The organism is Paenibacillus sp. FSL R7-0179 (assembly GCF_038002265.1).
Taxonomy (GTDB): Bacteria; Bacillota; Bacilli; order Paenibacillales; family Paenibacillaceae; genus Paenibacillus_AQ.
Window position 1 is genome coordinate 2,382,030 of record NZ_JBBOCC010000002.1, and the last position, 115,343, is coordinate 2,497,372.

Here is a 115,343-nt window from a genome sequence, read left to right on the forward strand (position 1 = left end):
GCGAGAGGCGTGAACGGAAATGTAATCGGAAAACCGATTACAATGGCCCGGGCGAGAGGCGTTAACGGAAATGTAATCGGAAAACCGATTACAATGGACCGTGCCGGAGGTGCGGGCCGACTGAGCAAGGTGTGCGTGATGCTATTCTACTCCTATCCTGCGTATATGGGAGCATCTATCCGCATGTTTACGAACCCTGCCTGCTGAGTTGGTCTCTTCTAAGCTCAGTGCGGCTCACCCTGTGTAAGCCCTGCTGCACCGCATTGGGTGAGCCGGGTCTTTCCCGTATAATAGTAGACGTTACGCCGGAAGTCACATTTGAGCTTACCCGGCGTATGAACTCTAAGCATAGGGAAGGGAATGAAGAAACGTTGACTTATACGAAACTGTTGGAACGAAAAGGCGAAATTCTCAAGCGAACCGTGGAAACCTGGATCATGAAAGAGAATCGTGACGGGCTGGACCGTCAAGAAGCCCATATCTACAGGAATATGGTCAAGGAGCTTCATCAGAATGAGCAGGAACTGAATGTGGCGCGTGTGGAGGAGATGGACAACGGTCCAGAATCGGACACAGAGGGAGCAGCCCCCGCTAAGCGTGAGCTTATATCGCAAGGGGTATAAAACTAACTAACATAATGAAAAAAAGCCGTCCGGGATTCGCGTTAGCGAAGCGGGCGGCTTTTCGCTGAGTACAAACTTCAGGTCAGTCCAGCTTGATCCGGTAACAGCGGGCGGCAGCCACTTCAGTGCCTTTGGTTGTAGCGAAGCTGTAGTGGTCGCTGAAGGCGAAGCGAATTCCGCCGCGCGTCATCCAATTCCCGCTCACAGCAGCGATTTTGCCGTGGGAGATGGCATGTTCAATCGTAAGTAAAGTGAGCTCCGGAACAGAAGCTTCTCCCTGGAGAACGGCAGACAACGGATAACGTTCGCTGCCAACAAGCTCCACAGAAGCATCGCCAGATAGCAGATGGGTTAATGTTTTGGTATCTCCAGTAATAAGAGCGACGGCTAAATCTTCAGCCAGCTTGTTCTTCGGTGAATTGCCGCACATGCCGCTTAATTGGATTTCCATTGCTTGTATGCCTCCTCTTACAGTGTCTGAATGGTTGGTCTACAGTCTCACTACCCGCCGGTACACGAGGCAATCCAGCAGATCCTCCCATTCCAGCTCGCTCTCATAAGGATCACGGAAAGCGGTCGCGGTTGGGAGATATCCCAGATCAACGCCCTGGCCGCCGTGCAGATTGCTGCCGCCGTCGCCGCCTTTACCAGTGATGCCGCCCTCAGTGAGCACCAGCTCCTTCTTATAGGGATCGCCAGGGAAGCACAGGCCGAACGCATTTGGCAGCTCCAGCGGATACGGGTCCTCAGCATTAGCCTCACTTGAACCGGACACATGTCTCAGGCGCATGGACGTATCAATCTCGTCGCCCCACGGGAACAGCGTCCGGACGCCTGCGCCGTACAGATACTCCCATTCATCCTCAGTCGGCAGGGTGAAGCCCTCCGGCAGCTCCGTTTCGCGCCATTCCCCGAACGATTCGCTATCGTCGAACAGGAACACGACGACCTGATCACCGTCCCGTTCCAGCCGGAAAGACTGCGAGTACTCATAGCTGGTGTGCGGTCCCTGACGGAACTCCTCGATCGCTTCGAATACATCCTCGTCTTCCTCCGCGTCGAGCCGGTCCAGCGGACATTCATACCAGCCTGCCGATACAGGCTGGCGCTGGACAAGCAACGGCCCGATCACAGCCTCGCGGACAGGAGACATCTTCGCATACATATGTACTTCTGAACGGCCCAGGGTCACCGAGTCGCCCGGCACGAACACATATTCACTGCCCTCATACAAGAAGACCCCTGTTTCCAGAGACTGGCCGTAACGTTCGAACCTTTCTAAGCGCAGCCACTTGAAACCAGCGGGCAGCTGCTTAAGTACTTCCTGCATCGTGTGCATTTTCTCCTCAACCGTTAATTGCCCCCATCGGGGACGGTTCCATGCTTCCATGTCATACTCTCCTCCCGGGAATCGGCATTGTCAGCCTGTGTACTGTCATTGTAATGGACAGCCCGGGTACTGGCAAACCAGCCGGGAAAAGCTGCTGCACACTGAGGAGCAACTTTCCCGGCTGGTTTATCATTCGCTCTAGACTCATGCAGAATCTATTTCATTCCCAGCAAGCTGTCTACCACAAATTGGAGCTGGGCATCCAGGGAGATCGGGTCGCTGAACACGAAGCCGCGGCTATTCTCGCGGTAGACATGATTATTCTTAACAGCGGGGAGGCTGTCCCAGATGTTGCCCTCGAAGATCCATGCGGCATTCTCTTCACTTGTCCATCCGCTGATAAAAATATAATCCCCGGCATATTGCGGCAATAGCTCAAGGGATAGCTTGGCCCAGCCCTGGCCACTGTCAATAGCTTCCTTCTGAATAATCGGCGGTGCATTCAGTCCGAACTCGCCATAGATAATGTCGCCGCCCCGCCCAAAGCTGCCGTAAGCATAGAACTCCTTGGCACTTCCTGCATCAAAAATCGATACCGTGCGCTCACCTACAGCCTGCTTCACAAGTGGTTTGTATTTGGCGATTTGGGCATCCCACGCTTCAATCCAGGCTTTGGCTTGCTTTTCCCGGCCGGTCATTGTCCCGAATTCCATTAATTGCTCCCGGAAAGGAACTCCGTATTCTACAGCGACGGTCGGCGCAATCCGGGACAGCTTCTCGATTGCAGCCGGATCATTCCACACCACAATTAAATCAGGCTGCAGCTCAACAATCTGCTCGTAAGGGATGTCATTGCCTAGATTGACAACATTGTCCAGTTTACCTTCTGTGTAGCTGTTAAAAGACTCATCCCCGGTTGCAATCGGCTTTAATCCCAGTGCCAGCAGATGGCCGGTGAAGGCTCCTGCGACCATTACGATTTTTTGCGGATTCTTGGGGATTTGTATTTCACCGTTCACTGCTTTGAAGGTGATAGTCTCGGCACTGACATTTGTCTTCCCGGTCTCGGCATTGCCGGTATTGCTGCCGGTGCTTAAAGTTGTGCCAGCTCCAGTATTATTGCTTGCTCCGCCATTCGAATTCGCTGGTCTTGCGCAGGCGCTTAGCAGGAGTGCCAGGCACAGTAATACAGTCACTCCTACAGGTAATTTGCTCTTGTACATCGGTAAATCTCCTTTTCCACTGTATTGATAATGATTATCATCTCTCTTACCAATATAGTAACGAAGCCTGCGCGGAGCAATGGACGATTGAAGCCTTATAATAGGACGATAGGAACTGTTCACCTGGCGCAGCGAAGCATTTCTGAACTCACCGGGGGTAACGCCGGCCGTTTTTTTGAACAACCTGATGAAATAGGATACATCGGTGTACCCGATGCTGCGTGCAATTTCCTGCATAGACAAGTCGGTCTGTTGCAGCAAGTCTCCCGCCTGATTGATTCGGATGCGGATCAAGTAATCAATGATGCTTGTCCCGGTCACGCGCCGGAAATGCTTGGACAGGTAAGGTACACTGTAGTTGAAAACACGTGCCAGCGAATCCCGCGTGACCGGTTCGGCATAATGCTGCTCTATGTAATGGATGATCTGGGAGATCAGATCCGGCCTTACGGGGCTGACCTGCTGCTCATCCATCTGTTGAAGCAGCTCGTAGACAAACTGGTAGAACAAAGTTTTGGCATGCAGCTGTTCCAGCCGTTCCTGCACAAGCCATTCGTCCAGCATCCGTTCAGCCAACTGATAGAGAATTGCCGGATGGAGCGGAATGAATCCGTACTGCAAGGAGAAGGGGAGCGCTGGCTCCGTCCGCCCCGGTGAATATCGCCTCCCGGACAGCGGCAGGCTGGCTTTATAGAGAATAAGATAGTACTCAAAAGAATGGTCAGTAAGACGGATATCGAGATAAGCGCCCTTGCCCCCATGAAGCAGATAGTAAGGCTTGGCAGCATGCTCTGCACCGTCTAAGGTGACAGATGCATGACCTTGTGTAACGTAAAAATAGGCGCTGGAGGGAAGCAGATACGGTCTGACGTTATCACCGGTCTGCAGTTGTATATGTCTGATATCCATAATTTGAAATATTGCATGATTCCAGATCAGGATGTGCTCCTGTATATTTATAGTCTCGTCCAATGAAGATTCCCTTCTTTCCACAGTCTGCTGATTTTAGCCTTACAGGTATTACAGCTACGCCTGTTAGAAGGCAATCCATTTATTAACCTGTCCATATTGTCAGCGTGATCCTATAATAGATCAGACTGGAACATTAATACATAGCAAAAGAGGGATAATAGTATGTTACCAAAACGATTCAAGTTTCTCACCACGGCATTTGCGCTGGCATTGGCTGCACAGGTGTTGTTGCCCGGGCGTACATCCGCTGCCGGGAAGGTCATTGAACAGTTGCCTGCGCCGGAATGGAGCTATACGCTGCCGGATGGACTTAGTTTCTGGGGCACTATAGACACCCAGCAGAGCATGAAGCGGATGTTCATTCCTCTAGTCAAGACCGTAACCGTATCCCCTTCCAAGAAGAAGTCTTCGGGCATGTTGTACGCATCCGTTGACCGCATTAACGGTTCGGCCAACTGGGTATCTGATTATTCGGACATGGCTAACGACCAGCCGTTTACTGCTCATGGTTTTCATTCTGCCAGTAACGGTTACTCCTACTTCTACAAAATGAAAGGCGGCATCCCCTACGATCTCACCGCTGTCGATCCGAACGGCAAACGGAAGTGGACCAAAACAATAACCGATTCTTACACGCCGGTATTTCTGGATAACGGAAATGTTAGTATCCGGTCCGGACTAAGTGCCAACAGAAAAACTATTGCTTTTACTGAATATAATCAGGAAGGGAAGCAGGTAAGCGGGCTGAAGCTGACCGGCAAATGGACCACAGGGATACTTGAGTTACTCCCGAACGGGTACGTTATGCATCAGTTGATAGATAAACAAGACCATATTTATAGTATCAGCGTATACCGCAGTCTGACTGCACTGACAACACCGCTGGCTACCTACACTGTTCCCAAAACGGTGAAAGACTCCTATTTCCAGGTGCATCCGCTTCGCGGCGGGTCGTTCCTGATTCAGATGAGCAGTAAGGATGCCCGGCTGTTACTCGGCTATGACGCAAGCGGCGCCAAGAAGTGGGTGCGTCCTCTGAACAAGGCGGACCGGATTGATACGACAGGCAATAACTATCTGATCAAGAGCGACAACATCTACAAATTGTACAGCAAAGACAATCAGTTGCTTGGTAAGCAGCAGATCGGTGAAGCCGGGGACCGCGAATGGTACAGCAGGATAACGCCATCGGGTGAGATTACAGTCGAGAAGCAGTACCAATGGCAGGAGCGTCCGGCTGTGATTGATCCTGAGACCTTTGAGGGAGATATAGCTAAGGAAGATTTCTATGTGCTGGACCCGGCAAACCTGCAGATTAAATATCATCTCTCCACAAGCTGGCACGACTACGAAACCGGGCATAATTACATTTATGCGGGAGGCGGGGAGCTGTATATTACAAAGAGCTATGCGCCTAAGACCATAAGCAAATATATGTTAAAATAGCACCGAACCGAGCATATGCCTCCGAATGATAAAAACAACGCCAAGCGGGACATCCACTTGGCGTTGTTTTGGCATATTCCGCTATTCCAGCTTGAACTGCCGCAGCTCCTCCTCCAGCTTCTTAGAGATTTCGCTCAGCTCTCTGGACAGTTCAGCTACCTGCTCAATACTGCCGAGCTGCTCCTGTGTATTGGCACTGACCTCTTCAGTGGAGGCAGAATTCTCCTCAGTCGTCGAAGAGATGACCTCGATTGCCTGCAGAATCTCATCCTTATGCTTGTGGACAATCGAAGTGTTATTGCTGATCTGCAGCATCCTGATCTTCAGCTCCTCCAGGTCACTGTTCAGGCTGAAGAAGAGCTGCTTCGCATCCTCTACGGATTTGGCGTTCTCTTCTGCAATCGTAAGGTTCAGCGTAGTGTGTTCTACGGATAGACTTGTTTTTTCCTCAATGGCGCTGACCTTCTTGTATATTTCCTCGGTAGCCCGGGCTGTCTGCTCGGCAAGCTTACGCACCTCACCGGCCACCACGGCAAAGCCCCGGCCGTGTTCACCTGCGCGGGCAGCTTCAATGGAAGCATTAAGGGCGAGCAAATTGGTCTGGGTGGCAATTTGATTCACTGTGCCTACGATTCCTGAAATCTCATGACGGCTCAGATCAATATCCTCAATGAGCGACGACATTGCCTGTGTGGATGCGTGATTGTCTTCGGCGGCTTTGGAGAGCTGCTCGACCAAATCCAGACCCGAACTGCTGAGCTGGGCTGAGTTCTGCACCATGGTGCCTACAGCCTGAGCGTCACTGGTGATTTCGTCTATTTGATCTGATAATGCACCCGTTTTGTGGAGGATGCTCTCGGATTCAGCAGACTGGTAGTTGGTTGCATTCGCAATTTCATTGATGGCCGTGGCCGTTTCGTTCATGGTTATCGCGGTTTTGGTTGAGACAGCTTGCAGGTTGTGAGAAGACTGAGTAAGCACCTGAGTCGTATTATGGATCACCTGAATCATGCCTTGAATTTTCTGAACCATGCCCGCGATGCCATGAGCAATCTGCCCGATCTCGTTGCGGGAGGCGTCACTAAGCTGAACGGTTAGGTCGCCGTCTGCAATCTGTTTGATAGCGGCCAGCAGCTTGGGAATAGAACGTAAGAGGTAACGCAGCATGAGATAACAGATGACCAGCAGCAGAAGCGCGGCCACGGCAAAACCGGTAATGGTAATCCGGGTGAAGGACGTTAGCTCGCTAAGCGCCTCATTCCGGGTAATGGTTAAGCCTACAGACCATCCGGTATCCTTACTGGTGGCATAACCGATATAACGGGGGTCACCATTATCATCGATGAGCGATACGGCGGATTCGCCGTTAATCATTTTTTTGCCGATGGCCCCGAGATCGCCCGGACTGTCTGTAATTTTCTCCTTCAGCACTTTAGCCTTATCCGGGTGGTAGAGAATATCGCCTGAGCGTGTAGCCAGAATGGAGAAGCCGGTGCTTCCCAAGGAATAGCTCTGCATAATCTCCGGGATGTCATCGAAGGCAATATCTGCGGCAATGAAGCCGATCATTTGGCTGCTGTCATTCAGAATCGGATAGAAAATGCCCATCAGCATTTTGCCATTATTGACATCGGCGTAAGGCTCAGAATAATAGAGACCCTTGGATTCAGATACGGGCTTGAAGTAGGGGCGGGCGCGGATATCGAAGTCTGATTTAGAGGCCAGACCGTCATTTTGGAGGAAATATCCCTTACCGGATAACCCGGCCACCCAGGCATCGGCGAAGGAGGGCTCTGACTTTACAATGTCCGCCAGTGTAGCAAGTGCTTCTGCGGCGTAAGGGGAGGTGGTGATTTGATCTGGTGTAGTGCTCTCAATATATTTTTGGAAAATCGAGTTGGTGGACATTTGTTTGACCAGTGAGCCCTTCTCTTTAAACAGAGCATCGAACTGGCTGACAATTCCCTGCGTCTTGGTCATCAGCATCGATTCTTGCTGGCTGACCAGAATGCTGCGGGTGCTGGAATAGAAGAAGGTACCCAGAATCGAGAAGACGACAAGAATAATGACTAGCAGTACAATGGCCAATGTGTTGGCAATGCTGGTGGAACGGACTGGCCGTTTTTGAATTAGCTGTGACATAGGTCATCTCCCGGATATGTATTAGAGCAAAAGCTCTTAAATAATATGTCGGAATATGGCGGATATTCTTGTAGAGTGAAGTATGTTATTTTACAGAAAAAACCGGCTGGGAAAAGGTACCAAGCCGATAAATAGTCTATTAGGCTGTGCTGATTAACGGATAGGACATCCCCCGCAATAGCCATGATCCGCTCTGAGCTTATAGGCCAGGCAGCAGGTAGCTTTCACAGATATCGTATCATGCGGAGGATCGGGGTCCGTACGGAACTTGGGGGTGATACGGAACGGATTGCTGCGAAGTCCGAATACCTCGGGTGTCAGCTCCCACATGGCAGCATGGAATTGTCCGTGGATCAGGTTGCGGCGGCACTCACTGAGAGCGTCATGAGCATCCTCTTCGATAAAAGTATACAACTGATTATAGACATGCCTCCACAGCATCACCTCTTTGGTCTGCGAAGCTTCGGCAAGCGCCGTAACAATGGGTCTGACCTCGTTCGTGTAGAACAACTCCAGTTCGTCTATGAGCTCCTTTCTATTCCCGTTCTGGTCATGGATACTCTCCCGGTAATTATGGATAGGGAAGGCGAATTCGGGATACCCCTCCGTGCGGATGAGCTGGACAGACAGGTTATTCAGCCGCAAGGCATGAGCCAGCGGGTCTGCGGCTGTGAGCAGTGCGTATTTGGCTCCGCAGATCCCGGCAACCCATGTGCAGAAGATGGCTGCAGCGATACGCTTATCCTCTGTCCCAAGCATGGAAGCATAAGTGGTAAGCAGATATTCAGCTTGTGCAGGGCTGCATAATTCGGTCAGCGGTACAGTAGCCACTGCATTCTCAACAGCATTGGGGCAGATGTAGTAACGTTCAACCCCTTGGAGTCTGCCAGCGTCGCCCATCTGAAGTCCCCCTTTATTTGGAGTTGCCTTCAAAGGCCTGAAGCACCGCATCCACCGCATAACGGTTAGCCAGAGGAGACATCCCCAGATTGAACCAGTCCTTGCCGGCCATGGTGTAGACCTGGTTCTTTTTGACCGCCGTCATGTTCTTCCATAATGGACTCTTCAGCAGATCCTCATAGGTTTTCTTCACTCCGGCGTCGTCCTCGTTATTCAACTGAAGGAAGATGTGATCAGGATTATACTCCGGCAGCTTCTCGAGCGAGATGGATAAGGAAGGATCTTTAGCCGGGAAATTCGGAATCATCTCCAGCCCAAGCGTAGTATGAAGGAATTTCCCGCGGTCAATCTGATCTCCGTAAAGCACGAAGCTGCCCGGCATCACCATCATGTACATCACCGTTTCATTACCCACCAGGTCATCCAGCTTCTGCTTGGCTTCTGCTTCCTGATCCTCCAGATCCTTGATTACCTTCTCTGCAAGCTCCGTCTTGCCGAGCACTCCGGCGATATCCTTCAGCTCATCGCGCCAGTCATCGCGCTGCGGCAGCAGAACCGTCGGAGCGATCCCCGACAACTGGTCGTAATCCTTAGCCGACCACCATGTAGGAGCGAGGATCAGATCGGGATTGGCAGAGAGGATCATTTCGAAATTCGGGGTCTGGGCAATGCCCATCTTCAGCGTATCCTTGAACGGCTCCTGCAGATAGGTCGGGAACTCCTCCTGGTAGTTCTGCACAGCAACGGGAGTAACGCCTAAGGCCTGCAGGAATTCCGGGTAGACCACAGATAATCCAATCACTCTGGCCGGGTGGGCGGGGATTGTAATCTCGCCTTTCTCACTATTGACCACCTTGAAATCTTCTTTGGCGTCTGCGGCCACCTTGGCCTGTCCACTGTTGCTGGAGCAAGCCGTCATTAGCAGTGTCAATACTATCGCCATGCAGAACACCATTTTTTGTCTCATCTGTCGCATATCTTCAATAACCTCCTGAGTTTCAATACCTGTCATCCCACCTGAGAGTGAGAATCAATATCACTGTTAGGAGTATAAAACAATCCGCGCGATTCGACTATTGACTATCACGCCAATATTTCATGTCCGATTACGCCAAAGTGTCAAGGCGGAGTCAAGAACCAGCTCCTGGGTGAACGAGTTATACTCCGTCCAGGGATAGGGAGGGAGGTGCGCGACACGTGACAATCCTGCGGGATCGGGGGGCAGCAAGGACTCTCTGTCCCGGAACGCAGACCAGGCTGCCTGCGAAGCTGCATCCTCATCCACGATGAACAGCAGCTTGTCCGCATCTGATGACCATAGCTCCTCCGGGGTTAATGTCTGATTGCTCAGCCTAAGGTCCACAACGGAGGCCGGGATAAAATGCAGATCATCGTAGAATACCTCAGCTAAGCTTCGGGTAGACAACACGGTGATGGCCTGCCCGGATATGCGGGCAAGGAGCAGCTTGCCCATGGCGGGTCCTTGAGCTAATTTTGCCCGGATGCTCTTGGCCTTACGCTTATAGTTCCTGAGCCAGGATGCTGCTTCCGGCGCCCTGCCCACGCATTCTCCAATGAATTGTAATTGCGTGCGCCAATCCTTCTGGAGCGGAGATACCAGGAACGCGGGGGCAATTGCCTGAAGCTGCGGCAGCATCCTCCGGCTTACCGCCGGCTCCAGTCCGAGGATATAATCAGCTCGAAGAACGGTAAGCTGCTGCAACTGGAGAGATTCCTCCCTGGCAAGCGGCAGCACCGCATCCGTCTCATATTTACGCCGGTAATATTCAGCCCAGGGATGGTCCGCAGGAGCCGCGCACGGAATAATATTCAGACTAAGCAGCGCTCCGATAAGGCTGCCGTGGCAAACTGCGATTTTGAGCTTGGCATTGCGCATGAAGGTGGCCGGCGCGACTCCGGTAATCTGCTTGAATTTGCGCCGGAAATAAGGAACATCCTTGTAACCGACGTAAGCTGCAATATCCTTCAGCTCATAATTCGTCTGCGGCAGCATCAGCCTCCTGGCTTGTCTGATCCTGTATTCGGTCAGGTACTCAATCGCGCTGAGACCATAGGTTTGCTTGAACAGGCGGATGAAGTGCCTAATGCTGGTGCCTGCTTCAGCAGCGAGCAGACTTATGGATAAGTCTTCACGGTAGTGTTGCTCGATATAGAGCATGGCCCGCTCCATGGAAGTTCCCGTATCGGTGGGTTGCATTTGACGGGCACTGCTTAGCAGACTGTACAGCAGTTCATAGAACCGGCTCTGGGCAAGCAGGCGCTGCAAAGGGTTGAGGCTTCCCATGTATCCGGTGATGGACTCACAAAGTTTGCTGTATGTAATCGTTGACTGAATGGGTATGGCTCCTTCTACAGGGAAGGGGAGATGAGTCTCCGCCGGGCGGGACGGTTGCTGTTCCTCCAGCATACTATGTTGGCTATACACATCGAACCGCAGAATGTATACACTCTGTTCGCCTGTACCCGTAAGTAGGGCCTCGATCAATTGCCCCGGCTGACAGACGAACACAGATCCCGCCTTGAGCTCGCAGTATTTGCCGTCTACCGTGATGGAGCCTTGGCCCATAATGGGAATCAGCAGCATATACGATTCCAGAAATTGCAGCCGTAACGGCCACTCTCCCCCTGAACGGCTGCCATGTGTGATACTCCGAAGCCTGAACCACATCTGATCTAGCTCTCCAAAGGCTTCCGAAGGCGGGAGGCTATCTTTATCATTCATTCGTTGCACCGCCTTTCTGCTATGTGCAGCTTAATTTCATGGAATTTATTATATCTCACTTGGCAGACAGATCCTATTTGCAGAGCTACAGTGTTGTAACTGATAATGGTTATCAATTATAATAATAGAAATTTACAGTGGACGGCAGCCAGGGGGAAGTACTTGTGAGATTCGAGATGACAGAGAGCATTCGGGCATGGAACCATGTACCGGTTAGAATCATGGATATCCGTCATGTGATCATGAGGCCGGGAGAGCAGCAGCGGTATGTTTTTCCGTCAAGCAGCTTTGTATTCACGAATCAGGGAGAGGCTGAGGTTCGGCTCAATGGGGCCGGGCGCACTTCGGGTTATGCGCATGTTATTCATGGCGGGAAGGGGACCCTTCTTGAAATTTCGTGTCTGGAGCGAACATTTGATTATTACCTCATTCTATACAAACCGTGGATGGGCAGCTCCTTCACAGAAGCGGTCGTGGACAAGCCTAACCCTTTTCAGCGGAAATATGCCTTCCCCGGGAGTGACCCATGGGTGATTCTGTCCCTGCTGAAGCGTATGCATCAGTTATGGAGGAGCGGCGGGGAGCTGGAACGGGTGCAGGTGCTGGGACTGTTCTACCAGTTTGTATCTGAGCAATTCCGTCAGCTTGAGCTGGCGGGGGAGCAGGAGCCGGAGACAGATCTGGCGGAGCAGATCGCCCGTTATATCGGGGAATTCTATCACCAGCCCCTGTCCATGAGCGAAATGGCGGAGTTGTTTCATTATAGTACACATCACTTAGTGAGGGTATTCAAACGCAAGTATCAGTGCAGTCCGATGGAGTACGTGAGCCGTACCCGGATGCAGCACGCCAGAAGCCTGCTGGCCGGGACAGATGCACCGATACGCGATGTGGCTGAACGTGTGGGGTATACGGATTTTTATTATTTTAGCAGATTGTTCAAAAAGGTGTTCAGAGAGACTCCGGCACAGTTCAAAATGCACGCCCCGCTCCTGAAAGGTTCAAATCCTACCAAAGAGATGCTGGAATCGTTCATTGCTCCCCGTAAGGAAGCACGCTATATTGATATCGATGATAATCATTATCAATACAGAAGACGGAGTGTGAATGATTTGAAAGTTAGCCATAAGCCCATGTTTGCGATATCCCTCTTGATCAGCTTATCTGTGATGCTTGCAGGCTGCGGGGGCGGAGATATGAAGGCTGCTGAAGACAAGCCCAATAAGGTATTTACTGATGGCTTCGGCAGAAAGGTGGAGATTCCGGCGGAGCCCGCGCAGGTAGTGGCGCTCGCATACGGCGGGTATATGCTTCCGCTTGGCCTGAAGCCGGCAGGTGTCAACCAGGAGACACTCGATCAATACAAGGAAGAGATGGCGGATGTGGAGAATGTCGGAGCAGGCGTAGGCAGTGTGGAAGCGATCTCCGCATTGATGCCCGATCTGATAATCATACCGGATTATCTGGGGCAGGATGTCATTGAGACCTATGAGAAGATCGCTCCGACCATAGCAGTAGCCTGGGGCGGTGACCCGGATGTGGTGAACACCTTACGGACCATGGGCGAGATTATGGACAAGCATGATGAGGCAGAGAAATGGATTGCATCGTTCGATAAGAAGCTGCAAGGAATCCGGGATACCATCAATGTGAAGCTTGATGAAGGTACTACCGCCATCTCCTTCGTTATCCATAAAGGGGAAGTGCTGCTTGGAGGCGAGGGTGGTACCTTAGGCAAGCTGATCTATCAGGATTTCGGCTTTATCATGCCTGAGCAATTCAAGCAGTATGCTGACGGGGGAACGGTGCTGTCGATGGAGATGCTGGTGGACAAGCCGGCGGATTACTTTTTCACGCAAATGACTGATGAAGAGCTGGCTGCCATGCACGAGCTGTTCAAGGAGCCTGTCTACCAGAGCATTCCTGCGGTGAAGAACAACCGGATCATCAATGTCTCGCGCGCGAACTGGAACAATGGGCCTTACACAGTGGATCGTGGTGTGGATGCGCTGATTGAGCAGGTATCGAAGCTGCAGGAGTAGGCGATATGATGGCATTACCTGAATAAGCAGCCGAAGACTTCGGCTGCTTATTCTCATGGTGCTATAGTATTCTTATGCGTGCCAAGTTTAACAGAGAACTGATGCAAGGCCCTTGGCAGTCCGCTAAACTCTAAAACTCCTTGGTTAACTAAACTCCATATCCTATTGGTAATAAATGAATACCCTACGAATTGGTGCGAAGTATCAAATATTTTAGTTACCACATTTGCTGCGTTGATAAAGCCATTCTCATCTTGTTCTTGCTCTAATTCAATGACGGATCTAATGATCATTTCGTCCAGTGCAGATTCCTCAGCGCCTTTTACAGAACGCTCCTTCCACAAACGGAGTACATGATTTTCACTTGAGAGCATTAGCCATTCTGATTCATACCGTCTTCTTTGACTAGGATCAAGAGCAACACCTTGGTAGTATTTTTTAACGATGATCTGAAAATGTTCTCTATCCATTAAGCTACTCCAATAAGGTTTGGATTCTTCTTTGTGATGATTACCTATAGTATTAAAGAGCTCTGTCACATTAACAACATTGACCGGCTGTTTCCGGCCTCTCAGCAAATGCAATGCGAAACGTAAGCCTGTTTGGTCATGTGCGTTATCCGCACACCAAATGACAATTTTACTTAGCGTTACTTTTAATGAACCTGCGTCAGAGAGACTGAAAACAAGATAAACATATTGTTGGAGTTCATCTATTTGCCGTTTATGGTTGTGAACCGCCTCAATATGATTTTGGACGAGATTAAGGAGTCCCTCTGCTAACTTTTTTTCTTCAATACTGCCGTTCGTTTGATAATGATCTGCTGTGTTTAATAAGTTGTAAAAGAAAAACCGCAGGTCATTTCCATCTAATTGATGTAGGCAATCGTAGATCTTCTCCATTGATTTCCTCCTCACAAGGAATATTCTACCAATCATTTTAAAGAAGCGGTGCTACTCATGCTCTACAAACAGCGCCACGCTTCAAGTCTTCCCTCACTGATATACAGGAATAGATCGGCTTGCCTATGATACAAGTCTGGTTGAACCGGTAATTCATGGATCTGCGGCTGCAGATCCGGCAGGCTCCAGCAATATAGGGGCAGGCCGGTTCCCCAGGCGAATAGTCTGCCGGAAGATGATGCGGCCAACTGTGCTTGTGCATGTATAAATACATCACTTGTACCAGAGCACATTGTATAAGCAGGCAGGTCTGTCAGAACAAGCTCTCTGCTCTTAGTGGCCGCATTGTAGATCAGAATGGCTGGACAAATTCCTTCTTCCTGCCAATCTTCTTCATCTACCATCTCCCTATCAATCTGCCCCCATACCGCCAGGCGTTCGTTATCCAGCCATACCATTGGCAGATCCCAATCGATCAGCGGGGTCCAAATCGCGTTCAGCTGCCCGCCTCGCCCCGTTGCCGGCTTGTTCTGAGCCCCATTCGAGAGATTCCATACCCGGGTGATGCCGGTCGGCGACCATACCCATCCTGTTTCCGCTATGTAGGTATGATCTGGAGAGACATGAAGCTGCCCGTGAAAATAGTCCAAATCGTCTTCCTGCAAATCGGAGCTTGCTTTGGTAAGGCTTATATCAGCAGCAACCGGCCCGGCCTCGGGCAGAACAACAGTAAGCTCCAGCCGGTTCCAATCCACACCGTGAATAAGAACCAATTCCTGTCCGTATTCAGCAAAAGCCAGCGGATAGGTGGATACGCTGAAATGATAGGTTCCCCGGCTTAGTTCCAGCAGGGTATGGCCGGTTCGCAGAGAGACCACGGCGGCATGACGCCCGAACCGGTTGCTCACGGCGGCTGCTTGTCCGCAGGGACTAATGACGAGCTGTACCGGATGCTCCGGATGAAAATCTGGCAAATGAAGATCCGCTAAAGCGAGGGTACGGCCGGATATGAGATCAATCTGCCATAGCTGCAAATGCTCGTTCAGAGCAATTAACTGAGTCTGTGAGTTCTCCCGGATTCTTGGCGGCAGCGGCAGTTCGCGGATCACAAGCAGCTTGCCGGGATCGGGTTGAAGCGGAGGATAGGTACAGCGCTGAAGCTCCATCGTCTAACTCCTTTACATACCATAGTTCACTGCATAGGCAGAGCCTGCCGCCCAGGTTCAGCAATTTGAGATGCCCTGGGCAGTAGGCTCCAAGCCTTAGGTTTCTGGTGCCGTAGCTACCGGATTTTCCTCATAACTAATCCAGTCACTCCATCTGTCGTGGAACGCAATAGTGCATTATACATAGTATAAAACGTTTACTGTATGACACATAGTCTTGTTGTTCATTTTGGAGGAGAGAAAACAGTAAACAATGTTGTTAACGTCATTATAAGAAATGACATTAGCACAGATGCCAGTTATATGAACTCTTCACCTATATTATCCCAGCACAAAGAGCCCGCGCAAATGCGGGCTCTTTACTTTTACTATTCTTTAATCTATCGTAGTAACACGCTTCAATTCACGGCAAACCTTTTTGGGACGGACTCCAGTATTAATTCACAAGCATCCTCGAGTGATGGATAATTTCAGTAATATTCTGATAGAAAAGGTGAAACTCGATATGAATCCATTTAATAGAAAAGTCAATGTTCCGTACGTCAAATTCCGTAAAGCCAACATCCTCCGAAACGACTCTACCCAGCATGACTGGCAGCACTGGGGCGGCTACCGTGATCAGATCCGGCAAGTTTTGGAACAAACTCTGGAGCATAACCGCTGCGGGCGCGGGCATATTTTATTACTCGGAGCCGGGAACGGAAACGATGTGCCCATCTCGTACATCGAGTCTATATTTGAACGGATCACGATCGTCGATATCGATGAAAAAGCATTGGACCGCTTTCTGGCCAAGTCGGCACACCCGGAAAAATACGAACGGGCAATCATTGATCTGACCGGCGTAGGAAGAGAAGTGTCTTCTCCGGATGACTTGAAAGAAAAGGTCGACGATTTGCTGCCAAAGGTGGACTTCTCGCCGCTGCATCCTCCTTTTGACGTGGTCATGAATTTATGCTTCACGACGCAGCTCATCTCCGCCTTTTTTTACAGGAAGAAAAATAGGGTTGTCCATACGCCAGAATACAGCGCTCAGCTGGATCAGTTGCTTGAGCGGATTCATATCAACATCTTTGAATCATTGCGGGGCCTCTTGGCATCGGACGGGGTGATTGTTCATTTAACCGATACCCTGCTGCTGCAGCACATGAAAACAACCGGCTATACCAGCCCGGCTACTTTTAAGACTCTGGAGCTGACGGGAGGGAATATCCGGGAAAACTTGGACTTGATTTATGAGCATCTGCCGGAGCTGGCAAAACAAGGCTTATGCCTGCCGGGAGCATTTGTCCACGTTCATCCGCAAATTATGCGGCTCTATAAAGTTGAATTAAGGTTTTCGTTGCTGTGGGAGTTCGTCCATGACGAATATGAAGACAGGAATTACTTTGTGAGCGCGCATGTGCTGACCAAACTGTAGTAGAAGGTAGCCGGACCGGTCTTAGGTAGAACTGACAAAGGGGAGTGGGGGCTGCTAACCCGGATCTATTGTAAGTTGTTAACAGGAAAGCCCCCAAACCCGCATCCGATGCGGCTTTCCGGTTCTTATCGGTCGCTTAGCTTTCGATGATAATGCTGTCCAGCTTGAGATTAACCGGATATGCGAGGGTATCTCCAACTGGGCATTTGCTTTCCAGGAATCGTACAAATTCTTCAACCTGTTCTTTGGGCGAATCTGTTTTGATTCGGAATGTATACCGAATGTCAGAATAGCCCGGACGTACCTCCGACCTGTTGAAAAAGCCATCCAGGTCAAGATCGCCTTCTACATCCACGAAGAAATCCTTGAGGTTCACGCCGAATTTAGGCGCATACACTCTGGCCACGATAGACTGACATGCTCCCAGTGAGGCCAGCAAAGCTTCGACCGGATTCATTCCGGTATCGGTTCCGCCCAAGCTTTTGGGCTCGTCGATAATAAACTCAAAGCTTCGGGATGCTACTTTCACCTGGACTCCGTCTTGCAAATGCGCAGATGCTTTAAAAGTTTGGAGAGCGGCCATTTTATAAGTCTCCTTTTTTAGTTAAGTTTATAGTAAATTAAATCACACTAATCCGCTGTGATTATTTTAAATTTAACGGGCTATATTGTCAATACCTGTGGATGTGATCCAGCCTTTAAGAACAGATTGACAGGTGGAGTAACCATGAAGAGTAAGCCCGGTATCATCGTTTCATCATTGGTAATTGCGAATTTTCTTGGTCAGTTGATGCAAACCATGCTGAATACGGCGTTGCCGAGAATGATGCAGGATTAAGGGATTAATGAAGGGAAGGCACAATGGCTGATTACAATATATTATCTGATTGCAGGCATAACCGTGCCTATTGCCGGATTTTTGATCGGAAGATTCACTACGAGAGGGTTATTCTTTACTTCGGCAGGCGCCTTTGCCGCTGGAACCCTTCTTGCTGGAGGCTCTTCTAACTTCGCGTTCATCCTGATAGGACGAATGATTCAAGGGATCGGTGCTGGGTTATTAATGCCGCTGTTTCAGACCACGATTTTAAGAGTCTACCCTAAGGAAAAAATAGGTTCAGCAATGGGTTTAATAGGACTCGTTATGGGGCTCGCTCCGGCATTAGGCCCGACACTGTCGGGCTTAGTTGTTCAGGAGCACTCGTGGCGGATCCTCTTTTATGGAATCCTGCCCATTGGTATTGCCAATTTACTGTTAGCTGCTTTCTGTTTAAAGAATGTGGGGGAGAGCCATAAGGAAAAGCTGGACCTGAGATCCATTTTGTACTCAACAATAGGGTTTGCTAGTCTGTTATATGGTGTGAATCTGGCTGGAGAGCAGGGAGCCTCCCTTATAATGGCAGGGATGTTTACGTTAATTGGCATTTTGTTCACAACTCTATTCATTAGGCTGCAAATACAGTTGACGATCCCGCTGCTTGATTTCAACCTGTTCCGCAACCGTAGGTTTACAAGCGCTTCAATAATAGGAGTGCTGATGTTCATAGTCATGGTCGGTAGTGAGCTGCTGCTTCCGTTGTATGTACAGAATGTCAGGGGACTTACGCCAAGAGAGTCGGGTCTGATGCTGCTGCCGGGAGCACTGCTCATGGGACTGACTAGTGTATTTGCCGGCAGGTTATATGACCGCTATGGAATTCAGCTGATTCTCCGCGGTGGTTATATCCTCATAGTATGATTACCCATGCTTCTCCAATGACCATTTCGATCCGCTCGTTAGCCAGTTCCCTCGGAGGCGTTTTTCTGATTGCAATCATGACTCTATCGAGGAATAACACTTCATTAGCCGGTATGGAGAACATACTGCTTGGCTTTTACATGGCATTTTGGAGCTTGACTGTAATTGCCGCCGCAGGTTTAATCCTTTCTTTCAATTTAAAGGGACAAAAATCATAACTCCAGCACTAAAAGCCCGCGTCCAACGCGGGCTCTTAAACGTTACTCTTCCTCAGTGGCAATAGGATTTGCCGGAAAGGATATCCAGTCACTCCAGCTCCCCGCATACAGCCTCACATTCTTATACCCGGCTTTCTCCAGTGCCAGTATATTTGGACAGGCGGTAACGCCGGAGCCGCAGTAGACGATGATCTCCGCATCCTTGTCCAACCGGGCGAAATGCTCCTGAAGCTCCTCAGCGCTCTTGAAGCTGCCGTCTGTATTCTGCGTATCTTTCCAGAAAAAGTTGAGCGCGCCAGGAATATGGCCTGCCTTCTTGTCCAAGGTCTCGTTCAGCCCGCGATAGCGGTCATTCGCGCGGGAGTCGATCAGCACGGGAAGAGTAGGTACAGCATCCGCATCGTTGACGTCACTCCCAGACTCAGCGCCAGCATTATTAACTGTTTTCTCCGAAACCTCCCGCACCTCATCAACACCTGCCAGCATCTGCGGTTGAACATTTGCCACGAACGAGCTGGGTACGCGAATCGGCTGATGATCCGTTACCGGGTATTTGTCTGCTTTCCAGGCGCTGAAGCCGCCCTCCAGAATGAAGACCTGCTCATGACCGAGGTAGCGCAGCAGCCACCACAGCCGGGCGGCATTCATGCCGTTCTCATCATCGTAGGCCACAATACGTGAGTGGTTGCCGATGCCGAGCTTGGACAGCCGGGATGCCAGCACTTGCGTATCGGGAAGGGGATGTCGTCCGCCATGCCCGCCTACAGGAGCAGACAGGTCGTGCTCCAAATCGAGGTGGACTGCGCCTGGAATATGCTCTTTATTATAACGTTCTTTGCCCTCCTGAGGCTTGCCCAAGGTGAACCGGCAGTCTACGATGATTTGTTCCGGCTCATAGAGTCTGGCGAGAAGCCAGCGTTTGCTTACAGTAGAGTCCATAGGTAATACCATCCTTTGCTAGTGTTATATGGTGTCTATTATAGCGGATAATTCGTTGACCGTATAACGGTAGGGCTGGCTGATCATTTGACACGGTCCTGATCTGATTCTACAATGGCTGGATACATAACCTATTGTCGAAAGGGGCATAAGCCTATGGAGGCCATCGTGAGTCAGGTCTGGCCTGAATGGAAGGGAACATTACACAAACGGAGCGGGGGATGGAATAACACCACTTATTTCGTGGAGAGCGGGGAGCGCCGCGCGGTGCTGCGGATCTACGACACACATAAGGACAGAAACAAAATAGAATTCGAACATTCGGTTCTCCTGAAACTGGCCGGGGCCGGTCTGCCGTTCAGTACACCACTTCCGATCCGTACTGCCAGTGGAGAGACCTTGGTTCAACTCGAAGACAGCGGAAAATTCGCCTGCTTGTTCGCTTATATTGAAGGGGAGTCCCCGTCCGGACAAGCTTCAGATTACTATGAATCTTTTGGAGAAGCGTCAGGCATCTTGTCCGCTGCACTGGCTGAGATCGATACGGGCATCCCGTCCGTATACCGTCCATACTATGAGCTTCGGACCTCGTATCCGCTGTGCACCCGTGAAGCGCTGCATGGTCTGGTGACGGACCCGCCCGAGTCTCTGAAGGAGCTGCTCCCGGAGCTGACCCTATTGGTGGAGGCTTACGATAATGCGGCTGATTCGCTGGAACAACTTCAGAGCCTGCCGCATCAGCTGGTACACGGCGATCTGAATGCTTCCAACCTGCTGGTGGATGGAGCGGATACCGCCCGGGTAACGGCGCTGCTGGATTTTGAATTTTGCACAAGGGATGTACGGGTTATGGATGCGGCTGTAATCCTGTCGGCACTGCTTAGTCATGAGGACTCGGAGCGGATCATTCGTGATTTCTGGAGGGGGTATAATCGCCGGATCACGTTGACTCCCGAAGAACTGGCAGCTATTCCGGTGCTTATGCTCCTGCGTAAGATCGATGTATTCCTGCATTTTGTCACCCGCTACTGGGAAGGGACCGATGAGGTAAATGTCTTGCAGCAGCAGGTGAGGGAGCTCGCGGCAGAGGTAGCTGCGATGTAGGCGGGAAGCTAAGCGTCAAGGTGTTTATTTAGCGATAACCCGGTGTCTGCGGAAGGTAGCTGGAATAGTTTCCTTTTCTCCACTTACTAATGAATATACGTTGTTTTATGAATAAATAGTTGGAAAAACAACACCTAATTGAGCTGCGTTCACCCCATATTGGCGAAACCGTCCTCAGTATTTGCTGTTTTTCCACTTGCTTGAGCTTCATCGGCGCAAATTAAGAAATTAAGATACGTTTGTCCACTTGCTGCTGCCACGGATGAGGCTTGCGCTTCCTTCAAGCTTCCTCATCCATGCTTCCTTACAGGAAAAGCTGCTGATTATGTATTCTTGTCATAAGCTCTCTGCCAGAGCGGACGACCTCAGGTTGATGATGGTGAGTACCCCAGCAGATATCGCCGAGGGCCATTTTGATGCAGCATAATTGTATTTCGGCAGACTGGTCCTTAAGCACTTCAGGTCCATATCCTGCAAAATAGGCATCTCTGGCAGACGGATGATCTATGAAATATCTGGCGAACAGAATGGAGAAGTTGTCCACAGCCAGCCCCCACAACATATTCTCGAAGTCGATCATTCCCGTCAAAATCCCCTGGTCATCCACCAGCCAGTTGCCTGGCGTAGAGTCCCAGCTAATAGGCACAGGTGAGCTATGCCGGAAGATATGAACATTCTGAAGTGCCCATTCGGTTAACCTTAATTCATCGGCTTGCAGCAGCCCTTCATCAACACACTGTGAAGTTAAGTCCTGAATGGCATCAGCAACATACTGCACCGGGTCAGCATTGTGACTTAGCTCTATCGGGTTTCCGTATTGATCGGGGCGGCCGAACCAGGGGCCTGTCTGTGATAGATGCAGAATCTTGGTTAATTCGCCTGCCTTGTAAAAAGCGGTTTCAACAGCGCTCGGGCTTAGTGCCGTCTCTCTCATAATGGACCCATCGATTGCAGTAATTAGTATGGCCTGCCAACCCTCCCCCTCGTAAGCAGCGATTAACTCAGGCACATATGGCTTCAAAGGCCCCACGCAATGACGGTATGCATAGACTTCCGGGTGCCGTCTCTGTTTGCGGCTGTATGTTTTCAAGTAATAATTTTTAGAGTCCTGACCGGCTTGCAGCTTCCAGACCCCGGTTCTTACACTATTCTGCCTGTAATTCGCCAAGACCTGAAATTGACTAAACCATAGACACAACAAACAGGGCACTCTCCGGCTGGGCGATACCAGAGAGTGCCCTGTTTCAGCGAGCGTATTCTTTTAGATTAACCGGTAGCCCGCAGGAAGATCTCCGCTGCTGCGGATACGGCGGATCTGATCCAGCGTCAGTCTCTGGTTAGTGGAGATGATCGATTCTACGTCGTTGCCGGAGATGTAGTCATCCAGATCGCGGATGCTGTGATTGCCGCGAAGCACACGGAAGCTGCCTCTGAACCGGGTTCTGCTGAACAGAACGAGTGTAGCATTGCTGCTGGTCGAGAAGAAGCGTAGGCTTTCGATGCCATCCAGAATATTGTCCGTATTGCGGATGCCGAGGTTGCCCCTGTAGATTCTGCTTCTTCCCCGGAAGTTTTCTTCGCTGTACACGGTCAGTCTTGGATAAGTCTGCGAGATATGAACCTCTTTATTCATGTGTATTCCTCCTTGGAGCGTTTTGGCAAAAGCAGCAAAATATCGCCAGCTGCAATACTATTATATGTATGCTGATAGAGACCGGTATGGTTAGAATCCCTGCACGGATAGCCTGTTTACATATAGCTTCAGGAAATTTTTCACAAACCCGCTTTACAAAATGAAAACCCTAGTGTACTATTTAACTAACACACCAATACAACATTGAAAATACACATGTTCCAGCACAGCAACAACCCGTGGAATGAATACTCCACCGATACCGATCCGCACAAGGAGGCTGTCATGAATACAACTGCTCATTATGCTCAGGGACCGTCTGGTCCAGCGCAAGAACAAACCGTACTGGAAATGCAAGGTGTCAGTAAAGTGATTAAGGGTAAGGCAATTGTGGATAGTCTAAGCTTCAAGATTCAGAAAGGAGAGATTGTAGGGCTGCTGGGACCGAACGGTGCCGGCAAAACGACCACCATCCGGATGATGACCGGACTGATCCGTATGAGCGGAGGGGATGTTCTGATTCATGGGCACAGCATCCGGAAGGATTTCAAGCAGGCGATCTCACAGATCGGGGCAATTATTGAAAATCCTGAGTTCTACCCTCATATGACCGGGTACGACAACCTGCTGCAATATCTACGTATGAGTGATGGAGCAGGGGAACCGCGAATTAAGGAGGTCGTCGAGCTGGTGGGGCTGCAGGAGGCGATGAACAAGAAGGTTCGGGCTTACTCGCTTGGGATGCGCCAGCGTCTGGGAATCGCTCAGGCCTTGCTGCACTCGCCGAAGCTGCTCATTCTGGATGAACCGACCAACGGGCTGGACCCTGCCGGCATCCGGGAGATGCGCGACTATATGCGGAGAATAGCAGAGGTAGAGGGCATTGCCATTCTAATCTCCAGTCATATGCTGGCTGAGATTGAACAGATCTGCCACCGGGCGGTGGTCATTCAGAACGGCAAGCTTGTAACGGTGACACAGCTTACGGAAGCGCCGGAGGCACGGAGTGAGGTAGCGCTTGCGATCCGGGTAGATAAGCTTGAAGCTGCACGGACTGTGGCCGGAGCCTTGCAGGGCGTCAAGGTTACTGGAACGGATGAAGCTCATTCCGAGCTGCATGTACAGCTGGCAGACGGAGACGTGCCGAAGGTTGTGGCGGCGCTCAGTGAAGCCAAGGTAGGGATTTACCGGATCACTGAGAACAGGCAAAGTCTGGAAGAGGATTTCCTGAAATGGACAGGGGGCAACCGCATTGCGTAAATTTAATCTGCTTGTGTTGAATGAATGGCTCAAAATAACTAAGAAACGCAGTAATATCATTCCTTATGTCCTCCTGCTGGTGTTCTCGCTGGCCGCGGGCTATATGACACGTACTTTTGCTACGGATATGTATGCTTCAGGGGCGGACTTTACGGCGGATTCTCTTCAGCCTAGAGGCATTGGCCAGATTCTGGCCATTCTGGTCATCGTCGGGACAGCAGGGATTGTATCCAGAGAATACAGCCAGGGCACGATCAAATTTCTGCTGATCCGTGCCCGCAGCCGCACGGCAATTCTGGCCTCCAAATATGTAACTGTACTGCTGTATACACTTAGCATGCAAGTAGTTGCAGCGGTGGCGCTGTTCCTCTCAGGCGCGGTCTTCTTCGGACTCAGCGGAGGGGAAGCGGGAGTAGGAGCGATTCTTGCTTCGCTGCTGTATTCAACTGTGTACTGTACCGTCTACGCCACGATCGGCTTCATGCTGGGGATTCTGACGAAATCAACGGGCGTAACCATTGGGGCGACCATCTTCGCCACCACCATCGACAAGCTGGTCATTTCCCGTGAGTTCTACAAATATGTGCTGTTCCCAAATCTTAATCTCGCAGCCTACCAGGATGGCGGTGCGCCGATGCAGGGAATGAGTCTGACCTTTTCCATTATCCTGCTGTGCATCTACATGACGCTGTTTCTGCTTGCAGGCTTCGCCGTCTTCAGACGCAGGGATGTTGCTTGATGGGAATCGAATTCGATAATAACCAGCCGATTTATCTCCAGATCATGAATTACATCAAGGGAGAGATTATCACCGGTAAGCTGAAGCCTGGAGATAAGATTCCCTCTGTCCGTGAATTGGCCGCTGAACTGCAGATTAACCCGAATACCGTACAAAGAACATTTCAGGAACTGGAGCGTGAGACCATCGTGGAGACCCGCCGCGGCATGGGCAGATATGTGACCGGAAGTGAGGAGACAATTATGACCGTCAAGAAGGAGATGGCACAGGATGTGCTGGACCGTTTTATCCGCGGCATGCAGGAGCTCGGCTTCCAGAGCGAAGATATTCTGGCAGCAGTAGCGGAGAACATTCATCAGCGTAACCAGGAACAGGGGGAGTAAGAAGAGTGGATGATATACTTGACATTCAGAATGTGAGCAAACAGTTCGGGCACAGACAGGCGATGAACCAGGTCTCCTTCAAGCTGGGCAGCGGCACCATTACCGGTCTTCTGGGAAGCAACGGCAGCGGCAAAAGCACACTCATGAAGCTGATTTCAGGACTCGCCTGGCCCGGCTCGGGCCGGATCTCAATTCTTGGCGTACCCGTGGGCGTCGAGAGCAAGAAGCTCGTCTCCTTCATGCCGGATGTGCCGGTCACGGAGTCATGGATGAATATTGGGGATGCGCTGAGATTTCAACAGGATTTCTACCCGGATTTCGATCAGGCCAAGGCGCTGCGGATGCTGGATTTCATGAAGCTGCGCACAGCGGATAAGGTGCGGACGTTATCCAAAGGGATGAATGAACGCCTGCAGCTGACCTTAGCCCTCTCCCGCCGGGCCAGATTATATCTGCTGGATGAGCCGATTGGCGGCGTTGATCCGGTGGCACGGACCAAGATTCTGAATGCGCTGATGGAGTTCTATGAGGAGGACAGCAGTATTCTGCTCTCCACCCATCTGGTAACGGATATTGAACGGATCTTTGATGAGGTGATTTTCCTGAAGGATGGGGAGATTGTACTGCATCGTCCGGTGGAGGAGCTTAGACAAGAGCACGGGAAAAGTGTAGATGAGCTGTTCAGAGAGGTGTTTGCCGAATGCTGAAGCTATTAAAATACGATCTTAAACGCCGAAAAGAACGCATTCTCGTCTTCATCGTCATTGCGTTGCTGGCTCAGGCCGGGCTGTGGATCTCCAGTGCACAGATAGACGTGAACTTGGCCTCGCTCAATCTGGTTATTTACTGTATACTGGCCATCGCGATGATATTTATCGCGGTTACCGGATATTTCCGTAATCTTAAATCCTATCAGCGGCGGCTTTTGCCGGTTACAGCACTGCAGACGGTCCTGTCCCCCATGCTGCTGGCGCTGCTGCTGATGGGTGTGGTCATCCTCATCGGCCTGGCCCATCTGGGAATCTTCAAGCTGCTGTACACCACAGCAAATTTCATACCCGGCAACCTGCAGACGGTTGGCTTCAGGGCATTGCTTCAATCCGTCTGGTCCAGCGGATTTCTAATGGTGATGGTGATGTTCTCCTTTACCGTAGCCTACAGTCTGCGCATGAAATGGAGAGTCTGGGTTGGCATCGCCCTTTTGGTCCTGCTGCAGAACGGGATTGGTTATCTGGAGAAGTTGCTCTTTAACACCTACTTCATTGGTCTGGATAATGCCTTTAAATTCGAGATTTACAATGGAGAACCCCAAACTGGCAGTGAATTTACTATTCCATACCTTCCAATTAATCCAGGGGCGCTGCTGTTTGAAGTGGCGGTGGTGTGCCTGATGATCTATGGAATGGTTATGCTGGTGAGGAGAAGAATCGAAGTATAAAAGGTACGTTCCTATTTCACGCAAGCAAGGTGTCTATCAGCCTTGCTTGCGTTTGTGTGCATCATTAAGGAGAGGAATAGCTATAAGCCTTGAGCGCTTCTTCCGCTGGTCCAGAGCTCCAGCTCCCGCAGGAGCTGTTCTTCCTCGTCTTCCTGCAGGTCCAGCCTTACCCCGTACTGGTATTGTCCCAGACCGAACATCCAGCCCCAGCGGACATTGCCTTCGTACTGTAGCTTCTCTTCCGCCAGCTGAAAATGAATAATCAGCTTCGTATCCCCTGCGGTGAAGCGGAGGTTCAGCGAGGTACGGACCTTACAGCCGGAGCGGCTAAGGTCAAGCAGGATACCCTCAGTCAATTTTCCCGCTCCCGGTCCCGAATTACTGGCGGGAATCTCAAGCCAGCAATCGATGGGCTGGTTCATTACATATCGGAATGGTTCTTTTCTGCTGGAGTCATCCATCATTTACCTCCGCGATTTTATTTGCTATTATATCGAAACGGCTACACTTGGACAATCTCCTAAAGTAGTATATTTAAAGAATAATATAGTATATGTTATACCATATCTTTGGTCCAATACCCAGATCAAGAGGTGCTTAAGCCATGTATCAATATTATAATGAAACGTTTAATGAGCATAATTTCGATTACGCGGCGTTGCAGGATGGAGAAATTAACGGCTGTACCTTTGAGCGCTGCTCCTTCCGGGGGGCTTCGATGGAAGAGATGACCTCCAGCGGCTGCCGGTTTGTCGATTGCGATTTCACCGGTGCCCTGCTGAATGCTTCGCTGCACACGAATGGTGCGTTCACCAACTGCAAGTTCACCGGAGCGAATCTGTTCGTGGCGAAGTTCGAGAACTGCAAGATGGTCGGATCGGATTTCGCCAACGCCCATATGGACGGAATCACATTGAGCGGAGGGGACTGGGCCTATACGAATCTGCGCCATCTGAATCTCAGCAGGCAGGATCTGCGTGGCATCCGGTTCACCGAGGCCGATATGCAGGGCTGTGATTTGCAAAAGGCGGATCTGCGCGGGGCGGATTTAAGCCGGGTTCAGCTTGCCCAGTGTAAGCTTGCAGGGGCGGATCTGCGTGACGCCAAGCTGGAAGGGATCGACCTGAAGAGCCTGGATCTCAAAAACGTGCGGCTGGATGTGGAGCAGGCTGTGCTGCTGGCCCGCTCTATGGGAGCGAAGGTAGGGTAACGGCTCAAGAAAAAACGGCAGTGTGCCGGGTGCTGTATTATATTTCTGCTGGACTTTTCCGATAAAGAAATATCGACCCTTTTCGACATGTTGCTGCAAGAGTTCTTCAGTGGTCGGAATCATGAACAAGGTCATCGGAAGAGGAGAGTGTACATGTCATTAAGTCTTCGCACTTTATTTTCAACAGCATTTGCGGTCACTATCATCCTGCTCACGGCTATACTCAGCTATGTGATCGGCAACCGTTCCACCACTTCCGTAGAAGTCGGTATCGGCAGCTCCCTGGCCGCAGAGGCCAATCAAATGTCCGAGAAGCTGGATCAGTTCATGTGGTCACGTTCCGGTGAAATAGAAGTTTTGAGTAAGCTTGATGCTTTTCAGGAGCCTGTGGAACCGGCAGAAGCCGGCGGATTGCTGGATCAGTTGAAGAAAAGTCTGCCGGTATTCACCTGGGTGGGCTTTCTGGATAAGACAGGAAATGTAGTTGCTTCTACTGATCGGATTCTGCAAGGAACAAATATCAGCCAGAGGCCGGTCTTCCAGCAGGCGCTTAAGGGAACCTTCGTCGGGGATGTCCACGATGCGGTGTTGCTCTCTAAGCTGCTGCAGAGTCCGACGGGCGAAGCGCTGCAGTTCGTTGATGTGAGCGTGCCGGTTATGGACAAGCAAGGACAGACAAGCGGCGTGCTGGCGGCACATCTTAGCTGGGAGTGGTCACGCGAGGTCGAGGCCTCCATTGTGAATCCGCTCAAAGAACGGCTTAAAGGCGTGGAGGTGTTCGTGGTCAGCAAGAAGGATGACACCATTCTGCTGGGACCTGAAGCGCTCACCGGCAAAAGAATGTCGGATGCGGTTCTGCAGCAGGCCCGCAGCGGCAAGAGCTCCTACGTGATTGAACAGGAGCGGGGCCGTGACTCCTATCTGACGGGATACGCCTACGGCGATGGTTACTTGAACTACCCTGGCCTTGGCTGGACGGTCATTATCCGTCAGCCTGCAGACATTGCTTTTGCCTCAGTCCATCAGCTTGAACGCTTCATATTGATCAGCGGTCTGCTGACCGCAGCAGTCTTCGCACTAATCGGCTGGCTGCTGGCCACATGGATCAGTCGTCCGCTGAGGGATATCACCCGTACAGCCGACCAGCTCAGCTCCGGTGCCGATGTGGAGATCCCCACGTCTACCCGGTTCAAGGATGTGGCGATTCTGTCGGCCTCTCTGCGGGGCCTGGTGAACAACCTGACCAAGACAGAGACCAAGCTAAGCTATATGTCGGATATGGCGCTGCATGATAAGCTTACCGGCTTGCCCAACCGGGCAGCGCTGGATGAGTTTTTGGCCCATGCAGTCAGTAAGGCCAAGCAGAAGCGGACAACGCTAAGCTTTTTGTACATGGATCTGGACGGCTTCAAAAAAGTGAACGACAGCTTCGGCCATGCGGTTGGAGATGCTCTGCTGCAGGAGGTTGCCTTCCGGCTGATGGACTGTACGCGGGACAATGAGATCGTTGCCCGGCTGGGCGGGGATGAATTCGTGATTATTCTCAATACCTCGGCGGGCAAACCGATGAAGGAAGCGGAGGTAGTGGCTTCGCGGATTATCAGCAAGATCAACCAGCCGATTCTGATCAAAGGCGAGGAGCTGCGTGTGGGCTGCAGCGTAGGTGCTGCTGTATGGACTCCGGACGGCGGAGATACCACCCTGACCCTGCGGCTCGCAGACGAAGCGCTGTATATCTCCAAGCGGAGCGGGAAGAACCGGATTACCTTCGAGGCGGCATCTTAGGATCAGGAGTCTGAAGCAGACAGATACAACAAACAACCTTTTATCAGCAGGACGGGGGTGCTCCTCTTGTGCCGGATAAAAGGTTGTTTGACGTGTTCTCACTACATTCAGCGCAGCCGCTTACGTGGATTAGACCATCTCTTTATCCATAGAAATCCTTCATCGTCCCGGAAAAACTTAATGCCTATCCAGCTCAGCGGTGTCCAAATTTCCTTGAAATAATATGAAGGCATAGTAAATTAGTCCCTCCGATATAGTTAATTATTACTAGTCTAAGCCAGGATGGAAGATTTAACAATACTTTTTATTACATATATATCCCATATTGTGCGTTCGCCCAGTTTTTTTGGGACTACAGGCATATGATGTAGAGGAATCAAAACTGGGCATATGCGTAAGAAAGGAGGGCTCTAGATGAGTGGAGGTCTGAGAACGTCAACCGCGACCATACTGGTATTGTTTATTTTGCTGATTATTATCCTTAGCGTATTTTAGCGGAAGGGAAAATAGGGGGTTATTGAAACAGCGCCTGGGTGTAAGCTCCGGGCGCTGTTTGCATGCGTATAAGCTTCAGTCCGCTTCCATATACATCATAACAGGGATAAGCACAGGCAGTTTGGCAGAGCGGTGCATTTATTACAGTAGGAAAGGAAGTGATGCAATGGCAAGCTCCGAATTTATCACCCGGATTGCTTCCTTCGCGGTTGCCGATATGCAGCGCAGCCGTATCGCAGCTTCGCTGACGATTGCCCAGGCGGCGCTGGAATCCGGCTGGGGAACGAGCGGCTTGACGCAGAAGGCCAATAATCTGTTCGGGATCAAGGGCAGCGGGCCTGCGGGCAGTCTGGTGCTTCCGACAACGGAATACAGGAATGGCCAAGCTGTACAGGTGACTGCCCAGTTCCGTTCCTATAATAACTGGGGAGAATCTATAGCGGACCATTCCGCACTGATTACCGGGGGAGTCTCCTGGAACCCCAAGCTGTACAGCAAGGCCATTGGAGTGGATGGCAAAACAGCCGCCCGCGAGATTGCTGCTGCTGGCTATGCAACGGACCCGGATTATGCAGCCAAGCTGATTCAGATTATGGATTCATATAACCTGTATCAATATGACAAGCTGAAGGAGGATGAAGAGATGTCGGCTGAAGATAAACAAAGAATTGCGGCGCTGGAAAACGAGCTGCGGGGGTTGAAGGAGCTGCTGGCAGGACTGTCTGTCAGCAGAGATACACTGAAGGCCGGCATTCAAGAGCAAGGCCAGTCCATTAAAGGTGTGGCGGAGCGACTGGCTGTCATTGAGGGCCGTGCAGTAATGAATGTGCCGGCCTGGGCTGAGCCCGCAGTCCAGGCGGCGGCAGCCGCCGGTCTGCTGGATACGCCGTCCGGCGGCAGCTATGATTTTTACCGGATGCTGACGGTATTGAACCGCGCCGGTCTGCTGGTTACCAGTGAGGGGGCGTAGCCGGTATGTACAATGATGCACTTAACAGTGTACTCGCTTTTGCATCCGTATTGGCGGTATTCGTCATGGCGCTGGTGCAGCTCGTCAAGAACAGCGTGAACCTTCCGCGCAACGTGGTTCCTGCGGTGGGGCTGGCCATCGGCCTGCTGGTAGGAGCGGCTGCGTATCCTTTTACAGATATGAATCTGATTCTACGTCTATGGGCCGGAGGCTTGGCCGGATTATCGGCAACGGGATTGTTTGAACTGGCGTTCAATAAGCGGAGCGGGACGACCAAAGATGAGTAGGATAGTACCGGCTGCTTGAGCGTAAATAAAATAAGGTGCAGGGAATGGTAGTTCTATCCAATCGTTTTGGTAGGAACACAAATATACTAGTGAAGAAGAGAGGAGGTGCTTGATATGGGAACTTATGTTGATGGAAGAACCTCACAGAATGCCAGTACTGCCAATTCTATTGCGATTCCAATTCTAGTAATTAATACTCCACAGCTGTTTGGGTAAATCGGCCTGATCACAGCTGGAGTAGGCACGAATCCACGTGTACTTCTGAAAGGAACCGTTTCGGTTTCGCTACCTCTTGCACTGGTTGGCATCACTGTAACCATCGTTCGAGGAACACTGGCTACGGACCCTGTTGTGTATTCTGCCACTTCCACTTTCAGCCTTAGTGTTTTGGCTCCGCAGGTTATCGCCTTTTCTGCAGATGATTTCCTCCCGACGATTACTCCGCAGTTAACCTATACTGCGTTTATCAGCTCGAATCTTTTGGGTACGGTCCGTGTAGGTCCGGAGAGCTTCGACGGCATTCTGGTGTCTGATTAATCTATGGACCCCTGGGACATCCTGCTCCGCTCTAACATTCGGGCGGGCAGGGTGCCCTTGTACATACGCCCCAAATTATGTCCGTTTCGCCCAATCTGATCAGGCTACTTACTCATATGATGTTTTGTAGTCAACATTATGAAGGAGGTAATCTCATGGGTGCAGATTGCGGATACGGTGGCAATGTAGGCGGCGTGAATACGTGTGGAGTAAGCCCTTGGACATCGACAGGCGCGATTCTGGTTCTTTATATCCTGCTCGTTATTATTCTGAGTGCCTGCTTCTACTAGGAGATCCAGTTAGTCAGCGCGGTCACGGTAATCCGGGACTGCGCTTTTTTGCGGGTGCAGGGTGGACAATCCTTGCTGCTGCGACAGCCTGTAAAGGTTATCCACGGGAATCGGTTGTAAAAATCTTTTGGTAGTCCATCGCTGATGAAAGGTATCACCAACATTGCTGATAGTCAATCAATACTGGAGGTCCCATGCGGGTGACATAAGAAGTTTTACTTGGTTGTAATCTCTGACAACGCCTTATCCATCTGCGTTTCATTTGATTGTACGGCTTCGCTGTCCACAGCATCATTTCCGCGGAAGACATTCTTAGTATTCTGATAAAAGTCAAAGGCAAACTCCTTAATGGCCTCACCGTCAGGGTGATTGCGCTCCACAACGGTAGCCTTGAACAGGTTCGTCAGCATGTATCCGGCATCCCCGCTATGTGCGAGATAATTCCCGGCGGTGTACTCTTCCACGATCTGGGATTCAAAATCTTTAAGCTCCACAGCCGACGGAGTGTACGATCTCGCCAAAACTTCTGCGGCATCTGCTTTTTGTGTGGCCTCCGTATCCGTAGCCGCGATTTGCTGGATCGCCGATTCCCAGTTCACTGCCCCCTTCCCGGTGGAGGGTTCAGTGACAGGTCCGGGGGTTGATTGGGCTGCTGTCGGGCTCGTTGCCACGGTAGGAGTTGGGGCGGCCTGATTAGCTGGGGTGCTGCAGCCTGCGGTCAGTCCGATGGCACCGCCGAATACGATCATTAGGGCAAGGGACGACATCTTTTTATACAAGGGCTTCTTCATAGCGGTTCCTCCTGAATCTATCTGTTATCCATATACTATATATGTAACCTTGTCGGGCCGGATTGAATTTATTCACGGATGTGACTAATAGATATGAATATTTTGTGAGTCTATAGAACTAAGTCATTTGACCTGATATAATTGGTAAAAAATAGAATGGTGAAGAGGTGCTATTTTAAAATGAAGCGGAAACTGGCAACGCTTTTTTTTGTGATGATATTTGCGCTATCCTTAAGTGTGCAGCCAATATCGGCAGCAGGCAAGACTCAGAAGGTTAAGGTTACGTTTGTAAGTGCTGAACTGGTAGAGAATGATCATGTAGGCAATGAGTGGTGGTGGGGCGGATTCGTCAATGGAGAGGAGCTTGAGGAAGGGGATTCAGTCACGCTGGATCTGACTTCTACAGCAAGCATCAAGCTTCGTGCTGAAGCTCAGGAACAGGATAAGATCCCAGATGAAGGCTCGGCTAACGCCTCAATTAAGGTCTCTACCCTTAAGGATACCCAGAACAAATCGCTGACAGTGAAGGTAGTCGAAAACCGCGGGCGGTATTCCGGAAATTCAGCCTCCTGGAAGTTTGTGTTCAAGATCGATAAGGTCAAATGACAAGCAGAAATGAAGTAGAATAATACATTTGCTTCTGGTACAATCTATATATTAAGTTTGAAGGAGCGGAGCACATGAATGATGATCTGGTACAATTATTGCGGTCCGTTATTCGGGAAGAGTTAGTTTCAGTAAAGGAGGACGTGTCCTCACTTAAGGATGACATGTCCTCAGTTAAGGAGGAATTAGTCACCGTCAACGAGCGTTTGGATCGAATAGAGACAGAGCAGCAGAACATGAAACAAGATCAGGAACAAATTAAACGTGCTGTGCTGGAAACAAACGAACGGCTCATCAACGTGGAGTCTCTTTTGGAGAATCAGCACAGAATTATCGAACTTCTCTCAGCACGCTCCATTGAGCAGGAAGCCAAGCTGAAGCGGATTATATAAGTATACACAGCATGCCCCCGCATCTTGATTTCAAGGCGGGGGCTTTTTGGCGTGAAATAAAAATCGAGGCTCCCTTTCGGGAGCCTCTTTCATGGGAGAGGAGAAACCGGACGAAGAGCTTATGGGGAAACGTAAGCCTGCTTCGCGGTTGTCTACGACATTTTGTGATGTCGATAGTTACAGGATGTCCCGGTTACAGGAGTTTTATACATTTGCATGTGAATATTCTTCTGCTCCTCATTGTGACAAAGTCGGACAATCTTTTTATTTCATGGAATAATTGTGGTACTATAGGCTTGGACTTATGCCCTGTAATGGCATAGTAATGTAGAGACATAAAGCTAAAAAGCAGGTGGATGATCGGTGAGAGTCATATCGGGAAGTGCAAAAGGCAGGCCGCTTAAAAGTGTTCCAGGCAATGGCACACGGCCTACTACCGATAAAGTGAAGGAAGCGTTATTCAGTATGATCGGGCCTTATTTTGAAGGAGGTACGGTGCTTGATCTGTATGCAGGTACCGGAGGCCTGGGGATCGAAGCTCTGAGCAGAGGGATGGAAGCTGCGGTATTTGTGGACATGGAGCAGAAGGCGATTGACACGGTGCGCGCTAATCTGAAGGCGTCTCGGCTGGAGGCGCAGGCTGAGGTCTACCGCAATGATGCGGGAAGAGCACTTGGGGCACTTCAAAAGCGCGGGAGAATCTTTGATCTTGTTTTTCTGGACCCGCCTTACCGGATGAAGCATGGAGACGAGCTGATGGTTACGCTGGCGGACAAGCTGCTGCTGAACCCTGATGCAGTGATCGTGCTGGAGCATGAATCGGGATATGCCTATCCGGAGGAGATACCCGGGTTCGTGAGAACGAAGCAATCCGTCTATGGAGAGGTTACGATCTCTATCTACCGGTATGAAGCTGCTGTTCCAGAGGCTGCCGCAAGCGGCAAGGAGGTTAATGATGAGTCTGCAAATTAGAAAAGAACGTGTCGCCATCTATCCTGGAACCTTCGATCCGGTTACGCTGGGACACATGGATATTATTCACCGGGCCGCCAAGCAGTTCGATAGGCTGATCGTTGCGGTGCTGAATAATCTGAGCAAGAATCCGTTATTCTCGGTCGAGGAACGGACAGAGCTTCTGCGTCAGGCGACAGCGGATATTCCGAATGTTGAGGTGGACAGCTTCCGTGATCTCCTGGTTAACTATGTGAGGCAAAAGGACGCCCAGGTCATTGTCCGGGGAATCCGGACTGTTACCGATTTCGAATATGAGCTTCAGAATGCTTCCATTAATCATAACCTTGACCCTGAAGCAGAAACTATATTTATGATGACCAATCCGAGATACTCCTATCTTAGCTCCAGTGTGGTCAAGGAGATTGCCCACTTCGGCGGGAAGGTCTCGGATTTTGTAACTCCTGAGGTGGAGCAGGCGATGAAGCTGAAGTTCAGCCGGATGGACGGCGGTTTGAAGTAAACAGCTTTACGGCAGCAGACAGCAGTAGCAGCAGCGTAACAACCAGGATCTGAAGTCCCAGAATCTGTGGGGTCAGAGTCCATATGTTCAGCGAAAGGCCCGCTTGCGGCAGAGCAGCTGGGGGAGAACCGGCAAGAACCGGCAGCACTGCAGACTGAATATGGAGCATCGGTGTCCACAGCAGGATTGTGAACGCAAAGGCAAATAGTCCATGCAGCAGCCTGACTGCGGTGAACGGGAGGAAGCGGACATTGGCTGCCTTCAGCACTGTCAGTGCCTGGAGCTGGGCGCAGATGCCGCTCCAGGCCAGTCCGGCGGACAGCAGTGCCGGGCCAAGAAGACCGCCTACGACGAAGCCTTCGGGACCTGCTGTGGCTGAAGTCATTGCCCGGGCTCCGAGATGAATCTCAAGCATGCTTCCTGTAACCATAACCGGCAGCTGAGGGAATAACCGGGTAACAATACTTATGACAACCGCGAACATGATCATATAGCCGCCTACAATCATTAGGCTCTGTACGGCGGAGGATACGGATTCACCTAGCACCTTACCGAAGCCCCGTCCGTCCCTTGAACGGGCATCTGCTGCTGCCTGATGGATACGCCCGGGTAAGGATGCTTTTTTGGCGCTGGAGCGGCTTCCGGTATGGCTGGGACCACTTTCTTGCGAAATAGGTGACGTCATCTTGCGGGGGCCATTGAAGCAAGCGGACAGAATTCCTGCGGCTACCCCTGACAGCCAGTGAATGGCAAGCAGGGCATATCCGGCTGCTGGACTGTGCAGGAAGGCTGTTCCTACTACAATAAGCAGAGTGACCGGGCTGGCATAATGTACAACAGCCGCCAGTCTTCCAGCCTCCTTGTCTGTAATGTCCCCTTGCTTGTGCAGTTGCATCACTCCTCCGGCTCCTGCCGGGAAGCCTGCGGTTAGACCGAGCACCAGCGTCCAGCCGACCGCCCCGGGAAGTCTGAAGCACCGCTTCATCAGCGGTTCAAGCAGAACGCCGATACCATGCACGAAGCCGGATGCGCTTAGCATCTCTGAGAGGATCAGGAAGGGCAGCAGCGCAGGAAAAACCAGGGTCCACCAGAGCTTAAGGCCCGTAAGTGAAGCCTTGAACGAGGCTTCAGGTGCAATAATAATCGCTGCAGCGAGCAGAATGGCTGAAGCCCCGGGTATAAATGGAGCTGAATCCGACAGAAAGCGTCTGGATCTAAAGTTTATCATTAGAGTTATCCCCTCTTCATAGCTTAGGACATGGGCAGATCTTGTTACCAATTTATGCAGGGGAGACAACCATCATGCCACACAGCCGGAGTGAAGCTCAAGGCTAAGGTACGACATTCTAAGTGCCGGGGCATCATCCGCAGGAAAGAAGGGGAAGAGACTTGAGGCAGTATAAACGCCGGGTAGGCATTCGCGCTTCAGCCTATCTATTTTCATTCGTGGTCATTCTCTATGTTGTCGTCTTCATGAACACGCCTTATATTGTATATCAGCCGGGAAGCGCCTCGGAGGTGGCACCGATGATCAAGGTGGAGAATGCCGATCCGCAGGAGCAGGGAACCTTCATGATGACCACGGTTTCGGCAAGCTATGCGAATGTGGCTCTTCTAATCGCCTCTGTGTTCAACTCGAATGCCGAGGTAGTATTGAAGGAAACACGCCTGCAAGATAAGACTGAGCAGGAATATGCTGCGGAACAGGTGTTCTATATGAATAGTTCACAATCCTATGCTGTGCAGGCAGCTTATCATGCGGCAGGTGTACCCTATGAGGATGTCGTGGATTATCTGTACGTGTTCTCTGTACCCGAAGCTGCCAATCAGGACCGGTTCCAGCCGGGGGACAAAATCATCAGTGTAGGCGGGCAAAAGGCCGCCGATCCGGCCGCGCTGTCCAAATTGCTGTCGGTTCACCAGATCGGGGATACCGTGGATGTATTGCTCCAGCGTGACGGCAAAGAGATTAAAGAGCAGGTCAAGCTGGTGGGGGTCAAGGATAAAGAAGCTGCGGCTGCCCGGCCGGGCTTCGGAGTCGTTATTGGTGCGGTTCAAAAGGTGGAGCCTAAGGAGAAAGGTAAAGCCGTCAGTTTCGTGGATACTAACGTAGGCGGGCCCTCTGCCGGACTGATGTTCACCATGGAAATCTACAACCGGCTTACGCCGGGGGATCTCACCAAGGGCCGGAAGGTAGCAGGCACGGGTACGATAGATGCGGAGGGGAACGTGGGGCCGATCGGCGGTGTGAAGCATAAGATTGTAGCGGCCGACCGTAAGGGCGCGGAGATTTTCTTCGTTCCGCTTAAAAACTATGATGAGGCCAAGGCAAAGGCGGAGCAAATCGGCACGGACATGAAGCTGGTTCCTGTCTCAACACTATCCGATGCTCTGAAATACATGGAGGAGCTGCCGGTCATCAAATCCTGACCGGCGGCTCAAGATAATCACTGTACAGATCGCTGCGCATCGGGTCGGCATAAGCCCCGGCGAACACAGCCGCCGCCTGGAGGTCCCGCTCCAGCATGGGATGGGTGTAGCGGGCAGGGCTTGTAATCACCGGAAGCACCGCTGTCAGCTTCATCTGCTTCAGCAGCTCCCGGCCGCTCTCGCGGAAGCCGAGAACCCTTATGTAGCCGGGACCCTGAGAAAGAACGGAGGGGGACATCTCTGCTTTGCTGTGATTCAGCAAGGTGTGAAGCAGCAGACGCTGAAGCCTGGTGAGTGTATACCGTCTGCTCTTAAGCTCCTGCAGCAGTCCGCCGACGGTGAACTTGTCCAGCTGGTGCAGGCTGCTGAGCAGCCGGTTCTCCAGGCCCTCGTTCATATCCTGCAGCGTGTGCAGCTCCGCAGCAGAGCGGGTAGAGAGTACATGGCGCAGCGGGCCCGCGAAGTCTTCCAGCCGTACCGGTCCCCGGCCTGCGGCACGCTCACGCTCCAGGATGGACAGGGCATACTCCGGCATGTAAGCTGCCGGTGATCCGCCCTCCTGCAGCAGCCTGCGGATGGCTGTTGCACTGGCAATGGCCGACCCGCTCTCCAGCGGGTCGTGGAAGCCCGCGCCGGTACGCGGCACGGTTAAGGGCTTGATCGCGCTGCCCAGCCGCCTTAGCGCGATCAGGTAGTGCAGGCCGAGGCTGTTGTTGGGCTGCCGTAATATATCTTCGGCATCTTCCGGTTTCTCCTCTCCCATGAAAGAGGCCCCCCAGGCCGCCGCCGCAGCAGCGCTGTAGGCGGCCGGGAATCCCGCGCCCCCGGAGAGGCGGGCGCGGATCTCCTCCTTAAGCGCACTGCTCTCTTCGGCCAGGAAGCCGGCCAGAGGCAGCAGTACGCCCAAAGAGCCTGCTTCGGAGCCGAAGCACAGGCTGCCGACGACACCGGTCGCCTCCAGCAGCGAGACCGCTCCGAAGGCGAACCATTCCGCCGGCTGGACGGCGTACGCCACCGGCAGTTCAATAACCAGATCGGCGCCCATATGCAGCGCCATCTCAGTGCGGGCGCGCTTGCTGACCGCCGCCGGCTCGCCGCGCTGGGTGAACGGTCCGCTCATAATGACAATGGAGCGGTCCGCTCCCGAGATTCTTTTTGCCTCGGTGAAATGATGGACATGCCCGTTATGTAAAGGGTTATATTCGGCTATAATACCTACAGCTGCCACAGTTGCTTCACGCCCCATTCTGGAATCTATATTGTATATCATAAATTGTCACGCTCCCTGAAACAATATAAAGGGAAAGTGGTTGACAAAGCCAGGGAATAATAGGTATAATAAATTTTGTTTGTTTGGAGTGATAACGATGAACATTCACTTTCGCAAATTAGCGAATGCCGACGAGCCTCTGGTCCTCCACGAAGTTGTGGATGTCAGCGGGATTGTCACAGGGCGCAAGGATATACTTGCTGTTGCACCACTCTCAGTAGACCTTAAAGCGCTGCCCGCGGGAACCGATAGTGTGAACGTGGTGGGAACACTGAACGGAGAAGTGGACATGTTATGTTCACGTTGTCTCGGTGAGGTCAAGAGTAAGCTGAACATTCCTTTCGCTGAGACCTTCAAGTGGCTTAAGCAGCCAATTCTTCCGGAAGATGAAGATGAGGAACTCATTTACATCACAGATGAGATTGTGGATCTTATCCCGTATGTGGAAGAAAATTTCGTACTGCACTTACCGGATTCGGTATTGTGCAAGGCAGACTGTCTTGGTCTTTGTCAGAAATGCGGACAGAACTTGAACGAAGGCACCTGCAGTTGCGACAACACAGTGATCGATCCTAGACTCGCTGCGTTGAAAGGATTCTTTACCAAGCAAGACGACTAAGAACAAATCCCAAGTGAATTGGGTTACAACAAAATCAGGAGGTGTCTAACAATGGCAGTACCACAACGCAGAACGTCCAAGACTCGCCGTGACAAGCGTCGTACTCACTTTAAACTGGTTGTTCCAGGTATGGTGAAATGCGAACAATGCGGAGAGCTGAAACTTGCTCACCACGTATGTAAAGTTTGCGGAACATACAAAGCAAGAGAAATCATCAAACAATAGTTTGAATATAAGAGTAGCACTTCATCTGCCGGTGAAGTGCTATTTTTATGTGAAAATAAGAGTTTATGAATGCAATCGGCTGGTTACAGCGGGCATATGCTCCGAATATATGTGAAAAACAGCATACATTGTGCCCGCACCCAGGCATACGGCCCGATTGTATGCGAAAAACAGCATACATTCTGCCCGAACCCAGGCGCATGGCCCGAATGTATGTGAAAAACAACATACATTGTGCCCGCACCCAGGCATATGGCCCGAATGTATGCGAAAAACAGCATACATTGTGTCCGCACGCAGTGAATCTTAGTCATCTGTTAGGATGACTTGTTGAGTAGAAGCTGGTACTGAGCTGCCGTGCCTTGCACTGCACGGGTTTTCAGGCGCTTTTCAAGCCAAAGCTTTATTTTTGCGCCGGCATGCTTTATACTACATATTAGTACCTGGTTCTAAATGGTAAGGAATAACAGTGAATCATAAATACAGCGGCCACTCTTGCGGGCCGGTGAGCTGCACATCAGTCCTGTACCGGGAGGTGAGCCGCTATCGAGCGGATGTCCAAGAAGGAACGTCAGCAGCAGCTGCTGGCTATAATTGAAGGGAACCCGTTTGTAACTGACCGGGAATTAACCCGCCAGCTGAAGGTGAGTATCCAGACGATCCGGCTGGACCGGCTGGAGCTGGGGATTCCGGAGCTGCGTGAGCGGATGAAGCAGATGGCGGAGCATTCCTATGATCAGGTGCGTTCCCTGCCGGCCGATGAAGTGGTCGGTGATATTGTGGATCTGCAGCTGGACAAGAGCGGGATATCGATCTTCGAGATCCGCGATGAGCATGTGTTCTCCCGTAACGGGATTGCCCGGGGCCATTACGTGTTCGGACAGGCGAATTCGCTGGCAGTAGCTATAATTAATGATGAGATTGCCTTAACGGCTTCGGCCGACCTCCGGTTTGTGCGCATGGTCCGGCTGGGCGAGAAATGCATTGCCAAGGCGCAGGTGCGCTCACTTGCGGGCCGGAACGGCAAGGCTGAAGTGGATGTATTTACATATGTCGGAGAAGAGCTGGTATTTCAAGGCCATTTTATAGTGTATCGTTCAGCAACTGAAGAGTACAGCGAAGGGGGAAACCGGAGTGCGGATCGCCATTGATGCCATGGGCGGGGATAATGCTCCTGAATGTAATGTGGAAGGCGCGCTGGCAGCGGCTGCAGAATGGAGTGACATAGAGATCGTACTTGTCGGTGATGAAGCGCGGCTTGAACCGCTGCTGAAGAGTAAGCCTTCCAATGTTACGGTTCGTCATGCGGGGGATGTGATCGGTTCGGATGAAGAGCCGGTGAAGGCGGTCCGCCGTAAAAAAGACTCATCCATGGTCGTAGCCGGACGGATGGTCCGCGAGGGAGAAGCCGATGCCATGATCTCCTCCGGCAATACCGGAGCGCTCATGACTACAGGACTTCTGGTAGTCGGAAGAATGGAAGGAATCGAACGGCCGGCGCTGGCTCCGATGATTCCAACGCTGGATGATGTCGGTGTGCTGGCCCTGGATCTTGGCGCGAATATGGATGCCAAACCGCAGCATCTGGCACAGTATGCCCAGATCGGCAGCATTTACCGCAATAAAGTGCATGGCATTGCGAAGCCCCGGGTAGGCCTGCTCAACGTCGGGACTGAGCCGGGCAAGGGAAACGAATTGACCAAGGAAGCCTATCCGCTCCTGGAGGCGCTGCCGGGCATTCATTTTGTCGGCAATGTGGAAGCGCGGGATGTGCTCACCGGAAGCTGCGATGTGCTGGTCTGTGACGGCTTCGCCGGTAATATACTTCTGAAGACGCTGGAGGGAACGGCCGGTGCGATGTTCTCCCTGCTGAAGGAGCAATTCAGCAAATCGCTGAAGACTAAGCTGGGGGCGGCGATCCTGATGCCTGAGCTTAGAGGGCTGAAGGGCAAGATGGATTATAAGGAACACGGCGGGGCGCCGCTGCTCGGTCTTAGCGGCCTGGTAGTCAAGGGGCATGGTTCGTCAGACGGCAATGCGGTGAAGAATGCGGTAAGACAGGCACGGATTGCCCTGAAGGCTGAGCTGGTGCCTAGTATATCGAAGGAAATTAGCGGGAAGTGAGTGAAGACATGAGACAATTACGTCCGGTTGGAATTATTGGGACTGGTAAATATGTACCTGAGAGAGTATTAACCAACAGCGATCTGGAGAAGATCGTTGAAACGAATGATGAATGGATCGTCAGCCGCACAGGAATCCGGGAACGGCATATTGCAGCCCCGGAACAGGCTACCTCCGATCTGGCCTATGAAGCGGCCCTGAAGGCACTCGAATCCGCAGGCATGAAGGCCGAGGAGCTGGATCTGATCATTGTCGCTACAGTTACACCTGACAGTGCCTTCCCTTCCACAGCCTGCATTCTTCAGGACAAGCTGGGGGCCAAGAACGCAGCCGCCTTTGACCTGTCGGCAGCCTGCTCAGGGTTCGTCTACAGCCTGGCTACAGCTACTGGCTTTATCCAGAATGGAATGTATAACAATGCGCTGGTGATTGGCGCAGATACGCTGTCGCGTATTACAGACTATACTGACCGCAACACCTGCGTGCTGTTTGGTGACGGCGCAGGTGCGGTAATCGTCGGCGAGGTTCCGGAAGGACGCGGTTTCAAGTCCTTCGATCTTGGGGCGGAAGGCTCTGGCGGCAGCCTGCTTAATCTTGAAGCCGGCGGCTCGCGTCTCCCGGCTTCCCAGCAGACCGTAGAAGACAAGAAGCACTTCATCTATATGAATGGCCGCGAGGTTTTCAAGTTCGCAGTACGAGTTATGGGATCGGCTACGGAGCGTGTGCTTACCAAGGCGGGATTGTCTAAGGAGAATATCGACTTGTTCGTGCCGCATCAGGCCAACATCCGGATTATTCAATCCGCTATGCAGCGTTTGGATCTGCCGCCGGAGAAGGTTGTAGTCAACGTTGATAAATACGCGAATACCTCCGCAGCCTCCATTCCGCTGGCTCTTGTAGAAGCAGCCGAGGAAGGCCGGATGAAGGCAGGCGATGCTGTGCTTATGGTCGGCTTCGGCGGCGGACTTACTTGGGGTGCTTCTGTGCTGATCTGGTAAGTATCGGGGCATTAATAATAGCAACGCGCAGCAGCTTGATCCGGAGAATATCCGGGTTGGCTGCAGTTAAAGGGAAGGAGCTGTATACCTCATGAGCAAAATCGCATTTGTCTTTCCCGGTCAGGGTGCACAGGCAGTCGGTATGGGTAAGGATGTATATGAAGCATTGCCTCAGAGCCGTGCGGTCTTTGAAAAGGGTGACGAGGTGCTTGGGTTTCCGCTGAGCGGGCTTGTATTTGAAGGGCCGGACAGCGAGCTTAAGCAGACGGTGAACACGCAGCCGGCACTGGTTACAGCCAGTGTGGCTTATCTGGAAGCATTAAGCGGTCTTAAGGTTATGCCGGATTATGTGGCAGGTCACAGTCTGGGTGAATATAGCGCTCTTGTGGCAGCCGGCGTGCTGTCTTATGAAGATGCTGTACGGCTGGTCCGCCTGCGCGGACAATTCATGGAAGAAGCCGTTCCTGGAGGACAGGGGGCCATGGCAGCGGTGCTTGGAGCAGACCGTGAGGCGCTTACGGAATTATGCCGCAGTATTACAGCGGCGGGTACTCCCGTTGAACTGGCGAATGTCAATTGTCCGGGACAGATTGTGGTCTCCGGTACCGTAGCCGGTGTCGGTGAGGTGGTCCGGCGTGTGAAGGAAGCCGGGGGCAAACGGGCAATTCCGCTGGAGGTTAGCGGGCCGTTCCACTCCTCATTAATGAAGGGTGCGGCTGAGCGGCTGGCCGCTGAGCTCGACAAGGTAACCTTTAAGGCTCCCGCTATGCCGGTAGTGGTCAATGTGACTGCTGCTCCGGTGACAGACCCGGAAGAAATCCGCAAGCTGCTGGTAGAACAGGTATATTCTCCGGTACTCTGGCAGGATAGCGTGGAATGGCTTATCGGCGCAGGAGTAGATACTTTTGTAGAGATCGGCTCCGGTAGTGTGCTGGCTGGCCTGATCCGCAAAATTGACAGGAATGTCAAGGTTGTAAATATCAACAGTCTGGAGAGCGTGCAGGCTGGCTGGTAAGCAGCTTGGGCCTGGCCGCAGCCGCATGATTATCGAAGGGGGACAACATAGCATGTTTGCAGCACTAAAAGGTCAGACCGCCCTTGTAACCGGAGGGTCCCGGGGGATCGGCCGCAGCATAGCCTTGGCACTCGCTGCTCATGGCGTGAAGGTCGCGGTGAACTATTCCGGCAGTCTTCAGGCAGCCGAAGAGACCGTGGCCCGTATTCATGAGCTGGGCTCGGAAGGAATCGCTCTGCAGGGGAATGTCGGCCGCAGCAGTGACGCCGAGAACCTGGTCAAGGAGGTTATCCTGGCCTGGGGCAAAATCGATATCCTGGTGAACAATGCGGGCATTACCCGGGATAATCTGATCATGCGTATGAAAGAGGAAGAATTCGATCAGGTCATCGAGACGAATCTGAAGGGCGTCTTCAACTGCCTGAAGGCAGTAACCCGCCCGATGATGAAGCAGCGTTATGGCCGGATCATCAATATTTCCTCGGTCGTAGGTGTGACGGGAAATCCCGGACAGGTGAACTATACCGCTGCTAAGGCGGGTGTAATCGGCATGACGAAGTCTGCGGCCCGCGAGCTGTCATCACGTGGAATCACCGTGAACTGCATCGCGCCCGGCTTCATTGATACCGACATGACCCGCGAGTTGTCCGATGAGGTTCGCAGCGAGCTGATCAAGGGGATTCCCTTGGGAGAGCTTGGGCGGGCGGAGGACATTGCGAATGCGGCGGTATTCCTGGCTTCGGAAGGGGCAGCCTATATGACAGGCCAGACGCTTCATGTGGATGGCGGAATGTACATGTAAGGCTTCGCAGGGCATCAGATCATTACGGGGGAAGATGGACAGAGGCGGCCAGGGCAGCGTTTTTTATGCTCTATGGTATTTTGACTTCATATCTCGTATAATACCAAAAGAGGAGGTGAACCGGATGTCCGATGTATTGGAGCGTGTAACACGCATTGTCATCGACCGCTTAGGTGCCGATGAAGCAGAGGTAACATTAGAAGCGTCTTTCAAAGATGATTTAGGTGCTGATTCTCTTGATGTAGTAGAATTGGTAATGGAATTGGAAGATGAATTCGACATGGAAATCTCTGATGAAGATGCAGAGAGAATTACGACCGTGGGTGAAGTTGTGAAGTACATACAATCTCATACCTAGAGTCATATGATTGAGGGTCCCGTTCCTGCCAGGGCGGGACTTCTCCTCATTTTACGGTTCTTTAAGCCAAGCGTCCGCGAAGTGGTGCATGAGCATCTTGATGAAGATAATAACAGAACCGCAGATTAATTAATCTTGCGGCGACTGCAGTTTATATAGACATCTGGCATGTTTGCGTTTACTAATTGTAGAGGTACACAGCCTATAGACGGGGTGATTATGTTTGAATCATAGAGTAGTTGTAACTGGCATGGGTGTAATGACTTCGCTGGGTAAGGATCTTGAGACGTTCTGGGATAGCCTCATGAGCGGCAAGTCCGGTGTATCCCTGGTTGAAGCTTTTGATGTTAGCGAATATCCAACACGAATCGCTTCCTCGGTCAAGGATTTCGATGCGGAAGCACGCTTCGGCCGCAAGGAAGCCCGCAAGATGGACCGGTTCGTACAATTCGCGGTTGCTGCCGGTGAAGATGCGCTGAAGGACAGCGGACTTACAATCGGTGAAGATATCGATGCAGAACGGATCGGCGTATCTGTCGGCTCTGGAATCGGCGGCCTGGGCACATGGGAAGATAACCACAACCTGCTGCTCGAAAAAGGCCCGAAGCGGGTCAGTCCTTTCTTCATTCCGATGATGATTGCCAACATGGGCTCCGGCCAGCTGTCGATCAATCTCGGGGCCAAGGGGCCGAATACAACGACAGTGACCGCTTGTGCGACAGGCAGCCACTCCATCGGTGAATCCTTCCGTCTGATCCAGCGCGGTGATGCGGATGCGATGATCTGCGGCGGTGCGGAAGCGACCATCCGTCCTACAGGAATGGCAGGCTTTTGTGCAATGAGAGCCATGTCCACCCGCAATGACGAGCCGGAGAAGGCCAGCCGTCCGTTTGATGTGGACCGTGACGGTTTTGTCATGGGTGAGGGTGCGGGAATCCTGATTCTCGAATCCCTGGAGCACGCTGAGAAGCGCGGAGCCAAGATCTATGCCGAAGTTATCGGATACGGTCTCAGCGCCGATGCCCACCACATGACGGAGCCTGATCCTGACGGTGCAGCACGCTGCATGAAGATGGCGATCCGTGATGCCGGCATTAATCCTGAGGATATCGACTATATCAATGCGCATGGTACATCTACACCGGTAGGCGATAAATCAGAGACAGCCGCTGTGAAAAAGGCGCTCGGAGAGCATGCGTACAAAGTTGCGATCAGCTCGACCAAATCGATGACAGGCCACTTGCTTGGTGCTGCCGGCGGGGTGGAAGCGATTATCTGCGGGCTGTCTCTGCAGAAGGGTATGATTGCCCCTACCATCAATTTGGACAACCCTGATCCGGAATGCGATTTGGACTATGTCCCGAATGTGCCCCGTCAAGCGGAGCTGAATATCGCGATGTCGAATTCCTTCGGATTCGGGGGACACAACGCAACCGTTATTCTCAAAAAATATAATAAGTAAGGGGAGACAGTGCAGTGAAAGGAGACCTGAAGCAGTTACAAAGCCAACTTCAAATCCAATTTCACGATCCTGTACTTCTGAAGCAGGCTTTCACCCATGCATCTTATGTGAACGAACACCGGTTCAATCAGCATCAGGACAACGAGCGCCTGGAGTTCCTGGGTGATGCGGTGCTTGAGCTGACGGTGTCCGAATATCTGTATAATCTGCTCCCGGACAGACCCGAGGGAGAATTGACCAAGCTGCGTGCTGCGATTGTCTGTGAGCCGTCGCTGGTCCGGTTCGCCGAGACCTTGGGCTTCGGGCGGTATGTATTGCTGGGAAAAGGGGAAGAGCTTACGGGCGGGCGTACCCGCCCGGCTCTGCTGGCTGATGTGTTCGAAGCCTTTGTGGGAGCGCTCTATCTCGATCAGGGTCTGGAAACGGCCCGGAGATTCCTGGATAATCACGTATTCCCGCTGGTTGAAACCGACGGTAAGCTGCAAATGCAGATGAGCGACTTCAAGACAGAGCTTCAGGAACTGATACAGCATCATGGGATGGGTACGCTGGAATATCGGATTATTGAAGAACGCGGACCGGCGCATGAGCGTGAGTTCGTCTCAGAAGTATATATGGCCAGCCGTTCACTCGGCAGCGGCAGCGGCCGCTCCAAGAAGGAAGCCGAGCAGCAGGCAGCCGCAGCGGCGTTATTGCTTCTAAAGGAAGACGGTGCCTGAAGGCAGATTTGAACATCTGAAATGCGGAGTAGAGCAGCAATGGTCTGAATGCCGGCGGTTCGGCGGAAGTCAGACTTTTGCTGCTCTTTTTCGAAAGGTCAGTGGGGTTGTTTTGGCAAGGAAACACTATGGTATAATGGGTCAGAGGTGAGTGGCGAGTTATGTTTCTGAAACGGATTGAATTAGCAGGCTTCAAATCATTTGCCGACAAAACAGAGATGGAATTTGTACGCGGAATTACGGCCGTAGTCGGCCCGAACGGTAGCGGAAAAAGTAACATATCCGACGGCATCCGCTGGGTGCTTGGCGAGCAGAGTGCCAAATCCCTGCGCGGCGGCAAGATGGAGGATATTATATTTGCCGGAAGTGATGCCCGCAAGGCGGTCAACTACGGCGAGGTCTCGCTGACGCTGGATAATGAGGATCATGTGCTGCCGCTGGATTTCAGCGAGGTGACCGTGACCCGGCGTGTCCACCGCAGCGGCGACAGTGAATATCTGATCAATAAGCAGGCCTGCAGGCTGAAGGATATTACAGAGCTGTTCATGGATACCGGTATCGGCCGTGAAGCCTATTCGATTATCGGACAAGGCCGGATTGAAGAGATTCTCAGTACCCGTTCGGAAGACCGGAGGGGGATTTTTGAAGAGGCTTCAGGTATTGTAAAATATAAGTCGCGCAAAAAGGACGCCGGCCGCAAGCTCGATGAGACCGAGCAGAATTTGCTGCGTATTCATGACCTGATCAGTGAACTGGAGGATCAGGTGGGACCGCTGAAGGACCAGTCCGAGAAGGCGATAAGATACAAGGAGCTGCGGGAGCAGCTGAAGCATCTGGAGATTTCGGTATATGTGCATCAGATCGAAGGCATACATACTTCCTGGCAGGAGGGCAATGCCCGCCTGGAGGTGCTTAAGACGGAGCAGTTGGAGCTGTCCACTGTGGTCTCTGCCCATGATGCTAAGCTGGAGAGCGGCCGGGCGGAGCTGCGGAGTCTGGAGCAGGAAGTGGAGAAGCTGCAGGAACAGCTTCTGCGCAGCAGCGAAGCCAACGAGAAGAGCGAAGGCTACGGAGAGCTGCTGAAGGAGCGCCGCAGGAATCTGGAGCAGAACCGGGAACAGCTCATGCAGACTCTGGGCTCTGTAGGCGAACGTTCAGAGGGGCGGCAGCGCGAGCTGGCGGAGCTTGAGCATAAGCTGAAGCAGACCCGGCAAGCGCTGGAAGAGCTGCGGGCGCAGCTTGCGGATGAGGAATCGAAGCTGCAGGGTGTGGCCGGAGGCATCAGCCAGAGCAAGGAAGAGAAGCTCAAGAGCGCTCTGCTTGAGCTGATGAACCTGATGGCCCAGGCGCGCAACGAGATCCGCTATGCGGATCAGCAGAAGGAGAGCCTGGAGCGGCGGATGAGCCGCAGCCAGGAGGAGAGCGGTAAGTGGACAGCCCGGCTGCAGGAACTGGTCACCGCACAGAGCGGGCTGAAGGATAAGATTGCCGCGCTCGGCAAGGAAATCGGACTGCTGCGCGGCGCGTACATTACGGAGAGCGAGCAGACCGGCAAACGGCAGAAGCTGCTTGAAGAGACGCAGAGCGGCCTGCGCAAATGGGAGCAGAAGCGCGAAGCCCAGGTGTCCCGGCATGAGACGATGAAGGAAATGCAGGATGATTTTGACGGCTTCATGCTTGGGGTCAAAGAGGTGCTGAAGGGCGCGCGGAAAGGACAGCTAAATGGCGTACACGGGGCAGTGGCCGAGTTGATCTCTGTTCCCGAGAAGCTGGAAATGGCGATTGAGACCGCTATGGGCGCTTCCTTGCAGCATGTGGTTATGGAGAATGAAGCGGTGTCCCGGCAGGCGATTGCTTTCCTGAAGCAGCGTCAGCTCGGGCGTGCGACCTTCCTCCCGCTGGATGTTATCCGGCCCCGGCAGATTACCGGCAGTGACCGCAGTATGGTTCAAGGTGCTGAAGGGTTCGTCGGTATCGGTTCAGAGCTGGTTGGCTATGAAGACAAGTACGGCAGTATTATCGGAAGCCTGCTAGGCAATGTCGTGATCGCTGAGAGTCTGGAGCAGGCGAACCGTATTGCGGCCAAGTGCCAATACCGCTACAGAGTGGTTACGCTGGAAGGCGATGTGGTCAATGCAGGCGGTTCGATGACGGGCGGCAGCCAGCACAAGAAGAACAACAGCCTGCTTAGCCGTAAGCGTCAGCTTGACCAGCTCTCCGGTGAGATTGAAGAGAGCGAGCAGCAGATTGCCAAGCTGAAGCAGGGCATTAGCCGCTTGCGCGCTGAACAGGATAAAGGCTCCGAGAAGCTGGAGCAGCTGCGGCATGACGGTGACGAGAAGCGGCTGGAGGAACAGCGCGTATCCGGCGATCTGAAGCAGCTGGAGCAGGAACTGCGGCATGTGCAGGAGCAGGTCGAAGGCGCAGGCGCGGAGCGGAGCGGCTTCGAGCAGGAGGTCCGCGGGCTGGACGAGGCCCGTAAGCAAGCTGAAGCTGAGCTGGCCCGGCTGGAGAAGGAAGAGCAGGAGGCGCATGCAGCGATCCGCAGTGCCGAATCGGACCGTAAGGCGAATGAGTCGGCCAAGGAAGAGCTGCAGGGCAAGCTGACCGGGATGAAGGTCACGGAGGGCAAGCTGGATCAGGAGATCTTTTCGCTGGAGGAGCAGCTGCGCCGGATGAGGCAGGACGCCGGCTCCCAGGAGAAGGAGTTGCGCCAGAGCCGTAGCCTGCTTATGACTATCGAGCAGGATCTGGAAGAGAATGCACGGGAGACTGTGAAGCAGAAGGAAGAGGTCAACAGTCTGCGGCTGAGCAAGGAAGATACGTCTGCGAGGCTTGACCTGGCCCGTGCCGACCGTGCGGCGATCTCGCGCAAGCTGGAGCTGGCCGAAGGTGAGACCAAAGACCAGCGTCAGGCGCTCCGGGCAGTCGAAGACAAGCTTCGTTCCACGGAGGTTGCCGTTGGCCGGCTCGATGTGGAGCTGGACAATATCCTCCGCAAGCTGAGCGATGACTACGAGCTAAGCTACGAGCTGGCGAAGCAGCGTTATCCGGTGCCGGAGGATGTGCCTGCGGCACAGCTGGAGGTGCAGCGACTGAAGCGCAGCATCTCCGGTTTGGGCGAGGTGAACCTTGGCGCGATTGAGGAGTATCAGCGGGTGCATGAACGCTATACCTTCCTCAGCGGGCAAAAGGATGATCTGGTGGAAGCCAAAACGACGCTGTATCATGTCATCCGTGAGATGGAAGAGGAGATGTCCAAGCGCTTCAAGCAGACCTTCGATGCCATCCGCCGCGAGTTCGGCACGGTGTTCACGAAGCTGTTCGGCGGCGGCCGGGCAGATCTGCAGCTGCTGGACCCTGAGCATATGCTCGATACAGGGATTGATATCGTTGCCCAGCCGCCGGGCAAGAAGCTGCAGAACCTCCAGCTTCTCTCTGGCGGAGAACGCGCCTTGACCGCGATGGCTCTGCTGTTCGCTATTCTGCAGGTCAAGCCGGTGCCGTTCTGCGTCCTGGATGAGGTGGAAGCGGCGCTGGATGAAGCTAATGTGGTGCGCTTCGCCCAGTACCTGCGCGAATTCTCGGAGCAGACGCAGTTCATCGTAGTGACCCACCGCAAGGGAACGATGGAGGAAGCTGACGTACTCTATGGCGTGACGATGGAGGAAGGCGGCGTATCCAAGCTCGTATCCGTGCGGCTGGAGGATGAAGAGGCTGAGATAGCTTAACGATATAGAATGAACGGAAAATTTAAGTTAAAGGAAAAGTGGCGGAGGGTTTGGAACTGGAGGAGCGGTAGCGACCGCCTTTGTCTACGGATTTCAACCGTTAAAAACGGTATAAAATCATGAAATCTGTAGACAACAGCGGCCGGAAGTCCAAAACTTCTCTGGAGTCACGGATAATCCTAAAACAGAAAAACAATAGTTCAATTTATATAGACGCAGGATTCAAAAAGTGATCCCTATAACCCTTTAGGAGGAAGCATAAGCATATGAGTTTTTTCAAAAAACTGAAAGACAGCATCTCCGGTAAAACGGAAAGTGTAACGAAACAGTTTCGCGACGGTCTGGAGAAAACACGCAAGGGCTTCGTTGAGAAGGTCTCTGATCTGATTATCCGCCGCAAAAAGATAGATGAAGAGTTCTACGAGGAGCTGGAAGAGATTCTGATCGGCGCTGATGTAGGCGTGAATACGGTCATGAATCTGGTGGAGGAGCTGCGCGCCGAAGTGAAGCAGAAGCGGATCGAGGACGCGGCGGAGCTTCAGCCGATTCTCTCCCGCAAGCTGATGGAGCTGCTGCGCGGCGATGACGACAACAGTCTGAACGAGAATCCGGACGGCATTACCGTGATCCTGTTCGTTGGTGTGAACGGAGTCGGGAAGACGACGACCATCGGCAAGCTGGCGCATCGCTACAAGCAGGAAGGCAAAAAGGTTCTGCTGGCAGCTGGCGACACCTTCCGTGCCGGAGCGATTGAGCAGCTTGAGGTGTGGGGCAAGCGTGCCGGAGTGGATGTTATCAAGCAGCAGTCGGGCTCGGACCCGGCTGCCGTGATGTATGATGCGGTTCAGGCGGCTAAGCAGCGCAGTGTGGATGTGCTGATCTGCGATACGGCAGGCCGGCTGCAGAACAAGAGCAATCTGATGGAAGAGCTGAACAAGATCTTCCGTGTCATCCAGCGCGAGATTCCAAGCGCACCGCATGAGGTGCTGATGGTGCTGGATGCGACTACCGGACAGAATGCGCTGACCCAGGCTAAGCTGTTCGGCGAGAAGAGCGGTGTGACCGGTCTCGTACTGACGAAGCTTGACGGAACGGCGAAGGGCGGTATTGTGGTAGCAATCCGCCAGGAAATGAACCTGCCGGTGAAGCTGGTCGGCCTCGGCGAGAAAATGGAAGATCTCCAGCCGTTCGACTCCGACCAGTTCGTGCACGCCCTGTTCGCAGGCATGATCTCGGAGGAAGAAGCTGACTCCGGGGAATAACCGTTTAACTATGAATGGATAAGATAGTCAGAACCTATATACAACAGGCTGCAAACTCCCCGGGAAAGGATAAATTTCCGGGGAGTTTTTTGTGTTGAAATCGTGCTGTCAAACCAGCAGTTGAAAAAACTACACTTAATTAAGTGTAGTTCAGCTAATGGACCGGAGAGATCTTATCCCCGCGGAAACGCCACTTTTTGCAGCTTATCGGACTCAGGCGACCTTATCGTCTTTCTGCGAGACGTTTTGGAGCTGAATTGCAGGGGATAAGGTCCACGCGGTCCGTTAATCGCCCAAGTGGCGACTTTCTTCCCGGATAAGAGCACCTCAGTCCTTTACGCTAAACCAAACGCTCCTAAAGAACAATGATCGCTTGGGGAAAAATGTAATTTGAAGGGGGATTGCATCTGCTCCACTATTTTTAATCTGATAAGATACTTACTATAAAAATACATTATATGAAAAATTCATAATAGTACTGCTTGTCAGCACTCCGGCATACAATGGGATGTGGAATGAACGCAACTCGCCAACAAAAGCAAGTTTAAGAGAAAGGAAGCGATCCCAATTCGGCAAGATGGTTCAGAAACTCCATTTTGCTGTTATATATATTGACATGAATAATATTATTTACGTATTATGAAGGTAGTAAATCATATTTTCGTGGCAAATTTCTAAATTCTGAATTTAATTGTCAAGAAACTTAACACATTATACTGATCCGAGAGGAGTCGGGCTCATGTCCAAACTAGATCCTTTGCCCGGTCTGTCTCCGTATCCGCTCCTGCATTTCTATGATGAGATGTATGCGGATGAACGGAACGTCCGGCCTCATTACAAGCATGTGAACCGCATGTTTTCCGGGATGAGCCCCGAAGAGCTGCAAGGCAAGCAGAAGCTGATGCAGCGTCGGATGATGGAAGAAGGCATTACCTTTACGCTGTATAATCCGGCACAGGATCAGCCGATGGAGCGGACGATTCCGTTCGACATGATTCCGCGCATTATCCCCAAGGGTGAATGGGAACGGCTGGAGGCGGGCATCGTGCAGCGGATTACCGCACTGAATCTGTTCATTCATGATATTTACCATGAGCAATACATCGTGAAGGACGGTATAGTACCGCGGCGGATGATCATTTCGAACTGTTATTTCCGGCCGGAAATGTCCGGACTCCGCGTACCCGGCGGTGCGTACATCACCACTTCAGGAATCGATCTGATCCGGCATCATGACGGCGAGTATTATGTGCTTGAGGATAATCTGCGCACACCCTCCGGCTTCTCGTATCTGTTCAAGGGCAGATCGCTCATGAACCAGCTGTTTCCTGAGTTGTCGTTTGCCAGCTCCATCCGCGATGTGGACCACAGCCTGAACCGTTTCCTCTCTGTGCTGCGCAGTCTGTCCCCGTCCCGGACCAAAGATCCGGTCATTGCTCTGCTGACACCGGGGGAATACAATTCGGCATATTATGAACATGCTTTTCTGGCGCAGCAGATGGGCATTCATCTCGTTGAAGGCCGCGATCTGGTCGCGCAGGACCACAAAATCTACCTGAAGGTGATGAACGGGCTGCGCAGGGTCGATGTGCTGTACCGCCGGCTGGATGATGATTTCATTGATCCGTTGGCTTTTCAGCCGAGCTCGCTGCTTGGGGTTGCAGGTCTGATGAATGCTTACCGGGCAGGAAATATAGCGATTGCCAATGCGCCGGGAACCGGGGTAGCAGATGACAAGGCCATGTATGTGTATGTACCGGACATGATCCGCTATTACCTTAATGAAGAGCCGATTCTGAGCAATGTGCCGACCTATCTGCTGTCACGGCCGCAAGAGCGCCAGTATGTGCTGGATCATCTGTCTGAAATGGTGGTGAAGGAGACATCTCTTTCCGGGGGCTACGGCATGCTGATCGGAAGTGAGGCCACGAAGGAGGAACTTATAGACTTCCGGCTCAAAATACTGGCCGAACCGGAGCGTTATATCGCTCAGCCGATTATGTCGCTGTCCCGTGCGCCAGTCTTGGCAGAAGGCAGTATGGCTCCGCGGCATATCGATCTGAGAGCATTTGTGCTGATGGGGGCTGACCGCAAGCCGCATGTCATACCAGGAGGGCTGACCCGGGTGGCGATGCGTGAAGGCTCGCTGGTCGTGAATTCCTCTCAAGGGGGCGGAGTAAAGGATACCTGGGTAATGGCCTAGAGACTATCTATGGTAAAGGGGTGGCTAGAATGCTGAACCGCAATGCAGAGGCTTTATTCTGGATCGGCCGGTATATTGAACGGGCTGAGAATCACGCCCGGCTGATCGACGTACATTACCATATCCAGCAGGAAGAGGATTTCCAGGAAGAGGGCCACAAGTGGTCGCGTCTTATTGATGCACTTGGAGTGCGAAGCGAATATCTGCGCCAGTTTGAGAGCTTCAACGAGCAGGATGTATTGTCCTTCATCACACTAGATATGGGGAATACCAACTCTCTATTCTCCTGTGTGCATCAGGCAAGGAACAATCTGCGCACCCTGCGCCAGCATCTGCCGAGTGAGCTGTGGGATATTGTCAACGGCTTCAACCTGTGGCTCGGGGAGCAGTCGGTAGCGGATATCATGCGCGGTCCCCATCCATTCTATCAGCAGGTCAAGGAACGGGCGGCGATGTTCCTCGGTGCGGAGCAATCGGTGATGCTGCGGGGCAATGAATGGCATTTCATCGAGAGCGGCCGGTTTCTGGAGCGGGCAGAGAACACAACGCGTATTCTGCAGACTGTCACGGTATCCTGCAGATCAAAGGATATCAGCTCTATCTATACCCAGCTTCAGGCTGTGTTGAAATCGGTGAGCGGCTACCAGTCCTTCCGCCGGTATTATGCCGATGATATGTCGCCGGAGTGCATTCTGGAATTCCTGATCGTCAACCCGCTGTTCCCCCGTTCGATCCGCTTCTCGTTCCACAAGCTGGAGGAGCATCTGGCCAAGCTGGAGCTGGACACAGCAGAGAAGGGCTCGGGGCATGAGAAGGTGATCCGGCAGGCGGGTAAGATCAAGGCGGAGCTGGATTATATGGAGAAGGATGAGATGTCCGGGGACCTGGCCCTGGATGTGCTGGATGCACTCATGATATCCTGTCAGAGGCTCGGCAGAACGATGGACGGTGCTTTTTTTCGCCGTGAAGGAGTCTCGGTATGAAAATACAAATTCATCACACAACCACCTACAACTATCCCGAGCCGGTGACGGACAGTGTCAATGAGATCCGGCTGACGCCGCGCACAAACTACCGGCAATCCTGTTATCATCATGAAGTAGAGGTGCATCCGGCGGCCAACCTGCTGACCTATGAGGATTTCTTCGGCAACCGGGTCCATGCCTATTCGGTCAATAAGCCGCACACGGAGATGGTGATTCACACCAAAGCGACCGTGGTCACGCTCGACAAGGCGCAGGGCACGGATCTGCCGCATATTCCGCTGGAGGAGCAGGTGAAGCTGCTGAATGACGAGAAGTTTCAGAACCGGTATATAGAGTTTATTCTGCCTACCCGGTACACCGAGGTGACGCCGGAGCTGGTGGAATTCGCGTCGCAGCATCCTTTTGAGGACGCCGAGGATATGTATGAATGGACCCGGAAGCTGTCGTCCACGATCTATGAGCAGTTTACGTACGATCCTGAGGCGACCAGCGTCAATACAACGGTAAAAAGAGCGCTGATGCTCAAACGCGGAGTCTGCCAGGACTATGCGCATCTGATGATTGCGGTCTGCCGCAGCGTCGGCTTGCCCTCGCGTTATGTGAGCGGGTACCATTTTGTCGGGGATCTGCAGGGGGGCAATGCGAACTTCGAACAGGCCTCCCATGCCTGGGTGGAGACACATATTCCGGGTACAGGCTGGCTGGGCTTCGATCCGACCAATAATGTTGAAGTGAACTGGCGTTACATCAAGCTGGGGCATGGACGTGATTATAAGGATATTGTTCCGGTCAAAGGTGTATACCGCGGAGCAGCAGGCACGCTTACCGTTAAGGTGGATGTACGGCAGCTGGAGAATTGAATGCGTAGAGGAGACCCCGCAGATGTGGGGTCTTTGCTGTTGCAGGTAAGCTGCAATCTATGCCCGGTTAGCAGATGTGCTGTGCATGTTGCACAAGGTTTGTGCAATTTTTTGCATAATATGATTATAATCAAGCGCCAATTGGGTAATCTTGAAACAGAGCCATTACAAGCTGAATGGTATTCACGGAAGGAGAGTGTACATATGAGCCCCAATATAGCTAAGAAGCAGCGTTTTCAGGGGAAAACAGCCATCATTACAGGTGCGGGCTCGGGAATCGGCAGAGCGGCAGCGATCCAGCTGGCACGTGAAGGCGCGAATGTAGCCTTGTTCGATTTGGTGAACGAACGTACCTCTGTCCTGGAACAGAAGCTGAACAAGCTGCGCAAGGACTGTGCTTTAGCCATTGATGTGGATACTTCGGATGCCGGCCGGATGGAGGAAGCGGTACGCAGAACCGTGGAGCATTTCGGAGGTCTGGATATTGTGTTCGCCAATGCAGGCATTAACGGAGTGGTCGGGCCGATTGAGGAGCTGAGCGTAGATGATTGGGAGAAAACCCTGTCGGTCAACCTCACAGGTACCTTCCTGACGCTGAAATACAGCATTCCCCACCTGAAGGAGAAGGGTAAAGGAAGCATTATTATTACCAGCTCGATTAACGGCAACAGCAGATTTACCAGCTTTGGCTGGTCACCATATAGTACCACTAAGGCCGGTCAGGTCGCTTTTGCCAAGATGGCTGCACTGGAGCTGGCCAAGTTCAAAATCCGCGTGAATGTCATTTGCCCGGGAGCGATTGCCACGAATATCGACGAGAGCACGGAGTGGAACGATGATGTGGAATCGATTGTCATTCCAATTGAATTCCCTGAAGGAGCACAGCCGCTTGCAGACGGACCGGGCAAGCCGGAGAATGTCGCCGATCTGGTCGCCTTCCTGGCCTCGGATGAATCCATTCATATTACCGGCTCGCAGATTGTGATTGACGGTGCGGAGTCGCTGCTGTCTTAGGCATTTTCTGCCGACCGTTTCTGCTATGAGACACTGCCAACATTGGCGGTGTCTTTATTTTGCCGTAAATAATCTAATTAGATACTTGTTAAATAACAAACGAAATGTTAACATGTCTATATTAAAGTAAACGAAAGGCGTGATGGTCCAGTTGATTAAGGAGAATGAGGTGGTGCGGATATCGGAGAAATTCTGGAATGCATCGATTGCAGAATTGAAGCAGGGCTATAATGCGGAGACGGAAGAGCGGACGGAAAAATATTATTGTCTGGTCTGCGGTGCTGCCTTCGAGAAGGGCTTGATCTATAAGGATGGCGTGCAGTATTACGAAGCGGAGAAGTTCGCAGCTCAGCACGTAGACAGGGTTCATGGCGGGATGTTCAACTGGCTGCTGACACTGGACAAGAAGCTGAGCGGGTTGACCGAATTGCAAAAGGGGCTGCTGCAGGCCTTCCGCCAAAGTCTTAGCGATGCAGAAGCAGCCAGGGAGCTGGGAATCGGCAGCACCTCTACGGTGCGTAACCACCGGTTCACGCTTCGCGAGAAGGTGAAGCAGGCCAAGCTGTTTTTGGCGGTTATGGAGCTGGCGGAGGAGAAGCCGGGAGCATCATCGCCTTTTGTGAGTATTCCGCGTACGGCTGTGATGGTCGATGAACGGTTCGCGATTACCGAGCAGGAGAACGCCGAGATTCTGGGCAACTATTTCAAACAAGGGCCGGACGGCCCGTTGTCAGAGTTCCCTAAGCGGCAGAAGCGGAAAGCGGCTATTCTGCGCCATTTGCTGCAGCGTTTTGAGACCGGGCGCAGGTACAGTGAGAAGGAAATCAATGCGGTGCTTGAAGCGGCTTACCCCGATTACGTGACGCTCCGGCGGTATCTGATTGATTACGGGCTGCTGTCCCGTGAAGAAGACGGAAGCAGCTACTGGGTGAATTTATAACGGAGAGAAGAAAGGGAGAGAAGAAATGACAGATAAAACCAGACGCAAGGAACTGGGATATAATTATGCACACTCGCACAGGCCGATGGGGGTATACCGGATTGTGAACACCGGCAATGACAAAATGTATGTGGGAAGCAGCCTGAATCTGGACGGTGTCTGGAATAAGCATAAGTTCATGCTGGATATCAAAGGCCATGACAACAAGGCGCTGCAGGAAGACTGGAATGAACGTGGTGAAGCGGGCTTCCGCTTCGAGGTGCTGGAGCAGATTAAGCCGGAGGAGGATTTCGTGGCGGATGTGCAGGAGCTGAAGAAATACCGCAAGATGCTGCCGGAGATGGAGAGTAAATGGCTGGAGCAGCTGTCTCCTTACGGGGAGCGCGGCTATCATAAGCAGAAGTAGAGAATAGGTGGAGATGGAAGGAATTTCATAAGCGGCTGTGGTAAAATGAGGGCAAAGCGGCGGTAAATAAGCCGGATGTAATTAGAAGAGGTGCTCAGCTGCTGATGAAAGGTGCGGTGTGTATGGCTATATTGTCTTGGCTTGCAGAACAGAGAATTCAGGAAGCAATGCGCAGCGGAGAGTTCGCCAATCTGCCGGGGCACGGCAAGCCGCTTGCGTTGGAGGATCTCTCCGGCGTACCGGAGGAATTGCGGATGTCCTACAAGATTATGAAGAATGCCGGGCTGCTGCCGGAGGAAGTGACACTGCGGGCAGAGTGCGTAACGCTCGAAGAGCTGCTGGTGGCTTGCCACCGCAGCGGCAACAGTACTGCTGAGGAACGCAAGGAGCTGGAGGGCAAGCTCTCCCTGAAGCGGCTGCGTCTTCAGATGCTTTTGCAGCAGCGGGGTCTGGAAGGCAATGCTGCATATGCGGATTATGGGGACGCGATCGGGCAGCGGCTGGCCGGGGTGGAACGGGATGGCAGGGAGTAGTTATTGATATGGCAGGGCGACTGGGCGGATGGAAGATAGATGAATAGTGAAAAGATAAGTTAAATAGTTGAATGGATAGATAGGCGAGTTAGTGAATAGGCGAACAGATGGGTAGACGAGTATTGAAGTAAGTATGAGGCCTCCGGTTCATGGAACCGGGGGTTTTTGTGCAAATAGAAGAATTTGTATGTTGCACACGATAACTTATATCCTTCTATTTCTCGCTGAAACGGTACCGTCCTTTAACAGGACGGCAAAACCGTTTCCACTTGGAAGATTAGTTGGGAGGGGGGAATAGGTGGATTTCCTCCACTTGCTGATGAGCGGATTGGCGTTTCGGGAACAGTAATTGGAAAAAGGGAACTTAAATTATCACAGGTTTCTTTTAATGGTCAACCTAACAGCAATAGTTGTCCTTTTTCCACTTGTTTGCCTCTAACTCATACGAAATCAACAAACTAAACTACATTTTTCCACTTATTGTTGAAGACTAAATCCTCGCACAGCAGTAACGAACCGCTTGATATCTGGAAAGAATTCGCCGATGATAGGGAGATGGAGATTTAATTTAACTTTTAGCAGATGATGGAGAGATGAAATGAAGCAGCTTCCGATTATACAGGTGCTCCCTGACCTGAAAAGAATTCTGACAGACCGTGCAGCGGCGGTTCTGATTGCTGAGCCTGGAGCGGGGAAGACAACGGCGGTGCCGCCTGCTTTTTTGGAGGAGCGCTGGCTGGCCGGTAAAACTATCCTGATGCTGGAGCCCAGACGCCTGGCCGCCCGTTCGGCCGCAGCTTATATGGCTGCTTGTCTGGGAGAGAGTGTGGGTCAGACCGTAGGCTACCGTATGCGGATGGATACCAAGGTGGGGCGGAATACCCGCATTGTTGTAGTTACGGAAGGTGTGCTGACGAGAATGCTCCAGAGCGATCCTTCGCTGGGGGATGTGGGGCTTGTGATCTTCGATGAGTTCCATGAGCGCAGTCTGCATGCAGATCTTGGACTGGCACTCGCGCTTGAAGCGCAGAGTGTGCTGCGCGAGGATCTGCGCATTCTGGTGATGTCGGCGACGCTGGACGGAGACCGCGTAGCTTCTCTGCTGGGTGAAGCGCCAGTTGTACGCTGCCCTGGCCGCACCTATCCTGTGGATACAATCTATATGCCGGAGGCAAGTAATGCGGGTCCTGAGAAATCGGCAGCCGCCGCTGTCCGCCGGGCGCTCGCTGAGCAGCCGGGGGATGTGCTTGTTTTTCTGCCTGGTGAGCGGGAGATCCGCCGGACGGAGCAGGAGCTGGCGTCAGGAGGTCTGCCGCCAGGAACGGTAGTGCGGCCGCTCTATGGCCAGTTGCTGCAGCCGCAGCAGGATGCCGCGGTGGCTCCTGCGGTGGATGGTGAGCGAAAGGTCGTGCTGGCGACTTCGATTGCCGAGACGAGTCTGACAATCGAAGGGGTACGCACGGTGATTGACACAGGGCTTCGCCGGACGCAGGTGTTCTCTGCGCGTACTGGCATGCCGCGTTTGACGACGGTGCCGGTCTCGAAGGCATCGGCCGATCAGCGGCGCGGCCGGGCAGGCCGCACAGCACCGGGCGTCTGCTACAGGCTGTGGAGCCGGGAGGCTCATGATCAGCTGCCGGACGATAGCGTTCCGGAGATCATGGAGACCGACCTGGCGCAGCTCGCCCTGGAGCTGGCGCTATGGGGCGTGCGCGATCCGGGAGCGCTCGCCTGGCTGGACGCGCCGCCTGCCGCGCCTTACGCGCAGGCCACGGCGCTCTTGCGCCAGCTCGGCGCGCTGGACGCCGGCGGCGCCATTACGTCGCACGGCCGCAGCATGGCCGTGCTTGGCGCGCACCCGCGCATCGCGCATATGCTGCTGCGCGCGGCAGACCTTGCAGCCGCGCCGCTCGCCGCCAGGCTCGCTGCGCTGCTGCAGGAGCGGGACCTCTTCCGGGGTCCCGCGGCTCTAGATAGCGACCTCACGCTGCGCGTGGAGGCGCTGCTCGGGTTCGAGCGCTCCGCCGGTAACGGCGGAGCGGACCTGGCGGCCTTGCGCGCGGTGCAGCGCGAGAGCCGCAGCTTCCTGGCGCAGCTGCAGGCAGCGCCGGGCGAAGGGCCAGGCGACATCAGCCGCAGCGGCCTGCTGCTGTCGTTCGCCTATCCCGACCGGATCGGGCAGGGACGCGGCAATGGCGTGTTCCTGCTGTCCGGCGGCCGGGGGGCGGCCATGCGCGAGGGGCAGCCGCTGGCGCGCTCGCCCTACATCGTGGCACCCGGCGTGGATGACCGTGCCGGGCAGAGCCGGATTATGCTTGCCGCAGCGCTCTCCGAGCAGGACCTGCTGAAGCATCATGCGGACAGCCTTCTGGAGGAGCGCGAAGTCTACTGGGACAGTGAGAGCGGAAGCGTGAAGGCGCGAAGAGTGACCCGGCTGGGGGCGCTCATTCTGAAGCAGACGACCCATGAGCGCGCTACTCCCGAGGAGACAGAGAGCGTATTGCTGAAGGTGATCGCGGCGGAAGGGCTACAGCTGCTGCCATGGGAAAAAAGCACCACTCAGCTGCGGCAGCGGATGGAATTCATGCACTCGCTGCGGGCCGATTGGCCCGATATGTCGGATGAAGCGCTCACGGATACATTGGAGGAGTGGCTGGCACCCTTTATACAAGGGATGCGGAATCTCCGTGATTTGCAGCGGGTGAAACTGGCGCAGGCGCTGGAGGGGATGCTGGATTGGAACAGCCGCCAGCAGCTGAACAAGGAGGCGCCAACACATATTACGGTACCGAGCGGTTCGCGGGTTCCCTTGGATTACAGCAATCCGGGAGCGCCGGTACTGGCAGTCAGACTGCAGGAGATGTTCGGGCAGACGGATACTCCGAGGATCGGTGGAGGGAAGGTGCCGGTGCTGCTTCACCTGCTGTCTCCGGCGAGAAGGCCGATGCAGATTACCTCAGATCTGGCGAGCTTCTGGCAGAACACCTATTTCGAGGTGAAAAAAGATCTGAAAGGCCGTTATCCCAAGCACTACTGGCCGGATAATCCGCTGGAGGCAGTACCCACCAACCGTACGCGTCCTACCAGATAGAATAAGTAGGTTATCAGATATAAATTCATCCGGTGAAGCTTTTCCTGTTTGGGCACTGCGTGAACGGGTAATAGAGTAGCGAACAACAATTACGAAGGAGGGCTTCAAGTGACAGAGAAAATTATTGGTGTATTCGATACGGAACAAGAAGCAACCAGAGCAATTGAAAGTTTGCAGAGTCAAGGGTTCACAAACGATGAGATTTCAGTAATAACGAAGGATCGAGATGACCTGAAACACATCTCCGAAGATACAGGAACAATGGCGCCGGAAGGCGTTGCCACAGGTGCGGCCACCGGCGGCGTAGTGGGCGGAATTACCGGACTGTTGGCCGGGATCGGTGCGCTGGCTATTCCGGGAATTGGTCCAATCCTTGCCGCAGGCCCAATCGCAGCTACATTAACAGGGGCTGCCATCGGAGTAGGGGCAGGCGGTCTGGTGGGAGGATTAATCGGACTCGGCATTCCCGAGGATGAGGCCAGAGATTATGAAGGCTACATCGACAGCGGCAAAATCCTCGTCCTCGTCGATGACAACGGCCGCGGAAGAGATATCCATACCGTGTTCCGGGGTAACCGTTCACTCAACTCGGGCCGGTACGACAGCCTGTACCCGGAGGATACGCTGGCAGACCGCGGAGCAACGAATCCGGATCTGGTCCCTAGAGACACCACGGTTGGCAATACCTTGGGCAACAGGGGCGCGATGAATGCAGACCGTGACCCGGACCTCTACAACCGTGACAAAATCTAATGATATAGCGGAGTAGTATCCCGCTAATATAGCAACCTCTAAGAACTGCCTGCGGGACAACCCCCAGGCAGTTCTTTTTGCGGCTTGGATCGTGTTCCTACATTATAATATGACATAAGGGAATGGACACATACAGCCGCTTATTATTTAAATTCAACATATGAAAAATTCACAATACTCCCCACCCCCCCAACCCTACCCCTAAGCCACCCGACCTGCCCAGATCCTGCATAGATCTAGCATACATCCATAAAGCGAGACAGAGGACAGCCTGGAGGCTACGAACCGTTATAGTGCGGGGAATAGTTGGATTTTCAACACTTACTGATGAGCTTTACTAATTATCATCAGCAATAATTGGAAAAAAGACACTTAAAAAACCGCAATACCCCAACTTATAGGCAAACGGGCAAATTAGCTACCTTTTTTCCACTTGCTGCCGTTTAATGCTCGAAGTTTGATGAAATTAGATACGTTTTTCCATTAAAAATATTATTTCATCATATGAAAAATTCATAATAGAAGTTCAAAATCAAAACAGCTACACCTATCCACGCCGCCTAATCCCATACCAACCAATTACTTATCTACTTCAAAACAGAAAAAGTGAAAGATCAGCCATTATCGACAAATAGGCAACTTGCTATAGGCAACTCGCTAAATGACAAATGTCTCATTTCCTTGATCGGCGACAGTACTCCCCCAGTATCCTCCCCAATTTTAAATAACTTGTTGTGAAAGCTGGGAAATAGAGTTTATACTAGAGTAATAGTGGAAATTGCCAAGCGGCAACAGTTTTTTTCTGCTATATGATGTCAAACAAAAAAACACCCCGGGAGGTGTCTTATGGCGTTTATGATTGCCCAGCGGGCGTTTATAAAGGTATACCTGATTACCATGGTGGAGCAGCACAAGGGGTATGGTTATCAGATGCTTGAGGATTTACGCAGAGATTTCAAAGCTCATGGCTATTCGCCTCCCCAAAGTGAAATTTACCGCGCCCTGCATGAGCTGGTACAGCAAGGGATATTGTACCGCACCAAGCAGCTCAAGGGGAGCGATCCGAAGGTCGATTTTCAGGAAATTGTCCTGTATCATTTCACTTCGGACGGGGAGGAGAAAGCCAAGCTGTATAAGAAGCAAGTGAAGGCTGACCTGGACCGGTGTCTTGGAATTCTCAATAAGGCAGTAGCAGACAATTACTGATAGGAGATCCGCGAGCTGCTCGCTCATGCCTATCGATCTGGCCAAGATCCGGCGGACTCAACTAAATCAGTCTATCCACGAGCCTCGTAAGCTATGAACTGCCGGATCAGGTATCCTCATCTTCAGAATCCTGGCCCGGCGGGGTCACAGGCGAGCTTGCGCTGCCATAATCCTCCACGGCTTCCCAGGCACCGGCGTCGTCGAACCGTCCGCTATTCTGCTGGCGTCCTTCGCCTGCACCGGAGGGCGGGGGAGTCATGACCTCTTCTTCCACAGGACGTGCGTCAGTGTCACTGCTGGTTGGGGCATGCTCCACGGTATAACGGGTGTAGGGGATGGCCTCAAGCCGTTCATAAGGAATCTCTTGCTTGCTGGCCTCGCAAATGCCGTACGTTCCGTTATCCATCCGCGCAAGAGCAGTCTCGACCTCCGTTAATTCTTCGGATAGCGAGGTGTTGATGGACAGATCGCGGCTGCGTTCAAATGTCTCCGTGCCTGTATCGGCGGGATGATTATCGACAGAAGAGAGCTCGCCCGTAGAGAGAATAAGGGAATCACCAAGCAGGCTGTCTTCAGCACCGTTGCCGGAGAAATGCTGCTCCAGCTCTGCCTTGCGTCCCTCAAGGGCGGCCCGAAGTGTAATTAATTGGTCTTTGGTTAAGTGGCTCATGTGTCATCTTCCTTTCAGCTTGATTAGTAGTTACACTGTTGTAATCTTTCCTTACCCTAATGTGTTATAGGGCAATCAGCGACATCTCTATGCTGAATTGTAACTTTAGTGATATTTTCAGGCTGCTTTCACCCTGTTATAATAATTACTGCCGGATGAAAGCAGCATACACTTGGAGGTTATGAAATGGACGAACATATGAAACGGCGGCTGGATAAGCAGAGAAAGCTGTTCAGCCAGCTCGGTATTACCCTTGATGCACTTACCATTCATGAGAAGGAATTCAGTATGAAGCTTCGCGGCTATGATGCCGAGGAGGTAGATACGTTCCTTGACAGCGTAATTAAGGATTATGAACGGTTCTATGCCACCATAGCCGATCTGATGGATAAGTGGCAGGAGCAGCAGATTGAGATGAAAGAGCTGAAGGCAGAAGTGAGAACCTCAGCCACTCCGGCCCCAGTGCCGATTATTAAGGGGATCGATCCTCAGGATCTGGAGGATATCATCATCAAGCTGGAAGCCAATGTGCGTCAGCTCAAGGACAGATTGCCTATGCCCCGCACGGAGGGGTATTTGTAAGCCCTGTGCAGCCACAGCATGAGAGACAACAATATGCAGCATAAGTATAACTCTGGACGGGGGTTGGACCATTGCCGGAGAAGCATGCGTGGAGCTTGAAGATCCGCGGCAAAATCGCAATAGGATATGTCATCATACTATTAATGCTAGGGCTATTTCTGATTATAGTCTCTGGCCGGATTAACAGCCTGGAGAAAGAAACCGTGTTCTTGAGCGATCATGATATAGAAGTTCATGAACTTACATATCAAATTGAGAAAAATGTACTCGATATGGAGACCGGACAGCGGGGATACGTGCTTACTGATGATGAGTCTTACCTGGCACCGTATAATGACGGTCTGGTGCAGTGGAGGATTAATGCAGCGAAGCTGAATAATCTCATTGCTGATAACCCGAATCAGGTGCGGAATCTGGACACGATTACGGATAATATCGAGAAGTGGGTCGATGTCGCCGGGCAGCATGTGGTTGAACTGAAGAAGAATGGCCATACGGAGGCGGTTAACGCTTTTTTCCGTAACGATACGGGGAAAAGTCTGGTCGACACGATTCGCTCCCAGTCTGACTACTTTCGTGATATTGAACGAACTCTCACGAATGACCGGATCAGCAATCTGAAGGACAGTAACCATAAACTGCTGATTACTATGTATATATTATGGGGATTGGTAGTTGTACTGGCGCTGCTCATTACTTATCTGCTCTCAGCCAGTATCGTGAATCCTCTGCACAGCGTTATACAGGCCATTAACAGTATTGCCTCCGGCGGTAACCGCTCAGAGCGTATTAAGGTGAAGACGCTGGATGAAATCTATGATTTGGGTGAAGCGACCAACGGGCTGCTGGATAATGTGCAGCGGGAGCAGTGGATGAGCGAACAGCTTACCTCGATGTCGATTGCCCTGCAAGAGACCGTTGATATGCCTTCGCTGTGCAGAATTTTTGTCAGCCGCTTGTCAGTTATGCTGGAAATGCAGTATGCCACTATATACGTCGTGAATGATGAAGAACTGTTCGAGCGCATCTATTCCTACGCAGGATCAGAGAATAAGGAAGAGAGCATCGGGCCGGAGGTTATTCAGCCGGGAGTAGGCTTGGCGGGCCAGTGTGCGCTGGATCAGCGGATGAATGTGATCGAGCAATTGCCTGATGACTATATTTACATTAACTCTGCGCTGGGCAGAACGCCGCCGAAGTTTGCGGTCATTGCTCCGATTATTTTTGAGAATAAGACTGTTGCTGTACTGGAGATTGCTGCACTGACGCGTTGGGCGCCATATCATTTCGGACTGCTGAAGGAATTGCTGGACATGATGGGGGTTACCGTGAATTCGGTGAAGACCCGGATGGAGATCCAGAGGCTGCTGCATGAATCGCAGGTGATGAACGAAGAGCTTCAGGTTCAATCGGAGGAGCTTCAGACCCAGTCCGAGGAGATGCAGATGCAGACGGAGGAGCTTCAGAGTCAGACCAGCGAGCTGCTCACCGTGAACAAGGAGCTTGAGAATCAGAAACATGTAGCCGAGAATGCAGCGATCGAGCTGGAGCGGTACAATGAACAGCTGGAGCAGAGCTCGCGCTACAAGTCTGAGTTCCTGGCCAATATGTCACATGAGCTGCGTACACCGCTGAACAGTATGCTGATTCTCTCGCAGCTCCTGACGGAGAACCGCAATCATACCTTAAATGAGGAAGAACTGGGTTATGCCTCGGTCATCTACAATTCAGGCAGTGATTTGCTCAATATGATTAACGATATTCTGGATCTCTCCAAGGTGGAAGCCGGCAAAATGCTGGTGGAAATGGATGCCGTTAATCTCACCGAGCTGCCCTCACTGCTGCAGGGTTATTTCGGCAAGCTTGCCGAAGCGCAGAATGTAGAGTTTAACGTGACCTTGAACCCGGAGGTTCCGGATCTGTTCTTCACCGATGAGATGCGTCTGCATCAGATTCTGCGGAATCTGCTGTCTAATGCCTTCAAATTCACTGAGCAGGGCTCTGTTAACGTGGAGATTGCCAAGCTGGCGGCGTATTCGGATCAGCATTACATAACAGAGGGGCCGGTGCTGGCCTTCGCTGTGCAGGATACTGGAATCGGAATCTCTAAGGAGAACCGTGAGCTGATCTTCGAAGCCTTCCGTCAAGTGGACGGAACGACAGCCCGTAAATTCGGGGGAACCGGTCTGGGCTTATCCATCTCCCAGCAATTGGCTCAGCTTCTGGGCGGACACATCAGCCTGGAGAGCGAAGAGGGCAAGGGCAGTACATTCACCTTGTATCTCCCTTGCCGTGAACTGGTCAGTGAAGAAGAACTGTTCCATCCGGTGGAGCTGGCTCAGACTGCAGCCGGGGAGGAGCATTCCTGGCCCCCTCCTGATGAAGGGCAGCCGGGTAATACCCAGGACTCCCTGTTCGAGAAGGAATATGCCATGCTTCAAGGCAAAACTGTCCTGATTGTCGATGATGATATGCGCAATATTTATGCCTTGCAGAAGGGTCTGGAGCCTTACGGAATGATCATCATGACCGCTCAGACGGGATATGAATGTCTTCAAGTAGTTAGAGAGCAGCCGGAGGTGGATATCGTACTCCTGGATATTATGATGCCGATTCTGGATGGTTATGACACGCTGTCTATTATCCGCGAGGAGATGCATCTCACCGACCTCCCGATCATTGCGGTCTCTGCCAAGACAATGAAGGAAGACCGTGAGCGCTGCCTGGCCGCCGGAGCCACTGATTTCATCAGCAAGCCGGTACTGATGCAGGACGTCATTACACGAATGTGCCGGTACATTTGACTTTTCCAAAAACCCATTGACGGGAATACAAGGTATGCTTTATGATGGGTTCATAATTGATCATTTATATGCAGTGGCGTGTTACCTTAACAGGGCATGAGCCAAGATTCGTACTCAACACTTTGAGTCCAGTCTTGGCTCTTTTTTGTGCAAAAAATCAGGCAATGGGCGGAAAGGAGGGGGAACTTGGCGAGGGACACTGAACAATTTCAGGTGCTGCGGGTGATTGGAAATAATGTCGTAATGGTAGAGGGCGGCAAGAAGAGCAAGGAATATGTAATCATTGGCAAGGGCATCGGGTTTGCGCTTAAGGATACAGGTGTTATTGATTCGGATGATCCCCGGATTGAGAAGCTGTTTCGGCTGGAGGACCGGGAGGAATGGAGTCAGTATCAGATTCTGCTGGAGGACATTGATCCCAAGGTCATGAAGATCACAGATGAGATTATCTCTGATATCGCCCGTGAGTTTCCCGGCAAGTTAAACGACAAGATCTATTTGGCGCTCCCCAGCCATATCCAATTCACCATCTTCCGCTTGCGCAGCGGGATGGACATTGTGAATCCATTCCTGGAGGAGACCCGGATGACGTTCCCCAAGGAATTTGAGATCGCTTCCAAGGCGGCTGAGAAGATCAGCGAAGGCTTTGAAGTACAGATTCCTGAAGACGAGGTCGGTTTCCTTACTTACCACGTCTACTCTGCGGTCAGCAATGTGCCGGTGGGCCAGCTTGTGAAGGCCTCCAATCTTGTCAGCGAGCTGATGGAGATGATCCGCAGTGAACGCAAGATCCGCTTTGAGCAGGGGAGTATGAATCATGTCCGGCTGATGGTCCACTTGAGATTCTCGATTGAACGGATTCTGCAGGGTTCGCTCATCGACAATCCTTTTGTAAAGCATATCAAGAAGGAATTCAAGGATGAATACAAGCTAGCTCACAGGATGGGCACATTCATGCAGGTCAAGCTTAGTGTAGACGTACCCGAAGAAGAAATCTGCTTCCTGGCTATGCATCTGCACCGGCTGTTCCAGACCCTAGAGAAGAATAAATAGCAGCGGCAAGGAGTGAATTTTATGTTTTCGAGATGGAAAGCTAAAAAAGAAGAGAAACCTACTGAGACGGTAACCCGCCTAGAGATATACGCTCCGGTCAGCGGACAGTCCGTACCGTTAACGGAAGTGCCGGATGAGACCTTTGCTGGTGGGCATATGGGCCAAGGCATTGCCATAGAACCTATAGAGGGACGTTTAACGGCCCCTTTTGACGGGAAAATTGCGCATGTGGTCAAAACTAATCACGCTCTAATCCTGGAGCATGCCTCCGGGTTACAGCTGCTGATGCACATCGGAATTGATACGGTCAGCTTGCGGGGCGAAGGCTTCATCAGCCATATTGCCACCGGAGATGAAGTGCAGGCAGGGCAGACGCTGATCGAATTCGATCTGGAGGCGATCCGGGCTGCGGGATACCGTACCATTACTCCAGTGATAGTAACTGGTAACGGGGAGGAAACCCCGGAGGTGAATTGTCATTACGGCCAGGTTACGGCAGGAACGAGCAGTATTCTTACAACAACAGCTTCACAGCCTTAGAACATACACGTAATAATATGAAACCAGGGGGATGATTTCATTATGTTGGCTTTTCTACAGAAGTTAGGGAAATCTCTGATGCTTCCAGTGGCAACTTTACCGGCGGCAGCGATTCTGCAAGGGTTCGGACTGATTAATTATGAGAAGGATTTCCATCTGGGCAGTACCGTGGGCGGATTTCTCAACCAGTATGTGGCTCCTTTTCTGAATGCGGGTGCGGGCGCGATATTCGGTAATCTGGCGCTGATTTTTGCAATTGGGGTAGCGATCGGGTTCGCAGGCGATGCGGTTGCCGCGCTGTCTGCCCTCATTGCTTATCAGGTGCTGGACAGTATTCTCAAGGTGCTCCCAGCTCAAATGCCGTTCATCGCCGATGATGTGAAGCTGAATATGGGCGTGCTGGGCGGGATTTTTGCCGGAGCCTGGGCCGCTTACCTCTACAAGAAATATCATAATATTAAAATGCCGGACTGGCTCGGCTTCTTCGCAGGCAAACGCTTCGTACCCATTATCACAGCTATCACTACCATGATTCTCGCAGTGCTGATAGGTATGATCTGGAGCCCGATTCAGGATGTCATCAGTGACTTCGGTACCTGGGTTGTCGGTCTCGGCGGGGCAGGTGCATTTGTATTCGGGACGGCTAACCGTCTGCTGCTCCCGTTCGGCCTGCATCATGTCATCAACGCCATCGCCTGGTTCCAGCTCGGTGATTTCACGAACGCTGCCGGGGATATTGTTCACGGAGATCTGACACGCTTCTTCGCCGGAGATAAAACTGCGGGAATGTTCATGACAGGCTTCTTCCCGATTATGATGTTCGCTATGCCGGGTGCAGCCCTGGCGTTCATTCACACAGCCAAACCGGAGAAACGCAAAATGGTCGCGTCCATCTTCATCGGATCGGCAATTGCTTCCTTCCTGACAGGGATCACGGAGCCGCTGGAATTCTCCTTCATGTTCCTTGCACCGCTGCTGTATCTGGTACACGCCTTACTGACCGGTTTTGCCGGATTCCTGATGTATGTGCTGGATGTGAAGCTCGGGTTCGGATTCTCTGCCGGGCTCATTGACTATCTGCTTAACATGAAGCAGTCCACCAATGCGTGGGTGCTGATTCCGGTCGGGCTTGGCTTCTTCGTCCTCTACTATCTGTTGTTCCGGTTCATTATCGTCAAGTTCAACCTCAAAACCCCTGGACGCGAGGATGAGATGGAAGAGGACCTGATTGATCTGTCCAAGAGCGCAGCAACGGTGCCGTCCTCTTCCAGAGCCGCCAAGATTCTGGAGAACATCGGTGGTCCTGGGAACATCCGCAGCATCGATGCCTGTATCACCCGCTTGCGCCTTAATGTAAATGATGACAAGGCGGTTAAAGACTCCGCGCTTAAGCAGCTCGGTGCTTCCGGTGTGATGCGGCTTGGACAGGGTGCGGTACAGATTGTGTTCGGACCGCAATCAGAGCAGCTCAAGGATGATATCAAGAAGCTGATGTAGCTTGAAGAATATCAGCAGAGCAGAATAGCGTTTCCAGACAGGCATCCTTGACGGGTGTCTGTTTTTTGCAGCAGGCTATTGCAATATATACAATACCGAGTATAATACTTGGTATAAAGAAAAAGGAGTCGGTACCTTTGTCAATAGATGATTATCTGGATTTGCTGAATTATGCCAAGGCAATTAACGATGAACAGTGGCAGGCTGATCTCCTGGAGAAATTGAAGAACTATGAGAAGCTTGCCGAAGAAAAGAAACAAGTGGATAGTGTGAGAGCGCTATGGACGCGGTTCGATGATATTAACGTATTGCTGATGCAATTATTCGATAAGCTGAGAGAGCAAGAGGATACACCGGATAGCAGTCTGTGGAAAGAGCAGATTTGGGAGCTGAAGATGGAGCGGATTCACGTGGCCAAGCAGCTTCAAGCGCGGTATATCAAGAGTAGATAAAGAAGAAATAATCGGAGATATGATTAGGTAGAGATAGAGATAATATAATGAAAGAAAATGGCATGCAGTTAGTCTGCTCAGCCACGAAATGCACATTGAAGAGTGAATTTCGCAGATTCACTTTCAGGCTTGTCGTCGTGTGCTTGGACTTTACTTGGACATTTCCATTCCATTACGCATCATAGTCATACACATAGTCATCATTTCGTCGCACTGCTGCATTTGAGTCATCATCTTATCCATATCCATGTTCATCATGCCCATTTCGGTCATGGTTTCCATGCACATCTTCATGTTCTTCATCTTGCACATCATGTCTTCCATACACATGTTCATCATCATTTCCATACATTTCTGTTCCATCACTAGCTCCACCTTTCAATTTATAATAGCTTACACCTAATAAACTACTATATTTTGTTGGTGAGTTCAACCTTTTTATGGATATTCAGCAGCTATCAGCCCTACCGCTTGCGGTAGGGCTATTTCTGTGAAGTCTAGAAGTCATAGGATTGACATTTGATTGAAAAATTCTGTTTGAACGGGGGCCATACCGGTTATAAACTTAAAAATCTGTTTGTTCTGGGGAAAGGGTGGGTATGGGTGAGAAAAAGGCGAATGACCGGACCTGTGATCTGGCGCGTGTGGACGGCAGTCTTATGGCTGGGAGTAGCCGTGGCACTGGGTATAGTGGACCACGCGGAAGCTTCGCCGGCAGCGGGCAAAACGATCGAGGTCAATCTGGACGATAAACCGTTGTCTTTTGAGAAGCCTCCATTGCTGGATAAAGGGACAACAATGGTTCCGTTCCGTCCGCTGTTCGAGGCGATGGGTCTTAAGGTAGGCTGGAATCCCGCACAGCAGACGGTAACCGGTACGAAAGAAGGCCTGACCATAGTAATGAAGATAGGCAGCAAGACGGCTACTGTCAATGGCACCAGTGTTCAACTTTTGCAAGCGCCAACAATCCTAGACAGCTACACCATGGTCCCGCTCCGCTTCGTCGGGGAGTCCACTCAGGCACTGGTGGCATGGAACCCGTATAAGCCGCAGATTCTCGTCTACACCGACCCTTATCTGGCGGCGAACGGCCTGACCAAAGCAACGGCGAAGGCGGCAGTTGACAAGCAAATTGCCGAATTCAAAAAAGTATATGACGAGCAGATCGCCAGCCAGCCGCCACAGCCTAAGCCGCCGGCTCCAGGGACTGTCCCGAATGCTCCGGCCGGAGACGGTTCCTACAAGCCAGCTGCTTCGGACCAGGTAAATCTGAGCAATCTGCAGGGAATGTACTACGGCTTCAGCCCGGACTACGACGGGTTTGAATGCGGCGGGATGTGCTGGAATATCATCAGCTTCCTGCCGGGTAATAAAGTGGTTGTGGATGCTCCAAAGCAAGGCGGACCGGAGACAATCCACTGCTCGCGTGACGGCTGCCAGACTTACACGATACAAAGCGGTAAGCTGAAGCTAAGTAACGGGGACAGCTATGATATTGCGGTCAAATCCGGCAAGCTGCATATTGACGATATTGAGCTCAGCCGGGTCAAGACGGCCAAGAACGGGCTGACCTTAAGCGGCACTTATGTTCACCGCGGCTTCCAAGGGCTGGCCGGGATATCAGCCGGATCGACCTCCTGGACACGGACGCTAGTGCTGAATAGCAATGGTACCTTCACCAGCGATAACCTGATGCTTGGTACCGTCCAGGGCGGGGCACCTACAACAGGCGGGGCAGGAGGCTCAGACAGCGGTTCCTACAAGATAAGCGGCAATACCATCGTATTCGCTTTTGGCAACGGCAAAGTATCCAGCTCTCTATTCTTCCAGCATGATGACGGCAGCATCCAGGTTGGCGACGAGAATTATGACAAGGAATAGTCAGGAATGGAATAGCAAGACGCAAACGGTCCCCGGGATTTAACCGGAGGACCATTTTTTGTGGATGAGGCTTAGAGCAGCGCCCGGAGTGGATGTATGCGGGCCAACCGGCCTGCCGTATAATTAGAAGATCAGCATTGCTGGAGAGAAATCTTGAGGCAAGGTGATACAAATCCGCCGTAGCCTCCGTCTTACTTATAGCTGCAGCGGATAAGGAGGATTTACCTAATGAATATTCCGGAATCAGACCCATACAAAATAATCTTTTATGAGCATTACCCGAGTGTGCGGCGCAAGCTGGCGGCACTGGTGCGGGACGAGAGTGCTGCCGATGATCTGGCGCAGGAGGTTTTTATCAGACTCTACAGAAATCCGCCGGATGATCCGGCGGCTCTGGGGGCGTGGCTGCATAGAGTGCTTACGCGGATCGGATATGATTATCTGAACCAGCGGGTGAGAGAGCGGCGTCTGATCGACAAGCAGGAGCTGTTATATGATGCGGGGGCTTCTGCTCCTACAGGGGAAGAAGTGGTCCTCAGCAAGCTGGATCAGGAGGATGTACGGAGCTGGCTCGAGGATCTTCCTCAGCGGGACCGGCAGGCCTTACTGCTTAAGTATTCGGGCTACAGCTACGCAGAGATCGCAGTGGAACTGGGCGTGAGGCCGCCGGTGGTCGGAACCCTGTTAAGCCGGGCGACAGCCAAACTGAAACATCATGCCGTGAAGTCCATTCCGCAAGAATAATGAGATCCGGGAGGAAAGAAACCATGAATAGAGTAAACGGGCAGGTACAGCCCCAGAGCACAGATGAAGCCTGGGCTAAATTACAGAAGAAGCTGGGAGATGAGCCGGTCAATCCGGTGTGGGCTACATGGGGCAAACAAGAGACCCTTTTAGAGGAACAGACGGCCAAGACTGATAGATCAGATAGAACAGAATTGACAGCAGAGGAAGTGCTTCCGGCAGCAACGGCGGATAACCTTGCAGCAGCGGAGCCAGTACAGAATACAGGGCGGAAGTTACGCCGGCCTATGATGAGCCGTAGCCGCAAGTGGGCCGCAGCGGCAGCAGGCGTAGCGATTTTTGCAGCAATTCTGGCTACTCCGGTAGGGAATACAGCCATGGCAGCCCTGCTGAACCAGTTCAAGATGCAGGAGGCTACAGTTGTTGAAGAAGGTGATCTGCGGGATATGTTCTATCAGATCACAGAGAATGGCACTGGCAATATTGAGCAATCCCTTGAGGTCTTCGGTGATGTCTCCATCACTAATGGTGAGATGAAGGAGAATGTTCCGCTCAAGGATATCCAAGGCCTGCTGGGCTACGGGCCGCTGAAGGGCTCCGTTATGGATTCAGTCAAGTTTGTCCGGGTAAGCGGCTCCCATGATATCACACTGAACCTGAAGGTGGAGGAAGTGAACAAGGCACTGAAACGCCTGGGCTCGGACAATCTGCTGCCTGCATCTGTAGACGGCAAGCCGATTACGCTTCATATCCCTGAGCAGGTGAATTACGATCTGGGCAGCGATCAGCACTGGGGAGCCTTATCGCAGATGAACACACCTGTCGTTACTGTGGATCCTTCTGTGGATCTGGACGAAGCGGTTGATGCCGTTGTGAACTTCCCGCTGATTCCCGACAATCTGCGAAGCAGTCTGCAGAAGAGCCGGATCTTGTCCGGAGATCTGCCGATGCCGCTGGTTAAGGGCAGTCATGATGAACAGATTACGGTGGCCGGTACGCCGGTGATACTTACTGAAAATAAGTACAGTAACACTAACAATTATACGGCTGTCTGGGTGCAAAAGGGGCAGTTTCTGCAGTTTTACGGCGGAGATATCTATCCTGAGCGCGAGCAGTTCATTCAGAAGGTACAGGAGTTGATCACACAATGAGCAGTATCCCTGCGATTGATGCGAACGCCTTGACCAAAGCTTATCCGAACGGGCGCGGTTGCCGGGATGTTACTCTGACTGTGGGGAAAGGGGAAGCCTTCGGCTTCCTCGGCCCCAATGGTGCCGGCAAGAGTACTTTTGTCAAAATGCTGGTTGGACTCATCTCGCCAACAGGCGGCCATGCCTCCATCCTGGGACATCCGCTGGGCTCTATGGAAGCCAAAATGAAGATTGGCTACCTGCCGGAGCTGTACCGCTATCAGGACTGGCTGACCGGTGAAGAGGTGGTCAGGCTTCATGCCAAGCTGTGCCGGATTCCGAAGTCCGTCATAGATCAGAGAATTCCGCAGCTCCTGCAGGAGGTAGGCATCGGGCTGCGCGGGAGAGACCGGGTCAAGCATTATTCCAAGGGAATGCAGCAGCGGCTGGGTCTTGCATGTGCATTGGTGAATGACCCGGAGATTCTGTTCCTGGATGAACCCTCCTCAGCCCTTGATCCTATCGGGAGAATGGAAGTGCGGAAGATTCTGCAGAAGCTGAAGGAACGGGGAATAACTATTTTTCTCAACTCTCATTTACTTGAGGATGTTGAAGTGCTGTGCGACCGGATGGCTCTGCTGAGTAACGGAGCGGTCCTGCGGCACGGCAAAGTAGCGGAGATGCTGAACCAAAAGACAAGCTGGCATTTCAAAGTGGGCGGATATACGCCTTTTTTGCTGTCCTGGCTAAATGAGCATACAGGGTTATCCATCCGGCAATCAGTGCCTGCTGCGGGTAAATCTGGCTATGATCCGGCACAAGAGGAGTCAGATTCAAGTGTCGTGTGGCTGGAGGCGGAGCTGGAGCATGAGGAACAGGCTGGCTGGCTGAACGGGCTGATGGTGGAGCAGGGGATGACGCTGTACCAGGTGAACCGCCAGTCTGAACGGCTGGAGGACTGGTTCATGGATGCGGTAGCCGGGCTCAGTCATAGGGGGGAGAAGGAATGAGAACCATACTGGCAATGACCTGGAAAGAAATGCTGCGCAAAAAAGTGATGCTGCTAACCCTGCTGCTGACCCTGGTGTTCCTGATTGCCTTCTGGTTCGTGGCGGATACCGTGGGAACAAACGATCCGGGGGCCGGAACTCTGGGGAATGGCAGCGGGTTATTCATGCAGTTCATGAACGGCGCTTTTATTCTGAGTCTGGGCTTCTTCTTCGGCGCGTTCGTTATAGCCTTTCTGGCGATCTTCAGCTCCTTCTCGGTGATTGCCGGTGAAGCAGAGCAGGGGGTCATGCAGGCTCTGTTGCCCCGGCCGCTGCCTCGCTGGAAATGGTATCTTGGCCGCTGGCTGGGCTTCGTCACGCTGGGAACGATCTATGCCCTCATTCTGTTCACTGCCATTCTGCTGATTACAAGTGCCCACGCGAACGTTCCCAGAGATACGGTCGTGCTTGCGAAGTCATTTCTGTTGTTCGCCTCTGTAGTTCCCTTGTTAATCTCTGTATCCATGCTGGGTTCAGGACTATTCTCCGCGCTTGGCAACGGTGTGTTCATGACGATGCTCTACGGGGCAGGATTTCTTGGGGGGATGGTGGATAAGCTTAGCGGGTCGCTGAGACTTGCGGAGGATGGACTGAAGGTGCTGAATAATCTGACGGGAATGATCTCGATGATTATGCCCGCAGATACCCTGCAGCGCCGAATGACTGTTGAGCTGTTCAGCTTGAAGGATATGAATGGCCTGGTATCGATGGATAGCGGGGCGCTTACTCTGCTGAATTTCAATTCGTTCCCGTCTAATAGCTTTGTCGTATACGCTGTAATCTACACTGTGGTTATCTTTGGGCTGGGACTGCTGTGCTTTCAGCGTAAGGATCTGTAGGAATCAGCCATGCTTACTATTTTTAAAAAACAAACAAAGCAGCGCCCCGAAGGTTCCTGTTCAGGAGCTTCAAGGGCGCTGCTTCGCGTGCCGTGCGGGAATCATTTGGTCACGCCGATCTCGATCCAATCCGTAGACCAGTTACCGATCTCTCCAAGAATGGGGGCAAGGGCCGTACCTTTATCGGTTAACGAATACTCAATTCGTACGGGCATCTCAGGATATACAGTACGCTGTATGATCCCTTCCGTCTCCATTTCCTTCAACCGGTCAGACAAGACCTTGCCGCTAAGGTTGGACAAGCAATGCTCAATTTCTCCGAACCGCCGCGGACCATCCATCAGGACGAATACGATCAGGGCGACCCACCGCTTACTCAGTACATCCACGGCTTTCTCAAACCGGGGGCACATCTCAAAATCATTCATAAGGATCACCTCAGCATTCATTATATCATAAACTTACAATAAGTAATTATAAATATTTAAATATATATTATAACTTGACGAAGTTATATTACAATGATAAACTAACTTACAAATAGTTACTATGAAGAAAGTTAAATATCAAAATTTAAAACGAAGTGTATTCTTTTCGCAGTAAGTTTGCGAATTGGAGTCGAGAAAGCTTATACTATCAAACTTTTAGGACGGTGCTCTAATGATCAACCCAAATATCCTTTCTATACTACAGAACAAAATCAGCCGGATTCCTATGGAAAACTCCACGAATATATTGGTCGGACCTATAACTCTGCCTGTTAATCTGGATGGGGAGACCATCACCTTCAAATGGTACAGCTGGCTGAACGTGACGGACGAAGAGCTTCAGCGCGCTGAAGGCAAGGAGGCTACCGAGCTGCTCATCAGCCGTTTATCCTCAATGAAGCTTGCGGATGGACAGCAGTCCAGTGTTCTGGTCTACGGAGATTTCGAGCATTCCGAGGAAGCGCTGATCCGGATGCACAGCATTTGCCACACCGGGGACATCTTTGGCAGCAAGCGCTGCGATTGCGGGTTCCAGCTGCACCAGTCGATGAAGATGATTGCCCAGCATGGCGCCGGAGCACTCTTTTATCTGGCGAATCATGAAGGAAGAGGGATTGGCCTGTTCAGCAAAGCAATGGCATATCTGCTCCAGGAAGAAGGGTATGATACTGTGGAGGCCAATCTGGAGCTTGGATTCGCCGATGATTCCAGAGATTACACCGATGCGATCAGCGTGCTTCAACACCTGCGCAGCCATCCGGTGACATTGATTACCAACAATCCGAAGAAGCTGGAAGCGCTGCGGGCTGCCGGAATGAACACGGTGAAGCGGGTGCCGCTATGGGGTGACGTATCGGTCTTCAATGAGAAGTATCTGCGGACCAAGGTGGCCCGTTCCGGACATCTGGAGGCTGTGCCGGGTGCGGAGTTTTTTGAGGGAAGAGTAGCTAAATAAGCAAGCTGGACGGATATGCATCCATTCCATTATAATGGGGTACTGAACCCAATCCTAGCTTAGTGAGGTAACCTATGAATGCAATTCAAGTGCAGGACTTGCGCAAGACCTTCAAAGTCCAAAAAAACCGCGAGGGCCTCAAAGGGGCCTTCGCTGATTTGTTTAAAAGGCAGTATTCCGAAGTGACAGCAGTCAAGGATATCTCGTTCAGCATTCCCGAAGGTGAAATCTGCGGATATATCGGAGAGAACGGTGCTGGGAAATCGACGACGATCAAGATGCTCACTGGAATTCTTGTCCCTACCGCCGGCAGTCTGACTGTTGGCGGCTTCGTGCCGTATGAGGAGCGCGAGAAGTTCGTGCAAAACATCGGCGTCGTTTTCGGCCAGCGGAGCCAGCTCTGGTGGGATATCGGCGTGATTGAATCCTTTCAGCTGCTGCGCAAGGTATACCGGGTGCCCGAGCAAGAATTCAAGAAACGGCTCGATGAGCTCGTGGAACGCCTGGAGCTTCAGGATCTGCTGAACCGTCCGGTCCGTAAGCTCAGTCTGGGCCAGCGGATGCGCTGCGAGCTGGTAGCCGCACTGCTGCACAATCCGTCCATTCTGTTCCTGGATGAGCCGACGATTGGACTGGATATTGTCGTGAAGTCGGAGATCCGTGAATTCCTGAAGGATATGAACCGGGAGCATGGCACAACTATCCTGCTGACAACACATGATCTGCAGGACATCGAAGCGCTCTGTTCGCGGGTCATCATGCTTGATGACGGGCGGATTATCTATGACGGAGGTCTGGAGGATCTGAAGCAGCGCTGGGGAACCGGGCGTGAGGTGCAGTTCCAGTTCGGAGCGGCTACGAAGCTGCAGCAGCTGATCCACTGGACGGACGGCATGCCGGTTACCTGGACCGCGGAGAATGAGCTGGCGGCCAAGGTCTGGATTCCGCTGGAGCTGAATGTATCGGATGTGCTGGGCCGTGTCGTCGGCCAGGCCGATATAACAGACATCAAAATCATCGAAACGAACACGGATGACATCGTCCGCAGTATTTACCAGTCAGGCTCAGCTGAGAAGCCGGAGGAGCGGATTGCCGCCCTCAGCGATGAGAAAGAGGTTATCCATGTCTGAGAAGCTGGCAACGGCAGTGCCCTCCTCCGGCGGTTCTCCGGGCGGTTCCCGGGAGAATGGGCGGAGGCTGCTGCTTGGCGCTTATTTTGATTTTATCCGTATCCGGTTCCTGACCATGCTTGCTTACCGGGTGAATTACTATTCGGGGATTCTGATCTACACGCTTAATATCGGGGTGAACTATTTCACCTGGAGAGCGATCTATGGCGATGGTGAATCGCTTGGCGGCTTTACCGGGGCGCAGATGACCACCTATGTGGCGGTGTCCTGGATGGCGCGGGCCTTCTACTTCAACAATCTGGACCGGGAGATCTCTACGGATATCCGTGATGGAAGCATCGCGATCCAGTTCATCCGTCCTTATAATTATGTGCTGGTCAAAATGATGCAGGGTCTCGGCGAAGGCCTGTTCCGCTTCATGATGCTGATGATTCCGGGCATGCTGATTGCCATTCTGCTGTTTCCGGTACAGCTCCCGACGGAGCCTTCGGCTTGGGCCGGGTTCCTGGTCATGCTGTTCTTCAGCTTCCTGATCAGCTCGCAGATTAATATTATCACAGGCCTGTCAGCCTTCTTCGTGGAGAACAATGAGGGGATGATGCGCATGAAGCGTGTGGTCGTGGATCTGTTCTCAGGGCTGATTGTGCCGATTACCTTATTCCCGGACTGGTTGTCCTCCGTGCTTAAGGTGCTTCCCTTCCAAGCGATTACCTATCTGCCGGGCTCTGTATTTACAGGCCGCGTGCAGGGGGTAGGCATCTGGAATGTGCTGGGTATCCAGGTCATCTGGTTCCTGATTCTGCTCATTCCGATTGTCTGGCTAAATCACGCAGCGCGTCAGCGGCTGTTCGTGCAGGGGGGTTAAGCTGAGCTATGTACTACCTGGGCTTATTGATTGAATATCTGAAGAATTATATGAAAACACGTTTAACCTACCGCGCGGATTTCTGGGTGGAGGTCATCTCCGACCTGCTGTTCCAGGCGACGAACTTTATCTTCATCCTGGTCATCTTCATGCACACCGACAGCCTGGGCGGCTGGAATCAGAACGAAGTGGTGTTCGTCTACGGCTTCTTCATGGTGCCGTTCGGCGTGTTCAGCTGCTTCGTCAATATGTGGGGCTTCAGTGAACGGTATATTGTCAAAGGCGAAATGGACCGCATCCTGACCCGTCCAGCGCATAACCTGTTCCAGATCTTCCTGGAGAATGTGGACCCGCCGTCCCTGTTCGGCTCTATCATCGGGCTGATTATCATGGCGATCAGCGGCAGCAATCTGGGCCTGCCGTTTGAATGGTGGACTCTGCCGATGCTGATTCTTCTGACCCTCAGCGCAGTAGCCATTTATACGGGGATCTATACGACACTGACCTCGTTGTCGTTCTATTCGGATGCCCCGACAGGCATTCTGCCGCTGATGTATAACATCCAGACGTACGGACGTTATCCGGTAACGATCTACAACCGGGCGATTCAGGTGCTGCTGACCTGGATTATCCCGTTTGCTTTTGTCGGGATATATCCGGCAGCCTTGTTCCTGCACCGCGATGAGATGCGGACGATGGCGCTGCTGACCCCTCTGGTCGGTGTGGTCTTCCTCAGCATCGGCCTGATGGCCTGGAGCTTCGGAGTGAAGCGGTATAAGGGCGCCGGTTCTTAAGGTTCTTAAGACGGTGGAATGAAATAGCTATAGAGTGAGGGGTGCCCCGCAGCATGAGTATTGGCTGCCGGGGCACCCCTCTTTGTCAATAATATAACAGCAATCGCTATCCGCAGGATGTTTGTTTTCAAGTGAAACGTACTATCCATATGCTCGGAAAATGCTACTTAACTAAAAGTTGAAAGCGCATAATAAGAGGAGAGAATTACAGCATTCTAATGAGAGAAAGAAGGATGGAGCTGGATGGACAACAAATACATAGTCGGCATTGATCTGGGCGGAACTAATATTAAGGCAGGCTTATTCGATGAGCACTTCACAGCGTTAGAGGAGCTATCAATACCCACAGAAGCGCAGCTGGGTCCGGCCCATGTGCTGGAGCGGATCAGGCTTGCCGTTACTCAGCTGTGTGCGGGAAGCGGAATTTACGAGTCGCAGATTGCCTGTATGGGTATGGGAATCCCAGGGCTCCTCGACCCGGAGGAGGGCCTGTCGGTCTTCTCACCGAATTTTCCCGGCTGGGAGCAGGTCCATGTGGTCAACGAAATGAAGCCATACTACAACTTCAATGTATACATAGACAATGATGTGCGCGTTAATCTCTACGGGGAATGGCAACGGGGTGCCGGACAAGGGCACAGGCATCTGATTCTGCTCACACTTGGGACGGGGCTCGGTTCAGGGATGGTCCATGACGGCAAGGTGCTCTACGGGACAACCTTCAGTGCTGGTGAAATCGGACATATGAATATGTTCCGGCAGGGGCGGCCCTGCCGCTGCGGAAGCTCTGGATGCCTGGGGAGGTATGTATCTGCAGTGGGGATGGTGAATACCTTCAAGGAGAAGCTGGAGGCAGGGAGGGGCAGCCTGATTCAGACCTGGACTAAGCAGGATCAGGAGCAAATCACGGCACAGATGATCTCGGAGGCGTATGATCTGGGAGACCCCCTGGCCATTGAAGTCATGCATGAGACGGGGGAGCTGCTGGGGTTCGGGCTGGCGAATGTGATCAATCTGCTGAACCCGGAGCTGATTATTATCGGGGGCGGCATGGCCGCAGCAGGAGACCGTCTCCTGAATAGTGTCCGCGATACCGTAAATGCCCATGCGCTGAAGCTGTCTGCAGGCCGGTGCCGGATTGTTCAGGCGGAGCTGGGCAGCAGGGCGGGTACGTTGGGTGCGGCTGTGTATGCTTATCGGAAACAGAGCAGGCACAACTATATAGATTGAACTAAAAAATGGAGCTAGAATCAGATTAAAAAGAATGGACAAGCTTGTTAAACCCTATCAACCCAAAATCTAATGGACCGGAGAGATCTTATCCCCGCGAAAACGCCACTTTTTGCAGCGTAACGGACTCAGAAGACCTTGTAGTCTCGCTATGAGACGTTTCGGAGCTAACGTGCAAAGGATAAGGCCTGTGGAGTCCGTTACTCGCCCAATTGGAGACTTTCTTCCCAAATAAGTGCAGCTCAGTCCGTTACGCTAAGCCAAACGCCCCTGAAGAACAACGCCCGCTTGGTAAAAAGATGTAATTTGAAGGGGAACCTGCGTCTGCTCCACTATTTTGAATCTGATAAGGAATAGTTCAATTTATATAGACTATTCTAATTGAGCAGAAATGCGCTGATGCAAAACTATTGAATTCAAATAATTCACCATATGTCCATATATAAGCCCCGAATCGACATGAATCGTCAAATTAACCCAATGAATATAGTAACTGACAGGCGATATACTGATAACAGTGCAGATAATTGGAATATATATCCTCCTTTTCTTAGGAAGCAGGTTGGATGATCCGGTTCTTCCACGCTGCGAATTATAATCACGGACAGATTGAATGAACCGTTAGCAGGTTGCTGAAGGTATTCATGCGTTCGATAAGGAGCCGTTCATGTTATGAATCTCGTAATTGGGGGCAATGGCGGTCTGGGCCATTCGATCACACAAGAATTACTGTCACGGGGCAAGCTGGTGACAGCTACATACCACCGTTCCAATCAGGCTCTGCGCAGACTGAAGGGACCGCTGCTGACCATTGCGGCAGTAGATGTAATGAATGTGAAGGTGCTTGCTGAAGCGCTGAATGGAGTAACAACCGTCTATTTCTGTCTTAATGTGCCGTATAAGGATTGGTACTCTGTCATGCCAGCGGCGCTGGAGAGGGTAACCTGCCAGCTTAAGTCCGGCCAGACCCTGGTATTTCCGGGCAATATCTACGGTTACGGCAAGCTCCAATATCTTCCGGCGGATGAACGCCATCCGAAGGAGGCACGGACCCGTAAGGGGAGGTTGCGGAATCAGCTGGAGGAGCTGCTTAAGGCAGAGTCTGAACGGCGGGGCTTCCGTTATGTAATTCCGCGGTACCCGGATTATTACGGTCCCAATGTCACGAACCGGTTATTCGGACCGATCTTCAGCGGAGCGCTTCAGGCCAGAACGATTAAGTGGCCTGTGAAGCTGGATGTCCCGCATGATCTGGTCTATATCCGCGATGCAGCCAGGGCGGCTGTGCTGCTGGCGGAGAGCGGAGAGCAGGGGGAGTGGCATGTGTCCGGCTCCGGTGCTATTGAGGGGCGTCAATTCCTGATGAATATCCAGCATGCGGCTGGCAGTAAGGGCAAGTACTGTGCGCTACCGGCATGGACAGTCGGATTAGCCGGTGTGTTCAATAAAGAAGCGAATGAATTTCATGAGCTTCTATATGAATTCGAGTATCCGCTTCTGCTGAATGATAATAAATTCATGAAGCGGTTCCCCGAATACAATCCGACATCGTATAAGCGGGCCATTAGGGAGACCATAGAATGGTTCCGCGAAGAGCTGGGTTAGCGGAAGAAGCCAAGGAAATGAGCAGCAGTGCTTGTATTACAGGCTTGCAGAATTGTACGCCGTCCCGGGTAGCATGATATGCTATAGGCAGTAATACACGGGAGGTAATATGATGACACGCGACATACAGCATATGCCTTATGGCTATGAACCGCCAGCCAATGAACGTAAGGGAACGCTCATCTTCTATGATTCGTTCGAGCATATATCGGATATGGAGCTGCTTAAGGCGGCGGAGACGGCAGTGGAGCGCAGGTTCATGAAGCTGGTACTCTACCCGCTGCACGAAGAAACGGTCCGGCGGATGACGAAGGAGCCGGTGAAGGCCTGGTATAAGCGGGATGACCGGCTGCATGAGTGGAAAAAAGAGCAGGGACAGTCCTTCATCACCGTAGAGAGCCTCGAAGGTAAGCGGAAGAAGTATACCCCGCTTGATTCGGCACTGCGTCATATCAGCGATATCTATCCCGCGCCGTATTTTCTCTATCTGACTCCAGCTATGGCGAATCTGTTCGCCTCCTTCGCCTCCTTCGAGGAGTGGATCGTGAAGCTGCGTCTGCTGCTCTCCGAAGCGCCGGCACAGGTCCATCCGCGCCTGGAGAAGTTCCGTCACCGCTGGGATGTGGCAGAGAGTGAACGCTGAACGGGTTACACCTGAGATTTGAAGCATAATTCCGTGAGGAGGATAAGCATGGGAGAGTCTTATCAACTGAATGTCGAATTGCAGCCGGATGAGGTAATGATGCGGATCAAAGAGGGGATGACACAGCGGTCGGAGCTTCTGTATGAGGAGCTTAACGAGGTCAGGAATGGCCGGATGATCGGGACACTGATTTATGAACGCTTTTACTTCCGGTCCAGAAATCAGGCGGCGCTGGTAATTATCGTGGATAATCTGCTGCAGGGAACCGTGAGTAATGTCCGTCTCATTCCGGCAGGCGCCTCCCAAGGCTTGATTCTTAAGATGGATTGGGGCGCAGGCCAGAGCTTCGCATCTACAGTAGAAGAGATCCTTGAAGATTACGTTGTGAAGTAAGTATGTTGTGAGTAAGCCGTTTAGAAGAAGAGGCAATTCAGGCCATCCAGGCCTTGACAGTAGTATTAGACTGCTGCAAGGACTGGCTGGCCTGTTCTGTGTAAATTACTTATGAAGCTCAGCCTGCTTGCGTCTGTAGGTGTACATTCTCCACTGATAATGAATGAAGCAGCCGATGCAAAAGCCGAGAATAGCAACCGTTGCTGCGGCTCCGACCATGATGGTGAAGATATATCCGGCAATTGTCCAGCCTGTGAGAAAGCTGACCAGTCCGCCCGCCAGACAGAAGACGGCAATCTTCTGGTTAAACTGCTGCTGCTCCGGGTCTTCCAGTACATAGGCGGAGCGTGGCTTCGTCAGCAGCGGACTGCACAGCCTGATGACGGGATTATATCCGAAGATTAGACCTGATATTCCGGCGGCAAGCGGGAAGGCGAGAATCCAGTGGAGGCCTGTGAGTAAGGCCAGTAATACAGATATGACAATGAAGGCCTGATTGAGCTTCACTAACGGCCGGGGAATTCCCTGCATTGCAGGCTTTTGACTCATTATAATCGTACCTTTCACATTGGAATTATTAAGTTTAATTTGATTATAGCGGCAGAACGGGGTTGAAGCAATCCTTAAGTCTTATGATCCCAAGGTGAAAATTAAAATTTGAAATTATTATCCATTGACAGGAGGAGTTTCTTTGTGGTTTTATTATGTAGACCAATTGTTATAATTGTTGGATCGTCAAGATAAGGAAGTGTAGAGCTTGTCGAACAAGCCTAATGCACGCGAAGCCATTGTGGATACGGCTTCCAGGTTGTTTTTTACACAGGGGTACCATGCTACCGGACTGAATCAGATCATCAAGGACAGCGAATCGCCCAAGGGTTCCTTGTATTATTATTTCCCCCACGGCAAAGAAGAGCTGGCCCTGACCTGCATTAACCGGACTAGTGAAGAGGTAGCCCATTTATTGCGCCATTATATGGAGGGTGAAGCGGCACCGGCTTTGGCTGTGCAGAATTTCATCATGTCTATGGCAAATGAGGCGGAGCAATCCTCTTTTGAAGGACTGGTTCCGTTCAGCTTCTGGGTAGCCGTGGAGACTTCCTGTGTCAGCCATGAGCTGCGCACTGCATGCCAGTGTGTCTTCAAGGATTGGCAGGATATTATTGCAAAGCGTCTGATCCGGGAGGGGGTACAGGAGGAAGCGGCAGAGCGCAAAGCTTCGGTTGTGGTCTCCTTGTTCGAGGGAGCGCTGCTGCAGGCGTTGACCTGCAGAAATATTCAACCGCTGGAAGCGGCAGCAGAGTGCATTCCGGCGATACTGGCTTAACCGTACTACGTAAGACTATAGAGAGATACACACAGATACCAGGAGGATACGAGAGTGAACGCAACTATGACTGATAAGGGGTCAAGCAACCCCCGGCAATTCAAGACTTTACCCATTCTGATCTCCCTGCTGATTGCCGGCTTCATCGGCATGTTCAGTGAGACCGCCTTAAATGTAGCTTTAAGCGATCTTATGAATGTCCTGCAAATTACACCATCGACGGCGCAGTGGCTGACTACCGCCTATCTGCTGACGCTGGGCATCCTGGTTCCGATCTCGGGGATGCTGCTGCAGTGGTTTACCACAAGACAGCTATTCGTAGCGGCTCTAAGCTTCTCCATTCTGGGTACGTTCCTTGCAGCGATGTCGCCGAATTTCGAATTTCTGCTCACTGCTAGAGTGGTGCAGGCGATGGGAACCGCGCTGCTGCTGCCGCTGATGTTCAATACGATTCTAATCATCATTCCCGCTGAGAAAAGAGGGGCGGCGATGGGACTTATCGGCTTGGTAATCATGGTTGCTCCAGCGATTGGACCTACGATTGCCGGTCTGCTGATTGAGAGCCTCAGCTGGCACTGGATCTTCTGGCTATCGCTGCCGTTCCTGGTGATCGCCCTGATTAGCGGAATTCTTTTCATGCAGAATGTAACGGAAGTGACAAAACCTAAGATTGATGTCCTGTCCATTATTCTGTCCTCCTTCGGCTTCGGCGGCATTGTCTACGGCTTCAGCAGTGCTGGTGAAGCAGAAGGCTGGGGAAGTCCGAAGGTTATTATCGCCATCGTCATCGGTGCGATTGCCCTTATTCTGTTCTGTATCCGCCAGTTGACGATGAAGCAGCCGATGATTGATCTGCGCGCCTTCAAGTTCCCGATGTTCGTGGTTGGGGTGCTGATGGTCTTCATCTGTATGATGGTCATTCTCTCCTCGATGCTGATTCTTCCTATGTATCTTCAGCAGGGACAAGGGTATTCAGCCTTCAAGGCAGGATTACTGCTGCTGCCGGGCGGAATCATCAACGGTCTGATGTCGCCGGTCATGGGACGTCTGTTCGACAAATACGGTCCGAAATGGCTGGTTATCCCAGGGCTGGCGCTCGTCGCTGTCTCCTTGTGGTTCTTCTCAGGGATTACAGCTACTTCAACCGTTGTCTTCGTGATCGTGCTTCACAGTGTGCTGATGATCGGAATCTCTATGATTATGATGCCTGCACAGACAAATGGGATCAATCAGCTTCCGCTAGAATACTACCCGCATGGTACAGCTATTATGAATACACTCCAGCAGGTGGCGGGTGCGATTGGTACAGCGCTGGCGGTAAGCATCATGACTTCCGGCTCCAAAAGCTACATGCAGACCGTTACTAACCCGGCTGATCCGCTGAATATCGGCGCTGCCTTCACTCATGGAGTACAGAATGCCTTTATTTTCGGAATGGTCATGGCTATTATAGGTCTGGTGATTGCGTTCTTCCTGAAGCGTGTCATCGTTTCGCATAAGACTCAGGCTTCGATGCATTAATTAATCTGCAATTGAGTAAGAACCTCTCCTTGCTAAAATGGGCAATCATTTTGGCGGGAGAGTTTTTTTTGTGTTTGTTATTGTGAAGAAAGCGAGAATGGGGACAATTGGATTATATACACTTGTTGACGAAAGATTGAACCCTTTTGGGATGGGAGTTGGAAAAACAACACTCAATTTATCTGAATTCGGCCAAAGTTGAGAATTCACAAAAATTAGTTGCTGTTTTTCCACTTGCTCCCGGGAAATATGGCGATGGAGAGGAATTAAGATACGTTTTTCCCATTGTTTCTCCGGCGAGGGGCTTGATGGTTGCGGAGTTGGCGGATTTTAAGTTTCCAAATGTTGATGAAGGCTGGTTGATGTGCGGGTAGCTTGATCTTGTGGACAATGATGATTTACATACTGGACTTCGTTTGGTTAATACTGTATATTAAGCATAGATTAACGATGTATATATAAGCAGCTATGCTAATGATTAGAACGGACAGTATGAGTCTCTAACCGAACCAAATGAACAAACAGGAGGGAATGCCGATGAAGGTAAGCAAAGAATTGCTGAAGGGGAGCACAGGTACGATGATCCTCACTCTGCTGCTGGACAGGCCGCTGTATGGGTACGAGCTGATTAAGGAGCTGGAGCAGCGCTCGCAGGGAGTTTTTGCCCTGAAGGAAGGTACGCTCTATCCGATTCTGCATGCGATGGAGAGTGAACGCTGGGTGGAAGCGTATTGGATGGAGGTAGACGGACGCAGACGCAAATATTACCGGCTACGGGATGAAGGCAAGCATAAGCTGCAGGAGAAGAAGGCGGAATGGGCGCTGTTCAAGGGTGCCATGGATACCGTTCTGGGGGAGGGCAGCGGATGATAGAGCAGAGTAAGAAGGATTTGGAGCGTTATCTGGATACAGTATGCGCAGAAGTTAGAGCCAAAGGGATGCACAGAGAAATCCGCGATGAGCTCAGCGGACACTTCACAGATCTGGTGACGGAGCGGCTGGAGCTTGCTGCTGACGAAGAAGAGGCTCAGCGGTATGCGATCGCGCAACTGGGAGACCCGCAGGCCGTAGGCAAAGAGCTGCACCGGATTCATAAACCGCGCATTCCCTGGGGTCTGCTGGCGGGTGTACTGTTGTTGTCGGCGGTGAGTCTGCTGGGGATGGCAGCTGTGGAGGCGGGGTTTGGGGATTATTACAAAATTCCTGATGCTCTTATGCTGCGCCAATCTGTGTATATCGTTCTTGGGATCGCGGTCATGGCTATCATGTATTTTATCAATTTCAAACACTTGCAGCGGAGTTCAGGGTGGATTTATGGCGCAGCATTAATGGCGATCGGCGTCAGTATGTTGCTGGGTCTTGAGGTGACGAATGGTGTTAGGCGTTATGTGGGTATCCTAGGACTCTTCTTCGACGTGGTCGGATATAGTCCTTATGTATTTGTAGTTGCTCTGGCAGGGATATGGAACAGGCAGGGCTTCATGAAGTCATGGAGCGGACGAACAAGAGACTTGGCGGAATTGTCGTTACTGCTGCTGCCGGCCGTGATTTATGCGGTTATCCCCGCTTTTCCTGAACTGATTATATATATGGCTGTATCCCTGACACTCTATGTCCGGATGACCCGCCGCTGGATTAGAGGTTCGGTGATTGCTGTCACATTTCTAACGGGCGTGGCAATCTATGTTTGGAATCACCTGCATCTCCGGGAGCGGATCATCGCGGCCTTTCAAGCGGATCAGAGGGATACCGGCGCTGGGTGGTACTTAAATAGTGTAATTCACAACACGTTAACCTCCGCAGGCTGGAGGGGACAGGGAATGGGCTACAGAATTGCGGAAGAACGATTGTTGTTTCCGTACACGGACCTTTTTCCCGTGTATTTGATCCAAACCTTCGGCTGGGCCGGGGGGCTGCTGCTCCTCATGTTAACCTGTTGGTTTGTGCTGAAAATGGTCTTCTACGCCCGCGCGGTAAGCGACACTTACGGCCGGATGCTGATCCTGGCACTGGCTCTGATGCTCTCCATTCGTCTAATCTATGGGCTGACTATACTCACCGGCAGAATGCCGCTGATCTCCATACCGTTCCCGTTCCTGAGCTACGGCCAACATGTCTTCATTGAATTCGCGGCTCTGGGGCTGCTGATGGGGGTCTACCGGCGGAAGGATATGCTCCCTGCGGGACAAGCTCCATCTTCACTATAGACGCTCCTTGGGGCTGCAACATATACTGGAAGGGTAAATATGGGATAAGGAAGGTGAGGAGTAAGCATTGTGAACAAGCTGCGAGATACAGGCACAAGACTCGGATTACTGCTAGGAGTTATGATTGTAAGCGGGGCTGTGTTTCTGGGTGTCAAGACAACAGCTACATCAGCGCCCGTGACTCCTGAGACACCGTTTACATCAAGTACAGTTGTGAAGAAAAATAATCTTCCCGGCGGTTTTGTCTATCTGGATGAGGTACTTCCCTCGGCGCAATATGAGATCCGTTATTATAGTGAGAATAATTTTACCGGCACCAGGGTGGACGGATATAAAGCACCGCTCGCGATCTTCTCGAAGACTGCCGCCGCTGCGCTGAAGAAGGTTAGCGAAAATCTGGAGCAGAAGGGTTATATCCTGCGGATCTATGATGCTTACCGTCCGCAGCAAGCCGTCAATCACTTCGTGCGCTGGTCACAGGATGCCGCCGATCTGAAGATGAAGCCGCAGTATTATCCGAAGCTGGACAAGCGGAATCTGTTCAAGCTGGGCTTCATCGCCAAGAAATCCGGGCACTCCCGGGGCAGCACGATCGACCTGACCCTGGCCCACAAAGATACAGGCAAGCTGGTGGATATGGGCAGCCCTTATGATTTTTTCGGCGAAATCTCTTACTATAATACGACGCTCATCAGCAGCACCCAGCATGTGAACCGGAAGCTGCTGAAGGATGCGATGGTGAAGCAGGGCTTCAAGCCCTACGCCAAGGAATGGTGGCATTTCACACTGATTAAGGAGCCATACCCGAAGCAATATTTTAACTTCAAAGTGGAGTAGGGCTGTTCCAAAGCTGTACTGGAGGGTTAATGGATAATGTAAGGTTAATCTCTGAAGCATGCGCGCATAATATTGTAATACAGGAGAGGTGGGATCGATTTGTTCAAAAGAATCGCAGCCGTATTCCTTAGTGTAATGTTATTTGCAGCAGGAGCAGGTGTATTGACCAGTCATAATGTTAGTGCCGCCGGCAGCTTGAGGATTATCGTGAACGGACAGGAATTGCAGACGGCTGGGGCATCGGCTTATACAGACGGACCGGATGCTATGCTTCCACTACGGGAGACGGTAGAAGCTCTCAAGTATAAGGTCACCTTTAGTGGAGCTACCGGGACGTTCCTGCTGGAACGGTTCCAGGAGAGCATTCAGTTCAGACTCTCCGGTAAGGAGCTTGTGATGGATGGCAAGAACAAAGTCCCGTTTACAGGCGGCTTTGAGTTAAAACAAAAAAAGGCGTACGCGCCGCTGACTTTTTTTGCAGCAATCGGGTTAGTCACTTCCTATAATCCGGAAACAGGCCAGGTTGAAGTATATACACCAGAGGTAATGGCAGGTGCCGTAGCAGGACTGCTTGTAACCGGTAACTATCCGGCGCTGAAGGAGCGGTATTACGCCAAGGATGCAGAGCCCGCTGCTCTTCCGGTGCTCCAGCAAAGCTGGGAAGGAATCAGCACGCCGGCGGGCAGTTTCCTGGGAGTGAAATCGACCACAAGCACACAGCAGGATGGAGTAATGACGATTGTAAGCGTATTGTCATTCACCAAAGCGGAGGCTGTACTGACTCTGGAACTAGGTGCTTCCGGCAAGCTCAGCGAGCTGACTCTAACGCCGGTTCAGGCAGCCAGTGAAGTATGGGCCAGCCCGGCCCAACCCTAGCTTCACATAAGACATCACTTTACCCCCAAGGGAGAATTCCACAGCTTAAGTATAGCTGCAGGAATTCTCCCTTTATATTTCTGTTGACAGAATGCAGGAAAGAGAGTAATTTTAAATTCGAATTAAACAATGTTTAAATCGATGATTAGATCAAGGATTAAGATTCTGTGACAGAGGAGGGCGGCAATCTTCATTATGGCCAAACCGGACGGTAAGACGGATTCAACGGATAAAGATACGAAGCAGAATATTCTGGATGCCACCGTGGACTTAATCCGTGAGGAGGGATTCCGCTGCATCACCCTGCGCAGTATCGCAGCGCGGGCAGAGACCAATCTGGCGCTGGTGAACTACTACTACGGCTCCAAGGAGAAGCTGTTCGGCGATGCGGTCAAGCAGCTTATGGCGACTTTTGACGATGCCTTTAAGGTCCTGGAGGATACATCTTTGCCGCCAAAAGAGCGCTTGAAGCTGTTCTTCAAGCGGTACATTGTCAATCTGGGCCGCTATCCCGGCATGGCCCGGCAGATGCTTGACCAGCGGCATCATATCATGGGCTCTCATGATGAATATGCGAAATATTCCAAGCTGATGCGGATTGAACGGATTCTGGACGCACTTGGGGAGATTACCGGAGAACAGGACCGCGATAAGCTCATGATGATGAATATGCAGATCTACGGGGCGATTGTCTTCCTGGTAATTATGGTGAGCAGCTTGCCGAAGGAGCGTGAGGATCTTCAGCAGATTTTCAGGCTGGCCCCGCTGGAGGAACAGATTGACGGGTTGTTTGAGCTGTATTTTCACAAATATCATTAATTTCTAACAGAGAGAAGAGTGGACAAGAGAATGTCAAAACCTATGAATCCAAGTAACACCGCAGCAGCAGAGGCGCCGTTCTCGCTGAGAGCTATACTGCCACCATTGCTGGCGATTATTGTCGGCATGATTATGGTTATTCTGGATAGCACCGCGGTCAATGTGGCCGTTCCGAATCTGGTGCAATATTTCGATACGGATCTGAAAACCGTTCAATGGGCGATTACCGGCTACACGCTTGCCCTTGCTGCTGTAATTCCGCTGGCCGGCTATATGACGGACCGGTTCGGGTCCAAGCAGGTATTCCTGACGACCATTGCCATGTTCGTTCTTGGCTCTGTGTTATGCTCTGTAGCTCAGACCTCGGGGCAGCTCGTCTTGTTCCGCGTCATTCAAGGCCTTGGCGGCGGCATGGTTGCTCCAATCGGTATGGCGATGGTCTTCAGACTCGCTCCGCCAGAGCGCAGAGGCTCTATCATGGGGATGCTCGGGATTCCTATGCTGCTGGCTCCGGCCCTGGGGCCGATTCTTTCGGGATGGCTGGTGGAGTATGTGAGCTGGCACTGGATTTTCCTGATTAACCTGCCAATTGGTATTGTAGGTATTATTCTGGGTCTTAAATATTTGCCGGTGACTGAGAAAAAGGGAAGAGCCCACCTCGATATCTTCGGAATCATTCTGGCTCCGCTCGCCTTCTCGATGCTGGCTTATGGCGTCAATCAAGGCGGCGGAGAGAGCTGGACTTCAACCGGGGCTATCGTAGGCTTGTCGGTTGGCGGAGCCGCATTGATCGTATTTGTCATTGTTGAACTGCTGCAAAAGCATCCGCTGCTGGAGCTGCGCGTCTTCCGTTCCTCAGACTTCACGCGCGGAATTATTTTGTCTTGGGTCACTCAGGCGGCATTGTTCGGCTCCATGCTGTTCGTTCCGCTGTATCTTCAGCAAATCCGCAATTACACGCCGCTTGAGACTGGGCTGATCCTGCTTCCCCAGGCACTGGCTTCCGGAGTAGGGATGCCGCTGGGCGGCCGCTTGTTTGACCGGATCGGTGCGCGTCCACTGGTATTTGTAGGTCTCAGTATTATATCGACGGCCCTGTTCTTGCTCTCAGGAGTTACAGTAGACACTAGCCTTCCTATTATTATGCTGTGTCTGGTCATGATGGGCCTTGGTATGGGCCTGTCGATGATGCCGGTCAATACCCATGTTCTAAACTCTGCGCCGCGTGAATGGGTGAACCGGGTTACCCCGCTTACCGCCGCTGCCCAGCAGGTTGTAGTATCGTTCGCCGTTGCCGGCATGACCGGTTACCTGACCAGCCAGATTACCGTGCATATGGGTAAAATGGCGGCCGGAAGCAATCCGCTTGCCGCTGCCGTGCAAGGCTTCGGGGATGTCTTCTTCCTCTCGGGCTGCATCGCCGTAGCTGGTGTGGTGCTCAGTCTGATTCTGCGCCGTCCGAAAGCAGCAGGCGCTGCACCTTCTCCTGAAGAACAGCAGACGGATGCCGCGATGATGATGGGGCATTAATCTGCCACAACTGTTAAAGCATAGTATAGGTACATGTAGATACAAGTTATATACGCATGTTATATGCACATCAATAACGTCCCTTACTGCCGGTTGGCAAGGGGGCGTTTTTTGTTCTTCGCAATGAATGTGATGAGGGGCGAATGTAATCGAAAAAACGATTACAATTGGACCGGGAGCGGCGCGAGGGAGTAGCTTTAGCCTGAAGGGAGGAGTAGATGAACGCCTAAGGTAATTGTTCCGCATCTACTCGATCTGCCAGAAGAAGCTATAAGTGCGCCCGCCGCTTCCTCAGCAGCCTTGCCGGAGGAACCATATGCAGCTTGCCCAGCAGCTCTGAGGCCAGAATGCCAAGCAGCACAAGGGCGGCACCGGTATAGCCCTGGAGCGAGAGCTGTTCGTGTACGAACAAGTAACCGAAGAAGGCGGCGAATACCGGCTCCAGTGCGAAGATCAGACCGGTGCGGGTCGGTGTAGTGTACTTCTGGGCAACCGGCTGCAGGATGAACCCGCAGGCGCTGCAAAAGATCCCCAGAGCCAGAATCGCGATCCAGCCCGGAAGGGTGGACGGCAGCGAAGGGGTCTCGAAGATAGCGGATAGAATCAGGGCATAGCCCCCGGCGAAGCCGAGCTGCAGAATGCCGATATTTAGTGAGTCGCAGGTCTTGACCGCCCGGCCCGTCACTAGAATCTGCACCGCGTAGAATACTGCGGACAGAATACAGAGGAGATCACCAGGCCGGATTTGCAGCGATCCGTTCAGCGTAAGCAGCCCGATGCCGCTGATGGCGAGAACGGCGCCGAAGATCTGCGGGGGTGCGACTTTTTTGCGGAAGACCAGAACCTCCAGCACCGGAACGAACACAACAGTCAGAGCGACCAGGAAACCGGCATTAGAGGTCGTTGTGGTCTTCAGCCCGAAGGTGATGCAGGTGAATACGCCAAGCAGCAGAAAGCCGAGCAAGGCTCCGTATTTCAAGGTTCTGGCATTCACACTGCGCAGCCTTTTGCGGAACAGCAGCCCCGCAAGAATGAAAGCCAGCCCGAAGCGCAGTGCGATCAGATTGAATTCTCCCAGTGTACCCAGTCCCAGCTTCATGAACAGGTAGGAGGAGCCCCAGAACAGTGTTACTACAATGAGCATTAGCTCGGCCTTCAGCGGCTTCATTCAGTCATCATCCTTCTTTATTTCAAGTGAATATAGTATAATACGCTCGAATACATAAGGTAACTGAATGTTTATCATAAGATACATGAGTAATTCTCATGTTGGGCGAGGAGACTGGACATGAGTCTGATTAAGTACGAGGTGTTCCTGAAAGTGGTGGAGCTGGGCAGTCTGACGCGGGCCGCAGAGGTGCTGGGCTTCACCCAATCCGGCATCAGCCACACACTGAGCAGCCTGGAGCACGAGTTCGGCTTCCCGCTGCTCGTGCGCAGCCGTTCGGGCGTGAAGCTGACGGTGAACGGGGAGCAGGTGCTTCAGCCGATCCGGGAGATTCTGAACTGGAATGAGCAGCTGAAGCAGCAGGTAGCGGATATTCACGGGCTGGAGACAGGGACGATTACGATCGGTACCTTTACCAGTGTCTCTGTCCATTGGCTGCCGGATATCATCAAGCAGTTCCGTGAGGAATATCCGTACATTGAGTTCAAGCTGATGGAGGGCGGGTATCTGGAGATTGAGCAGTGGATCGAGGCCGGGGTGGTTGATTGCGGCTTTCTATCCTTGCCGACCCGCGAGAAATTCGAGGTGTTCCCGCTGAAGCAGGACCGGATGCTGGCTATCCTCTCTATGGACCATCCGCTGAGCAAAGCGCCTTATATGCCGCTGGCTCAGATCGCCTACGAGGACTTCATCATTCCGAAGCCAGGTTCGGATTATGATGTGCAGCGGGTGCTGGAGAAGGCGGGCATCAAGCCGAACGTCAAGTTCTCGGCCGGGGACGATTATGCCATTATTGCCATGGTGGAAAAAGGCCTGGGCATCAGCATCCTCCCGGAGCTGGTCACCGGGTTCCAGCATGAGCGTGTTGCCATGCTTGAGCTGGAGGAGCGGAGCTTCCGTTCGCTTGGCATCGCGGTCAACTCGATGAAATATGCTTCACCGGCCACGCGGCGGTTTTTGCAGCATGTGCAGCACTGGTCGTCCAGCCAAGAAGCCGTTTAACTTGGTAAAAAGCGCAAAAAAGGCATGTTTTCTATTTTGAAAACATACCTTTTTGCCAAATGAATCCGTGTATCATCCGCTTAATTTGCGCCCATCACTGCTGAGAAACAACAGCTCATAGTATTTTTTGGGCCGCCCCTTACTGTTGTCCCTTTTTTCAAATACCGTTTGTACTTGTTTGCTTTCCTCAATTTTGTTAAGAATTCGGTTGGCACCTTTGACGGTCATGGACAGGCACTGTGCAACATCCTCAGAGGATAGCTTATTGGTCCTCATGATTTCTGCGTAGGATATGATTTTCTGCAAATTGATGTTGTTGATTCCGATCCTCTTGGCTAAGTCGATGATTTCCGGGTCCCCCTGTTCAGAGAACTGGATGACATTCATGCTCCGCATGGGGCCGGCAACCTTCTGATTCTCGTCTATGAAAAAGCTGGAACTGCCCGTATAGGCTTCCGCCTGTCTGTGAGCCTTGGTGGCGTTAACGTTCGCTTGAAAATATTCATGCCCCGAGCCCCACCCGATCTTCACCTTGCCCTGTATGCGCTCCTCCAGATACTCCAGCAGGGAACAGTTATGAGCGTTAGAGGTAATTCTCATGAAATTGCCGTAGGTGGTATACAATCTGACATAGCCTTCTGAGATTTGGGCCGTGTCTGCCAGATTCACGCTGCGCAGAAAATTGCCGACCAGGACGTTCAGCTCATGAAGCTCCTCTTCGGACGACTGCTGCTCATGTTGGACCGATAGACATGCGACCACTGCCCTCTGGTTCTTAAGCTTGAGAATGGTAATTTCGTTAATGATCTCGCTGATGGTCTCTTTAACGCTCTCCAGTGTAGGCCGGATTAAGATATATTTGACGCCGTGCTTTTGGAGTTCTGGAACAAAGTGACCGAAGGCCGTGATGGACAGGTCTATTTTCTTATCTTCCCACAGCGTGATATGGTTCTCCAGCATGGTCTCCACCCGCTCCAGCAGATTTCCGCTGTTAACGGGCTTTCCTTCATGAGTCAGATATTGCTGGAATTCGCTGAAGGACTCAATAACATACGCATAATCCACATAGACCCGGGAGATATCAAGTTCAGGTTCGGTAACCAGCAGCCGGAAAAGCTCTCTGTACAGCAGATTCTCATCATCATGCAAAATGTGAACAGGTACCTTGTCATCCAGGCATTCCTTGTCGATGGCCTCGTAAAGCATCCTCCCGCTGATCACAAATCCATCGACCGAATCCAGGTTTTTGAAATAAATGTCCGTTGTTTCCCGGAAGTTGCTGATGGTAAGGAAGCGGAATTGGCATAGGGGCCGCATTTCTTCTTCAATGGCGCGGAAATAATCCATATGGGACTCTGGCGTGATAATACCCAGCTTGATTTTCATAATAGATTCCTTTCATAAACAGTTCAATCAAAAGAGTTATATCACAATAAATGTGATATTACAATGTTCCGGCAGTCCCTGAAATAATGTTCCTAAAAAGTCTAAAAATATCTTGACAGTGAATGAAAATGCCAGTACGATGAAACTGTTCTTAAAAAGTCCTAAAATATAAAGGGGGTAAGCTTCATTCTAACTAAACGTTCATTTAATTTATGTTGCGGGAGATGTTCATTGTGAGTGAAGAAGCTGAAGACTTAATGAGTATGGCTCATCAGCTGCAGGACAAAATGGTCATGTACAGGCATCATCTTCATACGGTTCCGGAGCTTGATCTAAGTTTACCTAAGACTACTGCATACGTAAAAGAGGCATTGGAGTCGATGGGCCTTAAGCCTGCTCCCGTAGGAGAATCAGGGCTGACAGTGACCATTGGCGGACAGCATCAAGGGAAGGTGGTTCTGATCCGTGCGGATATGGACGCTTTGCCTATTCATGAAGAAACGGAGTTGTCTTACGCTTCGTTGAGCGGAAACATGCATGCTTGCGGTCACGACATGCACACTTCCATGCTGCTCGGAGCTGCAGAGATCCTGAAGGCGGGCGAAGCGCAGCTTCGCGGGACAGTTAAGCTTATGTTCCAGCCGGGGGAAGAGACGCTGCACGGGGCACAGATGATGCTGGAGCATGGGATTCTGGACAATCCCAAGGTGGATGCAGCCATGATGCTCCATGTGTTGACCGGAATGCCGCTTCCTCTCGGACAATTTGTAGTGCCTGAAGAAGGTGGAGCGATCTCTGCTTCTTCGGATTGGTTCGAAATCATCATCCGGGGGAGGGGCTCACATGGAGCGATGCCCGAGGCCGCAGTGGACCCCTTAAATGTGGCTGCTCATCTACATCTGGCACTGCAGGGCATCCTCAGCCGGGAAATATCGCCGATTGACAATGCAGTCCTTACCATCGGGGTGATGGAAGGCGGAACTACGAACAACGTAATTCCCGATACGGCCAGATTGAAAGGCAGTGTACGTACATTTAACACCGCATTGCGGGATAAAATGGAGACCCGTATCCGTGAAATTACCGCAGGGATCGGAGAAACTTTCCAGGCAAAGATGGAAGTGATCTATACACGTGGTTGTCCTGAGGTGAAAACGGATGGCGGACTTAATGAGCAAATGAGGGCTTCGATTGCCAACACTTTTGGCGAGAATTCCTACATCGGTATCACTGAGCTGGTACCCGGCGGCAAATTAATGGGCTCGGAAGACTTCGCCTTTGTCTCACAGGCGGTGCCAAGTACCACAGTGTTTCTTAACGCAGGCAATATTGAAGATGGTTATAGTTACCCTGTACACCATCCTAAGACAATGTTCTCGGATGAGGTGCTTCATAGAGGGGCTGCGGCTTATGCAGCTTTTGCCAGAGACTGGCTTGAACGAAACAGTTAAGCTCTAAACCAAACTTAGGAGGAATTACAATGACAGAGAGACGTATGATTGGACCCACCAAATTCGAAGAGTACTCGGAGAAATACAAGGAATTCCTGTTAATGACCCGCCGTGACGGAATCCTTGAAGTGCGTCTGCACACGGATGGAGGTTCGTACACGCACAATTGGGAAGCTCATACCGCATGGTCTCATGCCTGGTCAGATATTGGCCGTGACCCTGAGAACGAAGTCATGATTATTACAGGAACCGGGGATAAATGGCTGATTGGCGACCCAGAGGTCTGGAATACGAAATTCATGGACTGGCCGAAGCAAAAGAAGCTCGAACAGTATCATGAATCGCTGAGACTGCTTGAAAATCTGATCTTCTGCATTGATATTCCGACGATCGGGGCGGTTAACGGGCCGGGAACGCACTGCGAACTCGCAACGCTCTGCGATATTACCATTTGTACGGAAGACGCGGACTTTTTCGATCCGCATTATCTGGGAGGCACGCCTCCGGGAGATGGAATGCTGCTCACCCTGCAGAGCATGATCGGGTTCAAAAAAGCAGCCTATTACGCCTACACCGGCAAGAATATCAATGGACAGACCGCCTTGGACCTGGGTATCGTCAGTGAAGTGCTGCCCCGCGAAAAGCTTCTTCCACGCGCTTGGGAGCTGGCGGAGATGATCATGCAGGCACCGCGTTCAACAAGACATCTGTCTCACTCCATTATCTCCCGGCCATGGAAGCAGGCTCTGGTCGCCGATCAGGGATTCCAGCTTGCCCACCAGATGTACGACATGGCCATTGATGAAGAAGGAGCGCTGGAGCGGCTGAAGAAAATGCAAGGACGCCTGAGGGGCGACGATGTTCAATAGAAAGATGACGGGACCTACCCGGCTCGAAGAATACTCGGAGAAATATAAGGACTTATTCCTCATGACCCGCCGTGACGGGATACTCGAAGTGCGTATGCACACTGACGGGGGATCGTCACAATTCGACTGGCCGGTCCAAGCCGCATATGGTCATGTTTGGTCAGATATTGGCCGTGATCCTGAGAATGAGGTCATGATTCTTACAGGGACAGGAGAGCTGTGGCAGACCGGCAATCCTGAAGTCTGGAATATGAAATTCATGGATTGGCCGAATCGCCGGAAGCAGGAGATGTACCATGAATCACTCAGAATGATTGAAAATATGGTTCATTGCCTTGATATCCCCACGATTGGGGCGGTCAATGGCACTGGCGCACACTGGCAGCTGGGAACACTCTGTGATACTACCCTTTGTACAGAAAACACAGCGTTTTTCGATGCTCATTATCTGGGCGGTGTTCCGCCTGGAGATGGGATCGTCCTGGCCCTTCAAAGGATACTGGGGACCAAGAAAGCGGCATACTATGCATACACGGGGATGAACATTACTGCAGAGGAGGCACTAGACCTCGGTCTGGTCAGTGAGGTATTGCCTCGTGAACAGCTTCTTCCACGGGCCTGGGAGCTGGCAGAGCAGATCATGCAGGCCCCCCGCTCTACGAGGCATCTTACGCATTCGATTGTGGCGCACCCGTGGAAACAAGCTTTGGCAGAGAATCAGGGTCTTCAGCTTACCCACCAATTGGTTGATATGGCGATTGATGAAGAGGGGATTCAAGAGCGGCTGATCAAGCTCAAGGAACGTTTTCAGAGGAAAGACAACTGAGAAGGGATAAGGGTGCTATGAGATCGTTGACTGAGCTATTCAAGATTGGCAGCGGACCGTCCAGCTCCCATACCATGGGGCCGGAGAAAGCGGCCAGCATCTTCAAGTCGGAAAATGAAGACGCAGACCAGTTCAAGGCACTGATCTATGGTTCTCTTGCCAAAACAGGCAAAGGCCATATGACGGATAAGGCTATTATTCGGGCACTCTCACCCGTCCGGACGGAGGTTCAATTTGTTCCGCAGCCTGACTTTGATCTGTCCCATCCCAATACGATGGACTTGTTCGCTTACAAGGGCGGTCAGCAAATCAATTCCATGCGTGTTGTCAGTATCGGCGGCGGAGATATCGTGATTGAGGGGAGGGAGGAGAAGCGTGGGCCTGATGTTTACCCGGAGAACAGCTTTGCAGAGATCAGCGCCTTTTGTAAAGCGAATCATATCCGCCTAAGCGATTACATTGAGCAGCATGAAGGCATACAGATTTGGGATTTCCTTCAGGGAATCTGGGAAGCGATGAAGCGTTCGATCGACGAAGGGCTGTCTGTCACAGGCATTCTGGAGGGCGGGCTTAATGTTGAGCGCAAGGCGCAATATCTGTATCATCAGGGGACTGTGGATGAGAGCCCGGAGACGCGGGAGAACCGGATCGTCAGCGCGTACGCTTTTGCCGTGAATGAACAGAATGCGGCTGCCGGTACAGTGGTAACGGCTCCAACCTGCGGGGCCTGCGGTGTTGTGCCCGCCTCGCTCCGTTATATGCAGGAGAAGCTGCAGGTCCCGGATGAACGGATTCTCCGGGCGCTGGCCGTCGGGGGGCTCATTGGCAATCTGGTGAAGCATAACGCCTCCATCAGCGGCGCTCAGTGCGGCTGTCAGGCGGAGGTAGGCACGGCTTGCTCTATGGCAGCGGCTGCATTGGCTGAATTGTCCGGTATGGAGATCGATCAGATCGAGTATGCTGCTGAGGTTGCCATGGAGCACCACTTGGGGTTAACCTGTGATCCGATTAACGGACTGGTGCAGATCCCTTGCATTGAACGGAATGCGGTCGGTGCGATGCGGGCGATCAATGCGCTGAGTCTGGCCAAGTTCTTGTCGGGTAGCCGTAAAATATCCTTTGATCTGGTTGTACAGACGATGTATGAGACAGGCCTCGATATGAACAGCAGGTACCGTGAAACTTCAGAGGGCGGACTCGCTAAGTTCTACAACATGGGCAGTTAACTGATAATGAACGGACACAGACGAAGAACGTCCCTTTACTGCCGGTTGGCAGAAGGGGCGTTTTTTGTTTTTTTAAAATATAAGAAATTATATGTTTCACACGATAAATTATCCTTCTATTTCTCGCTGAAACGGTACCGTCCTTTAAGAGGACGGCAAAGCCGTTTCCACTTGGGAAATTATGATTTTCATCTAATGTGCTCCGCAGCACGTAACATTGTAGATAAATCCTGCAAGAAGCCATTTGACTAAAGCGCAGCCTGAATGAGAAAATGTATGCGTGTACACCGAGTAGTCTATTCAGTGAGGAGGCACCAAATGAAACAGCTACGCATTGGAATGATAGGTTATAAATTCATGGGCAAGGCCCACAGCAACGCTTACCGCAGTCTGCCAATGTTCTTCCCCAAGGCAGTTAAGCCGCAAATGTCGGTCATCTGCGGACGTAATGAGGAAGCGGTTACAGAGGCGGCAGCACAGCTTGGCTGGTCGGAGAGTGTGACCGACTGGAAGGAGCTGATCGCCCGCAGCGATATTGATCTGGTCGATATTAATGCGCCAAGCAATGCCCATAAAGAGATTGCCCTGGCGGCTGCCGCCGCAGGCAAGCATATCTTCTGCGAGAAGCCGCTGGCCCTGAATCTGGAGGATTCTCGTGAGATGCTTGCGGCTGCCGAAAAGGCGGGAATTGCGCATATGATTGGCTTCAACTACCGTTTCTCCCCGGCGGTCCGGCTGGCGAAGCGGCTGATTGAGAGCGGCCGGCTGGGCACAATCTATCATTTCCGCGCGTGGTTCCTGCAAGACTGGATTCTCGATCCGGAATTCCCGCTGGTCTGGCGTCTCCAGAAGGAGGTTGCAGGCTCAGGCTCGCATGGTGATCTGGGGGCGCATCTGATTGATCTGGCTCATTTCCTGGTCGGAGATGTAGAGGAGGTTATCGGCATGAGCGAGACCTTCGTCAAGGAGCGCCCGCTGGCAACGGAGATGACTGGACTGAGTGCCAAGGCGGGCAAGGATGCGCCGCGCGGTCCGGTAACCGTGGACGATGCCACACTGTTCCTGGCCCGCTTCAGCAGCGGTGCGCTGGGCAGCTTCGAGGCGACACGCTTCGCAGCCGGACACCGTTCGACCAATTCCTTCGAGATTAACGGCAGCCTAGGCAGTGTGAAGTTTGATTTTGAACGGATGAATGAGCTTGAGGTCTACCTGACCTCGGATGACGAGGATGTGCAGGGCTTCCGCCGGGTGCTGGCCACCGATCCGTCCCATGACTATGCGGAAGCGTGGTGGCCGCCGGGCCATACGATCGGGTTCGAGCATACCTTCATTCATGAGATGCTGGAGCTGTCGAATGCCATTGAGGAAGGGCGGCAGCCGGTGCCGAACTTCAACGACGGCGTGAAATGCCAGGCGGTGCTGGAAGCGGTCGAGCGTTCAATTGAGCAGCGGCGTTGGGTACAGATATCTGAGATGTAAGCTGAAGACAGGGAAACACCGCCGGCTGCTTGATGGCCTGCGGTGTTTTTTTGGCTGCCAGGGGGGATGGGCCTGTTAGCTGGTTGTAGTCGAAAAACCGACCACAATTGGACCGGGAGCGGCGCGCGGGCCAAATGTAGTCGGAAAACCGATCACAATTGGACCGGGAGTGGCGCACGGACGAAATGTAGTCGAAAAACCGATCACAATTGGACCGGGAGTGGCGCACGGACGGAATGTAGTCGGAAAACCGATCACAATTGGACCGGGAGCGGCGTGCGAGCCACGTAAGCCTGATGGTTGGCCGGAGCTCGCAACTTGGATTTACTCCTGCTTCCGCGCCTGGGAAGGGGTTAAGCCTTTGTACTGCTTGTAAAGCTTAGTGAAGTAATTCGGATTGTCACAGCCGACCCGGCCTGAGATCTCGGTAATCGTCAGGTCCGTCTCCAGCAGCAGCCGCTGCGCCTCATCCATTCTGCAGAAATTCACATAATCGATGAACGTCCGGCCGGTGAGCTTCTTGAAGGTTTTGCAGAAATGAAAAGGGTTCAAATTCACGAAACGGGCAGCGGCCTCAATCGACATCTTCTGATCGGCGTGGTTCTCCAGGTGCTCCAGCAGCGGCTTGAAGCGCTCCCGGTGGATCGAATGGCGTTCGCTGTGCTCCCGCTCGCTGCGTTGCCGGGCCGGGAAGGCCCGGGACATCAGGGTAAAGAACAGGTGCAGCTGATTCTTCACCACGAGCTGAAAAGCCGGCTGCTTGGCCTCCACTTCGGCAATCACACGCTCCAGCAAATGATAATACGCGGCGCATTCCGGCTGCTGGGCGGCAGGCATGACCGGGAATTGATTCAGATTATTAAGGTATGGAGCTACGAATTGCTCATGCTGGGAATCCTGGTTCCGGTCCTTGAACAGCGAGGCATGGAACACAATCGAGACATACGACAGGTCACCGCTGCACTGGCTATAGCCGACATGAAGTCCGCCGGAGGGCACCATCAGGACATCCCCCGGCCCGGCTTCATAAGGCTTGCTGTCCACATGAAAAATGGCCTGACCCTCGCGCATAATGATGATTTCGAAATGCTCATGCCAGTGCAGAAACAGGATGTTCTGCTCAGGAGATACCTCCCGGCAGTTGTTGAAGAAGAGACGGAACGGATACGTTTTCTCTTCCAGCCTTGGATATTCCTTAAGTTCCTTCGGATAGTTCATCTTTATTCAACTCCCGCAAGATTCAGCTAGTTTAGCACAAGATAAGTAGAGATTTTACGTGAAATGACAGATATACTTGGGTTGTTGATCTAACTATAAACCAATATTGGAGTGGTATACAAGATGCAAGACACCATGAGAATCGGAACGCTGGTTGGCGGCGGGGATGCGGTCAGAGTCATTCCGCAGATTATTGGACATGGATTCGAATCCTTCAGCTTAACCTTTTGGCAGACTACAGGAACTACTGATTTGGCGGAAACAGCGGCACGGGTGCGTGAACTGGCTGCGGAGCATGATTTCACGATTTCTTCAGTCGGCATATTCGGGAATCCGCTTACAGGGACAGGTGACAATTCGGATACGGTTGCCAGCTGGGAACGGCTGATCGATCATGCCCATTTGTTCGGGACGGATCTGGTCTCCGGCTTCACCGGACGTCTGCCAGGTGTATCTATAGATGAGTCGATTCCGAAGTTCGCGGAGGTGTTCGGTGAGCTGTCGAAGCGGGCGGCGGAGCGCGGGGTCAAGATCGCTTTTGAGAATTGCTCGATGGATGGGAACTGGCAGAAGGGGGACTGGAATATTGCGCATAACCCTACGGCCTGGGAGAAAATGTTCAATGCGGTGAATGCCGATAATCTCGGCCTGGAATGGGAGCCCTGCCACCAGATGGTGCAGCTGATTGACCCGATCCCGCAGCTGCGCAAATGGACGGATAAGATCTTCCATGTCCACGGTAAGGACGCCACCATCGCCTGGGATATTATCAAGGAATACGGAATCCACGGACCTCAGCCGTATGTGTGGCACCGTACGCCGGGCTTCGGGGATACGAACTGGACAGATGTGATCTCAATTCTCCGCCAAGCCGGATACAAGGGCACGATTGATATTGAAGGCTGGCATGACCCTGTATACCGTGACGATCTGGAGATGACCGGTCAGGTCCATGCACTGAATTATCTCAAAACCTGCCGGGGCGGCAGCTTCATCCCGAACCCGGTGTAATTGGAGGAAAGAGTGATGACAGCAGGATATCGTGTGGTTGTGGCGGGCTGCGGGGCTATGGCTAATGAGTGGATCAGCTATGCTCTGAAGCACGCTGATAGAATAGAGATTGTAGCGCTCGTGGATATCCGGCGGGAGTCCGCTCTGGCCATGGCAGAGAAGCACGGGCTTACTTGCCCGGTATTTACTGATGTGGAACAGGCGATTTCGGGTACGGCGGCTAATCTGGTATTTGATGTGACGGTACCCGCCAGCCATTACAGTATTGCCAGCAGTGCGCTTGAGGCCGGGTGCCATGTATTCGCAGAAAAGCCGCTGGCAGAGACGATGGAGCAGTGCAATTCAATCGTTAATATCGCTGAACGTACCGGCAGAAGCCATGCGGTGATGCAGAACCGCCGGTATGATCCGCGCATCCGCTCATTGCGGGAGCTGATAACGTCAGGGGTGATAGGGCGGACAGGCTCTATCAGCGCGAATTTCTTCCTGGCTCCGCATTTCGGCGGTTTCCGGGATGCGATGGACAGCCCGCTGCTGCTGGATATGGCGATCCACACTTTCGATCAGGCCCGCTATATCAGCGGCGCTGATCCGGTAAGCGTGTATTGCCAGGAGTTCAATCCGCCGGGATCGTGGTATGCGGGGAATGCGGCGGCGGTCTGTATTTTTGAAATGTCGGACGGCTCCGTGTTCTGCTATCAAGGCTCCTGGTGTGCGGAAGGCGCGCCTACCTCCTGGGAAGCTTCATGGCGGGTGCAGGGTGAAAAGGGAGCTGCGATCTGGGATGGACGGGATCTGCCGTATGCCGAGGTGATTAGTGCCGGGAGTGAACACTCCGGCCAGTTCCTCCATGAATATGGGCGGCTGGAAGCGCCGGAGGTACAGATGGAGGAGACCTTTCACCAGGGCTGCCTCGATGAAATGTTCCGTTCGCTGGCCGAAGGCCGTCCGGCCGAGACGGATTGCCGCGATAACCGCTACAGCATGGCCATGGTGCTGGGCGCTCTGGAGAGTGCGCGGACAGGCCGCAAGCTGAGTATTGCCGAGTTCATAGACGGCGCTGAGTTGGCGGGCGGGGAGTAAGGCGTAGGGGATTTTAGGAAGCGAAATGGAATGCGAAAAGGGGTGTCTCAAAAGCCATAAACTGGCTGCATGAGACACCCCTTGTTTTTGAGTTAGAGATACGTCAGCTCATGGTGAGGACGCTCCGCGAACGGACCGTTGTTTAAGCGGGATGCGAAGATACAATTTTTTTAACACAACTGCTTGTTGGTCTAATTATTTATCCGTCCCCAGTAACAAGTTCACAACCGTATCCAGCTGCTGCTCCAAAGAATAGGGGTCCTCCATGACAAATTCATCATGATAATTATCCCCGTATAAAAATACTTTCCCCTTCTTCACGGCAGGCACACTTTTCCATATATCACTTTCCATTGCTTGGCTCGTAATCTCAGCATCGCCATTATATACAAAGATATAATCACCTAAATATTCAGGAAGCACCTCAAGTGAGATCGATTCGAACCCCTCTTTCATATGTAAGGCACTTTCTGTTGGAGGCAGCTGCAGCATTTCGTAGATAGTGGAGGAACCATAATTTCCGCCCGTGGCTGCTAACACATATACTGTTTTTTCGGCAAACTGAACGATCGATACCGTCTCCCCTTCCTTAATGACGTTAGATACCTTTGACTTTGCTTCAACAACCTTCTGTTCGTATTCCGCAATCCAATCCTCTGCCTGCTGCTCTTTTCCGAATATCGCGGCTACGCTTCTGAATTTATCAAGTGGTCCGGCGGTTGACAACTCTTCCCAGTATGGTAGAAAAACAGTTGTGCCGATCTTCTCATATTGGTCAACGTAATCTTCGATGGAACCGATAATGAGGTCTGGCTCCAGCATGGTTAATTTCTCCAGATTCATCGGGAATTCCCCCAGATCTTCGATTCTTTCGAGTGTTTCTTGGGGAATCTCCGCCTTGTCCATCCAGCCTTCGTCGAGCATGAACGTTCTTGCCCCGACAGGGACAATGCCCAGTTTCAATAAATGGCCCATATATTGGTCTGCCGCGACTTTTACCGGCTCTGCGGGCACTTCAATGTCTCCTCTTGGAGTGGTTACGATCCGCGTCTTCGGACTTTCTTGTGTGGCAGCCGGAGTTGCCTGATTTACGTTATTGTTCCCGCTGCTTGAATCCTTCGCCGCTGTGTTCGTCCCGTTGGAGCAAGCACTGATCAGCATGGAGCCGCACAGCAGGATTGCAGCCATGGCCACAGATCTGCTTGGTTTTGATTTAAACATATGTATATCCCCTTTGTCCGTATTATGATAATGATTATCATTATTAATATACAGATCAGCACCCGTATCAGAAATAGAGGATGTGGGGATGTTTAATGGACTTTCAGCAACTTTATGCTGCTTCAGCTCCCTATTTCTATGATGAGCAGGGGATACACCCTTTCGTTTTTTATAAATCCTGCTGAAATAGTACATGTCTTTATACCCGACGCTCGACGCAATTTCCCCGACAGAAGCATTTGTTGTCATTAGAAGCTCTGATGCAAGGTCAAGCCGGTAGCGGATTAAGTAATCAATCGGACTGATGCCTGTATGCTCTTTAAATAAGGAAGACAGGTGATAAGCACTGAAATTGAACACTTCCGCAAGTGAATCTAAGGTAATAGGTTCCGCATAATGCTCCTGGATATAAGTGATTACCTGCACAGCAACAGAAGTGGTTCTGCCCTCAGTCTCATGCTCTTGCAGGCGCAATTCCTTTAATGTCAGATGAACGAACTGGTAAAAAAGTGCTTTTACATGAAGACGCTCTTCCGGCAGATCCCATTTCTGATGTATCTGCTGAATTTTATTATACAGTGAGAGAGGAGCCTTAGGGCTGAAACAATACTGCTCTTGAAAAGGATTCGCTTCATGGAGCAAGGCTTTGTAGTAAATGATATAGTAAATAAATATATCGTTCACCGGAACGATGCTTAAGGTTGCCCCTTCGCCGCAATGCAAAAGTTGAAATCCTGTACAAGCAAATTCAGCCTGGTCTGCCTGAACTTGTGCGCTTCCATGTACCGATAGCAAAAAGAGATTGGCAGGTATGATAAAAGGAGCAAGAACTTCGCCTCGCGCTAACTCCTTCTGCCGGATATCGAGCAGCTTAATTGCAGCCTGATCCCAAAGTAATAATTGATTGCTGATGTGCATGATGCGTTATTCCCCTCTATTATCTGTCTACAACTCATTTTAAATGATAACCATTATCAATGACAGTCTGAATAATATTTGCTAAATTGAAAGTCACATAACTCCATATCCTCCTCACATCGCTGCATTCCAGATCTGCGTAATGAAGCTTAGAATAAATACCAGATAGTGGATGTAACGAACAAGGAGTGATCTTGATGGATGAACAGTTAAAAGTGGTGATTGGGAGCGGCGGAAGCCGGCATAACCAGGGGTGGCTGCATACTGAGGAGAGGGAGCTTAATCTTTTGCAAGAAGAAGAGTGGACTGTCAGGTTCAAGAAAAGCTCTATACTAGCCATCCTTGCGGAGCATGTCTGGGAGCATCTGACGTATGAGGAGGGGATACAGGCGGCACGAACCTGCTATTCGTATCTGGCACCTGGCGGGTATATCCGCTGTGCAGTGCCGGATGGGTATTTCCCGGATGAAACTTATCAAAGAATAGTACAGATCGGGGGACCGGGTCCCCTGGACCATCCGGCGGCGTCCCACCGTATCGTACATAATTACAATACTCTGCGAGGCATGTTCACGGCGGCTGGCTTTGAGGTCAGACTGCTGGAATATTGCGATGAATCGGGGCATTTTCATTATAACCACTGGGATGAGGAGGGAGGATTTATCTACCGTTCCAGACGCTTTGACCACCGCAATACAGAGGAAAGATTAGGTTTTGTCTCGCTGATTGTGGATGCCGTTAAGCGATAACACATAACATCTCCTCCTGACAAAAAGGCTGATCCCCGCAGCACAATTCGCTACGCTAAGATCAGCCTGTTCTTCATTTAGCCCGCCCGGGCTAGAAGCCCCGGTACTGCGGCTCTTCCTTTTCCAGCTCAGTTACGCGTCCTTCCACCTGCTGGACAATCTGCTGAGTCTGCTCGGCGGCATTGGTAAACAGGGTCTTGGCTTCTTCATTTTGCGTTTCCATGGCGAATTGCTCCAGACTGGCCTGGGCGCTTTTCAGCGAAGCTACGCAGGTCTTGACTTGTGAGGCGACAGTCATCAGGTGTTCCCTCCTCCATAACATAGAAATGGATCATCATCCACGGATTCTAGTATCTGCATTCCCGCAGCTCATATTCTGGAAAAACACTCCAGCCTCATCAAAGCATAATCAACCGGCACAAAAACTTTTGGTTAATTCACCCCTGGTTTGACAAATACTGAAGCAGAATGCCTGAGCACACAGAGCATGAAATATCACAATACAGGGGGTTATTCGAATGCCTGAAGCGCTGGAGGTTGTCTTGCGGACCTTGTTTTCTGTGGTCGTAATGTTTTTTCTAACCAAGATACTCGGTAAACGGCAGGTTTCGCAGCTGTCATTTTTTGAATATATTACGGGAATTACGGTGGGGAGCCTCGCGGCGTATATCTCGCTGGATACGGATAAGACCTGGCATCTGGGCCTGATTGCCTTAGGCGTCTGGGTTGCCTGCTCGCTGGGAATCGAATATCTGCAGATCAAGAGTAAGAAGGCCCGGGATTTCATTGACTTCAAATCGACGGTGCTGATTAAGGACGGCAAGATTCTGGAGAATAATATGAAAAAAGAGCGACTGAGCGTCGACGAGCTGCTGGAGGAATTGCGCAAAAAGGATGTCTTCAAGGTGGCCGATGTGGAGTTTGCGATTATGGAATCGGATGGTGCGATTAATGTGCTTTTGACCAAGGAGAATCAGCCCTTCACTCCTAAGGACCTGGGGATAAAGGTCGCTCCGGAGAAGGAGACGCTCGCAGTAATTATGGATGGTGAGATTCTGGATGAGCCGCTGGATACGCTGAATCTGTCCCGGAAGTGGCTGCAGACCGAGCTGGAAAAGCTGAATCTGACTGTAAAGGATGTCTTCCTCGGGCAGGTAGACTCTTACGGTGAGCTTACCGTGGATCTCTATGCCGACAATGTGAAGGTGCCACAGCCGCAGGATAAGCCTCAGCTGTATGCGCTGCTGAAGAAATGCGAAGCCGATCTGGAGCTGTTCGGTCTGTCCACCAAGAACAAAGCGGCGAAGCAGATGTACGGAAATTGTTCAGAGCAATTGCAGGAGCTGCTGCAGAAGCTGAAGCCTTTTATCCAGAATTGACAGCAGTTGTGACCAAGCGGACAACAGGGGGAGATTTTCCATTCGGGCGCTGTAGAGGTATACTATAATCGATTTCATAGGATCTATTTCACGTATAGGGAGGATGCTGCCGATTATGGACTATGTGAAGCTGGGGACGACCGGACTGGATGTATCACGGATCTGCCTGGGGTGTATGAGCTATGGTGTGCCGGAGCGCGGAACCCATCCCTGGTCGCTGAATGAGCAGGAGAGCCGGCCGTTTATCCGCAAAGCGCTGGAGGTGGGCATTAATTTCTTCGACACAGCTAATATCTATTCGGATGGGACCAGTGAAGAGATTGTCGGACGGGCCCTCAAGGAGTTCGCCTCCCGTGACGAGATTGTGCTAGCCACCAAGGTGCATGGACGCATGCGTCCCGGCCCTAATGGCGGCGGCCTGTCGCGTAAAGCCATCCTGAGCGAAATCGATCACAGCCTGAAGCGGCTGGGCACAGATTATGTGGACCTGTATCAGATTCACCGCTGGGACCCGGCCACTCCGGTTGAGGAGACGATGGAAGCCCTGCATGATGTGGTAAAAGCAGGCAAAGCCCGCTATATCGGTGCTTCTTCCATGCCTGCGTGGCAATTCCTTAAGGCACTGCATACCGCAGAGCGCCATGGCTGGACCCGGTTCGTATCGATGCAGAACTACGTAAATCTGCTGTACCGGGAGGAGGAACGGGAGATGCTGCCGCTATGTGAAGCGGAAGGGATCGGCGTAATTCCGTGGAGCCCGCTGGCCCGTGGCCGGCTGACCCGGGACTGGCAGGAGACGAGCACCCGTTCAGAGAGTGATCAGTTCGGCAAGCTGTTGTATGCACAGACGGAGGAAGCGGACCGGCTGGTGGCCCTGCGGCTGAAGGAGATTGCGGAGCAGCGGGAGATTCCCCGTGCACAGGTGGCACTAGCTTGGGTGCTGCAGAAGAAGCCCGTCACAGCGCCGATAGTCGGAGCAACCCGGATGAGCCATCTGGAGGATGCTGCCGCAGCGGTATCGGTTACCCTCACTGATGAGGAGATCCGCCGGCTTGAGGAGCCTTACGTGCCTCATCCGGTGATGGGCTTTTAGCACTGGTATTATATGATAATTTGAGTTGTTGAGTTGAACAGGAGCCGGAGGACGGCTCCTTATTTGTGCGTTCTATATAAGGTGAACTAAAAAAATTAACAAAAAAGCAAAAGAAGCGGAGGGGAAATTTGGAACTGGAAGAGCGGTAGCGTCCGCCTTTGTCAACCGATTTCAACCGCGAAGAGCGGATAAAATCAAAGAAATCGGGTGACAACAGCGGCTGGAAGTCCAAATGTTCACCGCAGTGACGACCATGCTTCAGGTTCAAAGCCTCAGTGAGTCTTATATAGCTATTATATAATGTAGACGCTTTCTGGTATGATTAGCTTATATGTACATACCTTTTTTTGGAATAGGATGGTGTTATTATTCATGAAACTTCAAGAAGCAACCGCTCTAATTGAATCGATTCGAAGTAATCTGGCACAAGTGATTGTCGGCAAAGAGGGCGGCGTGAACCTGCTGCTGACCGCCTTGCTGGCGAATGGTCATGTGCTGCTGGAGGATGTGCCCGGCACTGGAAAGACGCTGCTCGCCAAAACATTGGCCCGTTCCCTGGACTGCACGTTCAAGCGGATTCAGTTCACGCCCGACCTGCTGCCGTCCGACTTAAGCGGCATCAATTACTATAATCAGAAGACCGGCGAATTTCAGTTCCGCCCCGGGCCGGTATTTGCCAGTATTCTGCTTGCGGATGAGATCAACCGGGCTACGCCGCGCACCCAGTCGAGTCTGCTGGAGTGTATGGAGGAGCGGCAGATTACGATTGACGGCGTGACGCATGAGCTGGAGCGGCCGTTCCTGGTTATTGCTACGCAGAATCCGGTGGACAGCCAGGGGACCTTTCCGCTGCCGGAAGCGCAGCTGGACCGGTTCCTCATGCGGATTACCAGCGGGTATCCGACATTTGAGGAAGGGGTACATATCCTCCAGAGATTCCGTCAAAATAACCCGCTGGAGGATACCGCTGCGGTGGCCACGGCCCGGCAGATTCAGGACATTCAACGTCTGGCTGCGGAGGTTGCTGTCAGTGACGAGCTGCTCGCTTACATGATGCGCGTAGTCGAGGCTACCCGTACCTCCCCGGCGGTCCGGCTGGGAGCGAGTCCCCGGGCAGCCTTCGCCCTGCTGCGCGCCTCGCAGGGATATGCACTGATCCAGGGCAGAAGCTACTGTATCCCGGATGATATCAAAGAGGTTGCGGTTCCTGTTCTGGCACACCGGCTGATTCTTCAGCGCGGTCCCGGAGTCCGTGAAGGCCAGTCGGCAGAGGTAGTGCTTCAGGTGCTGCGTGAAATCGAGGTGCCTGCTGAGCCTGCGGTCCTGTCCAGAGGCGGAAGGGTGGAGTGATCCATGTCACTGCCGTGGTTCATTGCAAGCACGTTCATTCTGTTGGTCCTGATCTCGCTGATCTATGACCGGAATGCGCTGAAGAAGGTCAGCTATACCCGTTACTTCTCTGCCAAAGCGGTGTACGCCGGAGAACAGGTAGAGATGGTTGAGGAGATTATGAACAAGAAGCTGCTGCCGCTGCCATGGCTGCGGCTGGAATCCAGCATAGCCAAGGGGCTTGAATTCGGTAACCAGGAGAATCTGGGCATCAGCAGCGGAGAGATTTCACAGAATCATGTCAGTCTGTTCTTCCTGAGGTCATTCCGCCATATCAAGCGTCGCCATAATATCACTTGCAGGGAGCGGGGCCTTTTCGTCCTGGAGACGGCAACCATGACTACCGGCGATCTGTTCGGACTGAGCCGCAGCGCCAAGACCTTCCCGCTTCATCTGGAGCTGCTGGTCTACCCCGGACTGCTGCGTTTCCATGACCTTCCGCTGCCGGTCCACAGCTGGCTTGGAGAGCTGCTGGTCAAGCGCTGGATTGTCGAAGATCCGTTCCTGACCGCCGGTACAAGAGAATACAGCGCCGGGGATTCCCTGGCCAGCATTAACTGGAAGGCGACAGCCCGGACGGGAAGTATGCAGGTGCATAAGAAGGATTACACCGCCGATTCCCGGCTGGTCATCTGCCTGAATGTGGAGACCAGTGAGTCCATGTGGAGAACGGTTACCGATGTGCAGCGCATAGAGCTGGGTATCCGCTATGCGGCAACTGTAGCCGAGTATGCAATCAGCCACGGAATTGAGGTCCGGCTGCTCAGCAATGGAAGACTGGACGGAAGCGGGGCGAGAGATTCGGTGGACACTTGGTCCATAGCCCATACCGAGGAGTTCCTTGGTCTGCTGGCCAGACTGAATCTGGACCGGACCGTGCCGATGAGCAGGCTGATGGAGATTGAAGGGGACAAGGGGGAGGGAGATATGGATTATCTGATCATTACCTGCCACCGGGGGGCAGAGCTGCAGCTGGCAGCCTCAGGGTTAAGCTTCCTCGGGAACGGTGTAGAGTGGCTGGATATTCCGGCAGAAGGGGGCGGTGAATGATGACTTCCCGAATCCCGGATGCTGTCAAAGAAAACTTCGCCATATGGATGTCAGCCCTCATCGAATGGCTGCTGCTGCTCCCGGTATGGCTGGTGCTCCAGACTTATTTCCAGCCGGAGGCCGAGGCGCTGCGCTGGATCTATCTGCTGCCGGTCCTGG

At 52.1% G+C, this 115,343-nt stretch carries 113 protein-coding genes and 1 pseudogene (2 of these 114 cut by a window edge); 87 read left to right on the plus strand and 27 right to left on the minus strand.

What is annotated here, in order from left to right; genetic code table 11:
* Together MKX63_RS26775 and MKX63_RS26780 are read left to right on the plus strand one after the other, a co-directional pair.
* Positions 1-207 carry the 3' portion of a hypothetical protein gene (locus MKX63_RS26775; protein ID WP_341021454.1) on the plus strand. Its footprint begins 60 nt before the window's first position, so the window shows 207 of its 267 coding nt (coding positions 61-267); its start codon lies beyond the left edge, outside the window; it ends in the stop codon at positions 205-207.
* A 230-nt stretch (positions 208-437) separates the two neighbouring features.
* Entirely contained in the window at positions 438-623 is a 186-nt protein-coding gene (locus MKX63_RS26780) for a hypothetical protein (RefSeq protein WP_341021455.1), read from the plus strand.
* Positions 624-705: 82 nt separating this feature from the next.
* On the opposite strand, the gene MKX63_RS26785 is transcribed toward MKX63_RS26780, so the two are convergent.
* From MKX63_RS26785 to MKX63_RS26795, 3 genes are all read right to left on the minus strand, one after another.
* Positions 706-1,074: a hypothetical protein gene (locus tag MKX63_RS26785; RefSeq protein WP_341021456.1), complete on the minus strand. Its 369-nt coding sequence runs from the start codon at positions 1,072-1,074 to the stop codon at positions 706-708.
* A 39-nt stretch (positions 1,075-1,113) separates the two neighbouring features.
* On the minus strand, positions 1,114-2,013 hold the full coding sequence (locus MKX63_RS26790; RefSeq protein WP_341021459.1) for an SUMF1/EgtB/PvdO family nonheme iron enzyme: 900 nt from the start codon (positions 2,011-2,013) through the stop codon (positions 1,114-1,116).
* A 155-nt stretch (positions 2,014-2,168) separates the two neighbouring features.
* The gene (locus MKX63_RS26795) at positions 2,169-4,085 is read right to left on the minus strand and encodes an AraC family transcriptional regulator (RefSeq protein ID WP_341021461.1); all 1,917 of its coding nucleotides are present in this window, start codon (positions 4,083-4,085) and stop codon (positions 2,169-2,171) included.
* A 225-nt stretch (positions 4,086-4,310) separates the two neighbouring features.
* Here MKX63_RS26795 and MKX63_RS26800 point away from each other — a divergent pair, with 225 nt between their 5' ends.
* Entirely contained in the window at positions 4,311-5,594 is a 1,284-nt protein-coding gene (locus tag MKX63_RS26800) for a hypothetical protein (RefSeq protein WP_341021463.1), read from the plus strand.
* A gap of 81 nt (positions 5,595-5,675) precedes the next feature.
* Here MKX63_RS26800 and MKX63_RS26805 read toward each other — a convergent pair whose 3' ends face one another.
* From MKX63_RS26805 to MKX63_RS26820, 4 genes are all read right to left on the minus strand, one after another.
* Entirely contained in the window at positions 5,676-7,736 is a 2,061-nt protein-coding gene (locus MKX63_RS26805) for a methyl-accepting chemotaxis protein (protein WP_341021465.1), read from the minus strand.
* Positions 7,737-7,889: 153 nt separating this feature from the next.
* Positions 7,890-8,636: a (2Fe-2S)-binding protein gene (locus MKX63_RS26810; protein WP_341021467.1), complete on the minus strand. Its 747-nt coding sequence runs from the start codon at positions 8,634-8,636 to the stop codon at positions 7,890-7,892.
* A gap of 13 nt (positions 8,637-8,649) precedes the next feature.
* The gene (locus tag MKX63_RS26815; protein ID WP_341021468.1) at positions 8,650-9,612 is read right to left on the minus strand and encodes an ABC transporter substrate-binding protein; all 963 of its coding nucleotides are present in this window, start codon (positions 9,610-9,612) and stop codon (positions 8,650-8,652) included.
* 120 nt (positions 9,613-9,732) lie between these two features.
* On the minus strand, positions 9,733-11,379 hold the full coding sequence (locus tag MKX63_RS26820) for a helix-turn-helix domain-containing protein (RefSeq protein ID WP_341021470.1): 1,647 nt from the start codon (positions 11,377-11,379) through the stop codon (positions 9,733-9,735).
* A 164-nt stretch (positions 11,380-11,543) separates the two neighbouring features.
* Here MKX63_RS26820 and MKX63_RS26825 point away from each other — a divergent pair, with 164 nt between their 5' ends.
* Positions 11,544-13,421 (plus strand): ABC transporter substrate-binding protein, encoded by a 1,878-nt coding sequence (locus MKX63_RS26825; RefSeq protein ID WP_341021472.1) that lies wholly within the window; start codon positions 11,544-11,546, stop codon positions 13,419-13,421.
* 53 nt (positions 13,422-13,474) lie between these two features.
* On the opposite strand, the gene MKX63_RS26830 is transcribed toward MKX63_RS26825, so the two are convergent.
* Both MKX63_RS26830 and MKX63_RS26835 read right to left on the minus strand, forming a co-directional pair.
* Complete coding sequence (locus MKX63_RS26830; protein ID WP_341021474.1) at positions 13,475-14,323, minus strand: DUF3658 domain-containing protein; 849 nt, start codon at positions 14,321-14,323, stop codon at positions 13,475-13,477.
* A 62-nt stretch (positions 14,324-14,385) separates the two neighbouring features.
* The gene (locus MKX63_RS26835) at positions 14,386-15,489 is read right to left on the minus strand and encodes a hypothetical protein (protein ID WP_341021475.1); all 1,104 of its coding nucleotides are present in this window, start codon (positions 15,487-15,489) and stop codon (positions 14,386-14,388) included.
* Between the two features lie 460 nt (positions 15,490-15,949).
* Here MKX63_RS26835 and MKX63_RS26840 point away from each other — a divergent pair, with 460 nt between their 5' ends.
* Positions 15,950-16,909, plus strand: a complete 960-nt coding sequence (locus tag MKX63_RS26840) for a hypothetical protein (RefSeq protein ID WP_341021477.1) — start codon at positions 15,950-15,952, stop codon at positions 16,907-16,909.
* Positions 16,910-17,045: 136 nt separating this feature from the next.
* Here the strand turns inward: MKX63_RS26840 and MKX63_RS26845 are convergent, their stop codons facing one another.
* Positions 17,046-17,492, minus strand: a complete 447-nt coding sequence (locus MKX63_RS26845) for an OsmC family protein (RefSeq protein ID WP_341021479.1) — start codon at positions 17,490-17,492, stop codon at positions 17,046-17,048.
* Between the two features lie 312 nt (positions 17,493-17,804).
* On the opposite strand from MKX63_RS26845, the gene MKX63_RS26850 reads away from it, so the two are divergent.
* Positions 17,805-18,647 (plus strand): MFS transporter, encoded by an 843-nt coding sequence (locus MKX63_RS26850; RefSeq protein ID WP_341023297.1) that lies wholly within the window; start codon positions 17,805-17,807, stop codon positions 18,645-18,647.
* 260 nt (positions 18,648-18,907) lie between these two features.
* Here the strand turns inward: MKX63_RS26850 and MKX63_RS26855 are convergent, their stop codons facing one another.
* Positions 18,908-19,804 carry a sulfurtransferase gene (locus tag MKX63_RS26855; protein WP_341021481.1) on the minus strand — a complete coding sequence of 299 codons (897 nt, stop codon included), beginning with the start codon at positions 19,802-19,804 and terminating at the stop codon, positions 18,908-18,910.
* Between the two features lie 156 nt (positions 19,805-19,960).
* Here MKX63_RS26855 and MKX63_RS26860 point away from each other — a divergent pair, with 156 nt between their 5' ends.
* A complete protein-coding gene (locus MKX63_RS26860) occupies positions 19,961-20,908 on the plus strand; it encodes a phosphotransferase (protein WP_341021484.1) in 948 nt (315 codons plus the stop codon).
* Positions 20,909-21,057: 149 nt separating this feature from the next.
* On the opposite strand, the gene MKX63_RS26865 is transcribed toward MKX63_RS26860, so the two are convergent.
* Genes MKX63_RS26865 through MKX63_RS26875 form a run of 3 tightly spaced genes read right to left on the minus strand, consistent with a single transcriptional unit; the run spans position 21,058 to position 22,541 of the window.
* Positions 21,058-21,192, minus strand: a complete 135-nt coding sequence (locus MKX63_RS26865; protein ID WP_341021486.1) for a hypothetical protein — start codon at positions 21,190-21,192, stop codon at positions 21,058-21,060.
* Between the two features lie 20 nt (positions 21,193-21,212).
* Complete coding sequence (locus MKX63_RS26870) at positions 21,213-22,118, minus strand: aminoglycoside phosphotransferase family protein (protein WP_341021488.1); 906 nt, start codon at positions 22,116-22,118, stop codon at positions 21,213-21,215.
* A 51-nt stretch (positions 22,119-22,169) separates the two neighbouring features.
* On the minus strand, positions 22,170-22,541 hold the full coding sequence (locus MKX63_RS26875; protein WP_341021490.1) for a hypothetical protein: 372 nt from the start codon (positions 22,539-22,541) through the stop codon (positions 22,170-22,172).
* 285 nt (positions 22,542-22,826) lie between these two features.
* Between MKX63_RS26875 and MKX63_RS26880 the strand changes: the two genes are divergently transcribed.
* From MKX63_RS26880 to MKX63_RS26900, 5 genes are read left to right on the plus strand one after another with little or no spacing between them, the layout of a single operon-like run.
* Positions 22,827-23,801: an ABC transporter ATP-binding protein gene (locus MKX63_RS26880; RefSeq protein WP_341021492.1), complete on the plus strand. Its 975-nt coding sequence runs from the start codon at positions 22,827-22,829 to the stop codon at positions 23,799-23,801.
* Positions 23,794-24,540 (plus strand): ABC transporter permease, encoded by a 747-nt coding sequence (locus MKX63_RS26885; RefSeq protein WP_341021493.1) that lies wholly within the window; start codon positions 23,794-23,796, stop codon positions 24,538-24,540. The genes MKX63_RS26880 and MKX63_RS26885 overlap by 8 nt, the downstream gene beginning before the upstream one ends.
* Positions 24,540-24,923, plus strand: coding sequence for a GntR family transcriptional regulator (locus MKX63_RS26890; RefSeq protein ID WP_341021495.1), 384 nt, complete (start codon positions 24,540-24,542; stop codon positions 24,921-24,923). Before MKX63_RS26885 ends, MKX63_RS26890 begins: the two co-directional genes overlap by 1 nt.
* A 5-nt stretch (positions 24,924-24,928) precedes the next feature.
* A complete protein-coding gene (locus MKX63_RS26895) occupies positions 24,929-25,630 on the plus strand; it encodes an ABC transporter ATP-binding protein (RefSeq protein WP_341021497.1) in 702 nt (233 codons plus the stop codon).
* The gene (locus tag MKX63_RS26900) at positions 25,624-26,361 is read left to right on the plus strand and encodes a hypothetical protein (protein ID WP_341021500.1); all 738 of its coding nucleotides are present in this window, start codon (positions 25,624-25,626) and stop codon (positions 26,359-26,361) included. Before MKX63_RS26895 ends, MKX63_RS26900 begins: the two co-directional genes overlap by 7 nt.
* A gap of 80 nt (positions 26,362-26,441) precedes the next feature.
* On the opposite strand, the gene MKX63_RS26905 is transcribed toward MKX63_RS26900, so the two are convergent.
* Entirely contained in the window at positions 26,442-26,717 is a 276-nt protein-coding gene (locus MKX63_RS26905; RefSeq protein ID WP_341021501.1) for a PilZ domain-containing protein, read from the minus strand.
* A 248-nt stretch (positions 26,718-26,965) separates the two neighbouring features.
* Between MKX63_RS26905 and MKX63_RS26910 the strand changes: the two genes are divergently transcribed.
* The 6 genes and pseudogenes from MKX63_RS26910 to MKX63_RS26935 all read left to right on the plus strand — a co-directional run bounded on the left by MKX63_RS26910 (position 26,966) and on the right by MKX63_RS26935 (position 31,935).
* The gene (locus MKX63_RS26910) at positions 26,966-27,571 is read left to right on the plus strand and encodes a pentapeptide repeat-containing protein (protein WP_341021502.1); all 606 of its coding nucleotides are present in this window, start codon (positions 26,966-26,968) and stop codon (positions 27,569-27,571) included.
* Positions 27,572-27,724: 153 nt separating this feature from the next.
* Positions 27,725-29,356: a sensor domain-containing diguanylate cyclase gene (locus MKX63_RS26915; RefSeq protein ID WP_341021504.1), complete on the plus strand. Its 1,632-nt coding sequence runs from the start codon at positions 27,725-27,727 to the stop codon at positions 29,354-29,356.
* A gap of 661 nt (positions 29,357-30,017) precedes the next feature.
* Positions 30,018-30,821, plus strand: coding sequence for a glucosaminidase domain-containing protein (locus MKX63_RS26920; protein WP_341021507.1), 804 nt, complete (start codon positions 30,018-30,020; stop codon positions 30,819-30,821).
* 5 nt (positions 30,822-30,826) lie between these two features.
* Complete coding sequence (locus MKX63_RS26925) at positions 30,827-31,108, plus strand: holin (protein ID WP_341021509.1); 282 nt, start codon at positions 30,827-30,829, stop codon at positions 31,106-31,108.
* Between the two features lie 114 nt (positions 31,109-31,222).
* Positions 31,223-31,645 (plus strand): annotated as a pseudogene (locus MKX63_RS26930) (hypothetical protein).
* A gap of 155 nt (positions 31,646-31,800) precedes the next feature.
* Positions 31,801-31,935: a YjcZ family sporulation protein gene (locus MKX63_RS26935; RefSeq protein WP_209873522.1), complete on the plus strand. Its 135-nt coding sequence runs from the start codon at positions 31,801-31,803 to the stop codon at positions 31,933-31,935.
* Between the two features lie 215 nt (positions 31,936-32,150).
* On the opposite strand, the gene MKX63_RS26940 is transcribed toward MKX63_RS26935, so the two are convergent.
* Entirely contained in the window at positions 32,151-32,726 is a 576-nt protein-coding gene (locus MKX63_RS26940) for a hypothetical protein (protein ID WP_341021511.1), read from the minus strand.
* Between the two features lie 180 nt (positions 32,727-32,906).
* On the opposite strand from MKX63_RS26940, the gene MKX63_RS26945 reads away from it, so the two are divergent.
* The 4 genes from MKX63_RS26945 to coaD all read left to right on the plus strand — a co-directional run bounded on the left by MKX63_RS26945 (position 32,907) and on the right by coaD (position 35,198).
* On the plus strand, positions 32,907-33,332 hold the full coding sequence (locus MKX63_RS26945) for a hypothetical protein (protein ID WP_341021513.1): 426 nt from the start codon (positions 32,907-32,909) through the stop codon (positions 33,330-33,332).
* Positions 33,333-33,406: 74 nt separating this feature from the next.
* On the plus strand, positions 33,407-33,724 hold the full coding sequence (locus MKX63_RS26950; RefSeq protein WP_341021515.1) for a hypothetical protein: 318 nt from the start codon (positions 33,407-33,409) through the stop codon (positions 33,722-33,724).
* 363 nt (positions 33,725-34,087) lie between these two features.
* Complete coding sequence (gene rsmD / locus MKX63_RS26955) at positions 34,088-34,696, plus strand: 16S rRNA (guanine(966)-N(2))-methyltransferase RsmD (protein ID WP_341021517.1); 609 nt, start codon at positions 34,088-34,090, stop codon at positions 34,694-34,696.
* Positions 34,680-35,198: a pantetheine-phosphate adenylyltransferase gene (gene coaD, locus MKX63_RS26960; protein ID WP_341021519.1), complete on the plus strand. Its 519-nt coding sequence runs from the start codon at positions 34,680-34,682 to the stop codon at positions 35,196-35,198. The genes rsmD and coaD overlap by 17 nt, the downstream gene beginning before the upstream one ends.
* On the opposite strand, the gene MKX63_RS26965 is transcribed toward coaD, so the two are convergent.
* Entirely contained in the window at positions 35,170-36,426 is a 1,257-nt protein-coding gene (locus tag MKX63_RS26965; protein ID WP_341021520.1) for a nucleoside recognition domain-containing protein, read from the minus strand. The genes coaD and MKX63_RS26965 overlap by 29 nt on opposite strands.
* A gap of 161 nt (positions 36,427-36,587) precedes the next feature.
* Between MKX63_RS26965 and MKX63_RS26970 the strand changes: the two genes are divergently transcribed.
* Positions 36,588-37,628 carry a SepM family pheromone-processing serine protease gene (locus tag MKX63_RS26970; protein WP_341021522.1) on the plus strand — a complete coding sequence of 347 codons (1,041 nt, stop codon included), beginning with the start codon at positions 36,588-36,590 and terminating at the stop codon, positions 37,626-37,628.
* Here MKX63_RS26970 and MKX63_RS26975 read toward each other — a convergent pair.
* Positions 37,618-38,856 (minus strand): tRNA(Met) cytidine acetate ligase, encoded by a 1,239-nt coding sequence (locus tag MKX63_RS26975; RefSeq protein WP_341023299.1) that lies wholly within the window; start codon positions 38,854-38,856, stop codon positions 37,618-37,620. The two genes, MKX63_RS26970 and MKX63_RS26975, sit on opposite strands and share 11 nt — an antisense overlap.
* A gap of 139 nt (positions 38,857-38,995) precedes the next feature.
* Between MKX63_RS26975 and MKX63_RS26980 the strand changes: the two genes are divergently transcribed.
* The 22 genes from MKX63_RS26980 (at position 38,996) to MKX63_RS27085 (ending at position 64,205) form a co-directional block, all read left to right on the plus strand.
* Positions 38,996-39,517 (plus strand): YceD family protein, encoded by a 522-nt coding sequence (locus MKX63_RS26980; protein WP_340941084.1) that lies wholly within the window; start codon positions 38,996-38,998, stop codon positions 39,515-39,517.
* 51 nt (positions 39,518-39,568) lie between these two features.
* The gene (gene rpmF, locus MKX63_RS26985; RefSeq protein ID WP_019911234.1) at positions 39,569-39,742 is read left to right on the plus strand and encodes a 50S ribosomal protein L32; all 174 of its coding nucleotides are present in this window, start codon (positions 39,569-39,571) and stop codon (positions 39,740-39,742) included.
* 554 nt (positions 39,743-40,296) lie between these two features.
* Positions 40,297-40,893 (plus strand): transcription factor FapR, encoded by a 597-nt coding sequence (fapR, locus tag MKX63_RS26990; protein ID WP_341021524.1) that lies wholly within the window; start codon positions 40,297-40,299, stop codon positions 40,891-40,893.
* Entirely contained in the window at positions 40,877-41,866 is a 990-nt protein-coding gene (plsX, locus tag MKX63_RS26995; RefSeq protein ID WP_341021525.1) for a phosphate acyltransferase PlsX, read from the plus strand. Before fapR ends, plsX begins: the two co-directional genes overlap by 17 nt.
* Before the next feature lie 8 nt (positions 41,867-41,874).
* The gene (locus MKX63_RS27000) at positions 41,875-42,864 is read left to right on the plus strand and encodes a beta-ketoacyl-ACP synthase III (protein WP_341021529.1); all 990 of its coding nucleotides are present in this window, start codon (positions 41,875-41,877) and stop codon (positions 42,862-42,864) included.
* Between the two features lie 91 nt (positions 42,865-42,955).
* The gene (gene fabD, locus MKX63_RS27005) at positions 42,956-43,879 is read left to right on the plus strand and encodes an ACP S-malonyltransferase (protein WP_341021530.1); all 924 of its coding nucleotides are present in this window, start codon (positions 42,956-42,958) and stop codon (positions 43,877-43,879) included.
* 52 nt (positions 43,880-43,931) lie between these two features.
* On the plus strand, positions 43,932-44,681 hold the full coding sequence (fabG, locus tag MKX63_RS27010) for a 3-oxoacyl-[acyl-carrier-protein] reductase (protein WP_341021532.1): 750 nt from the start codon (positions 43,932-43,934) through the stop codon (positions 44,679-44,681).
* A 124-nt stretch (positions 44,682-44,805) separates the two neighbouring features.
* Positions 44,806-45,039: an acyl carrier protein gene (gene acpP, locus MKX63_RS27015; protein ID WP_036694165.1), complete on the plus strand. Its 234-nt coding sequence runs from the start codon at positions 44,806-44,808 to the stop codon at positions 45,037-45,039.
* Positions 45,040-45,262: 223 nt separating this feature from the next.
* Positions 45,263-46,501 (plus strand): beta-ketoacyl-ACP synthase II, encoded by a 1,239-nt coding sequence (fabF, locus tag MKX63_RS27020; protein ID WP_209873549.1) that lies wholly within the window; start codon positions 45,263-45,265, stop codon positions 46,499-46,501.
* Positions 46,502-46,515: 14 nt separating this feature from the next.
* Entirely contained in the window at positions 46,516-47,220 is a 705-nt protein-coding gene (gene rnc, locus MKX63_RS27025; RefSeq protein ID WP_036728876.1) for a ribonuclease III, read from the plus strand.
* Between the two features lie 161 nt (positions 47,221-47,381).
* Positions 47,382-50,951, plus strand: coding sequence for a chromosome segregation protein SMC (gene smc, locus MKX63_RS27030; protein WP_341021534.1), 3,570 nt, complete (start codon positions 47,382-47,384; stop codon positions 50,949-50,951).
* Between the two features lie 266 nt (positions 50,952-51,217).
* Positions 51,218-52,213, plus strand: a complete 996-nt coding sequence (ftsY, locus tag MKX63_RS27035; RefSeq protein ID WP_341021536.1) for a signal recognition particle-docking protein FtsY — start codon at positions 51,218-51,220, stop codon at positions 52,211-52,213.
* A 739-nt stretch (positions 52,214-52,952) separates the two neighbouring features.
* The gene (locus MKX63_RS27040) at positions 52,953-54,416 is read left to right on the plus strand and encodes a circularly permuted type 2 ATP-grasp protein (RefSeq protein WP_341021538.1); all 1,464 of its coding nucleotides are present in this window, start codon (positions 52,953-52,955) and stop codon (positions 54,414-54,416) included.
* Positions 54,417-54,445: 29 nt separating this feature from the next.
* On the plus strand, positions 54,446-55,399 hold the full coding sequence (locus MKX63_RS27045) for an alpha-E domain-containing protein (protein ID WP_341021539.1): 954 nt from the start codon (positions 54,446-54,448) through the stop codon (positions 55,397-55,399).
* A complete protein-coding gene (locus tag MKX63_RS27050) occupies positions 55,396-56,262 on the plus strand; it encodes a transglutaminase family protein (RefSeq protein WP_341021540.1) in 867 nt (288 codons plus the stop codon). Before MKX63_RS27045 ends, MKX63_RS27050 begins: the two co-directional genes overlap by 4 nt.
* Before the next feature lie 204 nt (positions 56,263-56,466).
* Positions 56,467-57,276 carry an SDR family oxidoreductase gene (locus MKX63_RS27055; RefSeq protein ID WP_341021541.1) on the plus strand — a complete coding sequence of 270 codons (810 nt, stop codon included), beginning with the start codon at positions 56,467-56,469 and terminating at the stop codon, positions 57,274-57,276.
* 142 nt (positions 57,277-57,418) lie between these two features.
* Positions 57,419-58,216, plus strand: a complete 798-nt coding sequence (locus MKX63_RS27060) for a DUF2087 domain-containing protein (protein ID WP_341021544.1) — start codon at positions 57,419-57,421, stop codon at positions 58,214-58,216.
* Positions 58,217-58,241: 25 nt separating this feature from the next.
* Positions 58,242-58,622, plus strand: a complete 381-nt coding sequence (locus tag MKX63_RS27065; protein ID WP_341021546.1) for a GIY-YIG nuclease family protein — start codon at positions 58,242-58,244, stop codon at positions 58,620-58,622.
* Positions 58,623-58,744: 122 nt separating this feature from the next.
* Positions 58,745-59,155, plus strand: coding sequence for a DnaJ family domain-containing protein (locus tag MKX63_RS27070; RefSeq protein ID WP_341021547.1), 411 nt, complete (start codon positions 58,745-58,747; stop codon positions 59,153-59,155).
* A gap of 598 nt (positions 59,156-59,753) precedes the next feature.
* Positions 59,754-62,246 (plus strand): ATP-dependent helicase HrpB, encoded by a 2,493-nt coding sequence (gene hrpB, locus MKX63_RS27075; RefSeq protein ID WP_341021548.1) that lies wholly within the window; start codon positions 59,754-59,756, stop codon positions 62,244-62,246.
* A gap of 108 nt (positions 62,247-62,354) precedes the next feature.
* Positions 62,355-62,999: a general stress protein gene (locus MKX63_RS27080; RefSeq protein ID WP_076154013.1), complete on the plus strand. Its 645-nt coding sequence runs from the start codon at positions 62,355-62,357 to the stop codon at positions 62,997-62,999.
* An 846-nt stretch (positions 63,000-63,845) separates the two neighbouring features.
* Positions 63,846-64,205 (plus strand): helix-turn-helix transcriptional regulator, encoded by a 360-nt coding sequence (locus MKX63_RS27085; RefSeq protein WP_341021550.1) that lies wholly within the window; start codon positions 63,846-63,848, stop codon positions 64,203-64,205.
* Between the two features lie 106 nt (positions 64,206-64,311).
* Here MKX63_RS27085 and MKX63_RS27090 read toward each other — a convergent pair whose 3' ends face one another.
* On the minus strand, positions 64,312-64,875 hold the full coding sequence (locus MKX63_RS27090) for a TraR/DksA C4-type zinc finger protein (RefSeq protein ID WP_341021551.1): 564 nt from the start codon (positions 64,873-64,875) through the stop codon (positions 64,312-64,314).
* Positions 64,876-65,061: 186 nt separating this feature from the next.
* Between MKX63_RS27090 and MKX63_RS27095 the strand changes: the two genes are divergently transcribed.
* From MKX63_RS27095 to MKX63_RS27120, 6 genes are all read left to right on the plus strand, one after another.
* A complete protein-coding gene (locus tag MKX63_RS27095) occupies positions 65,062-65,457 on the plus strand; it encodes a DivIVA domain-containing protein (RefSeq protein WP_341021553.1) in 396 nt (131 codons plus the stop codon).
* Positions 65,458-65,528: 71 nt separating this feature from the next.
* Positions 65,529-68,261: a CHASE3 domain-containing protein gene (locus tag MKX63_RS27100; protein WP_341021555.1), complete on the plus strand. Its 2,733-nt coding sequence runs from the start codon at positions 65,529-65,531 to the stop codon at positions 68,259-68,261.
* A gap of 186 nt (positions 68,262-68,447) precedes the next feature.
* Positions 68,448-69,314 (plus strand): PRD domain-containing protein, encoded by an 867-nt coding sequence (locus MKX63_RS27105; RefSeq protein ID WP_341021556.1) that lies wholly within the window; start codon positions 68,448-68,450, stop codon positions 69,312-69,314.
* Between the two features lie 21 nt (positions 69,315-69,335).
* Positions 69,336-69,854: a PTS sugar transporter subunit IIA gene (locus tag MKX63_RS27110; RefSeq protein ID WP_341021557.1), complete on the plus strand. Its 519-nt coding sequence runs from the start codon at positions 69,336-69,338 to the stop codon at positions 69,852-69,854.
* Between the two features lie 42 nt (positions 69,855-69,896).
* The gene (locus MKX63_RS27115; protein ID WP_341021558.1) at positions 69,897-71,351 is read left to right on the plus strand and encodes a PTS transporter subunit EIIC; all 1,455 of its coding nucleotides are present in this window, start codon (positions 69,897-69,899) and stop codon (positions 71,349-71,351) included.
* 137 nt (positions 71,352-71,488) lie between these two features.
* Positions 71,489-71,803 (plus strand): hypothetical protein, encoded by a 315-nt coding sequence (locus MKX63_RS27120; protein WP_341021560.1) that lies wholly within the window; start codon positions 71,489-71,491, stop codon positions 71,801-71,803.
* Positions 71,804-72,038: 235 nt separating this feature from the next.
* Here the strand turns inward: MKX63_RS27120 and MKX63_RS27125 are convergent, their stop codons facing one another.
* On the minus strand, positions 72,039-72,236 hold the full coding sequence (locus MKX63_RS27125) for a hypothetical protein (protein WP_341021562.1): 198 nt from the start codon (positions 72,234-72,236) through the stop codon (positions 72,039-72,041).
* Between the two features lie 170 nt (positions 72,237-72,406).
* Here MKX63_RS27125 and MKX63_RS27130 point away from each other — a divergent pair, with 170 nt between their 5' ends.
* The 5 genes from MKX63_RS27130 (at position 72,407) to MKX63_RS27150 (ending at position 77,446) form a co-directional block, all read left to right on the plus strand.
* A complete protein-coding gene (locus MKX63_RS27130) occupies positions 72,407-73,684 on the plus strand; it encodes a copper amine oxidase N-terminal domain-containing protein (protein ID WP_341021564.1) in 1,278 nt (425 codons plus the stop codon).
* A gap of 228 nt (positions 73,685-73,912) precedes the next feature.
* Complete coding sequence (locus MKX63_RS27135; protein ID WP_341021566.1) at positions 73,913-74,428, plus strand: sigma-70 family RNA polymerase sigma factor; 516 nt, start codon at positions 73,913-73,915, stop codon at positions 74,426-74,428.
* 23 nt (positions 74,429-74,451) lie between these two features.
* On the plus strand, positions 74,452-75,579 hold the full coding sequence (locus tag MKX63_RS27140; RefSeq protein WP_341021567.1) for a hypothetical protein: 1,128 nt from the start codon (positions 74,452-74,454) through the stop codon (positions 75,577-75,579).
* The gene (locus MKX63_RS27145; protein ID WP_341021569.1) at positions 75,576-76,568 is read left to right on the plus strand and encodes an ABC transporter ATP-binding protein; all 993 of its coding nucleotides are present in this window, start codon (positions 75,576-75,578) and stop codon (positions 76,566-76,568) included. Before MKX63_RS27140 ends, MKX63_RS27145 begins: the two co-directional genes overlap by 4 nt.
* Entirely contained in the window at positions 76,565-77,446 is an 882-nt protein-coding gene (locus MKX63_RS27150) for an ABC transporter permease (RefSeq protein ID WP_341021571.1), read from the plus strand. Before MKX63_RS27145 ends, MKX63_RS27150 begins: the two co-directional genes overlap by 4 nt.
* Before the next feature lie 101 nt (positions 77,447-77,547).
* On the opposite strand, the gene MKX63_RS27155 is transcribed toward MKX63_RS27150, so the two are convergent.
* The gene (locus tag MKX63_RS27155) at positions 77,548-77,874 is read right to left on the minus strand and encodes a winged helix-turn-helix transcriptional regulator (protein WP_036728810.1); all 327 of its coding nucleotides are present in this window, start codon (positions 77,872-77,874) and stop codon (positions 77,548-77,550) included.
* A 232-nt stretch (positions 77,875-78,106) separates the two neighbouring features.
* Here MKX63_RS27155 and MKX63_RS27160 point away from each other — a divergent pair, with 232 nt between their 5' ends.
* The 8 genes from MKX63_RS27160 (at position 78,107) to MKX63_RS27195 (ending at position 85,549) form a co-directional block, all read left to right on the plus strand.
* Positions 78,107-78,889 carry a GTP cyclohydrolase II gene (locus MKX63_RS27160; protein ID WP_341021573.1) on the plus strand — a complete coding sequence of 261 codons (783 nt, stop codon included), beginning with the start codon at positions 78,107-78,109 and terminating at the stop codon, positions 78,887-78,889.
* A gap of 74 nt (positions 78,890-78,963) precedes the next feature.
* Positions 78,964-80,019 (plus strand): ABC transporter ATP-binding protein, encoded by a 1,056-nt coding sequence (locus MKX63_RS27165; protein ID WP_341021575.1) that lies wholly within the window; start codon positions 78,964-78,966, stop codon positions 80,017-80,019.
* A 70-nt stretch (positions 80,020-80,089) separates the two neighbouring features.
* Entirely contained in the window at positions 80,090-80,884 is a 795-nt protein-coding gene (locus tag MKX63_RS27170; protein WP_341023302.1) for an ABC transporter permease, read from the plus strand.
* A gap of 8 nt (positions 80,885-80,892) precedes the next feature.
* Positions 80,893-81,678 (plus strand): ABC transporter permease, encoded by a 786-nt coding sequence (locus MKX63_RS27175; RefSeq protein ID WP_341021578.1) that lies wholly within the window; start codon positions 80,893-80,895, stop codon positions 81,676-81,678.
* A gap of 243 nt (positions 81,679-81,921) precedes the next feature.
* On the plus strand, positions 81,922-82,908 hold the full coding sequence (locus tag MKX63_RS27180; RefSeq protein WP_341021579.1) for an ROK family protein: 987 nt from the start codon (positions 81,922-81,924) through the stop codon (positions 82,906-82,908).
* 672 nt (positions 82,909-83,580) lie between these two features.
* Entirely contained in the window at positions 83,581-84,513 is a 933-nt protein-coding gene (locus MKX63_RS27185; RefSeq protein WP_341021580.1) for an NAD-dependent epimerase/dehydratase family protein, read from the plus strand.
* 112 nt (positions 84,514-84,625) lie between these two features.
* Positions 84,626-85,156 (plus strand): hypothetical protein, encoded by a 531-nt coding sequence (locus tag MKX63_RS27190; RefSeq protein ID WP_341021581.1) that lies wholly within the window; start codon positions 84,626-84,628, stop codon positions 85,154-85,156.
* A gap of 48 nt (positions 85,157-85,204) precedes the next feature.
* A complete protein-coding gene (locus tag MKX63_RS27195) occupies positions 85,205-85,549 on the plus strand; it encodes a DUF6054 family protein (protein WP_341021583.1) in 345 nt (114 codons plus the stop codon).
* Positions 85,550-85,654: 105 nt separating this feature from the next.
* Here MKX63_RS27195 and MKX63_RS27200 read toward each other — a convergent pair whose 3' ends face one another.
* Positions 85,655-86,098, minus strand: coding sequence for a DUF4395 domain-containing protein (locus MKX63_RS27200; RefSeq protein ID WP_341021585.1), 444 nt, complete (start codon positions 86,096-86,098; stop codon positions 85,655-85,657).
* 208 nt (positions 86,099-86,306) lie between these two features.
* Here MKX63_RS27200 and MKX63_RS27205 point away from each other — a divergent pair, with 208 nt between their 5' ends.
* The 9 genes from MKX63_RS27205 (at position 86,307) to MKX63_RS27245 (ending at position 94,666) form a co-directional block, all read left to right on the plus strand.
* The gene (locus MKX63_RS27205; protein WP_341021586.1) at positions 86,307-86,876 is read left to right on the plus strand and encodes a TetR/AcrR family transcriptional regulator; all 570 of its coding nucleotides are present in this window, start codon (positions 86,307-86,309) and stop codon (positions 86,874-86,876) included.
* A gap of 66 nt (positions 86,877-86,942) precedes the next feature.
* On the plus strand, positions 86,943-88,397 hold the full coding sequence (locus MKX63_RS27210; protein WP_341023303.1) for a DHA2 family efflux MFS transporter permease subunit: 1,455 nt from the start codon (positions 86,943-86,945) through the stop codon (positions 88,395-88,397).
* A 158-nt stretch (positions 88,398-88,555) separates the two neighbouring features.
* Positions 88,556-88,771: a hypothetical protein gene (locus MKX63_RS27215; protein WP_341021588.1), complete on the plus strand. Its 216-nt coding sequence runs from the start codon at positions 88,556-88,558 to the stop codon at positions 88,769-88,771.
* A 163-nt stretch (positions 88,772-88,934) separates the two neighbouring features.
* Positions 88,935-89,267 (plus strand): PadR family transcriptional regulator, encoded by a 333-nt coding sequence (locus tag MKX63_RS27220; protein ID WP_341021590.1) that lies wholly within the window; start codon positions 88,935-88,937, stop codon positions 89,265-89,267.
* Positions 89,264-90,604 (plus strand): FtsW/RodA/SpoVE family cell cycle protein, encoded by a 1,341-nt coding sequence (locus MKX63_RS27225; RefSeq protein ID WP_341021591.1) that lies wholly within the window; start codon positions 89,264-89,266, stop codon positions 90,602-90,604. The genes MKX63_RS27220 and MKX63_RS27225 overlap by 4 nt, the downstream gene beginning before the upstream one ends.
* 69 nt (positions 90,605-90,673) lie before the next feature.
* Positions 90,674-91,441, plus strand: coding sequence for a M15 family metallopeptidase (locus MKX63_RS27230; RefSeq protein WP_341021593.1), 768 nt, complete (start codon positions 90,674-90,676; stop codon positions 91,439-91,441).
* Positions 91,442-91,540: 99 nt separating this feature from the next.
* Positions 91,541-92,317 (plus strand): stalk domain-containing protein, encoded by a 777-nt coding sequence (locus tag MKX63_RS27235; RefSeq protein ID WP_341021596.1) that lies wholly within the window; start codon positions 91,541-91,543, stop codon positions 92,315-92,317.
* Between the two features lie 195 nt (positions 92,318-92,512).
* Positions 92,513-93,136, plus strand: coding sequence for a TetR/AcrR family transcriptional regulator (locus MKX63_RS27240; protein ID WP_341021597.1), 624 nt, complete (start codon positions 92,513-92,515; stop codon positions 93,134-93,136).
* 42 nt (positions 93,137-93,178) lie between these two features.
* Entirely contained in the window at positions 93,179-94,666 is a 1,488-nt protein-coding gene (locus MKX63_RS27245; RefSeq protein WP_341021599.1) for a DHA2 family efflux MFS transporter permease subunit, read from the plus strand.
* Between the two features lie 268 nt (positions 94,667-94,934).
* Here the strand turns inward: MKX63_RS27245 and MKX63_RS27250 are convergent, their stop codons facing one another.
* On the minus strand, positions 94,935-95,834 hold the full coding sequence (locus MKX63_RS27250; protein ID WP_341021601.1) for a DMT family transporter: 900 nt from the start codon (positions 95,832-95,834) through the stop codon (positions 94,935-94,937).
* Positions 95,835-95,954: 120 nt separating this feature from the next.
* Here MKX63_RS27250 and MKX63_RS27255 point away from each other — a divergent pair, with 120 nt between their 5' ends.
* The gene (locus MKX63_RS27255; RefSeq protein WP_341021602.1) at positions 95,955-96,836 is read left to right on the plus strand and encodes a LysR family transcriptional regulator; all 882 of its coding nucleotides are present in this window, start codon (positions 95,955-95,957) and stop codon (positions 96,834-96,836) included.
* A 72-nt stretch (positions 96,837-96,908) separates the two neighbouring features.
* Here MKX63_RS27255 and MKX63_RS27260 read toward each other — a convergent pair whose 3' ends face one another.
* Positions 96,909-98,222 (minus strand): transcriptional regulator, encoded by a 1,314-nt coding sequence (locus MKX63_RS27260; RefSeq protein ID WP_341021604.1) that lies wholly within the window; start codon positions 98,220-98,222, stop codon positions 96,909-96,911.
* A gap of 224 nt (positions 98,223-98,446) precedes the next feature.
* Between MKX63_RS27260 and MKX63_RS27265 the strand changes: the two genes are divergently transcribed.
* The 5 genes from MKX63_RS27265 (at position 98,447) to MKX63_RS27285 (ending at position 104,073) form a co-directional block, all read left to right on the plus strand.
* Positions 98,447-99,673, plus strand: a complete 1,227-nt coding sequence (locus MKX63_RS27265) for a M20 metallopeptidase family protein (protein ID WP_341023306.1) — start codon at positions 98,447-98,449, stop codon at positions 99,671-99,673.
* Between the two features lie 29 nt (positions 99,674-99,702).
* Entirely contained in the window at positions 99,703-100,542 is an 840-nt protein-coding gene (locus MKX63_RS27270; protein WP_341021606.1) for an enoyl-CoA hydratase/isomerase family protein, read from the plus strand.
* Positions 100,532-101,368, plus strand: coding sequence for an enoyl-CoA hydratase/isomerase family protein (locus tag MKX63_RS27275; protein WP_341021607.1), 837 nt, complete (start codon positions 100,532-100,534; stop codon positions 101,366-101,368). The genes MKX63_RS27270 and MKX63_RS27275 overlap by 11 nt, the downstream gene beginning before the upstream one ends.
* A 17-nt stretch (positions 101,369-101,385) precedes the next feature.
* Positions 101,386-102,594: an L-serine ammonia-lyase gene (locus MKX63_RS27280; RefSeq protein ID WP_341021608.1), complete on the plus strand. Its 1,209-nt coding sequence runs from the start codon at positions 101,386-101,388 to the stop codon at positions 102,592-102,594.
* Positions 102,595-102,912: 318 nt separating this feature from the next.
* On the plus strand, positions 102,913-104,073 hold the full coding sequence (locus tag MKX63_RS27285) for a Gfo/Idh/MocA family protein (RefSeq protein WP_341021609.1): 1,161 nt from the start codon (positions 102,913-102,915) through the stop codon (positions 104,071-104,073).
* A gap of 324 nt (positions 104,074-104,397) precedes the next feature.
* Here MKX63_RS27285 and MKX63_RS27290 read toward each other — a convergent pair whose 3' ends face one another.
* Entirely contained in the window at positions 104,398-105,291 is an 894-nt protein-coding gene (locus tag MKX63_RS27290; protein WP_341021610.1) for a helix-turn-helix transcriptional regulator, read from the minus strand.
* Between the two features lie 123 nt (positions 105,292-105,414).
* Here MKX63_RS27290 and MKX63_RS27295 point away from each other — a divergent pair, with 123 nt between their 5' ends.
* Together MKX63_RS27295 and MKX63_RS27300 are read left to right on the plus strand one after the other, a co-directional pair.
* On the plus strand, positions 105,415-106,302 hold the full coding sequence (locus MKX63_RS27295; protein ID WP_341021611.1) for a sugar phosphate isomerase/epimerase family protein: 888 nt from the start codon (positions 105,415-105,417) through the stop codon (positions 106,300-106,302).
* Positions 106,303-106,317: 15 nt separating this feature from the next.
* Entirely contained in the window at positions 106,318-107,385 is a 1,068-nt protein-coding gene (locus tag MKX63_RS27300) for a Gfo/Idh/MocA family protein (protein WP_341021612.1), read from the plus strand.
* A gap of 195 nt (positions 107,386-107,580) precedes the next feature.
* Here MKX63_RS27300 and MKX63_RS27305 read toward each other — a convergent pair whose 3' ends face one another.
* Entirely contained in the window at positions 107,581-109,524 is a 1,944-nt protein-coding gene (locus MKX63_RS27305; RefSeq protein WP_341021613.1) for an AraC family transcriptional regulator, read from the minus strand.
* A gap of 197 nt (positions 109,525-109,721) precedes the next feature.
* Between MKX63_RS27305 and MKX63_RS27310 the strand changes: the two genes are divergently transcribed.
* Complete coding sequence (locus MKX63_RS27310) at positions 109,722-110,273, plus strand: class I SAM-dependent methyltransferase (RefSeq protein WP_341021614.1); 552 nt, start codon at positions 109,722-109,724, stop codon at positions 110,271-110,273.
* Between the two features lie 91 nt (positions 110,274-110,364).
* On the opposite strand, the gene MKX63_RS27315 is transcribed toward MKX63_RS27310, so the two are convergent.
* Positions 110,365-110,571 carry a DUF1657 domain-containing protein gene (locus MKX63_RS27315; RefSeq protein ID WP_036728736.1) on the minus strand — a complete coding sequence of 69 codons (207 nt, stop codon included), beginning with the start codon at positions 110,569-110,571 and terminating at the stop codon, positions 110,365-110,367.
* A gap of 220 nt (positions 110,572-110,791) precedes the next feature.
* Between MKX63_RS27315 and MKX63_RS27320 the strand changes: the two genes are divergently transcribed.
* The 5 genes from MKX63_RS27320 to MKX63_RS27340 all read left to right on the plus strand — a co-directional run.
* Entirely contained in the window at positions 110,792-111,652 is an 861-nt protein-coding gene (locus tag MKX63_RS27320) for a DUF421 domain-containing protein (RefSeq protein WP_341021615.1), read from the plus strand.
* A gap of 115 nt (positions 111,653-111,767) precedes the next feature.
* Complete coding sequence (locus tag MKX63_RS27325) at positions 111,768-112,745, plus strand: aldo/keto reductase (protein ID WP_341023308.1); 978 nt, start codon at positions 111,768-111,770, stop codon at positions 112,743-112,745.
* Between the two features lie 372 nt (positions 112,746-113,117).
* A complete protein-coding gene (locus MKX63_RS27330; RefSeq protein ID WP_341021616.1) occupies positions 113,118-114,095 on the plus strand; it encodes an AAA family ATPase in 978 nt (325 codons plus the stop codon).
* Positions 114,096-114,098: 3 nt separating this feature from the next.
* Positions 114,099-115,184 carry a DUF58 domain-containing protein gene (locus MKX63_RS27335; RefSeq protein WP_341021617.1) on the plus strand — a complete coding sequence of 362 codons (1,086 nt, stop codon included), beginning with the start codon at positions 114,099-114,101 and terminating at the stop codon, positions 115,182-115,184.
* Positions 115,181-115,343: the start of a hypothetical protein gene (locus MKX63_RS27340; RefSeq protein WP_341021619.1), read on the plus strand. It continues 1,172 nt past the right edge of the window; only the first 163 of its 1,335 coding nucleotides appear in the window; the start codon lies at positions 115,181-115,183; its stop codon lies off the right edge, out of view. Before MKX63_RS27335 ends, MKX63_RS27340 begins: the two co-directional genes overlap by 4 nt.

Bases quoted from the DNA above. Each gene is read 5' to 3' on its own strand.
- MKX63_RS26780 (WP_341021455.1), top strand. From the start codon at position 438: ATGAAAGAGAATCGTGACGGGCTGGACCGTCAAGAAGCCCATATCTAC.
- MKX63_RS26785 (WP_341021456.1), bottom strand. From the start codon at position 1,074: ATGGAAATCCAATTAAGCGGCATGTGCGGCAATTCACCGAAGAACAAG.
- MKX63_RS26790 (WP_341021459.1), bottom strand. From the start codon at position 2,013: ATGGAAGCATGGAACCGTCCCCGATGGGGGCAATTAACGGTTGAGGAG.
- MKX63_RS26795 (WP_341021461.1), bottom strand. From the start codon at position 4,085: ATGGATATCAGACATATACAACTGCAGACCGGTGATAACGTCAGACCG.
- MKX63_RS26800 (WP_341021463.1), top strand. From the start codon at position 4,311: ATGTTACCAAAACGATTCAAGTTTCTCACCACGGCATTTGCGCTGGCA.
- MKX63_RS26805 (WP_341021465.1), bottom strand. From the start codon at position 7,736: ATGTCACAGCTAATTCAAAAACGGCCAGTCCGTTCCACCAGCATTGCC.
- MKX63_RS26810 (WP_341021467.1), bottom strand. From the start codon at position 8,636: ATGGGCGACGCTGGCAGACTCCAAGGGGTTGAACGTTACTACATCTGC.
- MKX63_RS26815 (WP_341021468.1), bottom strand. From the start codon at position 9,612: ATGCGACAGATGAGACAAAAAATGGTGTTCTGCATGGCGATAGTATTG.
- MKX63_RS26820 (WP_341021470.1), bottom strand. From the start codon at position 11,379: ATGAATGATAAAGATAGCCTCCCGCCTTCGGAAGCCTTTGGAGAGCTA.
- MKX63_RS26830 (WP_341021474.1), bottom strand. From the start codon at position 14,323: ATGGAGAAGATCTACGATTGCCTACATCAATTAGATGGAAATGACCTG.
- MKX63_RS26835 (WP_341021475.1), bottom strand. From the start codon at position 15,489: ATGGAGCTTCAGCGCTGTACCTATCCTCCGCTTCAACCCGATCCCGGC.
- MKX63_RS26840 (WP_341021477.1), top strand. From the start codon at position 15,950: ATGGATAATTTCAGTAATATTCTGATAGAAAAGGTGAAACTCGATATG.
- MKX63_RS26845 (WP_341021479.1), bottom strand. From the start codon at position 17,492: ATGGCCGCTCTCCAAACTTTTAAAGCATCTGCGCATTTGCAAGACGGA.
- MKX63_RS26855 (WP_341021481.1), bottom strand. From the start codon at position 19,804: ATGGACTCTACTGTAAGCAAACGCTGGCTTCTCGCCAGACTCTATGAG.
- MKX63_RS26860 (WP_341021484.1), top strand. From the start codon at position 19,961: ATGGAGGCCATCGTGAGTCAGGTCTGGCCTGAATGGAAGGGAACATTA.
- MKX63_RS26875 (WP_341021490.1), bottom strand. From the start codon at position 22,541: ATGAATAAAGAGGTTCATATCTCGCAGACTTATCCAAGACTGACCGTG.
- MKX63_RS26880 (WP_341021492.1), top strand. From the start codon at position 22,827: ATGAATACAACTGCTCATTATGCTCAGGGACCGTCTGGTCCAGCGCAA.
- MKX63_RS26890 (WP_341021495.1), top strand. From the start codon at position 24,540: ATGGGAATCGAATTCGATAATAACCAGCCGATTTATCTCCAGATCATG.
- MKX63_RS26900 (WP_341021500.1), top strand. From the start codon at position 25,624: ATGCTGAAGCTATTAAAATACGATCTTAAACGCCGAAAAGAACGCATT.
- MKX63_RS26910 (WP_341021502.1), top strand. From the start codon at position 26,966: ATGTATCAATATTATAATGAAACGTTTAATGAGCATAATTTCGATTAC.
- MKX63_RS26915 (WP_341021504.1), top strand. From the start codon at position 27,725: ATGTCATTAAGTCTTCGCACTTTATTTTCAACAGCATTTGCGGTCACT.
- MKX63_RS26920 (WP_341021507.1), top strand. From the start codon at position 30,018: ATGGCAAGCTCCGAATTTATCACCCGGATTGCTTCCTTCGCGGTTGCC.
- MKX63_RS26925 (WP_341021509.1), top strand. From the start codon at position 30,827: ATGTACAATGATGCACTTAACAGTGTACTCGCTTTTGCATCCGTATTG.
- MKX63_RS26935 (WP_209873522.1), top strand. From the start codon at position 31,801: ATGGGTGCAGATTGCGGATACGGTGGCAATGTAGGCGGCGTGAATACG.
- MKX63_RS26940 (WP_341021511.1), bottom strand. From the start codon at position 32,726: ATGAAGAAGCCCTTGTATAAAAAGATGTCGTCCCTTGCCCTAATGATC.
- MKX63_RS26945 (WP_341021513.1), top strand. From the start codon at position 32,907: ATGAAGCGGAAACTGGCAACGCTTTTTTTTGTGATGATATTTGCGCTA.
- MKX63_RS26950 (WP_341021515.1), top strand. From the start codon at position 33,407: ATGAATGATGATCTGGTACAATTATTGCGGTCCGTTATTCGGGAAGAG.
- coaD (WP_341021519.1), top strand. From the start codon at position 34,680: ATGAGTCTGCAAATTAGAAAAGAACGTGTCGCCATCTATCCTGGAACC.
- MKX63_RS26965 (WP_341021520.1), bottom strand. From the start codon at position 36,426: ATGATAAACTTTAGATCCAGACGCTTTCTGTCGGATTCAGCTCCATTT.
- MKX63_RS26980 (WP_340941084.1), top strand. From the start codon at position 38,996: ATGAACATTCACTTTCGCAAATTAGCGAATGCCGACGAGCCTCTGGTC.
- rpmF (WP_019911234.1), top strand. From the start codon at position 39,569: ATGGCAGTACCACAACGCAGAACGTCCAAGACTCGCCGTGACAAGCGT.
- fapR (WP_341021524.1), top strand. From the start codon at position 40,297: ATGTCCAAGAAGGAACGTCAGCAGCAGCTGCTGGCTATAATTGAAGGG.
- MKX63_RS27000 (WP_341021529.1), top strand. From the start codon at position 41,875: ATGAGACAATTACGTCCGGTTGGAATTATTGGGACTGGTAAATATGTA.
- fabD (WP_341021530.1), top strand. From the start codon at position 42,956: ATGAGCAAAATCGCATTTGTCTTTCCCGGTCAGGGTGCACAGGCAGTC.
- fabG (WP_341021532.1), top strand. From the start codon at position 43,932: ATGTTTGCAGCACTAAAAGGTCAGACCGCCCTTGTAACCGGAGGGTCC.
- acpP (WP_036694165.1), top strand. From the start codon at position 44,806: ATGTCCGATGTATTGGAGCGTGTAACACGCATTGTCATCGACCGCTTA.
- smc (WP_341021534.1), top strand. From the start codon at position 47,382: ATGTTTCTGAAACGGATTGAATTAGCAGGCTTCAAATCATTTGCCGAC.
- ftsY (WP_341021536.1), top strand. From the start codon at position 51,218: ATGAGTTTTTTCAAAAAACTGAAAGACAGCATCTCCGGTAAAACGGAA.
- MKX63_RS27040 (WP_341021538.1), top strand. From the start codon at position 52,953: ATGTCCAAACTAGATCCTTTGCCCGGTCTGTCTCCGTATCCGCTCCTG.
- MKX63_RS27045 (WP_341021539.1), top strand. From the start codon at position 54,446: ATGCTGAACCGCAATGCAGAGGCTTTATTCTGGATCGGCCGGTATATT.
- MKX63_RS27050 (WP_341021540.1), top strand. From the start codon at position 55,396: ATGAAAATACAAATTCATCACACAACCACCTACAACTATCCCGAGCCG.
- MKX63_RS27055 (WP_341021541.1), top strand. From the start codon at position 56,467: ATGAGCCCCAATATAGCTAAGAAGCAGCGTTTTCAGGGGAAAACAGCC.
- MKX63_RS27060 (WP_341021544.1), top strand. From the start codon at position 57,419: ATGGTCCAGTTGATTAAGGAGAATGAGGTGGTGCGGATATCGGAGAAA.
- MKX63_RS27065 (WP_341021546.1), top strand. From the start codon at position 58,242: ATGACAGATAAAACCAGACGCAAGGAACTGGGATATAATTATGCACAC.
- MKX63_RS27070 (WP_341021547.1), top strand. From the start codon at position 58,745: ATGGCTATATTGTCTTGGCTTGCAGAACAGAGAATTCAGGAAGCAATG.
- hrpB (WP_341021548.1), top strand. From the start codon at position 59,754: ATGAAGCAGCTTCCGATTATACAGGTGCTCCCTGACCTGAAAAGAATT.
- MKX63_RS27085 (WP_341021550.1), top strand. From the start codon at position 63,846: ATGGCGTTTATGATTGCCCAGCGGGCGTTTATAAAGGTATACCTGATT.
- MKX63_RS27090 (WP_341021551.1), bottom strand. From the start codon at position 64,875: ATGAGCCACTTAACCAAAGACCAATTAATTACACTTCGGGCCGCCCTT.
- MKX63_RS27095 (WP_341021553.1), top strand. From the start codon at position 65,062: ATGGACGAACATATGAAACGGCGGCTGGATAAGCAGAGAAAGCTGTTC.
- MKX63_RS27110 (WP_341021557.1), top strand. From the start codon at position 69,336: ATGTTTTCGAGATGGAAAGCTAAAAAAGAAGAGAAACCTACTGAGACG.
- MKX63_RS27115 (WP_341021558.1), top strand. From the start codon at position 69,897: ATGTTGGCTTTTCTACAGAAGTTAGGGAAATCTCTGATGCTTCCAGTG.
- MKX63_RS27135 (WP_341021566.1), top strand. From the start codon at position 73,913: ATGAATATTCCGGAATCAGACCCATACAAAATAATCTTTTATGAGCAT.
- MKX63_RS27140 (WP_341021567.1), top strand. From the start codon at position 74,452: ATGAATAGAGTAAACGGGCAGGTACAGCCCCAGAGCACAGATGAAGCC.
- MKX63_RS27145 (WP_341021569.1), top strand. From the start codon at position 75,576: ATGAGCAGTATCCCTGCGATTGATGCGAACGCCTTGACCAAAGCTTAT.
- MKX63_RS27150 (WP_341021571.1), top strand. From the start codon at position 76,565: ATGAGAACCATACTGGCAATGACCTGGAAAGAAATGCTGCGCAAAAAA.
- MKX63_RS27155 (WP_036728810.1), bottom strand. From the start codon at position 77,874: ATGAATGATTTTGAGATGTGCCCCCGGTTTGAGAAAGCCGTGGATGTA.
- MKX63_RS27160 (WP_341021573.1), top strand. From the start codon at position 78,107: ATGATCAACCCAAATATCCTTTCTATACTACAGAACAAAATCAGCCGG.
- MKX63_RS27165 (WP_341021575.1), top strand. From the start codon at position 78,964: ATGAATGCAATTCAAGTGCAGGACTTGCGCAAGACCTTCAAAGTCCAA.
- MKX63_RS27175 (WP_341021578.1), top strand. From the start codon at position 80,893: ATGTACTACCTGGGCTTATTGATTGAATATCTGAAGAATTATATGAAA.
- MKX63_RS27180 (WP_341021579.1), top strand. From the start codon at position 81,922: ATGGACAACAAATACATAGTCGGCATTGATCTGGGCGGAACTAATATT.
- MKX63_RS27185 (WP_341021580.1), top strand. From the start codon at position 83,581: ATGAATCTCGTAATTGGGGGCAATGGCGGTCTGGGCCATTCGATCACA.
- MKX63_RS27190 (WP_341021581.1), top strand. From the start codon at position 84,626: ATGACACGCGACATACAGCATATGCCTTATGGCTATGAACCGCCAGCC.
- MKX63_RS27195 (WP_341021583.1), top strand. From the start codon at position 85,205: ATGGGAGAGTCTTATCAACTGAATGTCGAATTGCAGCCGGATGAGGTA.
- MKX63_RS27200 (WP_341021585.1), bottom strand. From the start codon at position 86,098: ATGAGTCAAAAGCCTGCAATGCAGGGAATTCCCCGGCCGTTAGTGAAG.
- MKX63_RS27210 (WP_341023303.1), top strand. From the start codon at position 86,943: ATGACTGATAAGGGGTCAAGCAACCCCCGGCAATTCAAGACTTTACCC.
- MKX63_RS27220 (WP_341021590.1), top strand. From the start codon at position 88,935: ATGAAGGTAAGCAAAGAATTGCTGAAGGGGAGCACAGGTACGATGATC.
- MKX63_RS27225 (WP_341021591.1), top strand. From the start codon at position 89,264: ATGATAGAGCAGAGTAAGAAGGATTTGGAGCGTTATCTGGATACAGTA.
- MKX63_RS27240 (WP_341021597.1), top strand. From the start codon at position 92,513: ATGGCCAAACCGGACGGTAAGACGGATTCAACGGATAAAGATACGAAG.
- MKX63_RS27245 (WP_341021599.1), top strand. From the start codon at position 93,179: ATGAATCCAAGTAACACCGCAGCAGCAGAGGCGCCGTTCTCGCTGAGA.
- MKX63_RS27250 (WP_341021601.1), bottom strand. From the start codon at position 95,834: ATGAAGCCGCTGAAGGCCGAGCTAATGCTCATTGTAGTAACACTGTTC.
- MKX63_RS27255 (WP_341021602.1), top strand. From the start codon at position 95,955: ATGAGTCTGATTAAGTACGAGGTGTTCCTGAAAGTGGTGGAGCTGGGC.
- MKX63_RS27260 (WP_341021604.1), bottom strand. From the start codon at position 98,222: ATGAAAATCAAGCTGGGTATTATCACGCCAGAGTCCCATATGGATTAT.
- MKX63_RS27265 (WP_341023306.1), top strand. From the start codon at position 98,447: ATGTTCATTGTGAGTGAAGAAGCTGAAGACTTAATGAGTATGGCTCAT.
- MKX63_RS27270 (WP_341021606.1), top strand. From the start codon at position 99,703: ATGACAGAGAGACGTATGATTGGACCCACCAAATTCGAAGAGTACTCG.
- MKX63_RS27275 (WP_341021607.1), top strand. From the start codon at position 100,532: ATGTTCAATAGAAAGATGACGGGACCTACCCGGCTCGAAGAATACTCG.
- MKX63_RS27280 (WP_341021608.1), top strand. From the start codon at position 101,386: ATGAGATCGTTGACTGAGCTATTCAAGATTGGCAGCGGACCGTCCAGC.
- MKX63_RS27285 (WP_341021609.1), top strand. From the start codon at position 102,913: ATGAAACAGCTACGCATTGGAATGATAGGTTATAAATTCATGGGCAAG.
- MKX63_RS27290 (WP_341021610.1), bottom strand. From the start codon at position 105,291: ATGAACTATCCGAAGGAACTTAAGGAATATCCAAGGCTGGAAGAGAAA.
- MKX63_RS27295 (WP_341021611.1), top strand. From the start codon at position 105,415: ATGCAAGACACCATGAGAATCGGAACGCTGGTTGGCGGCGGGGATGCG.
- MKX63_RS27300 (WP_341021612.1), top strand. From the start codon at position 106,318: ATGACAGCAGGATATCGTGTGGTTGTGGCGGGCTGCGGGGCTATGGCT.
- MKX63_RS27305 (WP_341021613.1), bottom strand. From the start codon at position 109,524: ATGCACATCAGCAATCAATTATTACTTTGGGATCAGGCTGCAATTAAG.
- MKX63_RS27310 (WP_341021614.1), top strand. From the start codon at position 109,722: ATGGATGAACAGTTAAAAGTGGTGATTGGGAGCGGCGGAAGCCGGCAT.
- MKX63_RS27315 (WP_036728736.1), bottom strand. From the start codon at position 110,571: ATGACTGTCGCCTCACAAGTCAAGACCTGCGTAGCTTCGCTGAAAAGC.
- MKX63_RS27320 (WP_341021615.1), top strand. From the start codon at position 110,792: ATGCCTGAAGCGCTGGAGGTTGTCTTGCGGACCTTGTTTTCTGTGGTC.
- MKX63_RS27325 (WP_341023308.1), top strand. From the start codon at position 111,768: ATGGACTATGTGAAGCTGGGGACGACCGGACTGGATGTATCACGGATC.
- MKX63_RS27330 (WP_341021616.1), top strand. From the start codon at position 113,118: ATGAAACTTCAAGAAGCAACCGCTCTAATTGAATCGATTCGAAGTAAT.
- MKX63_RS27335 (WP_341021617.1), top strand. From the start codon at position 114,099: ATGTCACTGCCGTGGTTCATTGCAAGCACGTTCATTCTGTTGGTCCTG.